This is a genomic window from Francisella salimarina (assembly GCF_007923265.1).
Classification (GTDB): Bacteria; Pseudomonadota; Gammaproteobacteria; order Francisellales; family Francisellaceae; genus Francisella; species Francisella salimarina.
Genome location: NZ_VOJA01000004.1, coordinates 389,927 through 504,593 on the forward strand (window position 1 = coordinate 389,927; position 114,667 = coordinate 504,593).

Here is a 114,667-nt window from a genome sequence, read left to right on the forward strand (position 1 = left end):
GAGCTATGCCGTAAGCATCAACTAGATCCTTGGTTACCTTATAGATGTTTTCTATACCTATGCCATAGGCATTAGCTTTGACGATAAACATTACTTTTGAGTGAGGATTTTTATTACGTAGATACTCAATATTTGACTTTACTAATTTGCTATTTATTTCTACTATAGGACTTAAATTCATAAAAGATCAATGTTGATGAAAAATAATCTATCTCTATTAATGTTAACAGGTTTGATAATTATATCAGTAGATTCTGTGAGAAATTTGCCTTCTTTAGCTGTATTTGGAGAGTATTTGCCATTATTTTTTATAATTGGTGTTGTATTTTTTCTTATACCTGTAGCATTTATTTCGGCTGAACTTAGTGCAAATTTTGTTGATCAGCATCAAAATGGAATCTTCCAATGGTGCTCTAAAGGAATTAGTGATAATGCCGGTATGTTTGCAATTTGGGCACAATGGAGTAGTAATGTAATCTGGTTTCCTGCTAGTTTGCTATTTATGTCATCAACTATATGCTCGGTGTTTGGTTTTGCCAGTCCTCTAGCTATCGCTAGTATTATGGTAACTTTGTATTTGTTAATAATGGCTATTAATCATTTTGGTGTCAAAGAATCTGCCATAGTATCGTTTATATGTATGATTCTTGGAGTAGTAATTCCTGTTTTAGTACTTTTTATATTTCTTGGTTTTTGGTTGGTAAAAGGGTATCCTCTGGAGCTTAGAGTATCACAGATATCATTTAACCTATCAGCACTGAAAGACATATCTGCATTAACGGTAGTTATTATTTCTTTTTTGGGGATAGAGTTATGTTCGGTATATGTTCCGATGCTAAAAGACCCTCAGAAGACATTTACGAGAGCAATTTTCTTAGCTGTAATATTTATTGTATTAATGATGTTTTTCGGAGCTTTGACTATAGCTTTTCTAATTCCAGCTGGTTCTATAAGTTTATATAATGGTCTTTTTGAGACTTTTAAAATTGGTTTTGAAAGGCTAGGCTTACCAGCTGCAATGCCTTTGATTAGTATTGGTTTGGTTTTAGGAGCATTTGGCTCGGCTATCAGTTGGGCTTTAAGTCCCGCTGTGAGTTTGCGCCAAGCTGCTGAAAGAGGCTACTTACCAAAGAGATTTTCTACAAATAATAATTATGGTGTTCCTAGTAATATTTTGTACATACAAGGGTTAATTGTTATTGGATTATCATTGACGATAACTATGGTGGATAATATGAACTCTTTTTATTGGGTGCTAATATCACTTAATACAGAAGTATATTTGACTATGTATATCTTGATGTTTTTAGCAGCTTTACGACTTAGAAGAACATCAAAAAAGACTATAATACACAATGAGCTAGTTTTTTATAGTTTATGTATTATGGGTATTTTAGGTATCTTAGTTGCCATGATAGCAGGATTTGTTATGCCGAAAAATTTGGTAAGTATAGATTCATTAACTTATGCAGGATTATATTTATGCGGATTTTTATTCGTTTGCTCATTATTTATGCTTTTTGTTTATTGGCGTAACAAGCATTTGAGAGATCCGTTATAGATTATTTACGAGTGTTTTTTGCAATTTCTTTGAGACTATCGTTAATCTTAAAAAGTACCATAAGTATTTCACAAAAAATTTTAGCGAAAATTGAACCAAAAATAATCTCTAGAATACCGGATAAAATATAACCCGAAAATATAGCTGCTAAACCGCTTAAACACACTCCAATAATACTAAGCCAAAAAATAAAAACGATAATCGTTGGTGTAATAAAATTCTCAAAGCTTATAAATTTTTTTAGAAAATTAGTAACAGGGTTATTATTTGACTGCGTAGATTGATTCATTTTTATCTCCTAGTTTTTTTGTTTAAAATTAAAATCTTATAATTTTTGAAATTTCCTTATTTAGCTCTGGTAGGAACATATATTTTAATAATGAGCGTAAAAAGTTTAGTTTTCTATAGTCTTTAGAATATATATTAAGATTGTCATACATCTTTGAAATACAAGCTTTTATCGAACTAGGAGTATAATTCATCAGTTTTGCTATTTGGCTATATTCTAGGTTGTGTTCAATTAGATATTTAAGAATACGGTATTCTTTAGATGTGAATTTCAATGTTTCAAAATAATATTTAAACTCAATTATTGGAGCATCATTGAGTGTGTAAATTCTACATTTGGTTAAATCATTATTTTCTAGAATCTTAATTCTGACCAAAATATAGTTTTTACCATCTTCATCATAAAATGGAATCTTCTCTGTTAGAATTGTTATTGGTTCAATACTTGTTTGATTTGCTAGAGATTCAGTCGAAAGATAATATGATTTTGAATCAATCGATATCTTCTCTCCTATAGCATAGTCATAGACATCATCTTTCCATAGGTCTATATCTTGATCTGATAGACCCTGTAGCTCTTTCAAACTAGCCACTCCTGTGCACTCTAAGAACATGCGATTACAAGTTATTACTTGTCCTTTAGCATTCTTTATAGCGTAACCAAAAGAGCTGTTTTTATTATCATTAACTACATCTATAGCTGTTTTAAGACTAATTAGCTTATCTACTAACATTTTTTAGCTATTCAAAATATTAATTTGACCTAGAGTTTAGCTAAAATGTTCGCTTATAACAAGCTAGGTAAGATGAGGATTTTAGTTAGATAATTGAGATATTTTAATCTTCAACAATATTATCTTTATTAGCTGTTTCTTTACAATATGCAACATAACGCTTATCAGTAACTATAATATAGAATATAGCCCCCACAATAGCATTAACTATATAGTTCTCAATAGGAGCTGTGGCACATATAAATATTATAAAAGGAAGTACTAGTATCATTAGAGTTTTGATACCGACACGTTTATATTCAAAAAAGCAGAATATAATAACCAGTACAGCGAGAATTACACCAAGATAAATATTTGACAGGATATCAACAGTATTTAATAGAAGAGTTAAAAGTACAAATACAACTAGGCCGAATATTCTTAGTTTAGGAGCAATAGCGCCCATACTAACAGGAGCCGCCATATAACCTATAATATTGAAACCCGTGACAAATAGCATCAAAGCAGCCCAGTTATCAGCAAACATTAAGAATACTGCACATAAAATAAAGTTAGCAATCAGTGATCTTCTCGAAATATTAACTTTTTGATTTATTTTCGCAAAAAATCTTGGCATTTGACCTTCAGCAGACATTGCATATAACATTCTAGAAGAAGCACCAAGATAACTGTAGCCAGTTGCAGAAGGACTAACAATACTATCAATGATTAGCAGTACTGCAATATATCCTAGTCCTATCATTGTCGCAACCTGTAGTAAAGGAGACTCAAAATCTAGTCCTGCCCAACCACCTCTTTCTATAAGATAGCTATGAGGTACAGCCTCCATAAAGGCATATTGTAAAGCAATATAGAGTATTAAAACTATTGTTAGTGATAATATTATTGCAATAGGAACATTTCTAGAAGGGTTTTTGATTTCACTACTGTAGGCAACAACTATTTGGAAGCCATTAAATGTATATACAAGTCCACCAGCGACAATTGCAGTAAGAGCATTGTAGGCTGTGAAATTATTATTAGGTATTTCTGGGGATAGTAAGCTATGATGTTCGCCACTATGTGTAAATGCGTAGATGATAAATATAAAAACTATAATTGCAGGTACTGTCATCTTAAATATGGTTATACCATTGTTAACACTTGATAATAGTTTTACACCGTAGAAGTTGATAATCAGATAAAGAAAAAGAATAAATAATGATAATATCATTCCATAAGTAGAGATTACTCCGCCGTCCATCAACCAGCTAAAACTTTTTAGCCCGGCCAAATATTGGGTAGTTGCTTGAGCCTCTGTAGAAATCATAACTACAACACCAAACCAGTTAGCAAATGAAAAAGGCATAGCAAAAAGGCTATTATGAGAGAGGGCGCTTGATCTTGTAGTAGCACCCCTTACTGGAAATACAGAAACAACTTTAGCTAGACATAGACCAACCATCATAATCATAATTGATGCTAGTACCCAAGCTAAGAAAGCCCAGTTTCCTGCTGCTTTTGCTGTAAGTTGAGCACTAAATAACCATCCAGAGCCAACCATTGATGTCACACCTATAAGTACCGCACTCATTAGTGACATTTTCTTCGAATTAATCGTCCCCATTATAAGTTTTCCTATTTTTAAAGAATACACAGGTAATTTAGAATATACACTTTAATGGAGCTATTTAGCAATAGAGTTATTTGGTAAACTGAAAAATTAGAAGGTAAAGTTTTTGCTAATACCAGTATAAAATCCTGCTGGACTATTTTGACCTTGAAGGTTGACTTGATAAGGAGAAGAGTTTGTTTTAATAGGTTGATATTGTTGATTATAGAGTGGACCATAGTTACTAACATAGGGGCTTAGATTTTTATCATACTTGAAGTCTGGTTGTTCTGTAGACCCTGTATAAGGGTAGGTTGATGGGATTGCAGTTGCTAGATTTATGCTAAGTAAGTATGAAAAGAGTAAGAGTAGTTTATATTTGGGTGTCATCTAGCACTATCTTTAAATTGAGTAAAATAGTAAATTTAATGGAGAAAAGTGTAATGTCTCTCTAAAGGGATTATCAACTTTCTTAATATATTTTTTTATCATTCTATAGTGAATATTATTGACTTTCTCTAATGGCTTAAGCTTTTTGCTCAAGCTTATCTTTTTGTAGTGTTGCAACCATTGATTAGCTATATTTCTAAAATCATCTTTAGTCATAGTTGGTGCAATCTTATTATCAAAAGAAATTTGATTATAAAAATGTTTAGGCATACAGAAAATATGTCTTATTATTTCATTATTAATATTAACTTGTCTAATCAAAGATTCATCAATTGCTGCAAAATCATTTAGATATGTAGCTTTCAAAGTTTCTATACCCAAAAAATTATTAGATATGTGCTGATTAAAATCTCTCTCTGTAGCGCTACTACTATCTATAGATGTACCTATATCATCTGCTAAATGTTTGTATAAAATTTTAGCATCAAAAACTTCAGCTAATCTTTTTAGTTGAGGAGACGAAATATTTTTATCATTATTTAAGTTATTTACCTCTTTTAGCCACCAATTCATTTTTTCATTGGCAATCTCTAAATTGTTATATAGCTCTGTGCATGAAATAATTTGAGACTTTATCTGATCTAGTAAATAAAGTATTTGTTGTTTATCAGTATCCAATTTACGATATGCAAAGTACATCACAGACCCATATGGAGGCAGTTTCTCATTAGGATAGTTAAAATAGTTATACTGCATATTTATACCTTTTTGAATGCGACAATATAATTAACATCAGTACCTTTACCAAGTTTAAAACTGTCAGTTATAGGATTGTAGTGTACGCCGATTATTTCCAGAGCACTAAAACCATATTTTTCAGCTGTTTTTATAAGCTCATAAGGTTTAATAAATTTAGCGTATTGGTGTGTTCCCTGAGGTACCATTTTTAAGATGTGTTCAGCAGCAACTATAGATAATAGATAAGACTTAATATTTCTATTTAGTGTTGATGCAAAAAATAGACCATCTTTTTTGATAAGCTTTGAAATAGAGGCAATAATGCTTTCAGGATCTGGGACATGTTCTAACATTTCCATACAAGTTATAACATCAAATTGAGTATCATTATTGGTAATAAAATCTTCAATAGTGGAACTTATATATTCTATTTCAAGATTATTTAGTTTTGCATGCTCTTTAGCCACATTAATAGCTTGTGAGGAAGCATCTAATCCACAAACATTATTTGTCTGATTCTTCAAAGATTCAGTTAGAATTCCTCCGCCACAACCAACATCAATTATTTTTTCATTACTCAGATTAGTAAATTTTTTTATAAACTCTAATCTTAGGGGATTCACCTGGTGTAGAGTTTTTAGTTCACCTTTTGGATTCCACCAATCACTAGCTAAACGAGAAAATTTATCAACTTCATTACTATCAATATTACTCATAGTTAATATTCTTTTATTATGTATATATTTTTTAAATAATACCAAAGATATAATATCTAAGAAAATTTTTATTAGAGTTTTTGGTGTTAATTTACTATAATAGGCTCTGTATATTTTTGCCAACCTGAAATAAGAGACTAATTTTAATGAAATTTAATGTTAAAAATATTTTAATGCTATCTGTTATTGGAGTAACTTTAGGTAGTTGTTCTAGTATGAAAGCAACTAAAGATAATAGAGATCCTTTTGAGAGCTATAACAGATCTATGTATGCTTTTAATGACAAAGCTTACGATACTTTGACTCCAGCAGCAAATGCGTATGATACTGTTGTTCCAGATTCATTCAAGAGTGGTATATTCAATATATTCCAAAACTTAGCAGAGCCAGCAAGAATCGTGAATGATTTATTCCAAGGTGAAATAGATTATGCAGGTGATGATAGTGTGAGATTTTTGACAAATACTACTTTAGGTTTAGCTGGTTATTTTGATGTTGCTGATAGCTGGTTTGATAAGCCAATGAGATATCATCAAAGCTTCGCTGTTACTTTACATAAATGGGGTGTGTATGATGATAATGAAGCATCTCCTTATGTAGTGTGGCCTCTGATTGGTCCAGGTACATTAGAGGATGTTACAACAGGTGTTGATGCACTATTTAACCCATTAACATATATATTCTTCTTTGCCCCTGTTGCACCAGCTATTTCTTGGGGTGTAAGTGTTGGTACGACTGGTACATATTATGTAAACCAAGGTGTATCATACTTACCTTCTTATTCGAATTTGAAAGAAGTATCTGTAGATCCATATATAGCAATGAGGAATGCTTATTTACAAAGTTATGACTATGGCATAGCTAAGGTTCTTAAGCAAGATTTACGTAAAGACGATGCGGCACTTCAGACTGATATGGCTGTATTAGGTGTACTAGGAATGGATAGTGAGAATGTAGAAGGTAAGATTGCTAGCACAGGTTCTGCTGCGACTAAGTCTTCAGAGCCACCAGTTATATTCAAAAGTAATATTGGTACGGTTAATAAAGCTACTCAAGTTCAAGAGGCCTTCGATCAAAGTTACTCAACTGATAGTAGTGCTCTTGATTTGGCTAATGTTGATAAAGATGACACTATCGAAACAGAGTCTGAAAAGCTTCAAACTAAAATTAATGATGCTAAGGCAGATCTGCCAGGCGATGCAGATTCACCAGCTTCGACTATACAAACTCTTGCAGAGCAAGGTTAATTCTTTACAGTCATAGAGATTTTTCTGCTAATGTCATAAGTTTATCTCTATTCTCGCCTTTTAACTGCAGAGACATACATCTAACTGATCCTCCAAGCTTAGAAATTTCAGTGCAGTTAATAGGGATTATATTTTTTGTAGTAATCTTCTCCATCTGGCTTATAGCTACCATGTCGGTGTTTATATCATACTGTGGAAGATATATGTTATTATTAGTGACTAGCATATTTACATATAGCCCAAACGCTGATCCAAAATTTTTGTCGTAAGTAGTAGATTCACAATGTGAAGTAACTATCTCTGAGATATTAACATTAGGTAAAGCATTAGATATATCAGATTTTAGTTTGGTTGTGTATCTCCTATCTTGATAAGTATTAATTATAACGTTATCTTTATTGATAAAACTTACTATTCCATCAGAATGTTGTAAGCCATATGGCTCATCAGGCTATATAAATGCGACTCTATCAAAACCAAGAGCTAAGAGTTTCTTCGTTGCTTGTAAAATATTTAATTTATTATCAACAAGAAATTTCTTACTAAGAATGGCATCACCATAATAGTTATCAACTAGATTTCCGCCATCATTTAGTAGATCGGTTTTGATAAAGGAAAGTTTAGATTTGTTTGCTAATTTAAGAAATTGATATTGAGTATTGTCAGCAAGCTTTTGTGCATTTTTCGATACTCCCTGTCCAGCAGCAGTGTATCTAAACATGATAGGTTTATGAGGGTTTGTTATCGTAAAGTCTCGCATCCATATATCATGCATTGGGAAATCTAATACTCGATTTTTACCTAATGACTCGCTATATGTAGACATATTAGACTTATTAGTAAGTATGATAACATCATCTTTACTAGCTAAAATCTTCTTGGCATATTCTATCTGAAAGCTAATTATTTATTTTTTAAATTTTTTATAATAATTTGAAATTGGTGCTGCTAAAACGATAAGTTCATTGCTCTCTTTATAATGGTCTGTCATTAATCTTTTAGTATAGTAATATTATTAGGATTTAAGTATAGAGGAATATTGGCTTTGACTTAAGTTTTTAAGAGCGGGTGTAATAAATATTACTTAGCTTCATCTGTAGCAATAGTTTTCATTGCAATGGCATGAAGCTCGCCAGAAAGAATATATTCATTTATTTTAGAATAAACTAACTGCTGTCTTTTAACTTTACTTTTCATATCGTTAAAATCATCGGCAATTATAGTCGCTGAGAAATGTACATTGTCATCGCTTTGGATGTCAGCGTTACAGTTTGTTAGTGAGTTTTCTAAAATGTCTTTAAGTTGTTCTTTTGTCATATTTTCTCCCAATATTACTAAATTAAGTACTCTTCTAGTATAGTATCTGCGCCGTGAACTTTAGCTAGAGAAAATGTTTTCTGATCAATGTTTTCTAGCTTTAGTTGTATACTATTTCTTTTGGCATATTTTATATATTCAATTATGAGTGATAAACCGGAACTATCAATTTTTGTACATGGTGAAAAATCGATAATCCATATAATGTCTAGCTTAGTTAGATCCTTTTTGTATGTCTTATAGAGTTGTGAAACTGTTTTTAGAGTCAATTCTGATTCTATAATCCATTTATTATTATTTATTGCTATCATTCTATACTTTGAAGATTATAGTTCTTGTCCAAAAGTTTTGGATATGTCTTTTCTTTAATTTTTTGAGTAACTTTTTTAGCGGCTTCTGTCATTTCTGGAACAGTTTTATAGGCTGCAAATTGTTGTTGGTATGTTCTTAGAATACTTACACCTGCAACATCAAAGTCATATATATGCCATTGATTATCTTTTTGGAACATTTTCACTGCAAAGTCAGAGCTTTGATTGTTATCAATGTTAGTAATTTTACCATTTACTACAACTATTGGTTTTTTCTCCCAACTATTGTCATCCTTGTTGAACGGGAATAGAGTTAACTTGTATTTGCCTGCGTATGCCACATTTTTGGCATACATAAATGCTAACATCTCTGTTGCTGAACGTATAAATTGTTTTTGTTCCTCTGGAGTTGCTTGTTTCCATTTTGGTGTGCCAACTACAAGCTGAGCAATTACTTTGGGTGCAACTATTGGAATAATTTCTGCATCGACAAGACGTAACAATTTATAAGGATCTTGCTTGTACTCTTCAGCATTCTTGATTAGCTTATCTTGAGTTTTTACTATAGTTCTGTTGAGCATATCAACTGGGTTCTCTATAGCCCAAGCACTTGATATAGTTAACACCATAATCATAAATAAGATTGAAATTTTACGTAGCATAGTCAGTTTTCCTAGATTTAATTTACCAGCATAGATTTTAATACAAAAATAATATATTTTAAAGTAGCAAATCTTATCACTTGCCTTTATCGTCATCCTTTCCTGCTACGAAGGTGTTTATTAATGATCCTAGATCTAAAGCAGATTGCGTGTTTTCAAGCTCTATTACACTGCCTTGATGTAAGTACTTATCTTGCTCAGAGTTACTTTCGGTATCACCAATACCTGCTATAGACATTATATCTTCACTAGGTGGAGTTAGTGCAACATAGTTATCTCCTAAAATGCCTGACATTGCTACTGCAGCAGAGTAGTTGGCAGGAATTTTCTTATCGCTATTTATTGTGATAGTGACTGCAGCCATAAAGCCGTTATAAGTTTTTTCTAATGAAATTTTTGTAACTCTACCTACTTCTACACCAGCAATTTTTACAGAGGCATTTGTGCGTAGGGATCCTACATTTTTAAAATCTGCTTCAATTGAGTATTCGTTTGATCCAAATGATTTAAAAGATGTTCCACTTACCTTAAATGTTAAAAATACAAGGCATAAAACACCTATGATAATAAAAATTCCTACAGAGGTTTCAAAATGTTTGTTCCTCATTAAATTCCTCCAAACATAATCGATGTTAAAATTAGATCTGCACCTAAGACACTCATACAGCAGTATACAACAGTTTTTGTAGTAGCTTTAGCAATACCATTTGAGTCAGCGATACAGTAGTAGCCTTGGTATAGCGCTATCCATGCAGTTATAAATGCAAAAACAAGGCTCTTGATAATACCATTTGTAATATCTGAAATTGTGACAGATGATTGGATATTGCTCCAGAATTCCCCATAACTGATTCCTAATCCAGCCTCTGCAAGTACGAACCCAGCAAGTATTGCAACAGTTGCAAAGATAAGTGCTAAGATTGGTCCGCTAATTACACATGCCCAGAATCTTGTGGATAGTATAAAGCTAATAGGATTAACATTCATAACTTTTAAGCTATTGATTTGATCTGTTGCTTTCATTAATCCAATTTCAGATGTGATCGAGCTACAAGCTCGTCCAGCAAAAAGCATAGCAGTAACTACAGGACCAAGTTCTCTTAGAACACTTAAAGCAACCATTACACCTAGTAGTGAGTGAGCTCCAAATTTTGATAGTGTATAATAGCCTTGTAGACTTAATACTAGTCCTATAAAAATTCCAGATGTAACTATAATAATAATAGAGTTTACACCAACAGCTTTTATCTGTGTTATGCAATCTCTTATGTTTAGTTTACTGAAAATTATTCTTAATATAAGATCAACAGATCTTAACAAGTTATACGATAGAGAGATTGTAAGTTTATATATATTACTAAAAGCTAACATGGTTCACCTTAAAATCTCATTGTAAAAGAAGTTTTTATCTACTGATTTTTTATCTCTATTTTCTAGAGGTCTACCAGCCAAGAAGTCTTGTATTTGCTTATCTTTACTATTTTTTATATTTTCAGGCGTATCGCTAGCTATGACTTTTTTGTTACCTACTATAATAATATGATCAGAGATACTTAATGACTCTTGTATATCATGAGAGACGATTAAAGAAGTCATTCCTAATGATTCATTTAGTGTAGAAATAAGTTCTAATAATTTGTTAAAAGAGGCTGGGTCCTGGCCTGTGAATGGCTCATCATACATCATGATGTCAGGATCCATAGCTATCGATCTTGCAAGCGCGACTCTACGAGCCATTCCTCCAGATAGTTCACTTGGCATCATATCAACTGTGTGTGCTAGCCTAACAGCTTGAAGTTTTAATAAAACGATATTATGAATTAATTCTTCACTAAGGTTTGTATTTTTTCGTAGTGGAAAAGCAATATTATCATAGACACTTAGGTGTGTAAAAAGAGCCCCTGATTGAAAGAGAAACCCCATTTTCTTGCGTAGTTTGGCTAATTGTTTCTCTCGTGTGCTTTTGCTGATAATAGAATTATCAATATAGATATTACCTGAATCAGGTTTTATTAGCCCTGCAATGAGTTGTAAGATAGTTGTTTTCCCAGCTCCGGATGGCCCTAAGATTGTAGTTATTTTGTTAGATGGTATTAAGAATGAAATATCATCATAAATACAGCGCTCATCTCTATAAAAGGAAACATTCCTAAACTCAATATTACTCATTATAAAATAATAGACTAATTAAAAGGAATATTAACTTCTATTGTTGAATTCTTGCTACTATCTTCAACTTTTATATCAATGTCACGAATATTATCTTCGGATAAAGCGACATATTTTTTAACAACTTCAATGATTTCATCTTTAAGTTCAGCGAGTAAATGACTACTGATTTTTGAAGATCTTGGATGCAACTCATTTCTTTGATGTGCAACAATGATTTGAAGTCTTTCTTTTGCTAAAGAGGCGCTCTGTTGTTTTTTGCCTAATCCAAAAAGTTTAGCTAACATAGTTACGATTTACCTATTAATTTTTTAAAGAAACCAGTTTTTTGCTCTGTGTATCTCATTGGTATATCTTTACCAAGAATTCTATCTACTGCATCAAAGAATGCTTTGGCAGCTATAGTATCGTCAAGATGAGTTACAGGATGGCCGCTATTTGAAGCTTCTAGAATATCTTTAGATTCTGGAATTATTCCTACGATAGGAGTATATAGTATCTCACTAACATCCTCAGCCCTTAGCATTGCTCCAGCTTTTGCTCTAGCTGAATCATATCTATTCAGAAGTAGATGAATTTCTTTAAACTCACCTTCTTTTTGTGCCTTTAGAGTTTTGCTAGATAGCATTCCTAATATTCTATCAGAGTCTCTTACAGATGAAACCTCAGGGTTAGTTACTATAATTGCAGCATCTGCACATCTCATAGCCATTAAAGAACCTTTTTCAATACCTGCTGGCGAGTCACAAATAATTATATCGAAAGATTGTTTTAATTCTTCGACTACTCTATCTACACCTTCTTCAGTAAGAGCATCTTTATCTCTAGTTTGTGAAGCAGGTATAAGATATAAGTTATCAATTCTCTTATCTTTGATAATAGCCTGGTTTATAGTAGCTTCTTCTCTTACAACATTTATCAAGTCATAAACAACTCTTCTTTCACAACCCATAATAAGATCGAGGTTTCTTAAACCAACATCGAAATCAATAACAACTGTTTTAAGGTTTCTTCTTGCGAAAGCGTATGCAATAGCTGCACTAGAAGTTGTTTTACCAACGCCGCCTTTACCTGAAGTAACTACGAAAACCTTACCTTGTTTTTTTTCACTCATTTTAGTTTAAGCCTCTTATTTTTAATTACTTTAAAAACCTTCTATATGGATTTTATCATCTTGTAGATATACTATATACCCATCAGTTTTGGAACTATCAACAGGTATACTTTCATTGTTGAGTGTAACATATTTTCCTGCGATAGAGACTAATTCTGCTTTTAGGTCTTTACATACTATTTTAGCATCTTTGTTTCCTGAGCTGCCAGCAATTACTCTACCACCAACCCTGCCATATACAATAATACTACCATCGGCTATAATCTCAGCACCATTATTAACATTTGCCGTGACAATCACATCTGCATCTCGGGCATTAATAGACTGACCAGTACGCACAGGAGAGGTAATTATTTTTGTTGAATAGGATTGTTTAGCCTCATCAATAGCTGCTTCTTTGGCTTTACCACTTTTAAGAATATTGTGACCAGACTTGGCTAGTTGGGTTTTTATCTCTTTGTTATCAACTACAAAGCCTATTGGAACCATACCATTGTTTTTGAATGATTCTATAACTTTCTCTAAAAAATTGAGAGAACACTTTTCACTTTTATCTATATCGCGAATATCAATCGCAAAAGGAGTATTTTGGAAAAAAGATGGTGACTGCGAGAGTTTTGAGTTGAGTAAACTCTCAATCTGTGTAATTTCAGTTACATTAATATTAATGGCACTGATAGTATAGTTACCACCTTTAAAATGAAAAGCTTGCTTCATGTGTAAGGCCTTAAAAGTTTAAGAATATATTATTTCTATTTGATCTTAGCTTCTTTATACATTACATGTTTGCGAACTACAGGATCAAACTTTTTAATTTCCATTTTGTTTGGCATTTCTCTTTTATTTTTAGTAGTAGTGTAGAAGTGTCCAGTCTTAGCAGAAGATACTAATCTAATCTTTTCTCTCATTTTTCTTATTCCTCTTTATACAAAGCTTAATTAAATTTTGTGACCTTGAGCTCTTAGGTCAGCAAGAACGGCATCAATACCTTTTTTATCAATAATTCTCATACCTTTTGAGCTAACTTTTAGCTTGATATACTTATTTTCACTTTCAACCCAAAATCTATGAGTGTGAAGATTAGGCAAAAATCTTCTTCTTGTTTTGTTTTGTGCGTGAGAAACATTATTACCAGTAGCAGGTCTTTTACCTGTAACTATACAAACTTTAGACATTTAGAAACCCTCCCTGGGCAAATTTATTTATTATTTTTATACAATATCTCGATGATTTTATTATTTTTTGTCCAAAAAGTAAACTAGTAATATAAATAAGTTTTACTGTTTTGCTTATGGCTCTAGACTTTGGTGTTTATACAAGAGGAGTTCCTCCTGCTTGAGCAGAGTCTTGAATGTTATTGTTATAGGTGAAGTTATTCTCTCCTTCATATCCCTCGGCTGGAGTTGGATTAACATGTTTTGATGGAGCGCTTGGGTCATTATCTATCTTGTCATCACTGTTGCTTGATGATGAACTTTGTTGTTTTGATTTGTTCATCATGCTAGAGCCTGAAATGGCAATTGTAGAACCTGAGCTTGCATTTTTTTCATCTGGTAAGTATAAGGCTCCAGTTTGACCACAAGCAGTTAATCCTAAAATTGATGCGATTGAAATAGTAATTAATAATTTTCTCTTCATGATGTTTATATTTTTTAGTTATAAGTTGCTTATTCAAATTTAACAATAAATGGTACTATTAGCAATTGAATTGTTAATTTAACTTTTGAGATGTTAAAATTCAGTTTAGTCGACTTTCTAGTTTAAAAGTTTATGCAATTTAATGAAGTCAAAGGTGTTGGTGAGGCAACTATTAAAGCGCTAGCTAAATATAATCTGTATAATCCGGATGACCTTTTGACAATCTTCCCTAAAGAGTACAAAGATACTCGTTTTGTCAGCACCATAAGTTCTTTGGTGGAAGATAAGAAGTATCTCATTGAGGGTAGAATAACCAATTTAACATACAAGAAGTTTGGTAAGAAATTCTTACGCTTTGTAGTAAATGATGAGACTGGAATTTGTACTATTGTAATGTTTAAATTTTACCCTAATCAAATAGTTGCACTTGAAAATGCTGAATATGTGCGTTGCTATGGTAAAGTCGATTTATCTTTGAGTCCACAAATGGTTCATCCAGAATGGGCAGTTATAAAAGATGGTGTGTGTGCTATCAAAAAAGAGTTTTCACCAGTTTATCGGTTAAAAAAGGTCTCTGATAAAGTGGTGTCTAGAATAATTTTATCTTGCCTTAAAAGTAAAAGTGTTGCAGATATTTTACCAAGACAGCTATTGCGTGGATTTGGTTTGATGAGTTTTAGTGATGCCTTGTATTATGTCCATGCTCTTACAGATTCTATAGATGACAAATTTATAAATATTGCTAGATCTTCTATAAAGTTTGAAGAAATGCTTGCCTACAAACTTGCTGAGGAGAGTATTCGTAAAAGCATAATAAATAGTAGTGCTCCAAGATTGTCTTTAGAAGAGTCTCAGCAAAATGAATTTTATAAAAAGTTACCTTATCAATTAACCCAAGCTCAGCAACGTACAATCACAGAGATTTTAGCGGATATAAGTCAATCAAGTGCAATGATAAGGCTTCTGCAAGGTGATGTTGGTGCTGGTAAAACAATTGTGGCAGCTATGGCTGTATATACTGCAGTTAAGTCAGGATATCAAGCAGTTGTGATGGCGCCTACAGAGATTTTAGCTGAGCAACATTATAGTTTTTTTGCATCATATATGGCAGATTTGGATATTGAGGTTGTACCACTATTAGGTAAGTTAACTGCAAAGCAAACTAGAGAAAGTTTAGAGATTATTAAGTCTAAAAAAGATTGTGTTATTGTCGGAACTCATGCTGTGTTTCAAGAGCGTGTTGAGTATTGTAATTTGGGTCTGGTAGTTGTTGATGAGCAACATAGGTTTGGTGTTGAGCAGCGTTTAGCTTTAATTAATAAATCATCTCTAAACGATAGGCATTTGGTGCCTCATCAGCTCATAATTTCAGCTACACCTATTCCTAGAACTCTAGCGATGACTCTGTATGGAAATTTGCAATTATCAATACTTGATGAGTTACCGCCTAATCGTAAGCCTATAGTAACAACGGTCTTAAATAGAGCTAAAAAACAAAGTTTAATAGGTAAGGTTAAAGAAGCAGTATCTCGTGGCGAACAAGTATATTGGGTTTGTCCTTTGGTTGAAGAGTCTGAAAATATGGACTTTTTACAGGATGTCAAAACTTTACATAAAGAACTAGCAGAAGCTTTAGGACAGGAAAATGTAGGTCTTGTATACGGCAGCATGAAATCAAAAGATAAAATACAAGAGATGAGTGATTTTAAAGCCAAAAAGTACAAGGTATTGGTTGCCACTACAGTGATTGAGGTTGGGGTAGATGTGCCAAATGCGAGTATTATGATTATCGATAATGCCGAAAGATTAGGTATATCTCAGCTTCATCAGCTAAGAGGAAGAGTCGGTAGAGGGGCAAAGGAGAGTTATTGTATACTGCTTTATAGTGATAGGATAAGTGAAGTTGGCAAGAAAAGACTATCGCTTGTAAGAGAGTCGCAAGATGGTTTTTATTTGGCTGAGAAAGATCTCGAGATACGCGGAGCGGGAGATATCTTAGGTAAAGAGCAGTCAGGAGTTTCAACATTTAAGACTTTTGATATAAATGAGTATTATGATAATTATGATAAAATATCTGGTGTTACAGCTATAGTAGAAAGTGAATATCCACATCTAAAAAAGAAATTGGTGGATAAGTGGTTTAAGCAAAGAGTAAATTACGTGGATGTGTGATTATTATGTTATTGGCTAGTGTGGTTGCAATTTTAATTGGTTTGATAGCTACGGTGGTAGTTGTTAGGACATTGTATAAGCATAGTGTTAGGAAAGGAACACTTAAATCTAAGAAAGATAAAGTTATTAATGGAGTTATCGTTGGTTTAGTGTTTTTTTGTGTAAGTAGTTTCTCATATGTGCTAATCATAAATATTTGAGGCTTACTTGGTTGCTTTAAGAACTATAGCAAATGGATATAATAAGATTATAAACTTAAAAAATATTCGCTAATATTGGTATAATAAAGGTGAATATTGTATTTAAAAACAAGAGGATTAGCTAATGGCTGTTATCAAGACAGAAGATCTAATAAATAGTGTTGCAGAAGCATTGCAGTATATTTCATATTATCACCCGAAAGATTTTATTGATGCAATGTATGAAGCGTACCAACGTGAGGAATCAAAGCCAGCAAAAGACGCGATGGCACAGATTCTTATCAATTCAAGAATGTCTGCTATGGGTAAGCGTCCAATCTGTCAAGATACAGGTATGGTGTGTGCGTTTGTAAAAGTTGGTATGGATGCTAAGCTTGATAAAACTGATAGAACAATTACAGAGCTTGTTAATGAGGGAGTGCGTCGTGGCTATAATGATCCACATAACCCTTTGAGAGCATCTATGGTTTTTCCACCTCATGGAGCTAGAAAAAATACAAAAGATAATACACCAGCAATTGTACATATTGATTTGGTTCATGGTGATAAGATTGAGATTGATATCGCTGCAAAAGGTGGTGGATCTGAGTTTAAGTCAAAATTTAAAGTTTTAAATCCTAGTGATAGCATTATCGACTGGGTAGAAGAGATGCTTCCACAGATGGGAGCAGGTTGGTGTCCACCAGGAATTATTGGTATTGGAATTGGTGGTACAGCTGAGAAAGCTATGCTTCTTGCAAAAGAATCTCTAGGTGAAGAGATTAATATGCAAGATATCATCAAAAATGGTCCTCAAAATGAGACTGAGCAACTAAGATTAGATATTTATAATCGTGTCAATGCTCTTGGTATAGGTGCTCAAGGTCTTGGTGGTTTGACAACCGTGCTTGATGTTAAGGTTAATGAATACCCAACTCACGCAGCATGTAAGCCTGTAGCTCTTATTCCTAACTGTGCGGCTACTCGTCATGTACATTTCACATTAGATGGTTCTGGGGCTGTTGATTTGCCAGCACCTAAGATCGAAGATTGGCCAGTAATCGAGCAAGCACAAAATTATGATGTTAAGAAAATCAATCTTGATACAGTTACTAAAGAAGAAATCGAAGCTCTTAGGTCTGGTGATAATGTTTTATTGACAGGTAAGATCTTGACTGGTCGTGATGCGGCGCATAAGCGTTTACAGGATATGTATAATGCTGGCGAAGAATTCCCTGTAGATCTTAAAGGTAGATTTATCTATTATGTAGGTCCAGTTGATCCAGTTGGTGATGAAGTTGTTGGCCCTGCTGGTCCTACTACAGCTACGCGTATGGATAAATTTACACCATTTATGTTAGAGAAAGCTGGTATTGCTGGTATGATTGGTAAATCAGAAAGAGGTCAGGCTACTATTGACTCTATTGCAAAAAATAAGGCTGTTTATTTTATGGGAGTAGGTGGTGCTGCTTACCTAATCTCTAAATCAATCAAGAAAGCGGAAGTTGTCGCTTTTGAAGACCTTGGTATGGAAGCTATTTATGAGTTTGAAGTAGAAGATATGCCAGTAACTGTTGCTGTAGACTCTCTTGGTGTTTCAGCGCATCAGCAAGGTCCTAAGCTTTGGAAAGCTAAGATTGCTGAAATCAAAAAAGGTTAATTCTATTTGTATCATTCTGTATATTGTGTAAATTTTTATTATATATTTACATATTCAGTAGTTTAGTCATTTTTTATTTTTCTAAGGTATAGTAAGTAATCGATTTATGATGTCTTAATGTTCAATGAATTAGAATTTAGTGACAAGTATTATAGTGATAATACCAGTATATGTGTGGTATATTAAATCTATAACTCTTTTCATTTTTGATAGTTTAGGGAGCAAGATATGAAAAAAATGTTATTAATGTTGCTATTGGCTTCTCCAGTACTTATTTTTGCTGCAGATAGTGCAACAGATTCGAATACAAATGTAGATAATCAACAAGCAAAGCAACAAAAATTTGAGGCTAAAAAGCAACGAATTCTTAAAATGTTGCAAGAAAAACAAGCCTGTGTAGAAAAAGCCAATTCAAAAAATGATTTAAAGAAATGTAAAGTCCATGGTGGTAAAAAACATAAAAACAAAAAAGATTAATTTATAGTAGGTTTTGATTTTTTGGTATAACGAGTTTTTGTTAAGTTGTAATTTCTATTAAATTTTGTTCTGGGTCAAGTACACAGCTTTCATAATATCCATCGCCTGTAGTTCTAGGTTCTCCGGTAATCTTAAAACCATCACTTCTTAGTTGTTCTGTTAGTTGATTTACTTTTTCTTTAGATCCTACTGATATGGCAAGATGAATTAAACCAAATCTTTCTGTATTATCGAGATTTAAATTGTTCATGTTTTTTGAGTGCATAATTTCTAATCTTGCTCCAGATTCAAAAGATAAGAAATAAGAAGAAAAGCCTTTTATGGGGTTTATATATTTATCATTTGGTTTTGCATTAAAGTATTTACAATAAAAATCTTTCATTGATTCAATATCTTTAACCCAAATTGCAATATGTTCTATTCTTATATATTGTGATTCCTTTATTGCATTGTAAATAACACTGTAGCTAAGTTTAGCCATTAATCTTAAGTTGTATATGTGATATATTTTACTTTATTTGCTTTGAAAAAATAAATTGATGCATAAAGATAAAATATTTGAGTTTATAAAGAAAGTCCAAGCAATATCACATACAGGTGTTGTTTACTCTAAATGTCCATATGCTTTGGATAATTACCATGAACTACTAGAGTTAAGTTCAAAAATGTTACATGAGTATATCAAATCTGATGTACAACCTTATGATATATACAGGGATATGTATTATCCAACACCACAGCCAGGTGTGCGAGTGGTTATTTTTCAAAATAATAAACTTCTAATGGCTGAAGATGCTGATACTCCAAGTGAATGGACTATTCCAGGTGGTTGGTGTGATATTGATCTTTCGCCAGTTGAAACATGTATCAAAGAGGTTAAAGAAGAAACGGGCTATGATATTAAAGTGACTAAATTTTTAGCGCTCATGGATAGAAATAATTATACTCAAAGTGAAATTTATAATGTTTACAGTTTGGTATTTGTAGCAGAAATTGTAGGTGGCGAGAATAGCCCAAATTTTGAGGTTAATAAGGTAGATTTTTTTGATATTAATGAGTTACCAAAATTATCGCATAAACTTACAAAAGAAGAGCTTGATATTATTCTAAAAGTATATGATGAAGACTCGGTCTATTTTGAGTAAAATTTTTGATTGTGGGTTTACATTTAGTTTCTAGGTAAATAGTATTTGTGTAACGTTTTATAAATTGAATTTTTATATTGTGATTTTAGGAGTCAAAATAGCGATTATTTTAAAGTTTATTATTAGCTTATTTGCGATAATTAATCCATTTTCATTAGCTGGAATATATCTTGATACTGTAAAACAATCAGATCAAAAAGAAAAAAGTGCAATTGTCTCTATGATGATATTAGCATTTTTGGCGATACTTAGTATGATGGTGTGGTTCGGTGATGATATATTGTCAGTTTTTGGTATTAATCAAGATGCTTTTCGTGCTGGTGGCGGAGTAATTGTCTTGTTTTTTGGCTTGAGAATTTTGGGAGTATTAACACAGTCAGGGTCAAATGCTAATGTAAAAGCTGTTTCTGCTAGAGATTTGGCAGTTGTGCCTTTGGCTATACCTTTATTGGCAGGACCTGGGACAATAGCAACGGTAATTACAGAGTCTCATAAGTACTTTATTACACTTCAAGCAAAAATTATCGGTAATATATGTTTAGTATTTGTAGCAATTATATTATGGTTGTTTTTTAGGTATCTTCCTAAGATATCTGCATTTTTAGGAGAGCATGCTATAGATGTTATTTCAAAGGTTATGGGTTTGATGCTAGTAGCTATTTCGGTAGAAATGATTTTTGATGGAATCAAAGGTTTCTTTTATTAGTTTAAGAAGGAGAATAATATGATAAAGGTATTTGGGATAAATAATTGTACAAGTGTTAGAAATGCCCTCAAGTTTTTTGAAGAAAAGGGTAAGAAAGTTGAATATATAAATCTCAGACAAAAAAAACCTACTTGGCAAGAAATGAAAGAGATAAAGCAAATTGGCAATTTTCAAGTAATAGACTTATTCAACTCTAAAGGTAAGCTTTTTACGGAAATGGGCCTTAAAGAAAAATTTGGTAGTTTGTCGGAGCAAGAAGCATTTGAGCTTTTAGTTACCGATGCCTTATTATTTAAAAGACCTCTAGTTGTAGATGGCAGCTATGCTAGAACTGGCTGGAATAAAAAAGAATACGAAGAAAAATGGGGTTAGAATAATTTAAAATTTGAGATGTTTTATTCTGTTGCGTCAGATTTTGCTTTCTCAATTTGTGCATCTAGGCTAGCTGCTTTTGAGAGATTCTGTTGAGCTTCAGCATCTAGAACATTTGCCTGATCTTTGTCATACTGAGACTTAGAAGTATCAGCCTTAGCCTCTTTATCAAGATTTCCAGCATCAGTTGTTAGTGTATTAGCTTGTAGTTGATCTTGTTTAGCCTGTTCGTTTAATTGGCTTTGTTGTTGCTCAAGATCTTCTAGCGCGCGCTCTTTTTTATTTGGACCGCATGAAGCAAGTAAACTTACGCATACAACAGAAGTAAATAATATTCCTGATAATTTTTTTATAGTCATTGGTTATATTCTCCTAACAGTTATTAAAATTAAATTGATACAAATTAATTGCTATCATTTTAATTATGCTAAATGAATAATTATTAGTAAATACTAAACAGTTAATTTTTTATTAAAAAATGGTGATGCTTTAGTTCTTTAAGTAGATGTGCATTTAGAATAAATTAACGGCATGAAGAAACATGATTGCACAGAAAATTGTAATAATCCCGGCAGTAATATTTAGCTCTTTTCTATTGCAAAAAACAGATATTAAGAACCAGACTAGAATACCCGTAGCAATACCTGTTGATATTGATGATGCAAGAGTCATCATTATTATGGTGAAAAATGCCGGTGTTGCTTGAACAAAGTCGCTCCAATTAACATTTGCTACTTGTTGCATCATCATTATACCTATTAGTATTAGTGCTGGAGAAATGACTTCTATTGGGATAGAGCTAATTAATGGTGATAAGAATAAAAATGGTAAAAACATTAAACCCGCAAATATAGCTGTAAGGCCAGAGCGAGCTCCTTGAGCAATACCTACACCAGATTCTACAACAACTGTAGATGGACTAGAGCCTAGTATGCCAGATACTGTAGCGCTTGTAGCATCAGCAAGGAAGGTTTTCTTTAGTTCTTTATCTCTATGATTGTGCTCTTTTTGCATACTTCCATATAAGCTTGATATGGTTCCAGTACCATCAAAAAGACTTAAAAAGCAGAACGTGAATATTGTTGGCAAAATAGCAAATTTTAAGCCACTTGTGAAATCTATTTGACCTATCAAAGAGAAATCAGGAGCACTTACTATAGTAGTTGGTAGAGCTATTATTTTTTCATGAGAAAAATGCTCTAAAGGTATAGAGAATATATAGCCTATTATGATTACTATGATAATTGGGGCAGGAATTTTTTTTATGAAAAGTATTACTAATAATATTAAACAGGCCATAAATAATATGGTATGTGGATTGATGCTATTTAAAGTTAATAGGCCTTCGTTAGAAGTAATAAAGCCACTATTTATAAAGCCGATATATGCAATAAAGAGTCCAATGCCAGCTCCTAGGGATTGCTTGATTGACTTAGGGAGGCTTAGCATGATTTTTGTACGAATATTTAAAATTACTAATAAGCTAAATATTATTCCTGACCAAAATGTTGCGCCTAATACGGTTTGCCATGGTAGGTGATACACTGATACAGCAGTATATGAGAAGAAAATATTCATTCCCATACCGGGAGCTACTACAAAAGGATTGCGTGTAAATAATCCCATAATTATGCTACCAAAAGCAGATACTAAGATTGTGCTTGTTACCAAAGCATTGCTAGGCATACCAGCAGCAGCTAGTATTTTTGGATTTACCACGATGATATAAGAAATCGCTAGAAAGGAAGCTAATGCTGCTAGGAATTCTTTTTTTATTGAGGTGTTATTTGCTTTTAGATCAAAGAATGATTCTATTGTTTTCAACATATTTTACAGCTAAATCACTAAAAGCTATATTGTAGTAATTAGTATGATAAAAGTCTATTTGGTTTTGATTTTTAGCAAGATTTTTTATATTCAGAATATAAGTTGTCTAATTGTTGTCTAATATTGATTCCTATATTCCTATAGTCACATTCACGTAAGTTTGCTAGAGAGACTCTAGCGGAAGGGTGTGAGTCATCAAAGCCATTACCAGGTAGAAGAACTACTCCTGTCTCAGATGCTAAAGTTTTTAGCATATTATTAACACTATGATTTTGTATTAACCATCTAGAAAAAAACTTATCATAAATTACAGTTGAGAGATGTTCTAAATCTAGAAGTGTATAATATCCAACATTATCTGAATTATAATGGTACGGTATCTTAGGTGATATGGAATTAAATAAGATATTGTAGCGCCTTCTGATAAGCTTTTTTGCTTCTTTACGATAAATATCTTGACTATCTAATAAGCTAGAAAGCGCAAAAAGGCTCATTTGTAATTGTTGAGGTAGTGAGATACCAGCGGTATGATTTAGTGCAACAGAGCGACTATCAGCTACTAATCTATCAATAAACTTTAATGTTCTTGAATTTGTTGTAAGAGAGTTGTAATGCTTATCAAGCTCACGCAGCTTTCTATCATCAAGTTCGCTAATTAGTTTATCAAAAATATTGTCTTTGTGTAGGGTAATCGTACCGATACGCCAGCCAGTTGCTCCAAAGTATTTGGAGAATGAGTAAACGCAAAGGGTGTTGTAGGCACATTTTGAGAATAATGATTCAAAGTCATCTGAAAAAGTTGCATAAACATCATCGGTAATAATCATTAAATCAGATCGGTGATTTTCGATGATATTCGCTATTTTGTCTAGAACAGAGTCGCTAATTTTGACAGATGGTGGATTACTTGGATTTACTAAGCAAAGAATCTTGATAGTAGGATCAAGTAGCTTTTCAAGTTCTTTGTCAGTAACTTGCCAATCTGCTTGCTCATCAGCATAGGTGTGAACTATAGTATTGTTATATTCTGGAAGTTCTGGAATTTCAAGATATGGTGAAAAAATAGGGCTAATCATCGCTATTTTATCATTGGCATTAAGTAGTCCATTTATTTTCGCAGATTGGAAAATATATGTCATAGCAGCAGTACCACCTTCTGTCGCAAAAATATCAAATTCTAGTGGGATATCCGTATTCTTATAGAGTTCTTCACGCAGATAGTACATTACTATTTTTTCGGTGATAGAAAGCATCCTTGGTGGCGAAGGGTAGTTGCATCCAAGATATGCATTAGTCATTTCATATAAAAAGTCTTCTTTATTGATGCCTAAATGATCATCAACGAAAGAGATTGCAGCTTTAAGAAAACTAATTCCATCTAGCTTATCATTAGCCATGCAGTAGAAATCAAATCTTTCTAATATGCCTTTTTTCTCAGGTAAGCCACCAAAAATGTTATCAAGATAGGAGTAAGATCTTTCAGATTCTTTAAGTGCAAAGTCTCCAAGGCGTAAGAAAGCATGTCTTGGAACTGTTGCCAAAAAATTAGGATTGCCACGACCAGCATTCAACATTAATCTATCGGCTTTACTTGTTGCTAATTTTATTAATTCATCTTTAAATTCAAATGGACTTAAATCTTGTTGACTCATAAAAATATCCTTTTATTTGGGTATGATTGTGACTAATGCAACTATAATAGGGCCCCATAGTGTTAGCCATATATTTGCTAAAGCATAAGATGATGTGAATGGAATTACAGGGGTAGCGTTGCCAGCTCGTTCTAATAGAGCCGCAAAACCAGGGTTTGCGCTTCTACCACCAGCAATAGTTGCTAATAATACAATAGGGTTTTTGATTTTAAGTAAATAGTACGATATGTAAAAAGAAATTACTTGAGGTATGATAGTTACACCAATACCCAAGAAAAATAGTGTAAGTCCGTGCTCCTTGATGGCGATTATGGCTTGAGGTCCAGCAGTAATTCCAACACTAGCTACAAATATTGCTAAACCGAAGTCTCTGATAAAATTAGAAGCCCCTAATGGTAGATTGCTAAATTGAGGTTTAACTGATCTGATCCAACCAAAAATCAAGCCTGATAGCAAGCAACCAACGCCAGCGCCTAAAGTTATTGAAATACCAAAGATATTGAAACTTATTAAGCCTAAAATATAGCCTAAAACCATTCCTAAACCAAAGAAGATGAAATCAGTGATCGGAGCTTCAGAAATATAAGTCCCTATCTTGTTGCTAATTTTATCAAGATCTTCTGGTTTGCCTACTAATACAATTTCATCACCTCTCCTTAGCTTTAGCTCGTCAGAAATAGGAAGCTTTTGACCAGAGCGAATAATTTTTTGTAAAAATACTCCATAGTAGTTTTTGTCTTGAATTATGGTTTTGATTTCTTGGATAGTTTTGTTGAAAAGATTCTTGTTTGTTAATATCAAAGATCTTTTTTCTTCAATGAAGTTGAATTGCTGAGGTTTGGTAACTTCATCATCATTTGAAATGATAGATTGTATGTCTAAATCTTCGTAGAATGTTATGGCTACTATATCATTAGTATCTATGGTGGTTTTAGGGGTTATGGTTAGCAGCTTATCATTGCGAATGATATTTTCTATTACTACTTTATACTCATATGCTTTATATATTTCTACAACTGATCTGTTTAGTAGTTCTGAGTTGTGACTAATTCTATATGCTCGAGTAGTGTATTCGCTAAAAGCAGAGAATTGACCAACTTCTAAATCCAAGCTACCATCTGATTGTTCAGTCGCTAGCTTGATAGCTTCTTTTCTGATATCCCATCTCATTATAAGTGGCAAGATTGTAGCTAATAGGATAATTGGCCCAAAAGATCCAAAGATATAACATACTGCATATCCAACGGCGACGTTAGCTTGCATTGTATGAATAATTGACTCTGGCAGTGAGCTTATGGCAGCTATTGCATTATTTGCTGAACCTATCATGGCTGATTGAGTTAATCCTCCAGCACCTAATCCAGCTGCAGTACCTTTATCTAATCCGAATATCCAAGCAAAAGTTAATACACATATTAACCCTAAGAGACATGTTATAGTCGAAGAAGCTAACAATAAGAGAGTACTCTTATTTAATGATCTAAAAAATTGTGCTCCTCCTTGATAGCCAACGGCATATATAAATAAAGCAAAAAACAAAGAGCCTATCTCTGGTGGAATCATAATATTAAGTTGTCCTATGATCACTCCAATTATCAGAGATCCTGAAATACCACCTAATACAAAAGTCTTATATTTTATCTTTCCGAGTAGATAACCAATACTCACTGTTAAAAATAGTGCTATGAAGGGATTTTTGAGTATGTTAAGCACTAACTGTAGAACCATCTTGAACACCAGTGTTACCACATAGATAGAGTATAGCAGACCCCTGTGGCTATAGTAATTACTGAGTTGCGATTTATTGCGTATTTATATATCCACCTGGTACTGATTCGATCAGCGATTTGAGTTCGAGTTCAAATAGGATTGGAGTTATTTCCATATAAGGAAGTTTTGATTCAGTAACTATTTTGTCAATTGTTGTGAGCCCCTGACCTATAATGTCTAGAATCACTTTTTCGGAGTTGCTTAGGTTTATATTATCGTCAGCTATTTTTGTAGAAGTTTCTTGTAAAGAGTTGTTTGGGTCAATATTTATCTCTTCTAAAATATCATTAATATCACAAACAAGTTTCGCTCCTTGTTTGATTAACTCATTGCAACCTTGACTTGATGTACTAAAAATACTTCCTGGTACTGCAAATACTTCTTTGTTTTGTTCAAGAGCATGTTGAGCAGTTATTAATGAGCCACTTTTGCTAGCTGCTTCAATTACAACTACTCCTTTAGATAGTCCACTAATTATACGATTTCTCTGAGGGAAAGTATAACGTGAAGCTGTTGTTCCTAGAGGTAGTTCAGATATTATTAATCCATTATTGGAAATAATATTGCTATATAGTTCTCTATTTGAACTTGGGTATATAATATCAACTCCTGTACCTACTACTGCAATAGTGTTTAAACTGTTTTCAAGAGCATGTTTATGAGCTAGAGTATCTATTCCATATGCTAGTCCACTCGTTATTGTGATATTTGAGTCTTTAAGTTCTTTGCAAAGTTTGTAGGTGGCGTTCTTTCCATAAGTAGAGTTTTTTCTTGCACCAACAATTGCTAATTGAGCAGTCTCTAAAAGCTTTGTATTACCAGTACAATATAATACAAAAGGAGGATTGTTAATATGTTTGAGATTTTCTGGATAAGCTTGATCTGAGTATGTTACTAATTTGTTATTGTTGTTTTTTAGCCAGCTATACAGTTTGTCTAGATAGCTTTGGTACTTTCTATTATTAAGATATTCTATACTCTCCTGACGCAAGAATAAGCTTTTGGTATATTTGCTTGGATTATCGATTATCTCACTAAAAGTAACACCAGTTTCTAACGCTTTTAGTAGGCGATTATTGCCAAAATATGGTGTGCATGAAAGAATTATTATAGATTTGGTAGTATTATTCATTACAGTCGAGTTGTTGCCATTGAGCTGCTAGTTATTTCCTGCAGTGAGTTAACTATTATTGCTATAGAATAGTTATTTGATTCCCTATATACAAAGCCATAACCTATATATTTCGGAGGAATAGGGAAGCCATCAGTCCTACTCTCAGGTTCGTATAATATTACTTCAGCTCCTAGTTTTAGTCCATCAGTAGCACCCTTGTTAAGTAGGATACTATTATAAGATGAGGAGAATGTATTCGTATTCATAACATCTTCAAGTACATTTGCAGTTACTTTGCTTTTCATTTTAAAAGTTTCACTTGGAAGCTTTTGATCTGCAATAGCATCAGGTATTACGTAATCACCAACACTAGCCTCCCTGGTTAGATTAGTGATTGTAAGAGCTGTTATACCTTTGTAAGTATGATCATATTTTGCTGTTCCTAATCTGTAGTATTTGGTATCGTCGTTAAAAGATGCTATTGGTTTAGGCTCTGATATGATTATAAAGTTTTTATTATCAACATTCTGAGGGTATTCTTTATCTGCGAATATCTTGTAGTTAGTACTTAGTACCGGTCTTTTTTCTCTAGAGTCGTATATTCTTGATACATCATCGACTTCGTTACCATTTAATAGGTAAACGTTTGAGAAGAATTTGGTGTAGTCTGCAGGTTTTACATGTTTTAGGTTTTGTTCTATGTTATCTATTTGTTCAACGAGTCTACTTTTTAGAGTAATCTCGGCTCTTTGGTTTATTGCTCTATTTGAACTTGTATCATTTGGTGCAATAGGGTCTTGGTATCCTAGGGCTTTAATTATAATTCCATTGTCCTTATCTAACCCTCTTCTAACAAGATACTCTTCAACACTTTCTGCACGATTTTTGGATAGTCTAATATTATACTCAGTCAATATGTGTTTATCGGTTAGTAGTTTTGATTCTACTTTTCCAGCATATCCCCTTATTGTGAATGTTGTAGTGTCTGTAAGCTTTAGGTAAGCATAGAGTTTGTTGAGAACTTGCTTGGCTTGGTCATTAAGATTGTAACTATCTGCATCGAACTTAATATTTGTTTGAATTAAGTCTGGACCTTTTTGTTCTTTTAAACATATAAAAGATTGGTTGGACTCTATTAATTTTTCTGTACAAGGTCCTAATGTAGGAAAAGAAAGGTTTTCATCACTAGGATTTTCACTTCCTGTAAATGTTTCACAACCTGTTATAATTAATGTTGACAGTATTATTGAAGTAATGCTTAGTAGTTTTTTCATAGGTGGTAATAAAACTTATGGACTTATTAATAGGATTCTACTATAAAGTTTTTGATGAGAATAGTATTTGTAGCTTAGGTTACTGATTTATATTGATAAATATTGATAAAATCAATTTGTTATATAAACAAAAGATGAATAAAATCTCTAAATATGGTATCTTCAAGTTCAAAAAATACAATTAGAATTTATATGAAAATAACTTCAGACAGCTTTGTGAAAATGCACTTTAAATTTAGGTTGAAAGATGGTTCTATCGCTGAAGATACAGAAAACTATAATAGACCTTTCATATTTCAAATGGGTCAAGGATGCTTTACTGATAAAGTTGAAAGTGAGCTAGAGGGAGCATCTGTTGGAGATAGTAAAAGAGTTGTTTTGATGCCAGAAGAGGCTTTTGGTGAAAAGCATCCTGCGAGCATTTATTCTGTGCCTAAATATAGGTTTCCGAAGGATATGGAGTTAGAAGAAGGTTTAATTGTATCATTTAGCCAAAAAGATGGCTCTAAGTTACCAGGATTGATTACTGAAATTAATGAAAATGATGTTACAGTCGACTTTAATCACCCTTTATCTGGTCAGATAATTGTATTCGAAGCTAAGATTTTAGATATAGCTGAAAAAGAGGAGGATTTAGGTGAAGATATTACTAGCTAATCCTAGAGGTTTCTGTGCAGGAGTCAGTAGAGCTGTGGAGACTGTAGAGAAAGTTCTAGAGGTTGAAAGGTCTCCTATTTATGTGCGCCATGAAGTTGTCCACAATAAGGTTGTTGTTGATTCTTTAAAGAAAAAGGGCGTGGTTTTTGTTAAAGAGGTCGATGAAGTTCCTAATGATGCTGTGTGTATATTTAGTGCTCATGGTGTTTCGCTTCGAGTTGAAGAAGCTGCAGCTAAAAAAAACCTTGTGTTATATGATGCAACATGTCCATTGGTTACTAAAGTCCATAGAGGTGTTCGCTTAGCAAGTAATAATGATGCTGAGTGTGTTTTGATTGGGCATAAGGGACATCCTGAGGTTCAGGGTACTATGGGTCAGTATCGCAGTGAAAAAGGAGCTATATATTTGGTCGAAAGTGAACAGGATGTTGCTAAGCTAGGTATAAAAGATCCTGATAATTTGTATTACGCGACACAAACTACTTTATCTGTGGATGAAACTCAAGGAATTATAGAGTCCTTAAAAAATAGGTTCCCAAATATCAAAGGACCAAAAAAAGAAGATATTTGTTATGCAACACAGAATCGTCAAACAGCAATAAAATCAATGCTTAAAGAAATAGATGTTTTAGTTGTTGTTGGCTCACAAAATAGCTCTAACTCTAATAGATTGAAAGAGTTAGCGACACTAGAAGGGATTGATGCTTATTTGGTAGATAATCCTGCGGATATTGAAAGTGCATGGTTTGATAATAAGAAAGTTTGTGGAGTCAGTGCTGGAGCCTCTGCGCCTGAATATCTTGTTCAACAGATAATCTCTGAAATATCTAATGTCTGTAAAGGTGGTGTTGATGTGGAGGAGTTTGATGGTATCAAAGAAGAGGTTTACTTCCCTCTTCCGAGACTTCTTAAACAAAAAATTATTGGTACTAATTGAGGAAGACCTTATGCAGAGATCAGTCAGGGGTGCAACAACAATAGATAGTGATACTAAAGAAAATGTAATAAGTATGACTAGAGAACTTTTGCAGGAGATGATAAATCATAATGATATTGAGTCTGAAGATATCGTTAACATCATATTTACAGCAACCCAGGATATTAAATCAGAGTTTCCTGCCGTTGCAGCTCGTGATATTGGCTTGGTGGATGTGCCTTTGATTGACTGCCAACAAATGACGCGTGAGGGAGCATTAGAATTTTGTATTCGGATTATGTTGACATATAATACAACTAAGTCGCAAGTTGATATAAATCATATATATCTACGTGGGGCTAAAATATTAAGACCAGATTTGTTAAGAAAGTAGTAGGGTTAAGGTTATGTGGTTATTAGAAAATATTGATATGAAGAGGTCGAAGTATATACTTCCTAGCCTATTTACGAGTGCTAGTTTATTATTTGCTTTCTTGGCTATTATTGCCGCTTTTCAAGGTAATTTTATTTCATCAGCGGTATATATGTTATTGTCAGGGTTTGCTGATGCATTTGATGGTAGAGTAGCAAGATATACTCATACTCAAACCGAGTTTGGTGCTGCTTTAGATAGTCTCGCAGATGTTGTTTCATTTGGGGCTACTCCTGCATTGGTAATGTATTTTTGGATGTTGCATCATCTTGGACCTATAGGAGCTGCTATTTCATTTTTATATTTATTAGCAGTAGCCCTAAGACTAGCGAAGTTTGATACTATGATTGAAGTTCCAGCGGACTCAGAGGAACAAAAACTTGAGAGAAGATTATATTTCTATGGTATGCCATGTCCAGCAGGTGCTGTTACAATATGTGGTTTAATCTGGTCTGGCCAGTGGCTGATTGGTAGAGCTGGAGACACAGGTCATGACTTTATTATATTTTTACTAGTGTGTGTTACTATATTTACAGCTTTATATCTTGCTTTTATGATGGTTAGTGATATTAAATTTAGAAGTTTTAAAGATAGTGATGGTAAGGGCAATATAAGTAAACTTTACATAATATGTTTTATATTGATAATTTTGATGTTATTTACTATGCCTGAGAGATTATTATATTTAATAATGATTGGATATGCATTGTCTGGTCCAATATCTCATTATATGTATAAGCAAAAAATTAAAAATAGCGATCTAAATGAAGATTCAGTTGTCGATGGTAAAAAAATAATAGACGCAGATAAGTAAAAAAATTATTCTTTAATTGTGACAAAAGCATCATGGCTTGCGTGACCTTGTTCGCCTATAATACCTGCAGAAACGCCACCCGGTTGTTGCATATATCCTGGCTCATTAGAGTCTAAGTTTTGTTCAGTTGGTGGTGGAGCTACATAGCCAAAAGAGTCTCCGGTTGAATTTGTACATGAGATTAAAGCTGTAGCAACAAAAGCTAGTATAAGTAAAGTCGTTTTTTTCATTACATATCAATCTGAAATTTTATTATTTATAAATAATAACAGATTTATATTTAATTTAGATGCATTAAATGGTTTATAATTTATATTAGTTTACGTATAATTAGCGACAACACGCGCGAAAATATATGAAAATATAAATCTGTCAGGAATATTTATGGATAATTCTATTTCTTTAGTTCAATTAATTTTACATGCTAACTTTATAGTTCAGCTTATTATGTTAGGTCTAGTTGGTATGTCTGTTTACTCATGGGCTATTATGTTTGAAGTCAACAATCGTGTCAAAAAATATCGTAATGAGCAAGTTCAATTTGATAAGTTGTTTTGGGCAGGACATCATATACAGAAATTATATGATTATTATCTCCAACATAAAGAAAACATCTTTGGTAAATCAATAATATTTTGCTCAGGTTTAAGAGAATTTAATAATCTTAAAGATACTGGGATACTAAGAGGCGATACTATTCTAGAAGGTATGGAAAGAACAGTAAGTATAGCTATAGCTCAAGAGGCGAAAGAGCTAGATAGAAAGTTGCCAGCTTTGGCTACGATAGGTGCTGTATCTCCATATATTGGACTAGTTGGTACTGTTTGGGGTATTATGTCATCATTTAATACACTTGGTGGTGTAGAACAGGCTACAATTTCTGTAGTTGCTCCTCATATCGCAGAAGCATTGATTGCTACAGCACTTGGTCTTTTTGTAGCAATTCCTGCCGTTATCGGGCATAGTAGATTGTCTAATCAGGTTGATGATGTTTTGTCAGGTTATGAATCATTCCAAGATGATCTATGTATACTACTTTTGAAAGAAGCGCATAGAGATGAAGTTCAACAGCAACATCAAGAAAGCTTTTAAATAATGGCTTTTTAATATGAAAAAGAGAAACAAAAGATTTTTTAGAAAAAAAAGACCAATGGTGCAAATCAATGTAGTACCTTACATTGATGTAATGTTGGTGCTTTTGGTTATTTTTATGATTACAACACCTATACTAACACAAGGTGTAAAGGTTGATTTACCTAAAGCTCAATCTGAGAAAATACCTTCTAACGATAGTAAGCCAATTGTTGTTACTGTCAACAGGGATGGAGAGTATTTTGTTAATCAAGGAGTTAGTGATCCAAAAGCTCCTTTAAGTGCTAGAGATCTTACAAATGCAGTTGTTAGCTTATCTCGACAATCTCCTGGTAAGCCTGTATACGTACGAGGAGATAGCAGTGCAAGTTATGGAGAGGTAGTAAAAGCTATGGCTCTGATTCAAAGAGCAGGTGTAGATAAAGTGGGGTTAGTCACTGAAGATGGCAAATCTTAATTATCAAAAAATTATTAGTTTCTGTAAAAAAACAGTGGATGAAAATCCATTCTTAGTAAAAGCGATACTTGTACATATTGGTATTGTGATATTGCTATATACTCTAGCCTTTATAAGTGATCTTAAGTTTGAAACTAGCCAGGCAGCTTTGAGTGCTGAGGTTCAGAAGGCTCCTAAGCAACTTCAAATTATCCAAGCAACATCGATAAGTAGTAGTGAATTGAATAAACAGATTTCTGCTTACGAAAATCACCAGCAAGAACTAAAACAAGCTAGAGAAGATATTAAGCAAGCAAAAAAACAGGCTCTTATAAGACATCAACAAAAATTAAAAGAACAAGCAGAAGCTGAGAAAAGGGCAAAGTTAGAAGCAGAGCGAAAGGCTATTTTAGAGGCTAAGAAAAAAGCTCAAGAAGAGCAAAAACGTCAAGCTGAGCAACAGAAAAAGGCTCAAGAGGAAGCAAAGCGTAAAAAAGAGCTAGAAGAGAAAAAGAAAGCCGAAGAAGAGGCAAAACGTAAAAAAGAACAAGAGCTAAGAGCTAAACAAGAAGCCGAAGAAAAAGCTAGAGCAGAGGCAGAAGCTTCAGCTAAACGTGAAGTATTAAAGAGCCAAGCAAATTTAGCAGTTGGTCGATATATTACCGAATATGCAAGTAGAGTCAGTGAAAATTGGGTTAAGGATGATTGTAGAGGAATTTATGATTTTCCAGAGGCTATTGCTAAAAATGGTAAATTTATAAAGCTTACGGGAACATCTGGGAATGATGCTTGTGATCAGTCATTAATTGAGGCTGTTAAAAATACAACGCCTCCAAAAGTTTCTAATATTGTTGCTATGCAAACAATACAAAATGAAAATGTTCGTTTTAAGTTTGAACAAATGTGAAGGATCAAAAGAAATTATGATTAGAAAAGTTATTGCTGTTTTTTGTATTTTTATTTTTTTATTATCGAGCTTACAGGCAGAACTAGTTGCTACTGTAACAAACGGAGTTATTCAAAAACCGTTGGTAACGGTAATTAGTAATAATGTTGTAGATCAATTTCCTCAACAAGTAAATTCTATAATAGTTTCAGATCTTAACCATAATGGTAAGCTACAGGGCGAAGATCCTATTAAGTATGAAATTAATCAAAGTCAGAATATACCTTGGAAGAGTTTGAAGTCTGATTATGTTGTTTTAACAAAATATACAAAAGATTCAAATAATAGCTATAGTGTTGAAGTACAAATATATAAGAGAAATGATACGAGTTATATCAGATCAATAACATATAAAAATATAAGTACATCTTTAGTGAGACCTCTAGCGCATAAGATCGCTAATTATGCATATCAAAAAATTACTGGAGAGCAAGGCTTCTTCTTGACAAAGTTAGCATATGTACAAGTAAGTAATCCTTATGCTAGATATGGTAGAGTTTATGAACTGATAATATCTGATTATGATGGGTATAACAAGCATACAGTTCTTAGACAAAGTGATAATCCTATAGCTACACCATCATGGTCAAATGATGGTAGGTATATAGTCTACTCAAGTTATAGTGGCGGTAGTATGGGGGTATATACTCTAGAGATAGCTACAGGTAAAGTTACAAGAATAACTAATTTTAAAGGGATTAATAGTTCTCCATCATTCTCTCCTAATGGTAAAGAAATTGCTCTAGCTTTATCTAAGGGGTATTCTGATCAAACTAATATCTACATATTAAATTTGGCTACCAAAGCATTAAAGAGAATAACTATAAATGGTATAAATACAGCTCCAAAATTCTCACCAAATGGTCAAAGCATAGTATTTACATCTGATAGAGATGGTCGTCCAAATATTTATGTTGCGCCGGTTAACTCAAGATATCCTCAATCATCTAAACTAAGTAGTAGAATATATCAAGGCTATGAGCCAAATTATACTCCAGATGGCAAAGATATAGTGTTTATGAATCAATCTAGATCAAGCGGTACTCAGATAGCTGATTTTAATTTAGCTAATGGAAGTGTGACAAATATCACAAATGGTAAATCAGACAGTTCACCTACAGTATCTCCATTTGGCAATATGATCGCATATATATCTACAAACTCTAGAGGCTATAGTTCGTTAGATATGGTATCATTAGATGGAGATAATCATTTTAATGTTGACACAGCTAATAATGGTAACATCTTAATTCAGTCACCAAGCTGGTCACCCAAAAACTTTTAAGGAGCTTGTATGAAAGTTTTGGTAAAAAGTTATATTATTTTTGCTTTAGCTTTGTTAGTTACAAGTTGCGCGTGGTATAAAGGGCCTCCTTTACAAGCTAATGCAAATGGTAGTTTAGATGGATCGTCGTTAAATGAAACAAGTGGTCCTGGTTTTATTAGTACGCTTAAAAGTGGTGAAGATTATGGTTCAAGTTATAGCGGTTATGCAGATAATGGCGGTAATTATGAAGTTTCAAGTTTTGAAAATAGCTAAAAATAGGAGTTAGATATGATGAAAAAAAGTATTATGAGTGTAGCTGTTGTAAGTTCTATACTTATGTTAGCGAGCTGTTCAAGCACTAGACCAGATAATAGTGATTTAATCAAAGATAAGTATGCTGGTGTTGATAGTTCACAGGCTTTAGAGATGTCTTCGCAAATATATGGTTCTGATAATATGAGTTCAGATCAGGTTGAGCAGATGAAAAAAGAGTTAATGGATATTAACTGTAGATCAGTATATTTTGGTTTTGATAGCTATAATATTACTGATGATGCTAAAGAATGTTTAGATAAAACAGCAGACTATCTAATAGCGCATCCAGATCAACCAATTAAGTTATCTGGTAATACTGACCCTAGAGGTAGCGAGAAATATAACTTCAACCTAGGGCAAAAGCGTGCTGAATCTGTATACAACTATTTACTAGGTAAAAATGTAAATAAAGACCAAATCTGTGTTGTAAGCTATGGTAAATTAAAACCTGCAGCAGAACCAGCACAGTTCTATGATGAGTTCTGTACAGATGGTGTTAATGATGCATGTATGTATAAAGCTTCTGAAAAGGCATTCTATTTAGATAGAAGAACTGAAATTGACTTCGGTGTGAAGTGTGATGAGAGTAATTCTTCAAATTAGTTAATGATCTTTCATTTCGATTTGTAATTTTATCTTTAACTATTTTTTTATCTCAAATTGTTCTACAATAGTCGCATAATTTTTTGTTTGAATTAAATATTATGATTAAAATTCCTAAAATTGGTTTTGTAAGTCTTGGCTGTCCAAAAAACCTAGTTGATTCTGAGCGTATAATAACTAAACTAAAGGCGGAAGGCTATGATTTGGTAGATAGCTATGATAATGCTGATATGGTTATAGTTAATACTTGTGGTTTTCTAAACTCTGCTATTGATGAGTCACTAGAGGTGATAGGAGAAGCAATTGCTGAAAATGGTAAAGTACTTGTAACAGGATGTCTGGGAAATAAGGCAGATCTTATCAAAGAAAAACATCCAGAAGTTCTAAGTATTACGGGACCTCAAGATTATGAGAATCTAATTGAAGCTGTGCATACTCATGCTCCGATATTTGCTAATGATTTTGTATCTTTAGTACCACCACAGGGTATTAAGCTTACTCCAAGACATTATTCGTACTTGAAAATATCAGAAGGTTGTAACAATACTTGTACTTTTTGTATTATTCCAGATATTCGTGGTAAGCTAAAAAGTCGCTCAATTGACAATATCATGAAAGAAGCTGAAAAACTTAAAAATGCTGGTGTTAAAGAGTTACTTGTAATATCTCAAGATACTTCAGCCTATGGTGTTGATATCAAGTATAAGTCGGGTATATGGCATGATAAAGAATATCAAAGTAATATTTTAGATCTTGCTACTGCTCTTGGAGAGTTAGATATGTGGACAAGACTGCACTATGTATATCCATATCCGCATGTTGATAAAATTGTACCACTGATGGCTCAGGGCAAAATAAATCCCTATCTTGACGTACCTCTACAGCATTCATCACCAGAAGTTCTAAAAAGGATGAAGAGACCAGCACATACGCAAAAAACTCTTGATAGAATCAACAAGTGGCGTGATATTTGTCCTGATATAGCTATTCGAAGTACTTTCATCGTAGGTTTTCCAGGCGAGACCGAAGCAGATTTTGAGCATTTACTAGAATTTATAGATAAAGCACAGCTTGATAGAGTTGGTTGTTTTAAATACTCAGAAGTAGAGGGTGCAAAGGCCAATCAACTTGATAATCTAATTTCTGAAGAAGTTAAACAACAGCGTTTAGATGAGTTTATGAGTCTGCAAGCTCAAATAAGTGCTAATAAGCTTGAAGGTTTTGTTGGTACAGAGCAAAAGATCATAATTGATTCAATAAACCCTGAAGAGAACTATGCAATTGGTCGTACTAAATATGATGCACCAGAAGTAGATGGACAAGTCATTGTTGGCGATGCAGCAGAGAGAGGCTTAAAAGTGGGTGAGTTTGCAACTGTTGAGATTACTGAATCTACTGAGTATGATCTGATTGCTGATTAATACAAGTTTATCAAAATAAGCACTTCGACTTCGCTTAGTGAAATTTCACATTTATAGCTTACTACATCTAAAAGTAGTACTTGGGCAAATATTGCCTACTACGTTTAAAAGTAGTACTTGATCAAATAGCTTAAACATAAGCTATTTGCTAGATTTCGAGGTCAAGTACATTCGACTACGCTCAGTAACCACCTGACGGAATGACGTACTACTTTTAGATTACTTTAGCTATATTTTCTTGGCTTAATAGTTTTTAGAGGTGTCTACATGTTAATTAAATCGATAGTCCTTATTTTGTTAGGTCGTGAAATGCACTTTGACTCGGCTTTGTGATCTTTTCAAGTTCATTAAACTTTCTTAATATTTATTTATCTGTATAAAAAATCCATAATCTTATTTGTATACTTGTAGTACTAGAGCATAATTTTGGGAGAGTGCTATGAGTGGTAATCTAGTTGTTATCGGAGTTTCTGGTTCTATAGGTTGTGCTGTAACCAAGAGATTGAGATATTTGTACCCAGATGCGAATATATATGTTTTTTCACGTTCTATAGTAGCTGATCGTTTAGAAGGTGTAGTTTATGGGCATATTGACTACTCGGATGAATCAACAATTGAAAAAGCCGCGAAAGATGTTTATGAAAAATCAGGAGCTATTAATCTAGTTTTTGTTGCTACTGGTATATTACATACTTCCGAGATAAAACCAGAGAAAGCTTTAAAAGAACTATCGGCAGATAAATTCATTGAGCTTTTCAAAGCAAATACAATTTTCCCAGCTCTTGTTGCAAAGCATTTCATACCCAAGTTAGCTAAAGATACTAAGTCTGTATTTGCTGCTATTTCTGCGAGAGTTGGTAGTATCTCTGATAATCAGCTTGGTGGCTGGTATGCTTATAGAGCTTCAAAGGCAGCTTTAAATATGTTTATCAAAACAGCAAGTATTGAGACTAAGCGCTTAAATCCAAATGCTGTAATAGTTGGGCTTCATCCAGGGACTGTTGATAGTCATCTTTCAGAACCTTTTCAGGCAAGAGTACCCCAAGGTAAGCTTTTTACACCGGAGTATTCAGCTAGTAAGTTAGTTGAAGTTTTAGATGATTTGAAATTAGAAGATAGTGGTAAATGTTTTGCATGGGATGGTAAAGAGATTATTCCATAGTTAAAATTTTTAGAGGTGTTTTATGGATGATAAGAATATAACGATTAGTGAAATTATAGAAATGGCATGGTGTGATAAAACATCATTTGATGCAATCAAAAATATAACAGGACTATCAGAGCCACAAGTTATAAAGATTATGCGTAATAATCTTAAGCCGAGTAGTTTTAGGCTCTGGCGAAAAAGGGTGACCGGAAGAGTTGCAAAACATCAAAAAAGGTTAAATCATACAAATGCAAGTAGTTTGGTTTAAGCGTGATTTACGTATAAATGATAACTTAGCCTTATCTTTAGCATCTGAAAAAGGAGATATTTTACCGATATACATAATTGAGCCTGAACTTTGGCAACAGCCTGATATGAGTCATAGGCAATATTTGTTTCTATTAGAATGTTTAGAAGACTTAAATACTGAGCTTACGAGATTAGGACAACCTTTAATTATAATGGTTGGTAATGCTGTCGAGGTTTTTGAGCAGCTAATACAAAAACATCCTATCAAGAGTGTTTGGTCGCATCAAGAAACTTGGAATGCCTGGACATATCAGCGTGATATTAAGCTTGAGAAGTTTTTTAAACAGAATAATATTTTATGGCATCAACCATATCAAAATGGTGTAGTTCGTTGTTTAGCTGATAGAGATAAATGGGCTTTGCTATGGCATAAACGCATGAGTGAAAATCTTGTAAAAGCACCTGCTAAGCTTAAATTTATTTGTGAAAATCAAACTAAAATACCTACGGCTGAGAGTCTTGGTCTAGAGTATGATAATTGCTATAAACGGCAAAAAGGTGGTCGAGTTCGCGCACTTAGAATCCTTGATAGTTTCTTGTATCAAAGAGGTTGTGGTTATACTAAAGAGATGTCTTCACCAGTTACTGCCTTTAAAAGTTGTTCGAGATTGTCGCCATATATAGCTTTTGGAGTTATCTCGATAAAAGAGGTATATCAGTTAGCTAATCAGCGTAAAAATGAAATCAAAGTTAGTAGTATAAAAAATAAAACAAAATGGTTAAGCGCAATGCGTTCATTTTTATCGCGCCTGCGCTGGCATTGTCATTTTATGCAGAAGTTAGAGGATCAATCAAATATTGAATATGAGAATTTGCATTCAGCCTATGATCAACTACGCAAAGAGCCGCTAAATCAGCAATATTTTGAGGCATGGAAAACTGGTAATACTGGTTTCCCGATGATAGATGCATGTATGCGAGCATTGATTGCAACAGGGTGGTTAAACTTTCGTATGCGTGCAATGCTCATGAGTTTTGCAAGCTATCATTTGTGGTTAGATTGGCGTGTTACATCGCTATATTTAGCAAGATTATTTACTGATTATGAACCAGGTATTCATTATTCACAAGTGCAAATGCAATCGGGAACTACAGGTATAAATAGTATCCGTATTTATAACCCTATTAAGCAAAGCATTGACCAAGATCCTAATGGCGAATTTATCAAAAGATGGATACCTGAGCTAGAAAATGTAAGTGATGAGAATATCCATACACCATGGCTAGAAAAGCATAATTCTGTAGATTATCCAAATCCTATTGTTGATGAAAAGCAAGCGCGGAAATTTGCCGCAGACAATATTTATAAAATTAGAAAAGACTCAAAGAGTAGTCAAGAAACTAAAAATATTATCAAAAAACATGCTAGTAGGAAAAAGCCCAGAAAAATCAAATCTAAACAACAAAAGGTAGAGAATATTCAAGGAGAGCTTTTCTAATGAGAACCTTACGATTAATTCTAGGAGATCAACTTTCGCAGAGTATTTCTAGCTTGAAAGATTGTGACAAAGCAAATGATGTTGTGATGATGTGTGAGGTAATGCAAGAGGCTAGCTATGTTAAGCATCATAAAAAGAAGCTAGTGTACATTTTCTCAGCGATGCGCCACTTTGCACTGCAGTTGCATAAACTAGGTTATAAGGTTTGCTATACAAAACTGGATGATCCAAAGAATACAGGTTCATTTTATAGTGAAGTTGAGAAGGTTGTTAAAAAGCTTGGTATACAAAAGCTAATTGTAACTGAACCAGGTGAATATCGCGTATTAAAAGATATTCAAAGTTGGCAGAAAGATTTCTCTATAGATGTTGAAATACGCACAGATGATAGATTCTTAGCTACAATTGATGAGTTTGCAAAGTGGTCAAAAAATTATAAGCAACTACGCATGGAATATTTTTATCGTTATATGCGTACCAAACATAATATTTTGCTTGATAATGATGGCAAGCCAGAAGGTGGACAGTGGAATTATGATAGTCAAAACCGTAAAACACCAACTTCTGATATGCAAATCCCAAAACCATATAAAAGTACAGCAGATGATATAACTAAGCGAGTAATTAAGTTAGTCGAGAGAACATTTGCTGATAATTTTGGAGATATTGAGCCATTTAATTATGCTGTTACTAGAGAGCAGGCGCTCGAAGCACTAGATTTATTTGTTAAAGAAAGACTTAGTGATTTTGGAGATTATCAAGATGCAATGCTTGAGAGGCAGGCATGGATGTATCATTCACATATTTCTATGTATATTAATAGTGGCCTGCTATTACCTATGGAGTGTATCAAGTCTGCTGAAAAAGCATATTATAATGACAATGCTCCTTTAAATGCTGCAGAAGGTTTTATTCGTCAGGTTCTTGGTTGGCGAGAGTTCGTACGCGGTGTTTATTGGTTAAAAATGCCAGACTATCGCGATATGAACTATCTTGAAGCTACGCGTAAATTACCAAGCTTCTATTGGGACACTGAGACTAAGATGAATTGTCTTCATCAGTGTGTCAAAGAAACTAAAGAGAATGCTTATGCGCACCATATTCAAAGACTAATGGTTTTGGGAAATTTTGCATTGTTAGCTGGAATTGATCCTAAGTATGTCAATGAATGGTATTTGTTAGTATATGCGGATGCCTATGAGTGGGTTGAGTTACCAAATGTATCAGGAATGGTACTTTTTGCAGATGGTGGGTATTTGGCAAGTAAACCCTATGCTGCTAGTGGGAGCTATATCAAAAAAATGTCAAACTATTGTGATAATTGTAGTTATAAAGTCAGTGAGAAAAATGGAGGTGGTGCTTGTCCATTTAATTACTTATATTGGGATTTCTTAGCTAGAAATAAATCAAAGCTCGCTAATAACCCACGCTTGGCAATGATTTATAAATCTTATGAAAAGATGACTAATGAGAAGAAAGAACTAATTAGACAAGATAGTAAAAATTTTCTTGAGGAATTAGGTATATGAAAAAACAGCATTTGCCTACGAAGGTTTGTGTAGTATGTGGTTTACCATTTACTTGGCGTAAGAAATGGGCAAAAGTATGGGATGAAGTAAAGTACTGCTCTGAAAGATGTCGGAGAGCAAAAAATAAAAAATAAATCTTATCTAAAAATATTCAATTAATGTTCTCCAAGCCTATTTCTTATTTTAATTGCTATAAAAGATGAAAATCTATTCTTATATTTAATTTAGTATGTAAAATAATTTTAAATAATATAGTTAATAACCATGAAAATGAATTTTATCCAGAAATATTTTGCAATTATAGTGATACTAGGAGTTCTGCTAGCTATATTAGTACCTTCCATATTTATACCATTAAAGCCATATATTACTTATTTGTTAGCTACTATTATGTTGGTAATTGGACTTCATCTACAACCAAAAGATTTTGTAAAAGTCGCTAACCTCAAGGGAAAGTTACTAGTTATATTGTTTTTGAAATTAACTGTTACATCAATAGCTGCTTTTATAATTGGTAAGCTCTTTGGGTTGAGTTTAACCGCATTGATAGGTCTAGTTATTGTTGGCGCTTGTCCAGGAGGCACGGCTTCAGGAGTTATGGCTTTATTGGCTAGAGCAAATATTTCACTTACTGTTAGTTTAACTTTCTTAACAACATTGTTAGCACCAATAGTTATGCCACTAATCATCTATTTTTTCTTTGCGAAGAGTATTGAGTTAGACTGGTTTGGTATGTTTGAAACAATGGCAATAATAGTTATCTTACCGATAGTTTTAGGAATTTTAATTAGTAAATTTACTAAACTAAATGATTCAACTTTAAAGAAAATCTCTAGTATTCCAATACTCTTGATTATGCTAATAGTAATGGTTGTAACAGCTTTAAATAAAGACGCTATTATACTTGTACCTTTAGATATTATTTTAAGCGTTATAATCCTTAGTATATTTGCTAATGTGTTTGGATATTTAATAGGTAAAGTTTTGGGCCTAGATTTTGATAGTAGATTAGCTTTGCTATTTGAGTTTAGTATATTAGATGTTGGCTTAGGGATTGTGATAGCTTTGACCTTCTTTGGTAATCAAGCAGCTATTGCTGCAACTTTTTATGCAATTTGGCAGAATATTATTGGACCTATAATTGTTAACTTTATAAATATATGTCGCAGTACTAAGTTTAAATCTTCTTAAAATATTTTGTTGACAAAAAAGTCTAAAATAGACTAATATATCTAAAAAATGGTTTTAGATATCAAAATGAATCCTGAGTTAGAAAAATTTATAAATGTCGCAGAAGCTATAAGTAGGCTTTTGCATCCTTTTGCAGAAGTTGTAATTCATGATTTATCTAAGAACAAGATAGTTGCGATTTTTAATCCTATCTCTAAAAGAGAAATTGGAGATATATCATATCTAGATCATATAGATTTAGATGCTTACGATGATTTTGTAATAGGACCGTACGATAAAATAAATTATGACGGGCGGAAAATGAAATGCATTATCACTATAATTAAAAGCTTAACAAATGATGTTATAGGGACATTATGCATAAATTTAGATATTTCTGTGTTTGATAGATATCAAAATTTAATAAACGTATTTCTAAATAATAACAATATGCAAATGTCGCAGCAGCAACAGAGCCTTTTCAGAGATACTCTTTATGAAAAAATTAACAATTTTGTGCAGAGATATTGTATAGATAATAATCTACCAATCGATAATTTAACAAGGGATCAAAAGAAAAACTTGATTTTAGAACTTAAACAACAAGGCGCACTAGATGGTAAGAATGCAAGTAAATACATTGCAAACGCACTAAATATTAGTCGAGCTACTGTCTATAACTATCTTAAATAATCATAGGAAAAAAATAATGTTAATCATATTAGGAGCAATTGTTGGTTTTGTAGCTAGTTTTATTTCTACGCTACTTGGTGGAGGAGCAGGTTTGATAGCTGTTCCAGCTTTTTATTTTATAATTGTACATACTTATGGAGCTGACTTTGCTATGCAAATAGCTATAGCAACTTGTTGTGGGATGTCTATATTTTTAAGTTCTATAGCAACATACAAACACTATCGTAAAGGTAATATACACTTGGGAGAGTTAAAGTATTATTTAGTATATTTATCTATAGGGGCGCTAGTAGGCTCAATAGTTGCAAAACATATAAATACAGATCTTTTGAAAATAGTCTTTGCAATATTGTTATTTGGAAGTGGTATCTGGATGATATTGCACAATGATAATAAGGTTGTTAAATTACCTAGAAGCGCTAGATATAGTATTTTTGGATTTTGTGGTATTTTGAGTGTTTTGGCAAGCTCAACAACATTTGCAACAATGTTTTTTATAAAGATTGGTACTGATATCAAAAAAGCTATAGCTATAACTAGTGTCTGTGTGCTTATAAACTCATCAATTGCAGCATTTGTGCTTACTTATGGAATTAGTGTTAATGTACCATCAACACTTGGTTATCTAAATATTCCATTGTTAGTATCATCGGGTATATTTGCATTGGCAGGTAGTCTTTTGGCAGTTAATTATTTAGGGATAATTTCTCCAAAGCTTCTAAAGAATTTATTCATAGTTTTGATGTTTGTTTCTGGCGGTGTAATGATTATCTAAAAGTTGAAAATATAAGCTTTTGCTGTATACTTAATATTTCTTTGGAGAGGTGTCCGAGTGGTTGAAGGAGCACGCCTGGAAAGCGTGTATAGTTTAACGACTATCGAGAGTTCGAATCTCTTCCTCTCCGCCATTTAGATAAAAGAATAATCTGTCTTTGTGTACGTTACTAAGACACTTTCTTGATGATATGCTTTCTCGTAGACATTAACTAGATTGTTTACTTTTTGCTCAAGTTGTTTTGATTTATCATCTGCAAGTATCGTGACAACTTTGGTTTTTTCACTATAAGTGGTTCCTGTTGGGCTACGCCAATAGCCTCTAGCATCATTTTCAGTATAACCATCAGGGAAAGCGGGTGTTATGTATTTGTTCTCAAAATTTTTGAACATCTTATCTGAAACGTAAGAGATATTATCTTTATCATCTTTCATAGTTCTGCCAAAGTAAAGTTTGACTATATATCCTTGATTATCTTTGGTATCTGCAAAGCCAGTATCCGATAACACAAATATACATAATGCTAGTGTAATTATATATCTCTTCATAAGTTTCTCTTTAGATCTTTCTTCAAAAAAATGGCAGCTAAAATTAGTATTAGCCAACCTATCATCAGTGTGGTGCCACCTAATGGTGCTAGCTTCAAAATAATAGGTATATTATAAACCACAGAAATATAAATACTAAAACTAAATAATATTGTGCCAACTATAAAAAATAAGTTGCTTAGTTTAAGAGCTAAACATCGTGATAAGCTCTTACTACTTAAAAGAGCTATTCCAATACCGCTAATTACTATAGCATAGATTTGATTATAACGAACTGCAGTCATTACGAAATCAAAATGTTCAGCTGAGATTTGTAATTTTAAACCATGTTCTGCGTAAGCACCAAAAGCTACTGATATAAAACCTAAGATCGCACCAATTATTAAGTTCATCTACTCTCCAGTTTAGGTTACCTTATTTTACAATGGGTTAAACGATTAAAACGCCATTTCGCAAACAGACTATATATAATTTTAGCAAAACTATATATTAGTGGTAGTTTAATAATAGTTACTAACTTTCTCCATTTGTTTAATTGGCTCCATATTATGATAAAGGCATCAACTCCAGTATGAAATCTATCTCCGTTATCTTTGACATGAAATAGCTTCAGACAAGATAGAGTATCTAAATTTTCTTTGTTAAGACTTTCTTCAGATATTTCGGTAATATCGATCCATTCAAAAATATTTTCTGGGGCTATATTTTTATAGTGATTTATCTCTTTTGAGCATAATCCGCATTTACCATCATAGAAAACTTTAATCACAAAAAAATCCTTTACTAAAGATATTGTATAACCACTATGATAAATATTATCAAGCCAATCCAATGATTATCAGAAAAAGCTTTTATACAGTTAGCTATACCTAGTTTTTTGTATAAGAAATAATTTCTGATAAATAAAAAAGCACTAATAACAACACCTATATAAAAAATAATATTAAAGCTTAGATATATACCTAGAGCTATCAGAAGTACTAATGATATGAAATTGAATAAAAAGATGTACTTAAATACTTTATCTCCAAATAAAACAGCTGATGACTTAATACCAATTTCTAAATCAAAATCTCGATCAGCTAATGCATAGATAGTATCGTAAGCTATAGTCCAACATATTGTTGATAGATAAAATATCCAAGCTTCTAGAGGTATTTTGTTTTGTGTAGCCGAGAAAGCCATAAAAATACCAAAATTAAACGCTAAGCCAAGTACCAACTGAGGAATTGCAAAGAACCTTTTACAAAATGGATATAAAACAGCTAAAAATAGAGCTATAAATGATAGTAAAATTGTGTATAAGTTTAAGAACAATACACAGATAAAAGCAACTATCGTAAGAGCTAGACACAAGTATAATGCATTCTTGACACTAAGTTTACCACTGGTTAAAGGTCGAGTATTGGTACGCTCTACATGTTTGTCGAAATCTATGTCTGCAATATCATTAACAATACAACCCACTGTACGCATTACAACCACACCAATAGTGAAGATAATCAAATATTTAATATCTGGAATACCATGACTTGCCAAAACTAGTGCGGTAAGAGTTGGCCAAAGAATTAGCAGTATTGGAATAGGGCGATGCAATCTCATTAGCATAATATATGCTTTGAATTTTGTATTACTCTGCATTACATAACTCCGGTAAAACTAGAAAATATTCTGTAATTAAAAATTTAAGCTCTTGATTATCTTTGTATGTAAATATCGAACTACGAGAAAAGATCTCTTGCTGAATATGCCTACTTGTTTCTTGATAAAAATCATCATTAGATAATTTACGGATTATAAATTCATCACGAGTAAATTTAGATTTTTCAAAAAGTAGATTATCGCCAATTGGTTTTGTACCAAGATTATCAACTTCTTGTGAAAAAAAATCATAAGTATCACAGGGAATAATTGTCCTAGCAAAAATTAATGTTTCATTGATACTTGAAAGAGTTATTTGCCGTACTAATGCAGACTTAATATCTAATAGTGATGCTTCTAACTGATTAACATTTGTAAAACACTGAGAGATCTTATCTAATATAATTTCACCATAGCCTTTTGATAGGCTTGTAACTAAGTTTTTTGCATCATTAAGCCAGTATCTTTCTACTTTTGATAAATTTTGTTTGTTAATAATATTCATATATCAGAAATACCTTAAACTTAAGGTTTCTTATTTTAATATCGATTTGTATAATTATACACTTAATACTTATGAATTTAATTAAAAGGGTTCCAAAATGCGTCCAAGTGGAAGAAATAACGATCAATTACGTAGTTTAAAAGTTACACATAATTTTACAAAACATGCTGAAGGTTCAGTTTTAATAGAATTTGGTGATACTAAAGTTTTATGCACAGCTTCTGTAGTTGCTGGCGTACCAAGATTCAAAAAAGATTCTGGTGAGGGGTGGTTAACTGCTGAATATGGTATGTTACCGCGTTCAACTCATACTCGTATGGATAGAGAAGCTGCTAGAGGTAAGCAATCTGGTAGAACACAAGAAATCCAAAGACTAATTGGTAGAGCATTACGCGCAAGTGTTGACTTAACAAAAATAGGTGAGAATACTATCAAAGTTGACTGTGATGTAATCCAAGCAGATGGCGGCACACGTACAGCATCTATTACTGGAGCATCATTAGCTATCAGGGATGCCATAGATTATATGAAGCAAAATGGTATGCTTGATGAGCAAACTAATCCATTAATGTCTCAAGTTGCTGCAATATCTGTAGGTATTTACAATAATGAGCCTGTACTTGATTTAGATTATGATGAAGACTCTAATGCTGAAACAGATATGAATGTAGTTATGAACTCAAATGGTGGTATGATTGAGATTCAAGGTACAGCAGAAGGCAAAGACTTCTCAGAAGAAGAATTTGCTAAAATGCTAGGTCTTGCTAAAAAAGGTATTAAAGAAATATTTGAAAGTATATTCTAGTTCTTAATAAGCATAATTCTTATAAAATAAAATCTTAAAGAGTATTTATATGAGAATTTATCTTTGCCAATAATGCAAAATCTTTTGTTTTCAATTCAAATAGAAATTCTTGTAATGGTTCACTTTTTGCGAAAAGAAGTCTTTGCTCAATTTGTTTAATTTGGTCTTCTAATGTCTGTCTTTGTTGATATAATTCACGAAGCTCTTTATCAGCGTTATTAAAAAAGTTTTGAATATTATCTTCTTTTTTGGCTTGTAGTCTAGTTTTGAGGTTTGTGCTTAGACTAGAAGTTCTGTTTACTGATAGCTTTTTTCTACTACCTAAAGAAAGTTTTTTACGTGGTTCTTGCTCTGACATTTATTTCTCTTAGTTATTAAATTTTAGATTTAATGTTTGAATTGTATAAGAATAACAATATAAATAGGGATTATAATATATTTGTTACTAAATTTATAGCTCCAAGCTTTAGAACTTTAGGTGATTTTGTTAGGAGTCACTCTAATTGATTCTAAATCTATTAGTGCACCGTAACTATCATCTTTCCCGGACTCTCTTAGTGTTAAGGTCTTACCTGAAGCGCTAGTATTTTGTAAATCTATGTCAATTGTCTGCCAACCTTTAGAGAAGCTGTCATGTGTATAGACAAGCTCATCACCTAAATAAACTTCAAAGTTACTTGAGTCATCACCGGTCCTAGAGTAAAAATCAAATGACATTTGCATACTATCAAAACCTTTTGATGCTAAGTCATGAGAAAAATCAACAATCTCATTCCTATCGCCGTCAAGCTCAGCAACATTTGGACGCATATCATCAATATTATCGAAATTATTCCAAATTTCTATTTGCTCATCGCCACCAGTTATATACCATTTTCCAAGGAAGTCACTGCCTGTATCAACCTTACCCCAGTCATCATCATCTACTGTTGTTTCATCGTATTGGAAGCTATCCTCACTAAAAATCATATTATTTTCTTTAAGTATCCTAAAGAAAGTAGCATCACCAAGTATACAATGTTCTGGTATGTTAGATTCATTTAGAGTATTGCCTGCAACTACACACCTCCATCTTACCATATCTGTTGGTACATTTTCTGGACGTACCATAATCTCAGCATATCCATTTACTATGCCGCTTCCCCCAGCTGTACCGATATTTTTCGTAAGAGCTGCATACTCATTAACTTCAGAGTAATCACCTTCAAGGTAAAAGTTTTTATTATCTTTTTTAAAGTCCCATATTTCTTTTGCGCGTGCTGTTAATACAGATACTTCAGTAGCTATTTTTGTCTTAATTATGTAATCAGAGTATGTTGCATAACCAAGAGTTGCTAAGATAGTAATTATTGCTATAGTTATAATTAACTCAACTATAGTAAAACCATTATGTTGAGTTTTTATATTCATATAGAGGAGTAGTTTGTTTGTATGTCTTATTATTATATCTTATTTTTAGGTGAAAATAGATTAAAAAAATATTGAAGGATAGTTTTTGTTTTACTTGGATTTGACTCCAATCGAAGCAAGTCTTTTTTCGATAGATGGATGAGTAGAGAACATATCAGACATATCTCCACTGCCTATACCTGCACTTAGTGGATCAAAGATATATGACGCACGACGGAGATTTTCATTTTTATTATGCTTATAGCTATATTGAGCTTCTGCTGTTTTACTATCGCCAGCAATCTTTAGTAGAGCATTTGCCATTGGTACATTTGTACGCATTAGCTCAACTGCTCCAGCATCTGCCATATATTCTCTTGTACGACTCAAGAATAGCATCATAAATATTGTAAAAATTTGTAACACATATCTTAAAATCATAATAATGATAAAAAATACGGCAGCATTATTGTTACGATTATTGCTGTTGCTATTATTATTGTTTCCTGAGAAAAGAGCTGAGTAAAATAAGAAATCCATAATAATAAGCATCATATTGGATAAAACCATAGTGAATAAGTTGAGCTTAATATCTTGATTTCTAATATGAGTTAACTCATGCGCCATAACAGCTTGTAGCTCATCACGGTTAAGAGCATTTGCAAGTTTTGTTGTGATAGCAACCATTGCGGATTTTTCAGAGTAACCTGATGCAAAAGCATTCATATAATTGGCGTCAATTAAAAAAACCTTTGGCATATATCGCATACCCGCAGCTACTTTCATTTCTTCAACAACATTATATACACGACGAGCTAAAGGATCTTGGTTATCTGCTGAAACCTCATGATATTCAGTGCCAGATAGCATAATTTTGTCATACATACTAAAAGTGATGAATATCCAAATTACTGCTATAGCAGATATGATCATAGTAGCGTAAGGAGGTATTTGAAATGTTGCTAATGCATAAAATACTTTTGATATAGGTAGCTCAATACCATATTTACTATAGTAAGCATTCGCAAACTCACCATATCGCCAAAAGGTATCAACAAAAATTCCTAGCAGAAAAAAAACAATTAGGAATGTTGCTATGACAAAATATGTGCGATAAGTATTTTTACGAACAACTTCACGCCAGTTAACAGATCCATATTGTAGATTATCAGTATTTGACATCTTATAGTTCCACTCTAGAGTCTTCTAGTTGTTGTTTTTTCTCTTCTGAGATATTCCAGTATACAAATTCTTCATTTAGCTTCTTGAAGATATTAACTACCATCCCAGCAAAGAAGGATTTTTTATGAGCATTGTATCTTTCTATTGAGTCATTAAGAGCTTGTTTAGCAAAAGCTAATTTATTTTCAGTAGATGTAATTTCCTCTTGTAACTGAATTACGTTTTGATTAGCTTTTAATTCTGGATAGTTCTCAAATTGAACATTTATACCTTTTGCTAGATCAGAGATCTGATTTTCAGCATTTATTCTTTCTTGAATATCGCCATTTGCTTTAGCTAAATTAGCTTGGTTTCTTAGTGCTACAACTTGCTTTAGTGTTGTTTGCTCGTAGTCCATATACTTTTTGACAACATTTACTAATGAGTCAAATACTTTGGCTCTGCGATCAAGTTGTACATCGATTTGTTTTTCAGAATTTTTGACAGTTTCGATCTCTGCTATTAGTTTGTTGTAAGTCATAACTATATATACAGCAGCTATAGCTATAATTATCAGTAGAATTATTCCTATAGACATTTTATTATCTCCGTTTATTTGAATTTGTGTTACTTATGTAAAGATGACTCCAAAGTCTAAGATTTTCAAGTTTTATCTTAGCTATTTGATATCATCTTCTACAAATTTACAAAAAGCTTGTGTTAATGCGGTGTGGTATTTTTTCTCGTGAAGTAGTTTGTAGAAGTTTCTAGATAAATCGAGCTCTTTAGTTTCAAGTATGCAATATTTAGCAGTATCTAAAGCTTGAGTTGTAATTACTTCAGATATACAAGCTAAGCAGTCGCTATATGCAATATACTGCTTTATTGCTTCTGAGCTGCGTAGAGTTATAGCTTTTTTTATGCTTGATACTTTATCTTCAAGAGCATTGAAAAATATTTCAAATGTTCCAGAGCCTTGTTCTCTCATTGCCCACTCATAATCTAAAAGATCTTTTATCTTTATATTTTTTTTCTTAGTTAATGGGTGGTCAATACGACAAATTACTTTTAGACTATCTTTTGTCCAAAGGTAAGTCTCTAATGTTTTACTATTACATTCGCCTTCGACAAAGCCTACATCACAGTTTAGTGACTCAACGCTATTTATAATTTCTTTTGTATTACCAGAAATAATTTCAAAATCTGTATCTGGATGTAACTTTCTAAACATTGCTACATATTTTGGTAATACATAGTTAGCTATTGTGGTACTGGCACCAATAATTATCTTTCCAGATAATTGAGTGCTATTTAAGCTAAATGATTCAAACTCTTCAATTTCATCTAAAATTTTGATAGCCTTTGCTAGTAGGTTTTTACCATTATCATTTAGTTTCATTCTTTTGCCAACACGATCAAATAATGTCGTATCAAGCATGTTTTCAAGTTGAGATAGTGACATACTTGCAGCAGCTTGTGAGATGAAACATTTTTCAGCACCAGCACTAATGGATTCAGATTTTGCAGTATTGACAAAAACTTGTAGTTGTTTTAATGTGATTCGCATATTTATATTTTAGTAATGCTTATATTATATGATTTTATTATAAGATTTTCTGATATTCAATATAGATAAGATTTATTAAGACAGTATATTGATGATTGAGTATAATATGTTTTAGGTAAATAAATTAGGTTAGTTATGGAAAGCTTTATAAAATATAAGTGGGCAGTGGTTGGTGCAGGTCCTGCTGGTATGGCAACTATTGGGCAGTTGTTAGATAATGGTATAAATGCAAAAAATATACTTTGGATTGATCCGAATTTCGGTGTTGGTGATTTCGGTAAAAAATGGGGAGAAGTTAGCAGTAATACAACGGTAGAGTTATTTTTGAGATTTCTTAATGATATAAAATCTTTTGAGTTTGAAAAAAAGTTACAAAAATTTGCTCTAGAAAATTACGATAAGCAAGGATTCTCACAGCTGAAAGATGTTGCGGAACCTTTGCAATATATCACAGACAATCTATTCCAAAAAGTTGATTACAGTATAGATACTATTGCAGAAATGAAAGTAGCCCAAGGTGTATGGAATCTCTATGGTGCAAGAGAAAACTATATGGCTGAGAAAGTTGTTTTAGCTACAGGCTCTATACCTAAAACTTTGAATATTCATAATCCTGAAACTACAAAAGAAATTGATCTTGCTACAGCATTATCGCCATCTAAGTTAAAAAAAGAGCTTATTGAAGGTGATAGGGTGGCTGTATTTGGATCATCTCATTCAGCAATGATAATTATTAGAAATTTAATTGAGCTCGGTGTTGAAGATGTTGCTAACTTCTATCGTCAACCGTTGAAGTATGCTATCAATATGGGAGACTGGATTCTATATGATAACTCAGGTTTAAAAGGTGAGACAGCTAAATGGGTTAAAAAAAATATCTCCCAAAATTTAGATAGTAGAGTCAAAAGATATTTATCAACTAGTGAAGAGATAAATAAACATTTACATGAATATAATAAAGTTATTTATGCAGTAGGTTTTGATCAAAGAATACCTTGTGTAGAGAGTATCGATGCTAGAGTTTATGATCCTACAACGGGAATTATAGCACCAGGGCTTTTTGGTGCGGGTATAGCATTTCCGCGTAAAGTAACAGATCCTAATGGTAATGTTGAGCTAAATGTTGGTTTATTTAAGTTTATGAATGATATTAAGCGCTTTCTACCACTGTGGATGAGATATGATATTTAGCTTATTTTAGTAATCTGAGTGAATTTATAATTACAATCAGAGTAGCTCCCATATCAGCAGCTATTGCCATCCATAAAGTAGCTAAGTCAGTTATTGCAAGAGATATGAAAATCGCTTTTATAGCAATAGCAAAAGTTATATTCTGTTTTATTATTTTTAATGTTTTCTTTGAATGCTTGATAAGCCAAGGTAGCTTTGCAATATCATCAGACATAAGCGCAATATCTGCAGTTTCTATTGCGATATCATTACCTATAGTACCCATCGCAATTCCTAAATTAGATCTTGCTAGCGCAGGAGCATCATTGATACCATCTCCAACCATAGCAATATTCTCATAGTCATTAGCTAGTTCCTCAACTTTAGCAACCTTATCTTGAGGTAGTAACTCTGCATAGAATTTATCAATTCCAGCTTGTGTAGCGATAGACTGAGCTGTTGCAGTATTATCACCTGTAAGCATGATGGTTTGATTAATCCCAAGTTTTTTTAGTTGTTTGAGAGCATTGTTAACATTATTTTTTATCATATCTTGTATAGCAATGATACCAATAATATTTTCATCACTACCAATGAAAATCAATGTTTGACCATTATTTGCAAGTTTTATCGCTTGTGCATGTAGATCTTCATTATTACATAGCCGTTTTTCATGAGCAAAAGCATGGTTTCCAAGCCAAAAGCTACTTTCATTGACTTTTCCTATTACTCCTTTACCACCTAAAACCTCAGTATTTGTCGCCTGTATAAACGTTATATTGTTATTTTTGGCATAGTCTAAAATAGCCTTAGCGATTGGGTGATCAACAGAACTCTCAAGACTTGCAGCTATGGTAATTAATTGTTGTTGTGAATAGTTTTGTGTGATGATTATTTCTGTAATAGAAGGATTGCCTTGTGTTAATGTACCAGTCTTATCAAAGGCAATAGCTTTTAACTTGGCTGGTATTTCTATGAATTCACCACCTTTGATCAAGATCCCATTTCTAGCAGCTTTTGCCAAACTTGAAACTATTGAAATTGGTGTAGATATCACTAATGCACAAGGGCAAGCGATAACTAGTATTACTAAAGCTTCATAGCCCCATTTAAGCCAAGACTCATTTAGTAAGAGTGGAGGGATAGTAGCTATTATAATGGCTAAAAATATCATTGTAGGGTTGTAAATCTTAGCAAACTTATCAACCCATTTCTCTGCTTTTGAGCGTTTTGATTGAGCATGTTCAATAGCTTGGATTATTTTTGCAATCGATGAGTTTTCAGCTGTACTTGTCGTTTTTATCTCAATCGCGGAGTTTCCATTTATACTTCCTGCAAAAACTTGATCACCAATGGTTTTTTCCACAGGAATAGATTCACCTGTTATAGGTGCTTGATTTATATAGCTATTACCTTTAAGTATAATTCCATCTAGAGCAATTCTTTGTCCTGGTTTTATTAGAAGAGTTTTGCCTGTATTTATTTCTGCTAGAGGCTTTTCTTCAAATTGTTTATCATGACAACAATAAACTAGAGCTGTATCTGGAGTTAGTTTCATAAGCTTTGTTATCGCTGATCGAGCATTTGCGACACTCCATGATTCAAGCAAAAGTGAAAAAGCAAACAAAAAGCTTACTATGGCTGCTTCAAATAATTGACCAATAATAATTGCGCCAGTTATCGCAATTAACATTAAGAGGTTCATATCAGCATCAAGCCTTTTAATAGCAGAGATTGCTTTGGGTAAAACAAACCGACTGCCTAATAAAATAGCTATTAAGTAAGAGGCTTGAGATATAAGAGGAACTGTTTGAGAGAAGCTTTCATTACCTATAAATGCATGTACAAAGCCATGATTTATACTATGATACAAGTATGCAAAAATGATGAATACTCCACTAAGTAGAGTTGTAATTAGTCGAGAGTATTTAGTTAAAAAACTGATGTTTTGACTTTCTGTAATATGCTCATCCCAAGTAATTGCTTTTAACCCTACTTTTTTTATTAGAGTTATAATTTCTTTTTCAGAAACATTTTGATTATCAATAGATAATTTACCATTGAGTAGGTCAAATTGCATACTATCTGCGGCGATTTTTTTACTTAATGTTTTTTTGATAATATTGATCTCTTCAATACAGTCTAATCCATATACTTTAAAGCTTTGATATTGTTTACTCATACAATACTCTCCTTTGCATGTATCTCTGGTAAATGCTCTAGATTTTCTTGTATTAAGTTCTTGACTAGTTTTTGATCGGCTTGAATAATTTCGTCATCATTAAGAGTGTCTAGTAGCCAGTTTAACTGCTCTTTGAATGCAGAATTAAAATAAAAGTAGTGGAATCTGCCTTGTTTACGCTTATGTATAAAACCATTACGTCTAAGTATATCTAAATGTTTAGATAGTGTTGAGTTTGCAAGTTTGAAAATATGAGCTAGATGACAAAGGCATAGTTCATGCTGATATATAACCATTAGAATTCTAATCCTAGTTTCATCACCTAATGCTTTTTGAAAATCTACAATGTTTGCTAATTTCATTTTCATAAACCTATGTTTCGCGAATTAACGAAATATTATCTATAAAGTTTATTATATTCAAGTGATCTAGCAGATTTTAATTTCTTTTTTCAAAGTTAATGCTAAAATCTCTCAAATTTCTAAATTAGTGGGTTAAATGATATGTCTAAAAGAGTAATTTTTATTTTATTAACTTTAATTTTTACTATGAGTCTAAGTTATAGTTCTGGAAAATATGCTAATAAGACTTATATAGAAAATGTTGTCAAAACATTTGATTTATCAACAGATAAGAATATAAAAATACTAGACATAAAAGATCATCAACAAACTACCGATTATACTTGCGGACCATCTGCTGTTATGAGCTTGCTTAATTATTATGGAGTTCTTAAGGATTCTCAAATGAATCATCAAATGGAGTTACAAATAGCTAAAGAGATGGGTACAAATGATGATTATGGTACTACAGCACAACAGATAGCTAACTGGTTGGAAAAGCATGGTTTTGATGTGAAATATGCTACTGATGGTGATATCAAATTGATTTATGAGAGTATAGACAAAGGTGTACCTGTACTTGTAGATTGGATTGATTGGGGAGGGCACTGGACATTGGTATCGGGATATCAGAAGTTGGGAAAAACAATTGATGATGATAAAGATACATTATTTATGATTGATCCAGCAGCACATTTTAATAATGTGAAAACAGTTTATGGATTGAGTGCTATTAATCCAGATAGATTTCAATATATGTGGCAAGATTCAAAAGGTATAAAAGGAATCTATGTTATAGCACAACCTAAATAATAGCTTTTATTCCGCCAATATTATTACAGGTGCTGGAAATGACTTAGATGAAAAACTATTTATCTGATGTAAGTTACTAGCATTAGACACCGAAATAATACTAAAAATTGATACTGCCGCAAACATAATTTTTTTCATTTTTATTACCTAAAATACTTTCTAATATTTGATGTGTGTATTATCCCAGTATATTCCTATAAAGTTAAATATATTGAATTTATGGTGCTGATAAGAAAAACTTATATAATATAGGTATTTACAGTTTAACAACTATAGAGTACAAAAGAGAAATTAGTCATAATCTATATACAAGAAAGTATTGTTTTTAATTGCTGAGCTTAATGATAATACTATTGTCATTTTTAATAATAGAGCCTTGTTGAGGGTATACTGGTAAGTTTATTGATATTTTTTTAGCTATATCAATTTGCTTCTCTGTAGGCATTTTGTAGTAGTCATTCAGCCAGTGGAGAAAGTAATAAACTCTATGGTTTAGATTACTTTCTTGCCATGAGCTATCAGGGAATATACTGCTAAATAAATCAAGATTGCTATTTAAGTAAAAGGGTTGGTTTATAGTTGTTTTTATAAAGTAACTATTGTCAATATGCTTTGAGGCGATGAAAATGATTGCCGTATTATATATTTTTGTGCCTATTTTATCATAGATGTTTTGGTATAAAGAATTTAGAGTTCTTTGGTTATATGCTTGTGCCATATTTTTACTGTAAGTCAAGAGACATATTTGCTTGAAGTTTATTAAAGCTATTATTATGGCTACTATTAATATAAGTTTTTTTCTTCTAAATATTTCAAAACAAACACTCGCTAGCATCGCTATACTAAGTGGTATAGTAAATAAAATTCTTAATGGCATTGGCGATATAAGGACTATTGGGAGTAATAGGGGTGTAATAATACCAATTAAAACTATAAAACTATCAAGTTTTTTAAGTTTGAACATCAATGCTAATAGTATGATATAGCATAAGCCGTAACTAATTGTAAGGCTTGAATCTAGTGTGTTTAGTATATATCTAAATAATAGACTTAATTGATTTGCTAAGTTAGTAGTATGCCAACCATCGTAAAAATTAGTAAGATAATTTGACTTACCAACAAAAAAGTAAGATATATGCGTTGTAATAAAATATAGCACTAAGGCAATTATAGCCACGAAAATGGAATAATAAAAAAAGCCAACTACCTCTTTAGGAGTCAGATTTTTTTTGATGGAGTTTAATATCAACACAGTTATCATACCTTCTATATAGTAAACTATAAAAGATTGATATATACCCAGAGCAAAATATATCATAAGACTACTAAGTAGTATATTAGTAAGCCAATTTTCTTTTTGGAAAAGTTGTGCTAAAAAATATACTGATAGCGAGCTTAATAAAAAACCTAGTCCTATTTCTATACTTTGGTTAACGAAATTCAGTTGAAAAATATATACCGGAGATATAAGGTAAAACAATCCGAAGATGATTGTTGATAGTTTATTGTTGCTAATGTTATTGAGTATTGCTATCCAGACTATATAAGAGCAGAAGATAAAACCTAAAGCCAATATGGAATTAAAGTAAGGAATTGGTACTGTTCCAATTATCGAAACTATTAAACTAAGTATAGGTCTTCCAAGCCTTAAAAATTGTACATCTAATGGGTATAGATACTTACTATTACCTAAACCGTATGTTGCAAGCTCGGTATCAATAGATATTGTCCAAGATGCTATAAAGTATGCGTATGCAGTAATTGAGCAAAGAAGGGTAATTTTTATTGCTAGATTATTTTGAATAATAACTTCTTTAAGATCTGCTAGTAGTCGTCTCATTAAATATTTGGCCACGAACTATACTTTTTTATTAGACGCAAATGTTACAATATATTCAGTAGAAAGTGAAATGTAATTGATAGAGGCTAAGATGAAAAAAAATATACTTGTATTAGGGGCTGGTGCTTGGGGTACTGCACTGGCATTACAGTTAGCTTATAAAGGCCACGAAGTAAGAATCAATTCTTGGAAAAAAGAGCATAATGATCAGATGCTTACAGAAGGTAATAACCAAAAATATTTACCAAGTATAGAAAAATTCCCAGATACTTTAACAGCTATACAAGACTGGAAGGCTAGTATTGATGATTTCGATGACATATTAGTCGCTACTCCAAGCTCAGGCTTTAAAAAGATTATTTTAGAGCTAAGAGACTGTATATTACCTCACCAAAATATTATTAGTGCTACGAAAGGATTTTGTCATGATACTTATGCTCTATTGAGTGAAATAGCAGAAGATATTATTCCAAATACAAAATTCGCTTTATTAACTGGTCCAAGCTTTGCCAAAGAGGTAGCTAATAAGCTTCCAACTGCTGTTGTAGTAGCATCTAAAGATATTGAATATGCTAAATATACCCAAAAGCTTTTCAGTAATGAGAATTTTAGGTGTTATACAACTACTGATATTATAGGTGCTCAAGTTGGTGGTGCTGTTAAGAATGTTTTGGCTATTGCCGCAGGTACTGCTGCTGGTATGGATTTTGGTGTTAATGCTCATGCAGCACTAATTACAAGAGGTCTGGCAGAAATTAAAAAATTAGGACTTAAACTCGGAGCTAATGTTGAAACATTTATGGGCTTGAGCTGTCTTGGTGATTTGTTGCTCACTTGTTCAGACAATCAATCGCGTAACCGTAGATTTGGATACTACCTAGGTCAAGGTATGACTATAGAGGAGTCTTTACATAAAGTAAATAACGTTGTTGAAGGATATTCTACTGCTATAGCAGTGTATAAGCTTGCTCAAAAGCATGGAGTCGATATGCCTTTGGTATTTGCTACGTATAGAGTCTTATATGAGAATGTAGATCCCAAAGATATGGTCAGACAACTTATGACTAGACAGTTGAAAAATGAAAATTAATCTCCTCCAGCTGCTTGCTTAGGTACATAGTCTTTTAGATTTGTCTGTTGCATTTTTACTTTTGTATTAAATGCATAATCTCCTACTTTGACGAATGGTTTGACAAGTATAGAGTTTTCCCATAGTGAATTATCTTTTACAGAGTCGAAAGAATTGAGTGTTGAGCAGGCAATTGCGAATATAAAGCCAAAACGCACTAAAGCTATAAAAAATGCTAAAAGTGTATTTGATAAGCTTTCCTTTTCTTTGTTATTGCGCATAAATACTTTCATTACACCAAAGATTATGAGATATGCACAGACTAGAACTAATATGAATGATACAACATAGGCTGTTGGAGGATCTTCTATTAATGAATTGATGTACGCAAGTTGTACCTTTTGAGCTAAGATACCTGACATTATTACGGCAAATACCATTAGTATTAATAGTACTATGTTTTTAAAAAGTCCTTTGACAGCTGCAAATAGGCTTAATATTAAAATTACGATTACCAACAAAATATCTAAAAAATTAATACTTGCTAAAAATTCCATTTTCTATCCTGTTATTATGTCTTTAATTTGATTCAGTTTTGTTATGCCGATGACCTCTACGCCTTCTGTTTTTAGAGATTTTGAAAAATTGGATTGAGGTATGATGATTTTTTTAAACCCATGTTTTTTTGCCTCATTTATTCGTTCTACACCATACGGAATCGGTCTAATTTCGCCTGATAAGCCAACTTCACCCATTATAAGCATATCATCAGGAATCTCAATTTCTTTGATACTGGAATATATAATCAGTATTAGCGCTAAATCAATGCTTGTTTCATTAATCTTTATACCGCCGACAACATTTAAAAATACATCCTTATCATATAAATCAATATGCATATAGCGTTGAATAACTGCTAGTATCATTGCTAGACGGTTACTATCAATACCTACACATAATCTTCGAGGAGGCTGATTGATATTTTTGTCGACAACTAATGATTGTAGCTCAACAAGTAGAGGACGTGTACCTTCCCAAACTGAAACTATAACACTACCGATTAAGTTTGAACGACCATTATTTAGAAATATTGCCGAGGGATTCTTAACTTCTTTCATTCCTTTATCAGTCATTGCAAAGACACCGATTTCATTTACGGCACCAAACCTGTTTTTTAAGGCACGCATCATTCGGTATCTGCCGTTGTCTTGGGACTCTATAAATATTACAGCATCAACTATGTGCTCTAATACCCTTGGTCCTGCAACCTCTCCAGATTTAGTGACATGTCCTACCAAAAAAACAGATATTTGATATTGTTTTGCAATTTGAGTAATATACGCTGCCGATTCTCTTACTTGTGATACACCACCAACCATAGATGATATATCAGGGTTATACATGGTTTGGATTGAGTCTACTACAACCACTTCTGGTTTATGTTCTATCATATAGCTAGCGATTTGCTCTATGTTTGTCTCACACATTACTAGTAGATTATCTTTTGGGAGATTTAACCTTTCTGCTCGTAGCGCTATCTGTTCAAGAGACTCTTCACCACTGACATATAAAACTTTCTTTTGTAAAGATAAAAAAGACATGATTTGTAGAAGTATCGAAGATTTGCCTATACCTGGCTCCCCTCCAACCAGTGTTACAGACCCCTTAACAATTCCTCCACCTAGGACTCTATCAAATTCGGATATATGCGTAGACATTCTAGAGTGCTCTTTACCTTTGATATCAGCTAGTGCTGTAGCTTTTGAAATGCTGCCAGCAAAACCAGATCTAGCTATGGGTGTTTTTTTTGAATCAGGTTTGATCTCTTCAACAAAAGTGTTCCATTGATTACAGCTATGACACTGTCCTTGCCATCTAGGAGAAGTAGCTCCACACTCTTGACAAATAAATATAGTTTTTTGCTTAGCCATAGCTTAATTTACTTTGCCTTATAACCTAATAAGTACTTAGATAGTACTCTTTCTGTTTCAGAGGCATTAGGACCAATGAATTGTACAATATAGCGATATTTTTCTGGATTCTTATCATTAACTGTAATACTTGGTGGGAATACGGAAATAACTTGAGCCTCACAACCTACTTGTTCCTTTAGTTCAGATAAGGTTACAGACACTCTTACTATATCATGTAAATATAATAGTTTAGAGCTACTAATTTCTATTCCACCATTTTTAATAAGTTTTACGAAGTGGTTATATAGCTGTTCACGTTGATCAAACATATATTCTTTTTCAAACTTAATATCATCTTCACTATAGTCAACACCTGCGTGTCCTTCTACAATTTCACTAGTTTCATCTTCATCTTTTATTTCGACTTGATCATTACCTATATTATTTTCATCTAGGACTTCGCTACTTTCATCATCTTCATCAATAAGTTCAGGATCTATGTCAAGTCCTTTATTATCTCCAAGATCAATTTCAATAATATTTACATTTTCATCATCAATATTATCATCAATATCATCATCTACTTCATATTCATCAGTAGTATTATCAGCCAAATCATTTTCAAAATCATCTTCTTGTAAAATATCATCAGATAGTTCATCTAAGCTTTGTTGAGACTTTTGTGGTTTTTGACCTAACATTCCACCACGAGGATTGCTTTTAGTATTAGCTTTTTTTTGACTACTCGAAGAGCCTTTCTTTAGAAGGTCTAATCTACTCATTTTATATGCCTCCTAGCCTTTAAGCGAATTTTTCTATAAATGAAATATGAAATGCTAGAAATAAGAATAAGGATAAGTATAGATAGAAATTTGTGTTCATATATCCAGTGTTTGATATCAGCTTTATCTACTAGCTGTAATAAAGCGTTGCCAAAAATATATCCTAAAGATATATATATAGTTGACCAAATAAAGCTACTGATAGCATCTAAAGTCATAAATTTAAATCTTTTTACTTTGCTAATACCTACAATCAAAATAGTAACTGTTCTTAAACCATATAAAAACCTTATGCTTAGAATTGCTAATGTTTCATGCTTGTCTAAGATTGCTAAAGCTTTTTGGGCTTTGTAATGCCATGAAGCTTTTTTTGTTAAGATTCTTTCGCCCATAAGCTTAGAAACTGTAAAAATAGTATTGTCATGAAGTATAGCACCAATTGTAGCAGCTAATATAACTAGGGGATAATTAAACATTGCAGCAGCTGTGGCGATGCCAACCATAATAAGAAATATCTCTCCTTCAATAAAGACTGCCAATATTACCGCCAAATATCCCCATTCCATTAGGAGATTCCAAAATTCAGCCTGTGTCATGGTTATTTCCCGTAAGAGTTAGTGATTAGTAATTCATCAACCAAAACTAGTGCAAGCATAGCTTCAGCTATAGGAACACCTCTAATACCGACACAAGGGTCATGTCTACCTTTTGTGATAACTGTAGTATCATTACCATTTACATCTATACTTTTACCAGGTTGTAAAATGCTTGATGTTGGTTTGAATGCAAGCTTAGTAATTATGTCTTGCCCTGTGGAAATTCCACCTAAGATTCCACCGGCATGGTTTGTTAAGAAACCTTGGTTTTGAGTTATTTCATCGCGATGTTCACTACCTTTTTGAGCAACACAGTCAAAGCCATCACCGATACTTACAGCTTTTACAGCATTTATACTCATCATAGCGTAAGCAATAGTAGCGTCAAGCCTATCAAAAACTGGTCTGCCAAGTCCTGCTTCTAAGCCAGTAGCGATGACTGTAACCTCTGCACCAATCGAGTCTCCTTGCTTACGAATATTGTGAATTAAGCTTTCACAATTTGTAATAGCATCTCTATTTGCTATGAAAAATGGATTTTCATTAATAAAGTTTTTTTCTATAAAGTTGATCTTAAGATCACCAATTTGGGAGCAGAAACCAAAAACCTCAATACCATTATGTTTTAGTATTTTTTTTGCTATTGCACCAGCTGCAACACGCATTGCTGTCTCTCTAGCAGAAGACCTTCCTCCACCGCGATAGTCACGAATCCCATACTTTTTGAAATATGTATAATCGGCATGGCCTGGGCGAAATTTATCTTTTATTTCACCATAATCTTTTGATTTTTGATCTTGATTCTTTATTATTAGACCTATCGGTGTTCCAGTTGTTTTGCCTTCAAAAACACCTGAGATGATTTTAACCTCATCAGGCTCTTTACGTTGAGTTGTGAATTTTGATTGACCTGGCTTACGCCTATCTAGCTCAAATTGTATATCTGCCTCACAGAGAGGGATATTACTTGGGCAACCATCGATAATTGCTGCAAGTGAATCACCATGGCTCTCGCCACATGTTGTTACTGTAAAAATTTTACCGAAAGTATTTCCTGACATACTTAATAATAATATATGATGTATTTTTTTATGATAGCATAAATGATGAGTAAATTTAGCTAATCTAATCTTGATTTTAGATAAAAACTTTTTTGGCTATTAAGATGTAGTATTAAACTTGATTGAATTATTTTTTTGTTCTGTAGTTGGTTTAAACTAGCTTCGAAGAGTTTCTGTATAGTAATTTCTGAAAAGCTAATAAAGGTATTGTTACAGCTATTGCAATTAATCCGAGTTTTATGATCAAAGGGGATGAGAGTAAGAAACTGTTTATTAAGTGACATAAAGATCCTAGCCATGCCAGCACAATAAATAACAAGCAGTACCCTGTAAAATGTTTTTGCTTGTAGTTTTTGTATGTCTGAGGTAACCAATATACAAAGCATATTGAGACAGAGATGATAGTTGTAATCATATATATAGCACTAGGCTTATATCGAATTGCTAATATTGCAATTGTAATAAGCATAACAAAAATTAAGTTAATTACTTCGGGCATTCTTTTATTGTTAAAAGATATCTGTAATTGTTGTACTGTGATTCCAATTAGATAGCCTATAGAGATAACAAGTAGCCTCCAATCGAGATTTAAGTCTACTATTTGTACAATGCAGCAAAGAGTGAATATGAGCATGCTAAACTGAGTAAGCATACTTATATTATCCAGAGATTTCTTATTTTTTGCATTGTAAATGATTTGAGGAACAAACTGTATTAAATATATTATAAGCGATATGTTTAAGATTAATTCGCTAAGCTCTTGAGTGTTGGTTGATAGTTCCATATAAAAGTAATAAATAATCAAATTCTAAAGTTAATAATATTCTATTTAATTATATGTTTGTAATTGATTAAAATCCACCTGTTTAGATAAGTACTATGTTTATTGTGAAGATAGTTTTTTATAATAGAATTTTTGTATTAAAAGAATTGTTATTGCAGGCAAAATGATTAGTGCATTTGGTGTAAATGTAGGTTCTGATAAAAGCATGAAGCTACTAGCAATATAAAGACTGGTTCCAACCAGTGCTATTAAGACAAAGCTTAAGCAAAAACCATCCGCTCTTTTTTGTTTATAATTCTTATAAATTTGCGGTAGCCAATAAAGTGTATTTATAGTAAATCCAACATATTCTATTAAATTATAGATGCTGTCATTATCCGATCCCATAGCAAGTAGTGCAATTGCAAATAGAATGATAAAGCTAAAGTTAATTATCTCTGGCAATTTTTTGCAAAAAATGGATATTTGTAATTGTTGTATAGACACTCCTATAAGGTAGATTATAGCAACACTAGCATATTGCCACTCATATCCAAAGCTAATAGTTTGGATAATATCACATAGTACAGTGATAAATATTCCAAGTTGTGTCAACATGCTAATGTTGGATAAAGAGTTTTTGTTTCTTACATTGTGAATGATTTGGGGTATGAACTGGATGCAATAAAGCAAAATGGAAATATTGAAAATAAGTTCTCCAAAAAATGGATTGTTCATTATCTCTACTCCAGTTTGAATACTACATAATTTTATAGTAGCACTTATTTATTTTTTAATAAATAACTATACTTATATTGAGATACTTTATTTAAACAGGTATAAGTATTTACCATAACCCTCACTCTTCATCTCATCTTTAGGGATAAATCTTAAGGCTGCAGAATTCATACAATATCTTTTACCAGTAGGTTGCGGACCATCATCAAAAACATGACCTAAATGAGATCCTCCATACTTAGATAGGACCTCTGTTCTATTCATAAACCAACTATTATCACTCTTCGTTTTTATGAATGAATTATTTATGGGTTTTGTGAAGCTTGGCCACCCAGTTCCAGAGTTATATTTGTCTGTTGAGCTAAATAGAGGTTCGCCAGAAACAACATCTACGTATATACCTTGTTTATGATTGTCCCAGTATTTGTTGTTAAATGCTCTTTCAGTGCCACCTTTTTGTGTCACATAGTATTGTTGCTTATTTAGATTAGCTAAGGCTTTTTGTTTATCAAAATTTTGCCAACTAGGTGTATCTGCAAAGCTAACTAATGGAATAATCATGAAAATGATTGATAGTATTCTGTTCATAAAAGTTCTCCTCTTAGCTATATACTTTAGATTATATATATTTTTATAGTTGATAACATTAATTGCAATTTAAACTCTAGATTAAAAAAATAAATATTTGTATGATTATTTGTGTATGAACTACAATTTTTAGAGGTATATAAAATGTATAATTTTTATAAATTATTAGGTGTCAGTGTGTTTACGTTTTTGTTAGCGGATTGTTCACTTCTGCCTGGGAAGAAGCCTTATGATCGTGGCCATGATTTTGAGTTGATTGTGCATATGAAAGATGTTAAAACTCAAAAAGAAGTGGGCACGGTTACAATATCTCCTTACATTCATGATGGTAAGCAAGAGGGTATGCTGATTACCCCTTATTTATATAATCTGCCAGCATCAAGTGTACACGGGATGCATATCCATATTAATCCTAGTTGTGATAATGGTGGTATGGCTGCAGGAGGGCATTGGGATCCTGATAATACTGGTAAACATCTTGGTCCTTATAATGACAATGGACATAAAGGGGATTTACCAGAATTGGTTGTAAATGCAGATGGTACAGCGACTGAGCCTGTGGTAGCGCCAAGACTAGATTCTTTAGAAGAACTAGAGGGTCATAGTTTGATGATTCATGAAGGTGGAGATAATTATTCAGATACTCCAAAACCTCTAGGTGGCGGAGGTGCTAGGATGTGGTGCGGAGTTATTACGGATTAGGCTATGAGTTATGAGGTTATAGCTAGATTAAGCTTTTTTCTGTTGATTCTTTTTGGGATTTCTATTTGGGAGATTGTCGCTCCCATGCGCAAGCTAAAGATTTCTAAAGCCTCTCGTTGGTATAATAATCTACTGCTAGTATTTTTGGATACTTTAATATTAAGAATCTTATTTCCTACAGCTGCTGTTGGAGTAGCGATATTTTGTCAGCAATATAAATTAGGGTTATTGAATCTTTTTGATATGCCTGTTTGGTTTAAGATTGTAATAGCTTTTTTAGCTCTAGATTTTACGATATATCTTCAACATGTACTATTTCACTATTTACCATTGTTGTGGAGATTTCATAAAGTTCATCATATTGATTTAGATTATGATGTCACTACAGGGCTACGTTTTCATCCTGTTGAGATAGTTTTGTCAATGTTAATAAAATTTATGGCGATACTTCTTATAGGAGCACCTGTGTTAGCAGTTATCATTTTTGAAATTGTTCTAAATGGTACTTCGTTGTTTAATCATGGCAATATTCGCTTACCAAAATCGTTTGATAAATTGTTGAGATTGTTTATGGTAACACCAGACACCCATAGGGTACATCACTCTACAATACCATCTGAAACAAACTCTAACTTCGGATTTAATCTAATTTGGTGGGATAAGATTATGGGAACTTATATCGCTCAACCTAAGAAAGGGCATATTCAAATGGATATAGGGTTAAGTAATTATAGAGATTCTAAAGTTACTCAACCTCTTTTAAGTATGCTTAAAATACCTTTTTCAAAAAAATAGGTTCTTTAATTATCTTTGTACTCTTTCTTTTCGAGATAAAAAAGTACACACAACAAGGGATAAACATCGCTGGAGCACCAAAGTAGAAAGCTCCTCTTATATCTTCGTTAAATAATGTTAGTGCTAAGCATAATACTTGTATCCAAATTCCAAAAAGAGGTATATAGGGGAATAAAGGTGTTTTGAATATCATTTTTTCAACTGCATTTTTTTGCATGATTTGTTTTCTAAAGTTATATTGCGACCAACATATACAAATCCAGCAAATAGTAGCTGTGAAGCCTGACATAGCAAGTAAGTTTGTAAATGCAGCAGAGGCAGATAGTTTGAATGAGAGTATCAAAAATATCCATATCCCAGCTATACTGACATACACAGCATAATGTGGTATTGAAGAGCTATTTAAGCTTCTAAAAATACTAGGAGCCATTCTCATTCTAGATAGCCCATATAGAGAGCGGACAGCTGCATAGAAGCCACTATTTGCACATGAAAATGCAGCTACAAGTACTACAAACGCAAATGCTCCAGCAAACTTGTCAAGATGATAGTATTGTAGTGCTGTAGCAAATACAGAGTCGCTTAAATTCATTTGTTGCCAAGGAAAAATTGTTGCTAATAAGAATACTGGTATTACATATAATCCTACAATTCTTATTGCTACATGTTTAGCAATTTTAGGCATTTGCTTTCCTGCATCACTAGATTCACTTGCAGCTAATCCAATGATTTCAGAGCCTTGGAAATTTACAAGTAATATGAGCATTGTTGTGATTAGGATTAATTTTCCTTTAGGAAAAAAACCCTCTTCACCAATGATATAAGTGCTACCTAGTACACCACCAGTATTATTATTGATAATATTAAAAAATATAAGTATAGCCACTACACTAAACAAACCAAGAGCGATGATTTTTATAAGAGCTAACCAGAACTCAATCTCACCAAAAAGCTTAACTTTTGTAAGGTTTATGATTGTTATAAATAGCCCAAACAGAGTTGCCCACAGATAAGTTGGTACAGAAGGCAAAAATGTATGCATGATTATTCCACCAGCTATACATTCCGAAGGAATATAAATTATCCAATTAAGCCAGTATGACCAGCCCATACCACACGCTATCGAAGGAGAGATATATTTTGCTGTATAGTGGATAAACGATCCAGAATTTGGTGAGTTTGCCGTTAACTCAGCTAAGCATAGGGTAACACAGTACACTATGATACCTGCTAATATATAAGCAATGATAGCTGCTGGACCAACTTCTGATAGGACATATCCTGTACCTAAAAAGAAACACGAACCTATGATGCCGCCAAGAGCTATTAGCTCAATGTGGCGAGGTTTTAGAGTTTTAGCTAATGCCATAACACCACCTCCAAAAAAGTTACACAAAGTACCTGAAAATACAGATTTTTATTTTTTTAGTTTATTGGTTTTTTAGTGCTTTGAATTTTGGTGGATAGTTAGTTGCTATCGTAAATCAAAGCAATAAGCTCATACAAAAATACTTAGATATGGTTTCTGTATTCTCACGTACTTCATGTATGAGGTGAGCGAATTATAGACCTGTTTTTTGTTTTGTCAATTAAAATTTACACCATGTGAGAGCTTGAATTAATACTACTTTTATTTGATAATGTTAGTTAGCTAATGAATACCATAAATATAGGGGTTGAAATGTCTAATATAAATGAAGTTGGTAAGATTTATGAGCGTCCTTGGGGCACTTATCAAACAATAAATTTTACAGATAAAAGTCAAACTAAAATAATCACTGTAAAGCCTAAAGGACAGCTTTCACTACAAAAGCACTTTAAAAGAGCGGAGCATTGGGTCGTTGTAACAGGTACGCCTACTATAACAGTCGATAAAAGCGTAAGAGAGTATGGTGTTGGAGAACATGTTTTTATTCCTAAAGAAGCAGTTCATAGGTTAGAAAATTTCACAGATAGTGATATTCAAATAATCGAGGTACAAGTGGGTGACTACCTTGGTGAAGATGATATTGTTCGTTTAGAAGATATCTATAAACGTGATTAATTCTTAAAAATTGTTCTAAAAAGTTTACCTATCATCTCCCTATCATCTAAAATACTCTTATAAAGATTTTTGAATAGTTGGAGAAATAATGTCTATAAAATCGAAAGCAGCCGTTGCATATAAAGCTGGAGAACCTCTCTCAGTTGAAATAGTAAATGTTGCGTTACCAAAAGATGATGAAGTTTTAGTAGAAATAAAAGCTACTGGAATTTGCCATACTGATGCTTTTACATTATCTGGAGCAGATCCAGAAGGGCTTTTTCCTGCTATATTAGGACATGAAGGTGCTGGTGAGGTTGTAGCAGTTGGTAAAAATGTAACCTCTGTTAAACCCGGCGACCATGTCATTGCACTTTATACGCCAGAGTGCAGGGAATGTAATTTTTGTCTAAATCCAAAAACTAACTTGTGTCAATCAATAAGAGAAACTCAAGGTAAGGGTCTAATGCCCGACGGTAGCTCTCGATTTACAACACAAGACGGTAGAGAGATTTTCCATTATATGGGTTGCTCAACTTTTTCAAACTATACTGTCTTACCTGAGATAGCGGTTGCTAAAATTCGTAAGGATGCACCATTGGATAAGGTTTGTTATATTGGCTGTGGTGTGACAACTGGAGTCGGTGCAGTTGTTAAGACGGCTAATGTTGAAGCTGGTGCAAGCGTTGTTGTATTTGGTCTGGGCGGGATTGGATTGAATGTGATTCAGGGAGCTAAACTGGTTGGAGCAGGGCAAATTGTTGGTGTGGATATTAATAGTGATAAAAAAGAATTGGCTGAAAAATATGGTATGACAGACTTTGTTAATCCAAATGAGATTGATGAAGATTTGGTGCAACACCTTATTAGATTGACTGGTGGTGGTGCTGATTATAGTTTTGAGTGTATTGGTAACACTGAAGTAATGCGCCAAGCTCTTGAATGTGCTCACAAAGGCTGGGGTGAAAGTATAATTATAGGTGTTGCTGGATCTGGACAAGAGATTTCTACTCGACCATTCCAGCTTGTGACAGGCCGTACTTGGAAAGGCTCAGCTTTTGGTGGTATGCGTGGTAGAACAGATGTACCAATGATTGTTGACTGGTATATGGATGGTCGTATTGATATTGATAACCTTATTACTTCAAATATTAAAATAGAAGATATTAATAAAGGTTTTGAAGAAATGCATAATAATATAAGAACAGTAGTTACTTTTTAGATTATTTATATATTTAGTTGCTTTGGTCAACCTCGCAAATGCTAGAATTTCTTGGCTTATCAGTAAGTTAATTGCTCAGGTACTACTTTAGGTATAGTAGGCTATATTTGTAAGTTAGAGAAATATTTAGGTTAATTCATTATCAATATTGATAATGAATTTATTAAGTAAGGAATTATAGGATAAGAAGAATTTAGAGAATAAATTATTTATTGTTATAAACTTTAATAGCTTTGTCTAGAAGTTCTAGAGCTCTTTTAAGAGCCTTTTCTTCTAAGATGTATGCAATTCTTATTTCGTCTTTACCAAGACCTTTAGTCGCATAGAAATCTGCAGCAGGAGAGACCATAACAGTCTCTTTATTATCATCAAAGTCTGTTAATAACCATAATGCAAACTTCTCAGCGTCATCAATAGGTAGTTTTGCAATTACATAAAAAGCACCTGTAGGCTTTTCACAAACTACATTATCCATTTTTGAAAGAGCTTCAAAAGTGATGTCTCTTCTTTTTTGGTATTCTGTGTTTACTTCTTTTAAGTAATCTTCTGATACTTCATAAAGAGCAGCTGAACCTATTTGTTCAAGAGTTGGTACACATAGTCTAGTTTGGCATAGTTTTGTAACTTCTTTGATGAAGTCTTTGTTTTTTGTACAAAGAGAGCCGATTCTAGCACCACAGGCGCTATATCTCTTAGATACAGAGTCAACGATGATTACGCGATCTTCAACACCTTTGATATTGCCAAAAGATGTACAAGTAAGACCATCATAAGTGAACTCTCTATAAACTTCGTCACTTATTATAAATAAGTCTTTTTCTTTAGCTACTTCTGCTAGTGTTTCTAACTCTTCTTTGGAGTATACAACACCAGTAGGGTTGCCAGGGTTAGAGATCATAATAGCACGAGTTTTGTCAGTTACACATGCAAGTATTTCTTCTTTTGAAGGTAAATGAAAGCCTTCCTCAGCTTTTGTTGTGATTGGCTTAATTGCCACGTCAACAGCAGTTGTAAAACCGTTATAGTTTGTATAAAAAGGTTCTGGTACAAGTATTTCATCACCAGCGTTACAAATTGCAATAGCAGCAAATATCAGAGCCTCTGAACCACCGTTTGTGATAAGGATTTCATCTTCAGTGAAGTCCATGTCAAATCTTTTGTAGTATTTTGATATAGCCTTGATTAAGCTAGGCTCGCCATTAGCTACTGAGTATGCGATAGTCTCTTCATCAAAAGCTCTGATAGCATCCATAAACTCACTAGGAGTTTTGATATCAGGTTGGCCTATATTTAGGTGATAAACCTTTTTGCCTTGTTTTTGAGCGGCTATGGAATATGGCACTAACTTACGTACAGGAGAGGCTTGCATAGCCTTAACTCTTCTTGATAATTGCATTTAGTAAATCCTTTTTGTTTGATATTGGTTTAAGATATACAAGTTGATTATAATATATTTTCAAAGCTTAAAAAATTATAAATTAGTAAAAATAAGCTAATTATTCAACCTTTTCACTTATTGTTGATTTTACATCAAGTTTAACTTGTTTATCGGAACTATTTGTTGCTTTGATTTCATAAGCGCCGTTATCATACTCTATTTTTGATATTCCACGATATCCTTCACTTTTTAATCTTTTGAGTATACTTATCAATGTATTAATACTATTTCGATATTAAATGTTTAAATACAGTCTTGCAAGTGGTTTGATATTAATCAATTTAGAATTCTTACAAAAGCATATATAATAATTAAGTTACAATATTTCGAGTGATATTAGTATGCTACAACATCTGGCTATTAAAAATTTTGCGATCATAAAATCTACAGAAATTGACTTTAGAGAAGGTATGACTGTCCTGACTGGAGAAACAGGGGCTGGTAAGTCGATCTTGCTTGATGCTTTGAGCTTTGTGCTTGGTGCAAGGTTAGAAAAAACTTTTTTACAAGATGGTAATGTAACCGAAGTTTCGGCAACATTCTGTATCAAAGATAATAAAAAGGCAAAAAAACTCTTAGATGAGCTTTTTATTGATTATGAAAATGATGAGTGTACATTTCGGCGAGTAGTTAATAAATCTAAACAAAGTCGCTTATTTATAAATGGTAGTGTTGCCAAATCTACTGATGTCAAAAAAATCTCAGATAAGCTTATAAACATTTATAGTCAAAACTCTCATCAGGATTTGCTTGATCCCAAGTCACAACTAAGTTTGCTGGATAGTTTCGCAAATAATGATGATATATTGAGAAAAGTTTCAACGGTGTTTTATCAACTGCAAAAAGTAAATTCTGAGATATCAGAACTTCAGGAGTATGTTGATGGGCAAAATAGCCAAAGAGAGTTATTGGAGTATAAGCTTGATGAGCTTGTAGCTCTAGAGCTTGAAGAAAATGAGTTCGAAGAGTTATCTAAGCATCAAAAGAATCTCTCGAGTGTTGATGATATTGGCTATAGTCTTAATCATATCTCTAATTTGATGTATGATTCAGATACTAATATTATATCAATGCTAACAGAACTTGAAAAAGAAGTGTTAAAGTTAGATGAAACATCTTTCAAAAGTCTTCAGGAGCTGATTTCTCAAACTAAGGTGTATGCTCAAGAAAGTTATGATGAAGCACAAAATAGACTAGAATCCTTGGAGCAAGATCCAGAAGCACTATCAAGAGTCGAGCAGAGAATGGGTGAGATATATGATTTTGCACGTAAACATAAAGTTGAGCCAAACTATATGTATCAGTATATCCAAGAGCTTCATGGTGAGCTAGAGAGTTTTAGTCAAGACGGTGAAAGGTTGGCTCAACTAAATGAACAAAAGCAAAAACTTGAGCAAGAATATGATAGCTATGCACAAGAGCTAAGCCAAGCACGCCAAGCCACAGCAAAAGAATTTTCTAAACAAGTTGAGAAAAATATTCGCTCCCTAAATATACCGAAAGGTAGCTTTGTTGCGCAGATTTTATCATCTCAGAATAAGACATCTAAAGGTATAGATGAGTGTCAATTTATGATTAACTTTAATCTAGGTGAACAGCTTGCACCAGTTAGAAAGGTTGCTTCGGGTGGAGAGCTAAGTAGAATAGGGTTATCAATACAAGCAGTATCGGCTGCTAAGAGATCTTATCCAACTTTAGTATTTGATGAGGTTGATGTCGGTATATCTGGTGCCACTGCAGAGATTGTTGGTAAGTTACTCAAGAAGCTCTCAGAGAGACTGCAGGTGTTGTGTATAACACATCAGCCACAGGTGGCAGCTCAAGGTCATACACATTTGCATGTTACTAAGAAATATCTCAAAGATACTACAGAATCAAAAATTATCGAGTTAAATCAGCAACAACGTATTGAAGAAATAGCTAAGATAGTAGGGGGAGTAGATATTTCAGAAAATACTCTATCACATGCTAGAGAGCTTTTGGGTTTATGATTGCCACCGGTCTTATTTTGATCTTTTGGATTATCTTTACAAAAAAAAGCAGACATTCCCACTCAGGTCGGAATCTTTAGACGATTAGTAATATATGTAGTTACAGATTATTGATCTGTCAGTTGCTATATATGGTTATGTAAGACAGCACATTGTGCTGTCACTACAAAACAGAAACCTGTCATTCTATGGCTTGACCATAGAATCCATAGAAAAATAATGATTATGGTTAAAAAATGGATACTACGGTCGGAGCCGTAGTATGACAATATAAAAAAACAAGCAGACATTCCCAATTAGGTGTGAATCTTTTGGTTTTATTTACCCCATTTTTTATTGATGTTTGCAACACACCACCTTTTTTAGATTTATATAAACAGGTATATATATGATTTGTAGCAATGTTATATTTGAGTTATTAGAACATAGATACAAAGTGCAGTATAATTAGGGTTAGTAGTATTAAAATTTTAACTTCTAATCTGATTATACTGCCAAGAGCTATATTTATCAGAAGTTTGAGTAAAAGCACTTGGAGATATGTTTTCAGCTTGGTTAGTATCTAGTCTTTCAACATTTACTGAATTATTGACACTAGATTGCAATGAATCCATGGCAGTATTATATTGCTCATAAGAGCCATTATAGTCACTATCGAACCCTTGACTTTCAATGCCATTAATTGAACTAGATACGTTTCTTTGTTCATTTTGAAGTTCTAAAGATCTTGCATTTGCATCTTGCCTATTTGTGTCATATATGTCTATTTGTTGGTTGAAGTATTCAGCAGCTTCTGTAGCATTGTTATAGTTGCTACCTGCTTGGTTAGACATAGTCGCTTGTGTACTATCAATTCTACCTTGGTAGTAGTCGACACTATTTTGCCAAGATGTTGTATCAACACCATCTGCTGCATTATCAATTAGTCCTTGATAGTAGTCTAAATTAGACTGATTACTTTGTATGTTTTGATATTTTTGGTAATCACTGAAAGCAGTATCTGCATTGCTTTCAGCTGAGCTCATAGCACTTATAAGGTCATTGTATTGACTATCTTGTACTAAGGCTTCTGTTGTTCTATTTTGCCATGCTGTGACAGCGTTGCTATGAGCATTCATTAAGGCACTATCAAAATTTGCTCTTTGCGATTTATATGCTTCATAATCACTATCTTGATTTTCACTAGATGCATTGCAACCGCTTGGTAAGATACTACTGCTAGGAGCCACATAGGAACCACTATTATTATAAAATTCAAAATTAAGCCCAAAATAGCCATCATTAATACTAGACTCTTCTTCAACTATAGATACTGAACAAGTCCATTTAAAAGTATTGTTTTCAATACTCGGTGAAAGAGCTATCTGATAGGTTTTTCCATTGATATTGCTTACACCTACGATTCTACCATTATGTCCAACTATATCACTCATGACATTGGCATTTTCATTGCCAATGTCAGTATAATCTGTGACATCAAAACTTTGTAACTGCTGTTCAGTTGATACGCCATGGCTGATAAAAAAATCTTGAACATCTTTTTTATAATTATCTAAATTAGCAAGAGCTTCTGTAAGCTTAGCTCTAATTGTATAATTTGAATATGCTGGTATTGCTACAGCTGCTAAGATTGTGATAATTGCGATTACAACCATCAACTCAACCAATGAGAATCCTTTTTTAAGATTATGGTTTATCACGGTGATTAGATTAATAAAAAATTAATTTAATTATATATTATAAAAGTATAAATTCAATTGCATAATTTATATCAATATGCCAAATTTGAAATTATGAGATCGTTTGGTATCAATTTGTACCTGAGAGATATTTTGAAATAATACAGAATCAAAAATTATCGAACTAAATCAGCAATAGCGTATTGAAGAAATAGCTAAAATAGTAGGGGGAGTAGATATTTCAGAAAATACTCTATCACATGCTAGAGAGCTTTTGGGGCTTATTTAATTTTAAAATAAATTAAAAAACACCATCTATTTTATTGTGGGCATAATGGTGTTGGTAGCTGGTTAGCTTGGAAGCCTAAGCTAGTACATTCCCAAGTCATAGACTGGGCAGCAGTGTTGTAATATGGTGTAAGGGTAATGCTACCGCTGACAGGGGCTGTGAAGTCAATGATTATAGAGCTACTTGAAACAGAGGTCGTGTAGCTTAGAGAAGATGTCGATTCTGATGGAAGTCTTTTGCTATTAAAACTAGCATTAGCACCGCTACCGGTAGAGTTGATGTTAGTCATATCTCCAGAATGCATTACTATTTCAGCTATATCCATTTTGGTTGAGCCTATGGCTGTTACAGCAGATCCAACTTTTGAACGAATTACATAGTTTGAATATATTGGAAAAGCTACTGCAGCCAATATTGCAATAATTGCAATCACAACCATCAGCTCAACCAAAGAAAATCCTTTTTGAAATTTAAGCATATTGTACAAAAAAAGTTAGTCATTACATCAAGTATAAACTAAATATTTTTCTTTGTAGAGATAAACCAAATAAATTAATTGGATAAAGTAAAAGAATAAAGAAGAATATAAGAGAAAAATTATGCACCAGTACAAGGACTTGGTAGTAAAGCCTGCGCAATCTCAGCTTGTGTAGCTGTACCACCTAGAGCAGGAGAACTCGCATTAACCGCAGAACCACTAGAAGATATTGCAGAACTCGTTGAGATACAGTTCCAAGTTACAGAACCACCGTTATTGTTTGGAGAAAGTATAACACTACCAGATACTGGACTTGTGAATGTAAGCGTAATATCACCTGCAGTGTTAACGCCAGTACCATAAGCCATACCAGTCTTCTGTTCTCCAACATAAGTAACGTTTGAGTCCCCATTAACACTGTTTGCTAAGTTCTCAGCTACTTGAGCTTTAAGACCACCAACCGAAGCTAATGCAGTACCAATCTTAGCACGAGTAGTGTAGTTAGAGTACATAGGGATAGCAACTGCTGCTAAAATCGCGATAATTGCGATCACAACCATTAACTCAACAAGTGAGAAACCTTTTTGGATTTTCTTTTTCATAATTTGTTTTCCTTTTAGTTTTTGTTTAAATTTTAACAATCCAGCAAATTAAATCTAATTAACTGTAAGCTACATTATATTCTCTAGATTACATTATGCAAGTATTTTCATTATTATTGCATTAATTTAATATTCCAAAATTTAATTTTAACTAAACTAATGATTTTCATTATCACTTAACAGCAATTGTCGTAATATTTAACTTGATAGTCTAGGTTTTATACAGCAATATACGATTTATTTATAACCTAACAAAATATGTTAGCGATATGATATTCTGCTATAATTAGAAGTTCTGATGAATATTGATTATTGAGCGCTTATGCTTAAAGATGTACTAAAAACTAATTTCCAAAGTTTAAAAGAAACTTTCAAAAGACCTAAGCAACATAACTATCATCTACCCAAGTATTTACAGCTCAGATACTTGTTTGTACCTATATTAATCTTAGTGGTCTTTGCATTCTACAACTTGGATACCCCTGTTGAAAATTATATTAAGCATTCTATGCCAAAGGCTATTGACACCGCTTTTAGGCATATTACTGATGTAGGTAAGGCTGAATATATCTTGATAATATGTGGTCTGGTAGTTTTAGTAAGACTATTTACCAATATTGATAAGCTTTCTAAGAGTACTGAAATTGCTTTTAATAAGATTTGTATATATTCAGGGTTTATTTTAGCAACTGTAGCGATTAGCGGTATTGTGGGGCAAGTGCTTAAAGTTATAATTGGTAGAGCTAGACCAAAATTTTTCTTGGAGTACGGATCACACTATTTCCAGCACTTTCATGCACCAGGTTATGATTTTGCGAGTATGCCTTCGGGGCATTCAATCACTGTTGGAGCTATGTTTATAGCGTTTTTTTATATTTTTCCAAAATTTAGATATTTATGGTACGTGCTTATAATTGTGTTTGCAGGTAGTAGAATTATAGTTGGCTCTCATTACCCAAGTGATGTGATTTTTGGAGTGGCTTTAGGCTGTTACTGTACTGCATATATATACTACTGGATGTTAAATAGAGATCTATTTCCCAATAAATTGTGATAGTTGATTTAGGTTAACTATATGTTAATTTAAGTTTATAAAAAGATTTCTAAAAAAGCTCCAAAGATTCTGATAAATTTGGTATCATATTGCATATCATTTTTATTCATTAAGCTAAGTAATCAAAAAATGACTTTAATCGATGGCAAAAAGCTTTCTATAGATCTAAAAGAGAGATTAGCAGAGCAACTTCAAGAGTATAAAGATCAAACAGGTATAGTTCCCAAATTAGTCGCAATAATAGTAGGTGATGATCCTGCAAGTAAGACTTATGTGGGCTCAAAAGAAAAGGCTTGTAAAAAAGTTGGAATAAATTCAGAAGTTATAACACTTCCTGATGCGACAACTGAGCAAGAGTTGCTTGAGCTTATAGACAAGCTCAACAATGACTCTAGCGTGCATGCAATTTTGGTACAGCTTCCGCTACCAACCCACATTAATAAGCAAAAAGTTATTTATGCAATCAAACCAGAAAAAGATGTTGATGGTTTTCATCCGACAAATGTTGGTAGGTTGCAACTTAGAGATAAGAAATGCCTAGAATCTTGTACACCCAAGGGAATCTTAACTATGCTCAAAGAATATGGCATACAGACAGAGGGAGCTCATGCTGTTGTTGTAGGAGCTAGTAATATTGTTGGTAAACCTGTTTCTCAATTATTATTAAATGCTAAGGCAACAGTTACAACATGTCATAGATTTACTCAAGATCTTAAATCTCATACTACTAAAGCTGATATACTAGTAGTAGCTGTAGGTAAACCAAACTTTATCACAGCAGATATGGTCAAAGATGGTGCTGTGGTCATAGATGTTGGTATTAACCACGTTGATGGTAAAATAGTTGGTGATGTTGATTTTAAAGCAGTGAAAGATAAAGTTGCGGCAATCACTCCAGTACCGGGTGGTGTTGGTCCTATGACTATTACAGAACTTCTTTATAACACTTTTCAATGTGCTCAGGAATTAAACAGGTAGTATCTAGCAAAGATTTGGAGTTGTTAAGAGATTTTTATAGTAAAACTTAGTATAACCAGTTCATTAAAAAAGGAAGAAAAATGGCAGGCTTAAAATATGAAGATGCTGGTGTAAATATCGAAGCTGGGAATCAGGCTGTAGATAGAATGAAAAATCATGTGAAAAAAACATTCACAAAAGATGTCTTAACTGGTTTAGGAAGTTTTGGATCACTTTACTCACTAAAGAGTGTCATAAATAACTATGATGATCCAGTGCTAGTCCAATCAATTGATGGGGTTGGTACAAAAACAAAAGTTGCTGTTATGTGTGGCAAGTTTGAGAATCTTGGTTATGATCTTTTCTCAGCAGCGACAAATGATATTGTTGTAATGGGCGCTAAACCAATCACTTTTTTAGATTATGTTGCTCACGATAAGCTTGATCCTGTTATTATGGAAGAGCTCGTCAAAGGTATGTCAAAAGCATGTGCTGAATGTAGAGTATCTCTGGTAGGTGGTGAAACTGCTGAGATGCCAGGGGTGTATCAATCGGGTGAGATTGACATGGTAGGTGTCGTCACAGGTATCGTTGATAAGAATAAAGTCATCAATGGCGAGAATATCAAAGAAGGCGATGTGGTATTTGGTCTTAGTTCATCAGGTCTGCATACGAACGGATATTCATTCGCGCGTAAATTATTCTTTGATGTCGCTGGTAACAAACATACTGATACATACCCAGAGCTAGATGGCAAAACTATTGGTGATGTATTGCTAGAGCCACATATTAACTATACTAATATTATCCATGACTTCTTAGATAATGGTGTTGATATCAAAGGTATGGCACATATTACAGGTGGTGGTTTTATAGAGAATATTCCAAGAGTGCTACCACAAGGATTAGGTGCTGAGATTGTTAAAGATAGCTTTGAAACTCCTGCTATCTTTAGAGTTATGCAAAGAATTGGCGATATTAGTGAGTTTGAGATGTATCGCTCATTTAATATGGGTATAGGTATGACTATAATAGCTAGCCAAGATCAATTTGATAAGATGAAAGAGTTAGCTAAAAAGCATACAAATACCAAACTATATCAAATAGGTAAGATTACAAATACAGGCAAGGTGGAAATTATCTAATGATTGATAAGCAAATCATCATCAATAATATACAAAATGTTTTAAAATCAACGGATCTTAATATCAAAGATAAATACACAGGTAAAGTTAGAGATATGTACTTTACTGATGATAAAAGTATTTTGATATCAACTGATAGACAGTCAGCTTTTGATAGGTCGTTAGGGTTTATTCCATTTAAGGGTCAGATTCTTGCTCAATCATCAGTTTGGTGGTTCAAAGAAACTGCTCATATTGTCAAAAATCATTTTATAGCTTCTCCAGATGCAAATGTCGTAATAGCAAGAAAGGCAAAGGTGTTGCCAATTGAGTTCGTAGTTAGAGGCTATATAACTGGCTCAACTTCGACATCATTGTGGACTCATTACAAAAATGGTAGTCGTGACTATTGTGGTAATATTCTCCCAGAGGGTTTGAAAAAGAATCAAAAGCTACCACAAAACATTTTAACACCTACAACAAAAGAGCAAGACCATGATAGACCAATTTCTGCTGAAGATATCGTCAAAGAAGGTTGGTTAACTCAAGAGCAATGGGATTTTTCTTCACAAAAAGCCTTAGAGTTATTTGAATTTGGTCAGCAGAAAGCCTTAGAACATGGCTTGATATTAGCCGATACAAAGTATGAGTTTGGAGTTGATGAAAAGACTGGTGAAATTATTCTGATAGATGAGATTCATACTCCTGATAGCTCAAGATTTTGGCTAAAAGATAGCTATGCTGAGAGATTTAAAAATGGTGAAGAGCCAGAAAATATTGATAAAGAATTTTTTAGATTATGGTTTGCAAAAAACTGCGATCCATACAATGATGATGTCTTACCTCAAGCGCCGCAAGAGTTGGTTGTAGAGCTATCACAAAAATACATAACACTTTTTGAGATGATAACTGGTCAAAAGTTTGAAGTACCTGTGGATATCAGAAATATTAGTCAAAGAATTGCAAAAAATGTTGCAAATTATTTAAATACGGAGAGTCAAGTGAATATTCTTTTGGTAGGTTCAGGAAGTAGGGAACATGCAATAGCTGAAGCGGTTAAAAGAAGTGCTATTAAGAATAACCTTTTTTGCATAAGCACAGCGGTAAATCCCGGTATTGATAGAATAGCTCAGGGATATAAGGTTGGTGATATTTGTAGCTGTGAAGAGGTTCTTGAGTATGCAAAAGCAGAGAGTATTGATATAGCTATTATTGGTCCAGAGGCGCCGCTTGAGGTTGGTCTTGCTGATACTCTTAAAGTAAATGGTATAGGTGTGGTTGGTCCAACTAAGAAGCTTGCTCAACTTGAAACATCAAAAGGTTTCACAAGAGATCTAATCCGTGACTATGATATAGGAGCAAATCCTTTCTTTAGGAAGTTCTCAACTATGGATGGTGTAGAAGAAACCCTCAAGGAGTATAGAAATCAGTTTGTCATAAAAGCAGATGGTCTAATGGGTGGTAAAGGAGTTCTTGTCTGGGGAGATCACTTACATACGATGAGCGATGCACTTAAGCATTGTCAGTCATTGATAGACGCAGGTAAGGAATTTGTGATTGAAGAGAAGCTCGTTGGTCAAGAATTCTCTTTGATATCTTTCACTGATGGAGAGCATTTTATTCATATGCCAGCTGTACAAGATCACAAGCGTGCACATGAAGACGATAAAGGCCCAAATACTGGTGGTATGGGTACTTATTCAGATGCTAATCATAGCTTACCATTTTTATCAGACTCTGATATAGCTAGAGCAAAAGAGATAAATGAGAAAGTTGCAAAAGCCTTGAGTGACAAGTTCGGCGAACCTTATCAGGGTATTCTGTATGGTGGTTTTATGGCTACCAAAGATGACACAAAAGTTATTGAGTATAATGCTAGATTTGGCGATCCAGAGGCTATGAATTTGCTAACTTTACTTGAAACAGATTTTGTTGAGATAGTGCAAGCAATAACTAACGGTACTCTTGATAAGGTAAGAGCTGAATTTAAAAATCAAGCTAGTGTATGTAAATATCTAGTACCATTAGGATATCCAAATCAGTCAGTCAAGAATTTTGAAATAGATATTTCAAAATGTCCTGATGATGTCGAAATATTCTTAGGAGCTGTAGATTTTAGAGATGGCAAGTTAATTGGTACAGGTTCTAGAGCAATTGCAGTATTAGGTCTAGGTGATACAATAGCTGAAGCTGAGCAAAAAGCTGAAAACGCAGTCAAAAACATTTATGGTAAGCTATTTCACCGTCCTGATATAGGTACCAAAGAGCTTATTAATAAGCGTATTAAGCATATGAATTTATTGCGTGGTAATAAGTATCAGGAGCTATAGAAGTGTCTAGGCTAAAACTTGTTGTATTGGGTTCTACGCGTGGGACTAATATGCAGGCTATAATAGATGCTATAGCTGATAGGCAAATAGATGCTGATATAAATTTGGTCATTTCTAATAAGCAAGACTCTTATATTTTACAAAGAGCAAAAGATCGAAATATAGCTAATAAATTCATAGCTTCAAAAGGTCTATCAAGAGAGGCTTATGATAAGCTTCTTGTCGAAGAAATCCAGAAATATAATCCAGATTTGATTTTACTAATTGGTTTTATGCGTATTTTAAGTCCAGTCTTTATAAAGGCTTTTGAGGGTAAAATTCTAAATATTCATCCATCACTATTACCAAAGCATGCAGGATTAATGGATTTGGCAGTGCATCAGTCAGTTATTGACGCTGGAGATAGTGTATCTGGATGTACTATCCATCAAGTAAGTGAAGAGGTTGATGGTGGTGATATAGTTTTGCAGTTGAAATGTGATGTAAGAAAAGATGATATTGCTGAAAGCTTAAAAGAAAAAGTACAAGCTCTCGAGAGTAAAGCTTGGATAGAAGTTATTAAAAATTGGAAGCAAATAATTCAGTAGTGTCATTCTACGACTTGATCGTAGAATCTAAGTAAGGTGTTGAGCATCATTATAAATGGATCCTATGGTCAAGCCATAAGATGACATATAAGGGAGAAAAAGAGATGAGTATAGATGTTGGTGTAATCATGGGCTCTAAATCTGATTGGAGCACAATGAAAGAGTGTTGTGATATTTTAGAGAATCTAGGCATTAGCTATGAATGTGAGGTTGTTTCAGCTCATAGAACTCCTGACAAAATGTTTGATTATGCTGAGACAGCCAAGTCTAGAGGTCTAAAAGTCATAATTGCAGGTGCTGGCGGTGCAGCCCATCTACCTGGTATGGTTGCTGCAAAAACAGACCTGCCAGTCTTAGGTGTACCTGTGAAGTCTAGCACATTAAGTGGCAAAGATAGTTTATTATCTATTGTACAAATGCCAGCGGGTATTCCGGTTGCTACTTTTGCAATTGGTGTGGCAGGGGCTAAAAATGCCGCTCTTTTTGCTGCAAGTATTTTGCAGCTTGTAGACTCTAAAGTAGGTCAAGCTCTTGCTAAGTTTAGAGCAGATCAAACTCAATCAGTACTAGATAATCCTAATCCGAGGGAACAGTAATATGAAAATAGGTATTATTGGAGCAGGTCAACTTGCAAGGATGCTAAGTATAGCTGGTACGCCTTTAGGTCTAGAGTTTCACTGTCTTGGTAAAACAGATGATTGCGCCGAAGAGGTTGTAAAAAGTGTAACAGATATTGATTTAGAACAAGTTAATGATGTTGTTGTATGGGCAAAACAGTTTGATGTGATAACTTTTGAGAATGAAAATATATCTCACGAGCTTATTAAAGCAATTAACCATGAGGTGAATGTATATCCATCTGCGAAAGCCATTGCTATCTCTCAAGATAGATTATTTGAGAAATCTTTTATGCAAGATCATGGTATAGCTACTGCTAAATTTGTAAATATTGATAGTCTAGATAAGCTTGAAAAAGCTGTACTAGATTATGGGCTACCGGCTATAGTCAAAACACGTAGATTTGGCTATGATGGTAAAGGTCAATTTATGCTAAAATCTCAAGAAGATGTATCAAAAGCTTGGGATGCTCTTAAAGATGCTCCAGATGGTCTTATTTATGAGGCTTTTGTTGATTTTGATTATGAAGTCTCACAAATTTGTACCGCTGATATTAAAGGCAATATAGCTTTTTATCCATTGGCTAAAAATACTCATAGACAAGGTATTATAGTTGAGTCAGAAGCGCCTTTTGAAAATCAAGTTTTAGCTGAAAAAGCACAACAGATAGCTAAAACCTTAGTCAAAGAGTTTGCCTATGTTGGTACTTTAGCTATAGAATTCTTTGTCAAAGGTGATGAGTTAATAGTCAATGAGATAGCTCCTAGAGTGCATAATAGTGGACACTGGAGTATTGATGGCTCAATTACTTCACAGTTTGAAAATCATGTTAGAGCTATCGCAGGTTTGATCTTGGGAGATACAACAAGTCATAAAACTGTGATGTTGAACTGTATTGGTGGTATGCCAGCTACAAAAGATTTAGCAGCACTTGATAGAGTTAAAATTCATAGCTATAACAAGGAGCCGCGTAAGGGCAGAAAAGTAGGGCATCTAAATCTTAATTTAAATGATGAAACCGATGCTTATCAGCTATTACAAGCTAAAAAGCTTATAGAACTTTCTCAAGAGCTTTAATTTAAGATAAAAGCATTTTTTATCCAGTTAATATTTTCTTTGTTAATTGCTATTAAATCAAATCTACATTCGTAGTTTTCAAGCTTAGGATTCTTTTGTAAGAAAATATTTGCTGAATTAATAATTTTTTGCTGTTTACTGTAAGTTAGCATTTCTTCTGCTTTAGCAAATTTTGTTTTGCTACGATATTTTACTTCGATAAATACAAGAGTGTTTTGGTCTAAAGCAATAATATCAATTTCACCATAAGGTAAGGCTTTAAAATTTTGAGCTAGAATTTCTAGATTTTTAGCTTGCAAGAATTTAGAGGCTTGTTCTTCAGCTTTATTACCTATTTCAATTGCTTTCATATTTTATAACTGTGGTATATATTAGGAATAAATGTTGCTGGTAGATTAAAGATCTATAGCCACATTTAGCTTTGTTACTTTAATTAATTCCACTATGTCGAAGCAAGGCTTCTTCATTTGGTTTACGCCCCATAAATGCTACAAAGTTATCCATAGCATCACGTGAAGAGCCCTTTGAAATTATGTTTTCTAACAAGTCATTACCAACTTCATTACTAAGGATTCCTTCATTTTCAAAACGTGAAAACACATCTGAAGAAAGTATTTCAGCCCATTTGTAGCTATAGTATCCAGCAGCATAGCCTCCAGCAAAAATATGCGAAAATCCATTTTGGAATCTATTGTAGCTAGGAGTTTTAAGTAAGCTGACTTTTTCTCTAATGCTATCTAATTCATCTTGAACTTTAGCTACCGTAATTAATTTTTTGTAGTGGATATTCATATCAAATATAGCAAACTCAAGCTGTCTAACCATCATTAATGCAGACTGAAAATGTCTCGTGCCTACAAGTTTATCAATTTGTTTGTCACTGAGAGCTTTATCATCGCGTGATCCAGATATAAGTGCTAGCCCTTCTTCGCACCAGCAGAAATTCTCCATGAATTGGCTAGGTAATTCCACAGCGTCCCATTCAACTCCATTGGTTCCAGAAATTGAAGCAACAGTTACACGTGATAAGATATGATGAAGAGCATGACCAAACTCGTGAAATAATGTTACAACATCATTATGCGTTAGGTTTGCACCATCTTTTGATGGTGGTAAGAAGTTGCAGTTAACATAAGCTACAGGTTTTTGAGCTAAGCCATTCGGCTGGATAAACGCTGTGCGTGAGCCATCCATCCATGCGCCACCACGTTTATTATCACGAGCAAAAAAATCACAAATTATACTGCCAATATATTCTCCATCCTTGAAAAAATCAAAAGTCTGTTGTTCATCTATATATTTTGTATAGCTTGAATTTTCTTTTATTTCTAAGTTATAGATTTTATTAAGTATCTTGAATAGTCCTTCTAAAACTCTCTCTAATGGGAAATATTCTCTAAGTTCTTCTTCTGTAAAGTCAAATTTAGCTTTTTTGAGTTTTTCAGAATAATATGCTGTATCCCATGGTTGAAGGCCATCTACAAGCCCAGCATCTTCAGCAAATCTGCGCAATTCATTAATTTCTTTTTTTGCTTGAGGCAATGATTTTTCAAGAAGACTATTAAGTAGTTCAAGTACTTGGGTTGGTGTTTCTGCCATTTTGGTAAATAGAGAATTCTCTGCATAATTATCAAAACCCAATATTTGCGATTTTTCAGCACGTAGTTTTAGGATTTTTTCAATATTGTCATCATTATCGAAGTTTTTGTTATCTGCCTCTTTTGATGCCCTAGTACAGTATGCTTTATAGAGTTTCTCACGTAATTTGCGATTGTTAGCTTGTTGCAATACTGCTAGGTATGTCGGAATATCTATTCCTAATGCATATTTTTCAGAAATATTTTTTTGTTTTGCTTTATTTATTGCTGATTCAATAGTATTTTGGGATAGCCCTTTTAGCTCTTTCTCATCATTTGTGGTGTAGAGCCAGTCCATAGTAGCATCTAAGACATTATTCTCAAATTTTGTAGTTAGTTGAGCTAACTCTTGCGAGATCTCTTGCAATCTTTTTCTTTTTGATTCGTCAAGATTTACGCCTGATTGCTCAAATCCGACAATAGCTTTTTTTATAGCTTGTGTTTGTTCAGCATTAAGCTCGTGATTTTGAATTTGTTTATATAAATTGTATAAATCTTTATTTTGTCCAAGCTTGGTATAGTAATCTGTAAGTTTTGTTACAGCGTATTCGTAGCTCTCGCGTAACTCTTTAGAATTACAAACAGCATTCATGTGAGCAATTGTAGAAAATGCTTGGCTTATTTTCTCATCATCTACTTCTAGTTGTAGGAGAGTTTGCCAGCTAGGATTTTGTTCTTGCAGTGCCTTTTGTAGATTGGTTTCAGCATGTTCAAAAAGATAGTCTATTGCTGGCTTGACTTCATCAGTTTTAAATTCAGCAAGTTTCGGTAAATTAGATTCTTCTAGTATTGAATTCATGGTAGCCTCAAAATAATGTTTAGATATAATATTGATAAGTTATAATTTATATATGTTAGCTATATTATTATAATCAAGGTTTTTTTGCTATGATGACTTTACAAGAAGAAAAAATTCAAGCTCCAGTTTTTTTTAAAGAATATATAAATGGGCGAACTATTCTTAATATTGGTGAATATGATCAGCCCTTAATTTTATCTTCTACTGAAGTGCTAGAATACCAAGACAAAATTATTGATATAAACAGTATTAATAAGAGTCATCTTGATCTTGTGCTATCAACTAGTCCAGAAATTATCATTATTGGAACAGGCAAAAAACAGTTATTACCTCCAATAGAAATAATTAATGAGTTAGCAAAAGCGGGTAGAAGTGTTGATTTTATGGCGAGTGATACTGCTTGTAAAACATACAATTTGCTTGTTAATGAGAATCGTAGTGTTAGCTGTATAATCATTTGATAAACAGCTGTTTATTTGGTGCAAATTAATGTTATAATCGATTTCGAGTGTATAACTTGTAAAAGGAGTAATTTGTATGAAAAAAATAATTAAACTTAGTCTATTGTCTTTATCAATCGCCGGTCTTGCTAGTTGTTCGACTGTTGCAGGTGAAAATTCTGCTGCTCAGGATCAAGCACTACAAGCTTCAGATGCTACAGCTGTTCAAGATTCTGCTACTAGTACAGCGCCTACAGCTAAGATAAAGTTAAAGAAAACTAACCAAGATGATATCAAAGCTACTATCTACACTACTTACAATAACAATCCTCAAGGAAGTGTAAGATTGCAATGGCAAGCTCCTGAGGGATCTAAGTGTTATGATACTAGTTTCCCTATCACTAAGTATGCTGAGAAAAATGATAAAACATGGGCAACTGTAGAAATTAAACAGGGTAATAAATATTGTAGCGGTAAATGGACAGCAAATGTTCTGTTTGATAAGCAAGTAATTGCTACTGATTCAATCACTGTATAGTCATTGTAAAAAAACACACTATACTCTTTTCTAGAAAGCCTATTCTTTAAATTATAAAATCAGATTATTATTAAATAGCAGTTTTTGCTATACTAATTATTTATAAATAATTAAGGTAGTAGTTTTATGAAAAAGATTTTAATAGTATCAGTAGCTCTGTCGGCTATATTAAGTCTTAGTTCTTGTGGATCTAGTACTGCAGAGCAAATTCAGCAGCTTCAGCAAACTCAAAAACAATTAAGTGAACAAGCATCTCAGAATCTTGCTAATATTGATAGTCTACAGACTAAAATAGCTAAATATAGATTGCAAGCTAATGATCTGCAAAAAAAATCAGATAAGTTAGGTAGTGATATTGATGATCTGAAGAAAGCGTATAGTAACTTTAGTGATCCAAATAATGATAGTGCAATAGCAGTTAACAAAGAGCTGGTTCAAAAGACTCTTCAAAAAGCTAAAATTGATGAAAAAATAAATGAGTATCGAACTCTTGCAAATGGGTATCAATCTCAGATAAATAATCTAAAAGCTACTTCACAAACTCAGGCTAATCAAGCATCTAAAATATCTCAACAAATAGCGGAACTTAAATCTCATTCAAAATAATGAAGTATTTTATTATCTTGAGTTGTTAATCTTCTTTACTTAAAGCTTCTAGCTGATAAAATATATGCTTATGATACTGTAGAGATAGATTTAACTTATGAAGAAAATTATGTCTGTTCTGCTGATATGTGTGATTTCTGTATCAGCTTTAATGTTAACAAGTTGTGCTGCTGATAGTGAAAAGATGGCAAGTTTGCAAGATAATCAGCAACAGCTAGAGCAACAAACGCAAGTGCTTCAAAAAGAAGCTCAGGAAGCTGAGCAAAGAGCTGAAAAATATGAAAAATTATCACAAAAATATAAAGGTTTATTAGACCAAAAGGTACAGGAGCTTGATCAGCTTCAAACTGAATACTCTAAACTTAGTGAAGAACACAACGAACAAGTAGCAGCTAAAAAACAAGAGATAAAAGACAAGCTCTTAAAATCTGCACAAGATTCGACGGTTCTTAAGAAGAGATTTAAACGATATACTAAAAAAGCGAGTGTATATAAAGAAAAGTCTTTGAAGCTTGAAGAGCAAGCAAAGCAGACGCAAGATAATCTTGAGAAAACAACTCAAGAGATAGAGCAACTTAAAGGTCAATCAGTGGTTGAGAATAAAGTAAACTAAAAGTGATAGGTAACAATATAATGAAAAAATTTTTACTATTAATATTAATAGCTACAGGATTAGCAAGTTGTAGTACATATAATAACTTTATTGATAAGCTATATAGCTCAGATGATTCAATACAAGTTAATCCAGATGATAATCTTGATAATCCTGATCAAGAAGATCGTCAAGATAGCTCTGAAGATAAACCAACAGCTTCTCTAAATATGAGTTATAAGCCTGAATCTCATGAAATAGAAGCTAAGATTATAACTAATTGGAATGGTGCTCCTCAGGGTACCATCTACTTGACATGGAGAGCTCCTAAAGATACAAACTGTTATAGCACTTCTTTCCCTATTACTAAATTTAAAGATGCTCAAGACTATACTGTTGATAATCAGAGTGTTCTTAGTGATGATAAAGTTTGTGATGGAGTTTGGACTGCAACTATTGTCAATAAATCAGATAACTCAGAATTAGCTAAGTCTTCACTTGAAATTAAGTAATATTTCTAAAAAAATCTAAATTATTATATTTTAATTAACTCAAATTTCTAACTCGAGAAGTAACTGTGAAAAACTTTATAAGAAAAATAAACTTTGATGATTGTATATTTTATTTTCTTACTATTTCAATATTTTGTGTGTTTTTAATGCCATTTATGAAATATATACCTTTGAATTTAGTGCCCGTATCATCTGGAGGTAAGATTACCGGCTATTTTAATGATACTTTTACAGCTAACCTTCATTTGTTTTTTTATAGATACTATATTTTTTTCTATACACTTTGTACAGCTAGTGCAGCTATTTTGCTAAATAAGCAGACCTTCTATAAGCTTATACAAACATTTATGAGCTTTAGTAGTATAGTAAGATATGCGATTTGTATGTTTTTTATACTCGGCGTTATATCCTCAGCTTTTGCAATTTCTCCATCGATTGCATTCAAAGGTGTTAGCGTAACATTTCTGCAATTTATTTGTATATTGTTTATAGCTAGTTACATCAAAGATAACTTAAAGAGTGTACAGTATTTTTATGTAATTATTTTACTTTCATTGATATTTTTTGGAGGGGCGTTATTTCTACAGTTATCGTTAGCTAATTATTCAATATATGGATCAGTAGCTGCTGGTAATATACAAAAAGTTTTATTATTTATATATAACTGTCTAAATCCAAGGTTCTTAGATAATTACTTTAGCTGGTTTATTCCTTTATTGCTTTTACCATGGTTTATTAACCTAAGACCTATTTATAAAGTAGGATCGTTTATAGCTTTAACAATTGCATGGTTTGTACTGATTAACCATGCATTTAGGACTATATTTGCAGAGTACTTGGTTATAATGCCTTTGCTTTTTGTCTTTGCTCGTAAATATTTTAAAATCACAGTTATAGTATTCTGTTTAACTTTATTTTGTAGTGGATTGCTAGAGTTATTTTATACTCATTTTATATCAGCTGTTGATAACACTAATATTAAATCTTCTGCTGATCTTATTCGAGGTGGGTTTAGTGGTAGGATCCCTCTTTGGAATGAAGCTTTTTGGGTTGGGGTTGAGCATCCTTTTACTGGAGTTGGGCAATGGAATTATTTAGCAATTACAAAAAGACCTGATGGATATCCGCATAATTTACTATTAGAAATATGGTCACAGTGGGGGATCCCAGCCTTTATTGCTGCGATTATAGTTATTATTACAGCAGTTAAGAATTTACTTAAAAAACGTATAGATATTTGTATCAATCCTTATCACTGTATGTTTGTGATGATGTTAACAGCTGGAATGATAGATGGTATGTTGAATGCTATGTTTAAGACATCATTGGGGCTCTTTGGTTGTGTGTTTGTATTTGGCTTTTGCTTATCAATATTTAGTAAGCAGGTTCAAAAAATAGATGGTATGCTTTCATATAGGCATTATTTGTTGGTTGGTTTACCTGTTGTTGCTAGTATATTTTGTATAACAGTATTACCTCTTATTTTCCCTCCTATGTGGATATGAGCTAGTCATTCTAAAATTGCAGATGCAAATTTTAACTTTTAGCTTATAAACTTTAAAGATACTAGAGAAGCTTAGTATGTAGGATGTGTTGGTTACTAATATCTAAATAGAAATTTTTTAGATAGCAAAATGTTATTATTTGTTTTCTTCCCACGGTACAGCATAATCACATTCTGGATTAGGACATGCTTTTTGTTCACCGTCTTTTTTAGTTGTTTTATGTAGAAGTATTGGTGATTTACATTTTGGACATTCTTCTTTTATTGGAGGATACCAGTAAGCATTTTTACATTTAGGGAAACCAGAACAAGCATAAAAGACTTTGCCTTTACGAGATTTTTTCTCAACAATATTATTTTTATTGCATTTTGGACACACTACGCCTGTATCTTTTGGCTTCTCAAGTGGCTCCATGTGCTTACAAGTTGGATAGTTTGAGCAACCAATAAATTTACCATAACGTCCTTGCTTGATATGTAAATCTGATCCGCACTCTGGGCACTTTCTATCTTCGACAACAGTAGGTTCTTCTTTTTCTATTTCTTTGCCGTCACTGTCGACACGACGAGTATATTTACAGGTTGGGTAGTTAGTACAGCCTATAAATCTACCATTTTTGCCTAAGCGAGATGATAGTTTGCTGCCACATTCAGGACAGTCTTCATCAAGCTCTTCTTGGACTACATCTTTACGAGATACATCTTCAGCAATTTTATTGATTCTCTCAATGAAAGGCTTCCAGAAGCTGTTTAATACGGTAAGGTAATCATTTTTATGATGCGCAATTTCATCTAATTCTTTTTCTAAGCCAGCGGTATAAGAGTATTCAACATATTTTTTGAAATATTCTGTCAAAAATTTATTTACGACACGACCTTTATCGGTAGGTATGAAGCGACGTTTTTCAACTTCAACATAGTCTCTTTGTTGGAGTGTTGAGATTATAGTCGCATAAGTCGAAGGTCTACCAATGCCATACTTCTCTAGGGCTTTGACTAGAGATGCTTCAGTGTATCGAGGTGGAGGTTCAGTTGAATGAGCTTTGGTTATAATATCTTTAAGAGGAACTTTTTCACCTTTTTCAAATTTTGGTAAAGTTTGTTCATCATTAGACTCTTTTTCATCTTCATCTTTTTCGACATTGTAGATTTTTAAGAATCCTGCATCGACAATTACGGTACCAGTTACTCTAAACTTGTGTTTTTCATTTTCTGTGATTAAATCAACAGATGTGCTATTCAATGTTGCGTGCTTCATCTGACAAGCAATTGTTCTGTTATATATTAGGCTATATAACTTAAATTCATCAGTAGTTAAATAAGGTTTCATAGACTCAGGAGTTCTACTAGCAGAAGTTACACGAATTGCTTCGTGAGCCTCTTGAGCGTTTTGTGATTTTTTACCAAATACTCTTGGTTTAGATGGCAACATATCCTTATCAAACTTAGATTCAATGAAACTTCTGATATCATTAAGAGCGTCATTAGATAAGTTGGTTGAGTCTGTTCTCATGTATGAGATAAGACCAACAGATTCGCCATTGCCTAAGTCCATACCTTCATAAAGCTTTTGAGCCGTAGACATTGTTCTCTTGGCAGTAAAGCCTAGCTTTTTTGAAGCTTCCTGTTGCAATGTTGATGTTATAAATGGAGGATATGGGTTTCTTCTAGTTTTTTTCTCAGTAATACCTTCTACAATTAAAAATCCACTTGCATCTTTAACAATTGTAGCCTTAGCTTTTTCAGCATCTTTTTCTGCTGTGAAAGTGAACTGTTCAACTTTAGTGCAGTCAAACTCAGTCAGATTTGCAAAAATTTGTTTTTGCTTGAATATATCAGCAGTCAAGCTCCAGTAATCTTTTTTAACGAAATTCTCACGCTCAATTTCACGTTCAACTATCATTCTAAGAGCAGGGCTTTGAACTCTTCCAGCAGATAAACCACTAGTTATTTTACGCCATAGTAGAGGTGAAAGGTTAAATCCTACAAGAAAGTCTAATGCCTGACGAGCTTTTTGAGCATTAACTAAGTCCATAGATAGTTCTTTTGGATTTTCTATAGCATTCGTTACAGCTGATTTTGTGATCTCATTAAATGTAACACGATAAACATTTTTATCCTTCAGTAAACGTGCATTTTTAAGTACTTCTTGTACGTGCCAGGATATGGCTTCTCCTTCTCTATCTGGATCGGTAGCAAGATATATATTTTCTGCATTTTTTGCAGATTTTTTTATTGCATCTAAATGTTTCTTGCTCTTTTCACTTGTTGTAAATTTGATTTTAAAATTATCGTTTACATCAATTGATGTATCTTTAGAGGGTATTTCTCGAACATGACCAAATGAAGCCAAGATATCAAAATCGTTGCCAAGATATTTTTTTATAGTCTTCGTTTTGGCAGGAGACTCAACAATTACTAAATTTTTTGCCATTTTAAACCTTTGAAATAATTTTGTATAAAAAGAGTATTTTTGCGAATACTCGTGAATGAATTAATAAAATATAAGAAAACACTCAGCTTATCAATAGCTAATGTATAAAAGTTGGTTTTATAGCAGGCAAATATAGACTATAATTTCCTAAGTACTCTATATAATAAGTTAATTTATATATTTTAAGGTTTTTTTAAAATGAATCAAAAATGTGCAAAAGTTGTGTCTTTGTTGCAACAAAAAGGTGGCTCGGGAAAAACAACAACGGCAATTAATATTGCGTGTGGCCTAAAAGAGCAAGGCTATAAAGTTGCTATAGTTGATATGGATAAAGATAAACCTGATGCATACATGTGGATGACAAAAAACAATGATGCTGGTGATTTTGTTTATAACCTTGACGAGAAGAATGTAAGAGAAAAGGTTATAGAATTAAAACAAAACTTAGACTTTGTTGTTATTGATACTCCACCTAATTTCCAAACTGCAGCCCTAAAGTCAGCTTTGCTCTCTGACTTGGTGGTTATACCATGTTCTCCAAGTGGAATGGACTTATCAGGTCTGATAGAGGCTAAGGATTTGGCTTTAACAGCTGAAAAGCCATATAAGTTTTTTGCAAATAGAGTGCAGATGCAATCGAATATGGCAAAGAGTTTACTAGAGTTTTTTGAAGAAGATGGAAATTATTTTGAAGCTTATGTATCTCAAAGTGTTAAGTTTATAGAAGCTGAAGCTGAGGGTGTATATGTGGGTGAGTATGCAAAGCAAAGTAAAGTACATATTCAAGTTAAAAAATTAGCTAGAGAAATAGTTGAGTTTTTTGGGGAAGAAAAATAATGGCCAAGAAAGTTTCTTTAATGAATCGTAAAACTAATTCTAAAGTTCATGATGCAGTAGCTCAAGAAAAAAAAGATATTCTCAGAGCTATGCAACTACAAGAGCTTAGTGATCAAGCAAGTAAAGTGGGCCAGCTTTTTGAATTACCTTTGAATCTTGTTAAACCTGATGCTAATCAGCCAAGAAAGACATTTAAAAACATTGATTCTCTTGCGGAAAGTATCCGAGAAAATGGTGTTATTCAGCCAATTATTGTTACTGCTAAAAAAAATGATGGAGCACATCATATCATTGCTGGAGAGAGAAGATATTTAGCAAGTCAAAAAGCGGGATTGACAACTATACCGTGTATTGTAAGGCAAGAAGAGTCTGATGCAAGTATTATTTTATTACAGCTTTTAGAAAATGATCAAAGAGAGAATGTATCACCATTTGAAGAAGCAGATGCATTAAGAGATCTGATCGAAAATAAGAATGTCAAAAAATCTGATATAGCTAAGGTTTTAGGTCGAGATAATAGTTGGATATCGATGCGTCTAAAAATAGCTGATGCAGAAGATAATATCCGTGAATTATCAAATAAAGGTATTATTGAGGATGTAAGGACTCTATATGAGCTTAAAAAGTTCGCAGAAGAAATACCTCAAGGGGCTGAAGAATTTGTAAAGAAAGCTTTAGAAAATAAAATATCAGGCTCGTATCGTAGTGCTATTACTAGATATAGAGATAACTGGAAGCGTAAAGCTGAGGTCCTAGATAGTGAAAGAATTGATGTGATAAATATCAAAAACATTTCTAAGGATGGTAATCTTTTAACTATAAAAGGTGCTCGTGGTGGTTCTAAGAATCATAGCTATACTTTTGAAATGACAGAAGAGTTTAAAAAAATACTATTTGATGCACTAATAAACTAATGTAAATATAAGATGAAAATAGCAATATTACAAACAGATCACATTCCAGAGCATCGACGTGGAGTTGCAGGTGGTAATTATCCTGATATGTTTGCCAATCTTTTTTTTAAGTTATCAGTGGTTGTTGATTTTGATATTTATGATGTGACTATCCAAGAATATCCCGATAATTATGATGAATATGATGGCTTTATTATTACAGGCAGTAAAGCTACAGCTTTTGATAATCTTTCATGGATAGTTAAGCTAAAAACAGAGATAAAGAATCTCTATCAGCAAAACAAAAAAATTATAGGTATCTGTTTTGGACATCAAATTTTGGCTCAAGCCTTAGGTGGTAGAGTCGAGAGAGGGCCTATGGGGTTTGCTGTAGGGGTACGTAATGTTGAAGTTCTTACAAAAAAACCGTGGATGAGTCCATTTCATAATTATTTGAGTCTATTGTTTTATCATCAGGATATGATAGTCGAGTTGCCTGAGGATGCAGAGCTAATAAGCACAAGTGACTACTGCAAGGTACAGATGTTTTGTATTAATAATCATGTTTTGGGGATACAAGCACATCCTGAGATGCTAAAAGTGCATAATCATGCTCTTATAAAAGAATATCAAGATGATATAAAAAATGAGTTTCATCATGCTTTAGAAAGTTTGAGGATTAGGGATAATAGTTTGATAATAGCCCATTGGATGGCTAATTTTTTTGAGTATAAGGATTAGATATGCAACAAATAGGTAGAATTGTAGTCTTCGGGGACAGCCTTTTAGATAATGGTAATATTATGAAGACATTAGATATACCGGGTAAACCATATCATAATGGAAGATTTTCAAATGGTCTTGTTTCGACTGAGGTACTGGCCGAAATATTGGCTAAAGACCAAAAAACGCAGGAAATTAAGCATAAAAATTATGCTATTGGAGGTGCTTTAACTCATGGAGCCAATCCTTCTTCGCTACTAAAATTTCATTCTTTTTCAGTATCTGATCAGGTTGCTAGATTTGAGAATGAAGAAGGTCGTTTTGCTAATGATGACTTGGTTATTGTGAATGGTGGAGCAAATAACTTCATGTTTATGGTATACAATGAAATACCATATATAAATTTGATGCCGAAGTTCAGAGTGGCAAGAGATTTGAGTAAAATCGTCCGTAAAGTTATAAAAATGGGAGCTAAAAATATAATCTTGTGGAATATTCCTGATGTGACTAGAGCTCCGGGGTACAAAGAGTATCTTTCTAACTGGGTTGGTAAGTTCTTTAAATCATATTTGAAGACTAATGTGAATTTGCAAAATGGACTATTAAGAAATCGTGTTGCAGAGTTGCAGATGCTTTTTCCCAATGTTAATCTTAAGCTTTTTGATTTCTTTACCTTATTAAACGATTGTATTGATTCTCCAAGAAAATATGGGTTTGAGAATGTTACTGATGCATGTATTGATAGCTATGGCGGTGCAGATTCTTTAGGTAATATCCAGTATGATATAGATATACTTGGTGATCCTGAAAAATACTTGTGTTGGGATTATTGTCATCCAACAGCAAAAGCTAATAAGGTTGTTGCTAATAGGATGCTAGAGTTATGGAAGCATGATATTTAGATTTAATAATAGAATCTCTTAAACCCTTTTGTGAATTCAGTTAAATGCTTATGCAAGATACTTTAACTACTGATTTTGATCCGGAAAACTATTCAAATGCTTTAATTGTAGGAAAATCTCAAGTTAAAGACTGTGATGAGGAGTCTGAATATCATAGTCATTCTAAAGCTCAATTAATATTGCCAACTAAGGGGCTTATTCAGTCAAATGTCGAGGCTAATATTTGGGCAGTACCTTTAGGCAGTGCATTATGGATTCCTAGTTATGTTTATCATAGTAATTTAATCACAAAAGGTGGTGAAGTGTGTATGGCTTTCGTAGATAAGTCAATGCTTGCTAATATGCCGAAGAAGGCTTGTGTGCTATACATATCTCCTCTGATAAAAGAGTTGATTCTATACTTATCACAACAAAGAGTTTTAGACCAATTGAATTATGAAAATCAAAAAATAGCTAGTGTTTTAGTTGACCAATTATCAAAAATGTTACCAACATTTTATAATTTTTCTTTACCTTCAGAAAAGATTTTACAAGAAGTAGCTCTTCAATGGCTCAGTAAACCAACAAAATATAAATATATATCTGATATGGCTTATGAATGTTCTGTTAGTAGTAAGACTTTGGCAAGGAAAATCAAAAAAAATATAGGGATGAATTTTAGTGATTGGAAAAAACAATTGCATATTGTTGTAGCGCTACAAAAATTATATGAAGGTTATTCAGTAAATTGGGTTTCTGAGTACTTAGGGTATGAATCGACGAGTACTTTTGTTACTTTCTTTAAGAGGATTTTTAAATGTTCTCCTAAAAAGTATGTTAAAGACTATTGTCAGAGTAATTTTTAAATATCATCAACGCTTATTTTTTCAGGATTTGCAACAAAAAGTGAAAAAATAACCATAATAACCGTTACACAAAGACAAATAATAAGAGGTAACTTCCAGCTAGAAGTTATTTGATGGAATGTCCCAGTTATAATAGGACCTAAAGCGGCTAATATATAGGCTATTGATTGAGATTTACCAGAAAGGACAGCAGCTAGTTGTGTATTACTAGTTCTGATGCCTATCAATATTAAGCTGACCATAAATGCACCACCAATTCCTACTCCTAGCATTATAATTGCAATAAAAGTAAATACATTAAGTAAAAGCAATAAAGTTCCTAAAAAATTACATAATGCAAATACTAATGTAAGAATATTTTTGTTTTTTAATATTCTCATAAGAGGAGTTATCATCAATACAGGAAGGCTTGATGATATTTGAAATAACCCTGCTAAATAACCAGCATTCTGAATAGAGTATCCTTTGCTTTCTAGAATGGAAGGAATCCATGTGGAAAGAGTGTACATAAGTATACCGCTACATGATAAGAATATACTTATTTGCCATGCGATCTTAGATTTCCAGATGTGGCTATGGAGATTTGTGGAGTTATTATTTTTTGGTAATAGGGTTTTATTCTTAAGCTGAGGTAGCCATATAATTAAAGTTATTATACCAAGTATAGCAACACTTGATAATGCTAGTGTTAAGCCAGAATTGTCTGAGTAAGAGAGTCTTTGTGCTAGATGCATAATTGGTATCATTAAACTAATGGTTAGCCAAGATCCTAGCCCCATCATTAATCCATACACGGATATCATAATGGGTATATTGTTTGGAAATTTTTTCTTTATAAAAACTGGGATAAGAACATTAGATATGGTGATACCAATACCGATAATGATGGTACCTAAAAATATTGAATATATATTAATATGAGAGCGTATTAATATACCAAGAGTTATCAATATTATAGATACTATTAAGCTTGTTTCCAACGAGAGTTTTTTTGTAAAAGAAAAAATAAATACAGATAATGTTGCAAAAATTAGTAATGGTAGGCTAACTAATAGTCCGGCGGTTACTGGAGAAATATTAATTGTATTTACAATATTTGTAAGTAGTGGTGATACTGATGTAATAGGGGCTCTTAAAATAGAGGCTATTAGAACAATTCCAATAAAGCAAATAAATAACTGTTTAGTATTTTTCATTTAATTATATTGATATGTTTTGGTACTTATATCTTATGATATTTATTTTTTTAGGAGGGACTATTTATTTGGTTTAGAGGACATTTCAGCTGTGAAGAACCATCTTAATAAAATATCTACCCTTTAAATCCGTCAGCCACTATATAGAATTCTCTAGATTTGGGTCTTGATGATTTAGGTTTGAACTGTACAACTTTGTTAAAAGATTCTCTCACTAGTTTAATATACTCATCACTACCTTGACCTTGAAATACTTTTGCAACAAATGAGCCGTTTTTGTTGAGATTAGTATTGGCAAAGTCTAAGGCCAGCTCAAGGAGGTGGATAGATCTAGCTTGATCAGAAGTTTTGTTACCACTAAGATTAGGAGACATATCAGATATTACACAGTCAATTTTTCTATTATTGATGAGTTGAATTAGTTTATCGTAAGTTTCATCACTTGAAAAATCACCTTGAATAAATTCTACTCCAGCAATTGGAGTCATATCAAGCAAATCTAAAGCAATAAGTTTACCTTTATTCCCTATGAATTTTATTACTTGCTCTGACCAGCCTCCTGGAGCAGCTCCAAGATCAACTATAAACATATTCTGTTTAAATAAATTGTATTTATCTTGTATTTCAAGGATTTTAAAACTTGCTCGACTACGATAGCCAAGTTTATTAGCTTGAGCTACATAGTAATCAGAAGTATGCTCTTGAATCCATTTTTTAGTAGTAGAACCTTTAGACATGGTTATCTTAGAATTTTTTCTTTATATTGTATGGATATTTTGTACATAAATAAAGCATGCTGATGATATTGTTTTTGTGTATATCAAAAGCTTATAAAATAGGTGTTTTAGAGTTATAATTAATCTATTGGGATTCTCGTGTTTTGAGTTTGAAATGTATAAAAGAATATTTGTGCTGAGTTTAGTGGGTATGTCTATGGCTTCTTGTACTATAAAAGAAGATATTCAGGACAATATCGATCACTATGATAAGTTAACAAGGTATAGTAAAGCTAGAGAAGTTAGTTATAGTAAGCATACAAATGATATCGATGGAGCTAGATTTTTAGTGGCGAACTATCCAGATCAAGTTATTCGTTTGGATGGAAAGGATTTTAATGATAGGTATAAGAAGTTGATTGAGTATCTTAAAGATAACGGTTATACAATCATGATTAATGAGAAGTTACCTCAAACGGCTACTATTATCGCGGAACTTAATAAGCCTCTTCCTGATATGAAGTATATGGGAGTTATTATGGAACAGGATTCAAAAATGGGCCAAACTGTATATAGTATTTCTTACGGAGGTAATGAGTTTAAAGCTAGGCAGTTCTATACTGACTATAAGAAAACACTATGATTTTTTGGTAAATAACGAAGCAAGTATCAGAAGTATTACGCCACAGGTTATTGCTGAATCAGCTATATTAAAAGATGGCCAGTGATAATTACCAATATGAAAATCTAAGAAGTCGATGACATAACCTTGAAAAGCCCTATCATAGAAGTTACCTAGAGCTCCTCCTAATATAAGTGAGAATGAGATTAGGTTAAGTCTTGCACTAGTTGGCTGTTTGATTATCAAATATACAAGCACAATTGCAGCGATTAATGAAATAGTGGCGAACATAATCATTTGCCATGATGTTTGATCATTGCTTAGTAAACTGAATGCAGCTCCATGGTTGTATAATAAAGTAAAATTAAAGAAGCTAGTCACTTTTACAGGTTGTGCAAATTCTAATTGTGTATTAGCCAAATATTTTGTGTATAAATCAGCAATTATAATAGCAATTGCTAAAATAAAATATTTAAGCTTATATTTAAGCGAACTCACGTGATTCTCCGTTTTCGGTAGTAATATTTTCAACGCAACGACTGCAGATATCTTGATATTCTTCATTTTGACCCACAGTAGCGCTACGATGCCAACATCTTTCACATTTTGGTTCTTCAATCTTATTAACTTCAACATTTAGGCCTGTGATATTTGATTCAATAGAGTTATTTGTTCTTTCCTCAATAGCTCTCAGACTCGCTTTTGATGATATCAGTAAAAATCTAAGCTCATTACCAAGTTTCTCTAAAAGTTTATAATTATCATTATCTGCATAGATGATAATTTCTGCTTCTAATGATGCTTTAATCACATCTTCATTTCTTTTAATCTCAAGTATTCTATTAACTTCTGAGCGTATTTCTTGAATTTTTGCCCAGAATTCTAGATTTAACTCATCTTGGTTATTAAATGATTTTAGATCAGTATACCACTCACAAAGTTGAATAGGTAGGTCAGTAGTCTTTGGTGTAGCCTCCCAAATTTCATCAGCTGTATATGAAAGTATAGGAGACATCCATCTTACTAGAGCATGTACTATATGATATATGGCAGTTTGAGCTGATTTACGTGGATGGCCATCTGCTTTTGCAGTGTATTGCCTATCTTTGATAATATCTAGATAGAAGCTGCCCATTTCAATAGAACAAAAATGGTGGATTAATTGAGCTACAGTATGAGTTTGATATTTATCGTAAGCTTCAATTATTTTGTCTTGGAATTCTTTTGTTTTAGCTATTGCCCATTGATCTAACTTGACTAGTTTGTCAAACTCAATAATATCTGTTTCTGGATTAAAGCCTTCTAGGTTTGATAATAAGAATCTAGCAGTATTGCGTAATCTACGATAAGTGTCAGCAGTTCTTTTTAGAATTTGATCAGAAACAGCCATTTCACTCTTGTAATCAGTAGATGCTGTCCATAGACGAAGTATATCTGCACCTAAAGTATTATAAATATCTTGAGGTGAGGTTACATTGCCTAGAGATTTGGACATTTTGCGTCCATGTTCATCAACTACAAAACCATGGGTGAAGACTTCTTTATACGGTTGGCTACCTTTAGCAGACATAGCGACTAATAGAGATGTTTGGAACCAGCCTCGATGTTGATCAGACCCTTCTAAATACAAATCAGCTGGGTAGCTTAAACTTTTGTCTATATCTAAAATACACATACTTGATGAACCAGAGTCAAACCATACATCCAATGTATCTTTCACACGTTTATATGTATCTGTCTCAGCTATGAACTCATTATCATCTGCATTAAACCATGCCTCAATACCACCTTTTTCTATCTTTTGAGCTACTTTGTGAAGTATCTCAATAGTATTAGGATGTAGTTCTTCAGTTTCTTTATGAATGAATAATGGTAATGGTACGCCCCATGTTCTTTGACGAGATATACACCAATCTGGTCTATCTTTAATCATACCCTCTATACGGGCTTGTCCCCAGCTAGGAGCCCAACTAGTTTCTTTGATTGCCTCAATAGCCTTTTCACGCAAACCTTCTTTTTCCATACTAACGAACCATTGAGGTGTGGCTCTAAATATCAAAGGAGTCTTATGACGCCAGCAATGAGGATAGCTATGTTTAATTTTGTCAAAATTCATTAAGCGCTTCTTTTCACCTAAGAGTTCAATGATTCTGTCGTTGGCCTTAAAGACAAATTCTCCGGCAAAGAGCTTGGTATTCTCACTATAACAACCGTTGCCTTTTACAAAAATTTCCATAGATAAACCATGTTGTACGCCTAATGCAAAATCCTCGACACCGTGAGTTGGAGCTGTGTGAACCATACCTGTACCAGAATCATCTGTTACATGGTCTCCGTGTAAAATTGGTACATGACGACTATAGAAGGGATGTTCTGCTATGATTCCCGTTAGCTTGTTGCCGCTTGTATTAGCTATAACCTGAGCATTTTCGATTGCATATCTCTTGATAGTCTGCTCAACAAGGTTCTCAGCTAGTATGATGTATGAGTCTTCAACTTTGATTAGACTATAGTTAAGTTCGTTGTGAACAGCTATGGCTTGGTTCGCTGGTAACGTCCATGGAGTAGTTGTCCAAATAACTGCAAAAGCATCATGATTCAGTGACTCAAGACCAAAGGCTTTAGCAAGCTTCGCTTTGTCTTTAATTTTGAACTTTACATCAATGGCTGGAGAAACTTTGTCCATGTATTCTACTTCGGCTTCTGCAAGTGCTGATCCACAGTCAGTACACCAATGTACAGGCTTAAAACCTTTACTTAAATGACCATTTTCAATAATCTTTGCCAATGTTCTAATCATGTTAGCTTCATAATTAAAGTCCATAGTCAGGTAGGGGTTATCCCACTCACCTAATACACCTAATCTCTTGAAATCTTTCTTTTGTATTTCTACTTGTTTTTTTGCATATTTACGACATTCTTTTCTAAATGCATTTTCAGATATTTTTTGTCCAGCTTTACCGTGCTTTTTCTCTACTTGTAGTTCTATAGGCAGGCCGTGACAATCCCATGTTGGGATATAAGGGGCATCATACCCACTTAGTGTTTTTGATTTGACAATTATATCTTTCAGAATCTTATTAACAGCATGTCCAACGTGTATACTTCCATTAGCGTATGGAGGACCATCATGTAATACAAACTTATCTCGACCAGCAAAATGTTCTCTGATTTTTCTGTAAATACCTTGTTTTTCCCACTTGTTAAGAATCATAGGTTCTTTATTTGCCAGGTTGCCTTTCATTGAGAAAGAGGTTTTTGGAAGGTTTAAGGTGTCTTTGTAGTCACTCATGAGGGTTCCTTAGATATTTATAAATAGTTTATATTCTGAAATTAAAATTACTTAAGCTGAGATTATAAAGTACAAAGGTTATTATGTTAATACTCTTTATAATGTAGTTATTAATTTTTTTGCAGTTTCTGTATCTTTAGAAATCTGAGCTTTAAGTTCATCAAACGAGTTAAATTTTTTTTCTGGTCTAATAAAGTCAATAATTTCAGTTGTTATGTGTTTGCCGTAAATATATTCATTAAAGTTGAATATGTGTGTTTCTAGAAGGTTGTTTTTACCATCAATAGTAGGTCGAGTGCCAGCATTTGTAACTCCATAGAATATTTCGTTACCAATATGAACCTTTGATAAATATACTCCTTTTAAGGCTGAATTCTTGAGTAGCTTCTGATTTACAGTGTGAAACCCGATTTTTCTACCGTTTTTTTGTCCATGTAAAACTCTCGAATTAATCTTTAGTGAGTTTCCAAGTAGTTTGTTTGCTTGTTTGATATTGTGCTCGGCAATAGACTGTCGAATTTGGCTACTGCTTATACGGTGATTATCAAGATTAAGTGTAGAAATTCTATCAACTGTAAATTTGTGAGTCAGGGAGTATTGTTTTAATAGTTCATAGTTGCCAGTTCGGTTTTTGCCAAATTTGAAATCATCGCCAACTATTATATGTTTTGTATTTAGCTTTTTAACAAGAAATTCCTCAATAAATTCTCTTGCTTCTATATTTGCAAATTTTTCATTGAATTTTTGACAGATTATATATTCAACTCCTAACTTACTGAGATTGATAATCTTATTTCTAAAGTCATATATTCTCGAAGGCGCAATTTCTTTGAGAAAGAACTCTTTAGGTAAAGGTTCAAAAAACATAATACAAGGTACTAGATTGTTCTCCTTAGCTATATTGATAAGCTTTTTTATGATTGCTTGGTGTCCTAGATGAACACCGTCAAATGAGCCTATAGCTACAGCTTTGGCTGAAGAATTATTAGTTTTGGTTAAGTTTGTAATAATTTTCATTATAAAAAAGAAGGTTTAAAGCTATTTTATTTAGGAGTATAATAGCCTATAGTATTCATTTTTTGTTGAAAAAAAGCAACTACTGATAGATACTTATCTGTTAGATGTTTAGGTTATCGTATAACACAAATTATTATTGAGTGGTTTAAATCATGGCACGTGAGAAAAGAATTAGAAAATTAAGGAATAAGATTGGTAAGGTTTTTGCGATTGAGACAAATCTTACTGGTAGGCAATTATTAAATAATCGTGTTTTAAATAAAGATGTTGCTTTTAGCCAAGAGGAAAGAATTGCATTTGATTTAATCGGTTATCTTCCTGAGAAAGTTGAAAGTTTGGACGAGCAAGCTGCTAGAGTTAAAAGGCAGCTTGATCAAAAGCCAAATGCTCTTGAGAAATATGTATTTTTGAATAGGTTGCATGATTTAAATACAACTCTTTTTTATCATTTTGTCCGCGAAAATATTGAAGATATAATGCCAGTTATATATACACCTACAGTTGGTGAAGCAGTACAAAAGTATAGTAGCTCATTTAGAAAACAGAGCGGACTTTTCTTATCTATAAGCCACAAAAAACATATTGCTAAGATCTTAGAAAGATACGAGTATAACAGTATTGACTTAGTTCTTGTAACAGATGGTGAAGCTGTTCTTGGTATTGGCGATCAAGGTATTGGTGGTATGAATATTAGTATCGGTAAGATCATGGTTTATGTTGCCGCTAGCGGTATAGATCCAGCGAGAGTTTTACCAGTTCAGTTGGATATGGGTACTAATAACGATCAGTTGCTAAGTGCACCTGGCTATCTTGGTATACGCCTGCCAAGGGTTTCAGGTGAGACTTATGATGAATTTATTGAAGAATTTGTGAGTCAGGTTAAGACAAGGTTTCCTAATGTGTTTTTGCACTGGGAAGATCTGGGTCGTGATAATGCTACACGTATCCTTGAGAAATATAAGGATAAGCTATGTACATTTAATGATGACATAGAAGGTACCGGTATTGTGGCAGCAGCTAACTGTATAGCCGCTGTCAAGACTGCTAGTGCAAAAAGGATAGAGGTGGGAGAGTTGACTCCCGAAGAAGCTATAAGTGGTATATGTGATATTAGAATAGTTATCTATGGTGCTGGAAGCGCAGGATGTGGTATTGCAAGACAGCTTGCAGATGTAATATCAGATAGAGCGGGTGTATCTATCGAAGAAGCTATGAAGAGTATCTATTTAGTTGATAGGTATGGTTTGGTATGCGATAAGTTAAGAGCGAAAAGAATTACACCTGAACAGAAGCCTTTTGTTAAATTTAGTGATGAGATTGATACCTGGAAAGTCGAAGATCCAAGTTATATAACATTAGAAGAAGCTGTCAAAAATACAAAATGTGATATTTTAATTGGAACCTCAGGTCAGCCAGGATCATTTAATGAGGAAATCATTAAAACAATGGCTAAAAATAATAATTATCCTATCATTATGCCTTTATCTAATCCAACTTCGCTATGTGAAGCATTACCTGAAGATATTATTAAGTGGACAGAAGGTAGGGCACTGATAGCCGCAGGTAGTCCATTCCCAGATGTAACATATAATGGGTGTAAATATAGAATTTCTCAAGGTAATAATGCCTTTATATTTCCTGGTTTGGGCCTCGGTTCAGTTGCAGTGCATGCAAAAATTCTTACAAAAGGTATGATTCGAGCTGCTTGTTACAGGTTGAGTGAATTATCTCCAATGGTAATCAATGAAGATATAACACAACCATTGCTTGCTAAAATATCTGACTTAGTTGAAGTAACGAAAGAGATAACTAAAGCAGTAGCTAAGCAAGCTATTTTGGAAAATGTTCATGGTGTAGACGTTGATTTGGAAGATCTTACAGAGGAAGAGTTTGATAGTGAGGTAGAAAGATTAATTAATTTATCGTCTTGGACACCAACTTACGCCCCTTATATGCCTATCTAAAATTAATAAATCTTATCTTATATTGATGCATAAAATTTGTTGAAACCAACCATAAAATTATGCTAGACTCAAAAAGATTTTTCTATGTCACTAGTTAAATATTTTTTGAGGAAGAGTTGTGGTAGGTAGATTGAAAAGAACTTGTATGTTGGTTGGCAGCTTACTAGCTTGCTATGGTTATGCTTATTCAGAAGACTCCCCACAAGTGGTTTCTCAGGGAGGGCCTCTGGGAGCTACAAGTATTGGAGATCAGAGTCTTGGTCAATCATCACAAAATAGTACAAGCTCAGCTTCGACTTCAGCAAATGCTTCTCAGCAGTCAAGTGGTAGCGTGAATGAGAGAGAGTTATTGCTTAGTTTACAGAAGCAGGTTCAGCAGCTTCAAGGTCAGTTACAGCAGTTAAAATCACAAAATGGTAATGGTGGTTTAAAAAATACATCTAATGGTAGCTCATCGTTTACTACATATAGTTCAAAAGTAGATGGCAATAAAAACCCTGGATCTCTTGGTGGTAATGGTGAAGGTAGAGATTTAAGTCGAGCTCTAGTGTCAGATAGTGATCCTTCTGATATTATGCAAAATGTTAGTGCTAGCGACTCAATTGTAAGTTTAGGAGATCAGCCAGCTGGAGGTATTTTCAGCTCAAATGGTGGTATTGACGTAGGTGGGGCTCCAGCAATTACTACACAAGGTCAGGTAACTTACTTAGGTTCATACTCTGGTAACAACAGTATTCCTATTGGACAGATTTCTTCAAACCTTTTTGCATCTACACTATTAGGTCAAAGAGAGAAATTTGATGATTATTCGGTATTCTTTGGTGGCTTTATCGAGGCTGATGCACAAGCATGGTGGGGTAGTGGAATTACTAAGAATAATCCTAACAATCAAAGATTATCTGCTAATGGACAAAACATATATCTAACGAATGCAAAACTGTATTTCCTATCAAATCTAGGGCATTATGTAACAGCGCAGTTTGACTTTGATACAGATGAGTCAGGAAGCTTTGGTTTAGGTAACGCTTTTGTTATATTTGGTAACCTTGATACATCGCCATTCTTTGTAACAGCAGGTAGAAACAAACCAACTGTTGGATCTTATGGTGGTGGTGGTTCATGGACAGGTGGTATTACCGGTTTCTTAGCTCCTGATAATGTCACTAACGTTTCATTAAACTATAAAGACGCGGTATGGAACGCATCTGTGGCTGTATTTGGTTCAGATGACAAGCATGCAAACTTCTCTACAGGTCTATTCTATGCAGATAGTTGGACTCCTAATCTAGGTGCAGGTTTTAACGTTGGTTATGTATATAATATTGCAGGTGCTGGAAATAGCTCTATTCCATTAGCTCTGGATAATTTGAATAGAAAAGGAGATACAGTTGGTGCTATTAACGTTGATGGAAACTTGGCTTATAGTATGTGGGGAGGAATATTCCAGATAGGTGCCGGATGGGCAAGTACCACAAATGCCGAAGAGTTTAACGGTGTTGGTAATGGTAATGTGTTAGCAGGTGCATGGTACGGAGCACTCAACTACGCAGCTATGCTAGGAGGTAGAAATACTAACTTTAACGTTACTTATGGTCAATCATACAATTCTCAAGCAATACCAATGGGTACAGCAAATGCATCACCAAACTTTGGTAATACTGCAACAGGTATTAAAGAGCAGCTTATTTTCTCTGCTCAGAGAGCGTACTTTGATGATAACGTTCTATTCGGTCCAGAGTATGCATATCAAAGACTATATAGTGGTGAACATATGAATACAATTACTCTCGATATGTCAGTATACGTATAGAAATATATTATGAATGCTTAAAAAAAAGATATATGCTTCAGCATTAATTTTTTCAATTTTTGACATCTCTTATGCAGATGATCAGCAACAGTTGAGTCAACAGGAAGTTGCTCAATTAGCAAGTCAAATTAAATTGCTACAAGCAGAGATTAATAATTTAGATCAGCAAGAAAATACAGAAGTCAAGGTTGGCTTAGGCTCGCAACAAAAAGCTAATATTGAATTTAGTGATTTTGATAAAAATGTAAGAGTTAGAGAGCAGTATTTGCAAGAGCAAATGGTTATAGGCGCCCCTGCTAATAGCGATAGCGACCAGGTCGATGTTGGTGATCAAGTTAAGATTACTACGCAGGGTGAAGTTACTTATGTGGGCTCATTCTCAAGTAATAACACCGTACCGATTGGTCAGTTACCAAGTAACCTTTTTGCATCAAGTATTCTTAGACAGAGAGCATTCTTTGATGATTATGCAATCTTTTTTGGTGGATTTATTCAGGCAGATGCTCAGACATGGAATGGTAGCAATATTACAACAAGGTCAGGTGGAACCTTTGACGGTAATGGCGAAAACATATACCTAACAAGTGCAACACTATATTTTTTGGCAAATCTTGGGCATTATGTAACCGCTAATATGGATTTTGTCGCTGATCAAAATAATAACTATGATCTTCAGGATGGTTTTGTTATTTTTGGTAATCTTGACACAACACCAGTATTTGTATCTGTTGGTAAATATAGACCTTCTGTTGGATCTTATGGTGGTGGTGGTCCATGGACAAATAGTATTACTGCGAACATGTTTAGACCAAATAGAATTACCAATGCAGCTATAAACTATAGAGGTGACACCTCAAATGCCAACTTTACGCTTTTTGATGCGGAGAATCATGCAACTTTTTCATTAGCATACTTCGATGCTGTAAAAATTGATAATCTAGGACAAATTGGTTTTAACCTAGGGTATATGCATGATATTAGAGGAGCTAATAGTAGATTTAGTTTTATAAATAATCGTGTTGGTGAGTTTAATGTCGATACAGCAATTAGTATCCAGAGTATACCTTTTTTACCTGGTAATCTAAATCTTGGGGCAGGTTGGGCAACGACTACTACGCAAAGTACACAGTTTAACGGTTATGGTAATGCTTATGCAGGAGCTTTTACAGTACAGGCTGCGTATACATTAACATTGTTTGGTAAGGGGCAAAATATTAACGCCAGTTATGGACACTCTTATAATGCTGATAATATTCCTATGCCACTATCTGCAGGGGTTGGGACTTTCAAAACAGCTTCAGGGATTAAAGATCAGATTTTGATATCTACCCAAAGGTCTTTATTTGATGATAATGTACTGGTTGGCCCAGAGTACTCTTGGCAAAGCTTGTATAATGGTCAGAAAATGAATACGTTCACTATAGATTTATCTGTGTATGTTTAATATGAGCTTTAGCTTTATAAAAATCGATAAATAGAGTAAGATTAGTAATTAGTATATATAATAAATTTATAGGACATATATGTCTTTCTTGGTTGCAATAGTTGGTAGAGCCAATGTTGGTAAATCTACTCTTTTTAATGTTTTAACAAACTCTCGTGATGCATTGGTTTTTGATTTTGAGGGAGTAACTCGTGATCGTCAATATGGTCAGGCTAAATACGATGGCTTAGATTATCTTGTTGTCGATACTGGTGGTATATCAGATCAAGATGCAGGTTTTGATGAGTTTATGGCAAAACAGTCTCAGATGGCAATAGATGAAGCGAATTTAGTTTTCTTTGTGGTTGATGGTAGATCAGGTTTAACAGCTGGAGATGAGTATGTTGCCGATCTTTTGCGTCAGAAAGATAAGAAAGTAGTAGTTGTCGTGAATAAAGTAGATGGTGTTGAAGAAGAGTCTGCAATGGCAGATTTTTATAAATTTGGCTTTGAAAAAGTATTTTCAGTATCAGCAGCACATCGTAGAAACACCCAAAAGCTTATTGATAAATTTCTTAAAAAACCTCTGAATGAATACTATCAGGACTACACTCAGACACAAGAGCATAAGGAGCAACTGCGCCATGGTATACACTTCTCGCTTATTGGGCGCCCTAATGTAGGCAAATCAACACTTACAAATAGAATGCTTGGAGAAGACAGAGTAGTGGTTTTTGATATGCCTGGCACTACTATCGATAGTGTTAGTATTCCGTTTGAGCGCCATGGGCATAAATACACTATTGTTGATACAGCAGGTGTGCGTAAAAGGGGTAAGGTAAAACAGACATTAGAAAAGTTTTCTGTTATTAAGACTCTACAAGCAATACAAGATTCAAATGTTGTGGTTGCTGTGGTTGATGCAAGACAAGGAATTTCAGATCAAGATTTAAGTTTGATACATTTTGCTATCAAGAATGGTAGAGCACTTGTGTTGGCTATAAATAAGTGGGATGGTATGACTGAAGAAGATCGCAATCAAGTTAAACAAGATTTGAAGCGAAAATTATTCTTCTTAGAAGATTATGTCGATATGCACTTTATTTCGGCATTGCATGGTACAAATGTAGGGCATGTGTTTGAGTCTATAGATACTGCATATAATTGTGCGAATAAAAAAATAACTACAGCAGATGCAACTCGTCTGATGCAACTTGCTGTTGAGGCTCATTCACCCCCGATGGTTGGTAAATTTAGAATTAAGCTTAAGTATGCTCATGTTGGTGGGCATAATCCTCCTGTCATCGTTATACATGGTAACCAAGTTAATAGATTACCTAATTCATATAAAAGATATTTAGAAAATTTCTTTAGAGAAGCTTTAGATTTTCGTGGTACTCCTATAGTATTTGAATTTAAACAGTCAGACAATCCTTTTGCAGATAGAAAAAATAAGAGAACAAAAGATGAAGGCAGTAAGAGTAAAAAAGCTAAATAAAATTGCTGAAGAAGTAACGATTAGTATTAGTGGTGCAAAAAATGCTCTGCTACATTTAATTTTTGCAGGATTGATTCCAGATACTAAGACCAAGTTTTGTAATGTACCTACAACTCTTTTAGACTATAAAGGAGCTAAGGAAATTTTAAAAAATGTTGGTGCCAGAGTTGTAGAGAAAGGAGAGTGTGTAACTATTGATACTAGTTCTATTTCGAATGAACCTCTTGAGTTATGCGGTGAGATGACATCTAAAACTAGATGCTCACTGATGCTACTAGGCTCTATGTTGAAGAAGAAGGGTCGTGTAAGAATTGGCTTTCCTGGAGGTTGTAGCTTTAGTGAGAAAAGACCTTTTGATATTCATCTTAATGGGTTGGAAGCTCTTGGTGCAGAAGTGAAGTTGGCGGATGATTATATAGATGTTATCTATAAGGAAGAAAAAGACGCTGAGTTTAAAATGCTTTTTCCTTCTGTTGGTGCTACTATGAATTTGGTCATGTATGCTGTCATAGGTAGTTCTGAGGTAGTTCTTGAAAATGTTGCCTTAGAGCCGGAGGTCGTTACTTTAATTGACTATCTAAATCAATGTGGTGCAAATATTTATTTTGATACTGATAGTAGGAAGATCAGGGTAATTGGTGTTTCTAGGTTGTCAGGATGTGAGTTTGAGATAATTTTTGATCGGATTCAAGCTATGACCTATGCTGCTATGGCTTATTTATATAAAACAAATGTTACAATTACGAATATTAATACTAATGATACTTATAACATTGAAAAGCCTCTTGAGAAGCTTACAAATATAGGTGCTAGATGGGAGTATGATCAAGCTGGTAATAGTATTAAATTCTTCGGTAAAGATAGCATTATAAAAGGTGATGACATAATAGCAGCACCTTTTCCACATTTTCCTACAGATTTGCAGCCTATATTTGCAGTTATGTTATTTATGGCAAATAGTTCAAGTACTATTCAAGATACCGTATATCCTGAACGCATCAATTATGTGTACCAGATCCGTAAGATGGGTTTCAATATTTCAATAGATAATAATTTAATAAAAATAAGCCCTGTTAGAGATTTGAAAAATATACGTCCTGCTGTAATGAGTGTAAAAGATTTGCGAGCAGGCATGGCATGTTTAATGGCTGGATCATTGTTGGATGAGTTTTCGACTATTAATAATGCTCATCAAATTTTTAGAGGGTATAATAATCTTATAGAAAATATGTCTCATTTTATGCAGATTGAGATTTTAGATGGTAATGTTTAGGTAGCAGATGTCAAAATATATATCTTTAGAACAGTATAATACATATCGCATAAAATCTTATGCTAAGCATGTTTATTTTCCAAATAATGAAAAAGAGTTATTAGAAATTGTGAATAGGCATAATCAGGTATTTTTTCTTGGTAACGGTAGTAATGTTATTTTTTCAAAAGAATATTATGATGATGTTGCGTTTGTGGTATTTTGTGAAAATTTTAATTCTTTTAATATTGATGATAAATGTGTAAAAGTTCAAGCAGGAGTCTTATTACAAGATCTTGCACTTGCGACCTATGAGGCTGGTTTAAGTGGCATAGAGACTTTTTATGATGTTCCAGCTAGTGTAGGTGGTGCATTGATTATGAATGCCGGTGCTTATGGAGATGAAATATATACATATGTGAAAAGTGTTACGATTCTGGATCTCAAAACAAAAAAAATAAAGAAATATCTCAAAGATGAAATTGAGTATGGTTATAGATACTCTATGTTTAAATATCTTAATGATATTTGTATATTATCAGCGGAGTTTGAGTTTGAGTCAAAATCTAAGCAAGAGATTAAAATGAAACTTGATGATATCTATTCGAGAAGATTATTGAATTTGCCTCAAAAACCTACAGCGGGAAGTGTTTTTAAGAGACCTCAAGCAAATATGCCTGTAGGAGTTATGGTTGAAGAGCTGGGACTTAAAGGTAAGCAAGTTGGAGGTGCTCAGATATCCCCTAAACATGGAGGTATTATAGTTAATAATGGTCATGCTACGGGTGAGGATATACTGCGACTTATAGAGCTCATAAAACGAGAGGTTTTAGAACACTATAGTATTGAACTACATGAAGAACAGATTGTTATTTAATATCTTTAGTTAAAAGCTCTTTTTTATATGTTTAATATCGAATATACTTTGTTTAGGAAAAATATTTTTAATAAATTATGAAAATAAAGATTTTATCTTCTTTCATTATGGTATCTTTATTTTTTAGCAGTTCTTTTGCTGATACTATTACAGCTAAAGCTAATCAAGCAGTTAATGTAGACACGAGTGATAATCCGTTACGAGATTATGCTCAAAAAACATCTATAAATACAGATTCAGCAATTAATACGGGGCCCACATCATCTAATAACACTCAGATTCTCGATACAAATCAGATTGATGATAATGTTCCTAAGGCAAATGATTATGGAGATGCATTGAGTAGTTTGGTTGATACAAGTGATGATGATTATGATAAGCTGATTGCAGAAGCAAATGCTATTTTAGCAGATAGCACACCATCTGAAACCAAAAAAAAGATTGATGCTTTCAATAAAGAATTAGAAGAAAGGTCTAAAAAAGAAAAAGACAATTTTATTAAGAGTACAGCAGG

Annotated in this window: 126 protein-coding genes, 1 tRNA gene and 1 pseudogene (2 of these 128 cut by a window edge); 64 read left to right on the plus strand and 64 right to left on the minus strand. The window is 33.3% G+C overall.

What is annotated here, in order from left to right; translation table 11 throughout:
* Positions 1-181, minus strand: the start of a protein-coding gene (alr, locus tag FQ699_RS07420; protein ID WP_146421776.1) for an alanine racemase. It extends 875 nt beyond the left edge of the window; only the first 181 of its 1,056 coding nucleotides appear in the window; the start codon lies at positions 179-181; the stop codon falls past the left edge of the window.
* Positions 182-196: 15 nt separating this feature from the next.
* Here alr and FQ699_RS07425 point away from each other — a divergent pair, with 15 nt between their 5' ends.
* A complete protein-coding gene (locus FQ699_RS07425) occupies positions 197-1,561 on the plus strand; it encodes an APC family permease (protein ID WP_146421777.1) in 1,365 nt (454 codons plus the stop codon).
* Between the two features lies 1 nt (position 1,562).
* Here FQ699_RS07425 and FQ699_RS07430 read toward each other — a convergent pair whose 3' ends face one another.
* The 6 genes from FQ699_RS07430 to ubiG all read right to left on the minus strand — a co-directional run bounded on the left by FQ699_RS07430 (position 1,563) and on the right by ubiG (position 6,018).
* Complete coding sequence (locus FQ699_RS07430) at positions 1,563-1,850, minus strand: DUF4282 domain-containing protein (RefSeq protein ID WP_013922120.1); 288 nt, start codon at positions 1,848-1,850, stop codon at positions 1,563-1,565.
* A 28-nt stretch (positions 1,851-1,878) separates the two neighbouring features.
* The gene (locus FQ699_RS07435) at positions 1,879-2,583 is read right to left on the minus strand and encodes a hypothetical protein (RefSeq protein WP_146421778.1); all 705 of its coding nucleotides are present in this window, start codon (positions 2,581-2,583) and stop codon (positions 1,879-1,881) included.
* Positions 2,584-2,686: 103 nt separating this feature from the next.
* Complete coding sequence (locus FQ699_RS07440) at positions 2,687-4,189, minus strand: APC family permease (RefSeq protein WP_146421779.1); 1,503 nt, start codon at positions 4,187-4,189, stop codon at positions 2,687-2,689.
* Between the two features lie 96 nt (positions 4,190-4,285).
* Positions 4,286-4,564 carry a hypothetical protein gene (locus FQ699_RS07445; RefSeq protein ID WP_146421780.1) on the minus strand — a complete coding sequence of 93 codons (279 nt, stop codon included), beginning with the start codon at positions 4,562-4,564 and terminating at the stop codon, positions 4,286-4,288.
* A 12-nt stretch (positions 4,565-4,576) separates the two neighbouring features.
* A complete protein-coding gene (locus FQ699_RS07450) occupies positions 4,577-5,320 on the minus strand; it encodes a hypothetical protein (RefSeq protein ID WP_146421781.1) in 744 nt (247 codons plus the stop codon).
* Positions 5,321-5,322: 2 nt separating this feature from the next.
* The gene (ubiG, locus tag FQ699_RS07455) at positions 5,323-6,018 is read right to left on the minus strand and encodes a bifunctional 2-polyprenyl-6-hydroxyphenol methylase/3-demethylubiquinol 3-O-methyltransferase UbiG (protein WP_146421782.1); all 696 of its coding nucleotides are present in this window, start codon (positions 6,016-6,018) and stop codon (positions 5,323-5,325) included.
* A 146-nt stretch (positions 6,019-6,164) separates the two neighbouring features.
* Between ubiG and FQ699_RS07460 the strand changes: the two genes are divergently transcribed.
* Positions 6,165-7,265: an MlaA family lipoprotein gene (locus tag FQ699_RS07460; protein WP_013922125.1), complete on the plus strand. Its 1,101-nt coding sequence runs from the start codon at positions 6,165-6,167 to the stop codon at positions 7,263-7,265.
* A gap of 10 nt (positions 7,266-7,275) precedes the next feature.
* Here the strand turns inward: FQ699_RS07460 and FQ699_RS09810 are convergent.
* From FQ699_RS09810 to lptM, 13 genes and pseudogenes are all read right to left on the minus strand, one after another.
* A pseudogene (locus FQ699_RS09810) lies at positions 7,276-8,172 on the minus strand (agmatine deiminase family protein).
* Between the two features lie 173 nt (positions 8,173-8,345).
* Positions 8,346-8,582 (minus strand): BolA/IbaG family iron-sulfur metabolism protein, encoded by a 237-nt coding sequence (locus tag FQ699_RS07475; RefSeq protein WP_013922127.1) that lies wholly within the window; start codon positions 8,580-8,582, stop codon positions 8,346-8,348.
* A 17-nt stretch (positions 8,583-8,599) separates the two neighbouring features.
* Positions 8,600-8,893, minus strand: coding sequence for an STAS domain-containing protein (locus FQ699_RS07480; RefSeq protein ID WP_146421785.1), 294 nt, complete (start codon positions 8,891-8,893; stop codon positions 8,600-8,602).
* Positions 8,890-9,555 (minus strand): MlaC/ttg2D family ABC transporter substrate-binding protein, encoded by a 666-nt coding sequence (locus tag FQ699_RS07485; protein WP_013922129.1) that lies wholly within the window; start codon positions 9,553-9,555, stop codon positions 8,890-8,892. Before FQ699_RS07485 ends, FQ699_RS07480 begins: the two co-directional genes overlap by 4 nt.
* A 76-nt stretch (positions 9,556-9,631) precedes the next feature.
* Complete coding sequence (gene mlaD, locus FQ699_RS07490) at positions 9,632-10,162, minus strand: outer membrane lipid asymmetry maintenance protein MlaD (RefSeq protein ID WP_146421786.1); 531 nt, start codon at positions 10,160-10,162, stop codon at positions 9,632-9,634.
* Positions 10,162-10,926: an MlaE family lipid ABC transporter permease subunit gene (locus FQ699_RS07495; protein ID WP_013922131.1), complete on the minus strand. Its 765-nt coding sequence runs from the start codon at positions 10,924-10,926 to the stop codon at positions 10,162-10,164. The genes mlaD and FQ699_RS07495 overlap by 1 nt, the downstream gene beginning before the upstream one ends.
* 3 nt (positions 10,927-10,929) lie before the next feature.
* Entirely contained in the window at positions 10,930-11,724 is a 795-nt protein-coding gene (locus FQ699_RS07500; RefSeq protein ID WP_146421787.1) for an ABC transporter ATP-binding protein, read from the minus strand.
* A gap of 14 nt (positions 11,725-11,738) precedes the next feature.
* Positions 11,739-12,011 carry a cell division topological specificity factor MinE gene (gene minE, locus FQ699_RS07505; protein WP_012279974.1) on the minus strand — a complete coding sequence of 91 codons (273 nt, stop codon included), beginning with the start codon at positions 12,009-12,011 and terminating at the stop codon, positions 11,739-11,741.
* A 2-nt stretch (positions 12,012-12,013) separates the two neighbouring features.
* Complete coding sequence (gene minD, locus FQ699_RS07510) at positions 12,014-12,838, minus strand: septum site-determining protein MinD (protein ID WP_013922133.1); 825 nt, start codon at positions 12,836-12,838, stop codon at positions 12,014-12,016.
* A 30-nt stretch (positions 12,839-12,868) separates the two neighbouring features.
* Entirely contained in the window at positions 12,869-13,555 is a 687-nt protein-coding gene (gene minC, locus FQ699_RS07515; protein ID WP_013922134.1) for a septum site-determining protein MinC, read from the minus strand.
* A gap of 35 nt (positions 13,556-13,590) precedes the next feature.
* Positions 13,591-13,746 carry a 50S ribosomal protein L33 gene (rpmG, locus tag FQ699_RS07520; protein ID WP_004286519.1) on the minus strand — a complete coding sequence of 52 codons (156 nt, stop codon included), beginning with the start codon at positions 13,744-13,746 and terminating at the stop codon, positions 13,591-13,593.
* Between the two features lie 30 nt (positions 13,747-13,776).
* Positions 13,777-14,013: a 50S ribosomal protein L28 gene (gene rpmB / locus FQ699_RS07525; RefSeq protein ID WP_013922135.1), complete on the minus strand. Its 237-nt coding sequence runs from the start codon at positions 14,011-14,013 to the stop codon at positions 13,777-13,779.
* A 136-nt stretch (positions 14,014-14,149) separates the two neighbouring features.
* A complete protein-coding gene (lptM, locus tag FQ699_RS07530) occupies positions 14,150-14,476 on the minus strand; it encodes an LPS translocon maturation chaperone LptM (protein ID WP_146421788.1) in 327 nt (108 codons plus the stop codon).
* A 132-nt stretch (positions 14,477-14,608) separates the two neighbouring features.
* On the opposite strand from lptM, the gene FQ699_RS07535 reads away from it, so the two are divergent.
* The 4 genes from FQ699_RS07535 to FQ699_RS07550 all read left to right on the plus strand — a co-directional run bounded on the left by FQ699_RS07535 (position 14,609) and on the right by FQ699_RS07550 (position 18,964).
* A complete protein-coding gene (locus FQ699_RS07535; RefSeq protein WP_146421789.1) occupies positions 14,609-16,648 on the plus strand; it encodes an ATP-dependent DNA helicase RecG in 2,040 nt (679 codons plus the stop codon).
* A gap of 5 nt (positions 16,649-16,653) precedes the next feature.
* Positions 16,654-16,848: a hypothetical protein gene (locus FQ699_RS07540; RefSeq protein WP_044525612.1), complete on the plus strand. Its 195-nt coding sequence runs from the start codon at positions 16,654-16,656 to the stop codon at positions 16,846-16,848.
* Positions 16,849-16,972: 124 nt separating this feature from the next.
* On the plus strand, positions 16,973-18,487 hold the full coding sequence (locus tag FQ699_RS07545) for a fumarate hydratase (RefSeq protein WP_146421790.1): 1,515 nt from the start codon (positions 16,973-16,975) through the stop codon (positions 18,485-18,487).
* 228 nt (positions 18,488-18,715) lie between these two features.
* Positions 18,716-18,964 carry a hypothetical protein gene (locus tag FQ699_RS07550; protein ID WP_146421791.1) on the plus strand — a complete coding sequence of 83 codons (249 nt, stop codon included), beginning with the start codon at positions 18,716-18,718 and terminating at the stop codon, positions 18,962-18,964.
* A gap of 40 nt (positions 18,965-19,004) precedes the next feature.
* Here the strand turns inward: FQ699_RS07550 and FQ699_RS07555 are convergent, their stop codons facing one another.
* The gene (locus tag FQ699_RS07555; RefSeq protein ID WP_224728120.1) at positions 19,005-19,445 is read right to left on the minus strand and encodes a VOC family protein; all 441 of its coding nucleotides are present in this window, start codon (positions 19,443-19,445) and stop codon (positions 19,005-19,007) included.
* Between the two features lie 58 nt (positions 19,446-19,503).
* Between FQ699_RS07555 and FQ699_RS07560 the strand changes: the two genes are divergently transcribed.
* From FQ699_RS07560 to FQ699_RS07570, 3 genes are all read left to right on the plus strand, one after another.
* The gene (locus FQ699_RS07560; RefSeq protein ID WP_146421792.1) at positions 19,504-20,109 is read left to right on the plus strand and encodes an NUDIX hydrolase N-terminal domain-containing protein; all 606 of its coding nucleotides are present in this window, start codon (positions 19,504-19,506) and stop codon (positions 20,107-20,109) included.
* 64 nt (positions 20,110-20,173) lie between these two features.
* Positions 20,174-20,815: a MarC family protein gene (locus FQ699_RS07565; RefSeq protein WP_257217893.1), complete on the plus strand. Its 642-nt coding sequence runs from the start codon at positions 20,174-20,176 to the stop codon at positions 20,813-20,815.
* A gap of 18 nt (positions 20,816-20,833) precedes the next feature.
* On the plus strand, positions 20,834-21,187 hold the full coding sequence (locus FQ699_RS07570; protein ID WP_013922145.1) for an arsenate reductase family protein: 354 nt from the start codon (positions 20,834-20,836) through the stop codon (positions 21,185-21,187).
* 23 nt (positions 21,188-21,210) lie between these two features.
* Here the strand turns inward: FQ699_RS07570 and FQ699_RS07575 are convergent, their stop codons facing one another.
* From FQ699_RS07575 to FQ699_RS07600, 6 genes are all read right to left on the minus strand, one after another.
* On the minus strand, positions 21,211-21,546 hold the full coding sequence (locus FQ699_RS07575; protein WP_013922146.1) for a hypothetical protein: 336 nt from the start codon (positions 21,544-21,546) through the stop codon (positions 21,211-21,213).
* Between the two features lie 154 nt (positions 21,547-21,700).
* Complete coding sequence (locus FQ699_RS07580) at positions 21,701-23,014, minus strand: NCS2 family permease (RefSeq protein WP_146421793.1); 1,314 nt, start codon at positions 23,012-23,014, stop codon at positions 21,701-21,703.
* 71 nt (positions 23,015-23,085) lie between these two features.
* On the minus strand, positions 23,086-24,666 hold the full coding sequence (locus tag FQ699_RS07585; protein WP_146421794.1) for a bifunctional aspartate transaminase/aspartate 4-decarboxylase: 1,581 nt from the start codon (positions 24,664-24,666) through the stop codon (positions 23,086-23,088).
* A 12-nt stretch (positions 24,667-24,678) separates the two neighbouring features.
* A complete protein-coding gene (gene aspT / locus FQ699_RS07590) occupies positions 24,679-26,394 on the minus strand; it encodes an aspartate-alanine antiporter (protein WP_146421795.1) in 1,716 nt (571 codons plus the stop codon).
* 73 nt (positions 26,395-26,467) lie between these two features.
* Positions 26,468-27,568 carry a DNA-processing protein DprA gene (dprA, locus tag FQ699_RS07595; RefSeq protein WP_146421796.1) on the minus strand — a complete coding sequence of 367 codons (1,101 nt, stop codon included), beginning with the start codon at positions 27,566-27,568 and terminating at the stop codon, positions 26,468-26,470.
* Positions 27,568-28,824 (minus strand): OmpA family protein, encoded by a 1,257-nt coding sequence (locus tag FQ699_RS07600; protein WP_146421797.1) that lies wholly within the window; start codon positions 28,822-28,824, stop codon positions 27,568-27,570. Before FQ699_RS07600 ends, dprA begins: the two co-directional genes overlap by 1 nt.
* 192 nt (positions 28,825-29,016) lie before the next feature.
* On the opposite strand from FQ699_RS07600, the gene fkpB reads away from it, so the two are divergent.
* From fkpB to FQ699_RS07620, 4 genes are read left to right on the plus strand one after another with little or no spacing between them, the layout of a single operon-like run.
* Positions 29,017-29,481 (plus strand): FKBP-type peptidyl-prolyl cis-trans isomerase, encoded by a 465-nt coding sequence (gene fkpB / locus FQ699_RS07605; protein WP_013922152.1) that lies wholly within the window; start codon positions 29,017-29,019, stop codon positions 29,479-29,481.
* Positions 29,462-30,418: a 4-hydroxy-3-methylbut-2-enyl diphosphate reductase gene (gene ispH / locus FQ699_RS07610; RefSeq protein WP_146421798.1), complete on the plus strand. Its 957-nt coding sequence runs from the start codon at positions 29,462-29,464 to the stop codon at positions 30,416-30,418. The genes fkpB and ispH overlap by 20 nt, the downstream gene beginning before the upstream one ends.
* A 10-nt stretch (positions 30,419-30,428) precedes the next feature.
* Entirely contained in the window at positions 30,429-30,791 is a 363-nt protein-coding gene (gene aroH / locus FQ699_RS07615) for a chorismate mutase (RefSeq protein WP_146421799.1), read from the plus strand.
* A 13-nt stretch (positions 30,792-30,804) separates the two neighbouring features.
* Positions 30,805-31,644, plus strand: coding sequence for a CDP-alcohol phosphatidyltransferase family protein (locus tag FQ699_RS07620; protein ID WP_146421800.1), 840 nt, complete (start codon positions 30,805-30,807; stop codon positions 31,642-31,644).
* 5 nt (positions 31,645-31,649) lie between these two features.
* On the opposite strand, the gene FQ699_RS07625 is transcribed toward FQ699_RS07620, so the two are convergent.
* Complete coding sequence (locus FQ699_RS07625; protein ID WP_146421801.1) at positions 31,650-31,874, minus strand: hypothetical protein; 225 nt, start codon at positions 31,872-31,874, stop codon at positions 31,650-31,652.
* A 154-nt stretch (positions 31,875-32,028) separates the two neighbouring features.
* Between FQ699_RS07625 and tolQ the strand changes: the two genes are divergently transcribed.
* From tolQ to FQ699_RS07705, 16 genes are all read left to right on the plus strand, one after another.
* Positions 32,029-32,736, plus strand: a complete 708-nt coding sequence (tolQ, locus tag FQ699_RS07630) for a protein TolQ (protein ID WP_146421802.1) — start codon at positions 32,029-32,031, stop codon at positions 32,734-32,736.
* Positions 32,737-32,752: 16 nt separating this feature from the next.
* On the plus strand, positions 32,753-33,193 hold the full coding sequence (gene tolR / locus FQ699_RS07635) for a protein TolR (RefSeq protein WP_146421803.1): 441 nt from the start codon (positions 32,753-32,755) through the stop codon (positions 33,191-33,193).
* Entirely contained in the window at positions 33,180-34,079 is a 900-nt protein-coding gene (locus FQ699_RS07640) for a cell envelope integrity TolA family protein (RefSeq protein ID WP_146421804.1), read from the plus strand. The genes tolR and FQ699_RS07640 overlap by 14 nt, the downstream gene beginning before the upstream one ends.
* A 19-nt stretch (positions 34,080-34,098) precedes the next feature.
* Entirely contained in the window at positions 34,099-35,403 is a 1,305-nt protein-coding gene (locus FQ699_RS07645; RefSeq protein ID WP_179951692.1) for a beta-propeller domain-containing protein, read from the plus strand.
* Positions 35,404-35,412: 9 nt separating this feature from the next.
* A complete protein-coding gene (locus FQ699_RS07650) occupies positions 35,413-35,658 on the plus strand; it encodes a hypothetical protein (RefSeq protein ID WP_146421806.1) in 246 nt (81 codons plus the stop codon).
* 15 nt (positions 35,659-35,673) lie between these two features.
* On the plus strand, positions 35,674-36,303 hold the full coding sequence (locus FQ699_RS07655; RefSeq protein ID WP_146421807.1) for an OmpA family protein: 630 nt from the start codon (positions 35,674-35,676) through the stop codon (positions 36,301-36,303).
* A gap of 101 nt (positions 36,304-36,404) precedes the next feature.
* Complete coding sequence (gene rimO / locus FQ699_RS07660; protein ID WP_146421808.1) at positions 36,405-37,724, plus strand: 30S ribosomal protein S12 methylthiotransferase RimO; 1,320 nt, start codon at positions 36,405-36,407, stop codon at positions 37,722-37,724.
* 439 nt (positions 37,725-38,163) lie between these two features.
* Positions 38,164-38,886, plus strand: a complete 723-nt coding sequence (locus tag FQ699_RS07665; protein WP_146421809.1) for an SDR family NAD(P)-dependent oxidoreductase — start codon at positions 38,164-38,166, stop codon at positions 38,884-38,886.
* A gap of 22 nt (positions 38,887-38,908) precedes the next feature.
* Positions 38,909-39,139, plus strand: coding sequence for a TIGR03643 family protein (locus FQ699_RS07670; RefSeq protein WP_146421810.1), 231 nt, complete (start codon positions 38,909-38,911; stop codon positions 39,137-39,139).
* Positions 39,120-40,619: an FAD-binding domain-containing protein gene (locus FQ699_RS07675; RefSeq protein ID WP_146421811.1), complete on the plus strand. Its 1,500-nt coding sequence runs from the start codon at positions 39,120-39,122 to the stop codon at positions 40,617-40,619. Before FQ699_RS07670 ends, FQ699_RS07675 begins: the two co-directional genes overlap by 20 nt.
* Positions 40,619-42,148: a cryptochrome/photolyase family protein gene (locus FQ699_RS07680; RefSeq protein ID WP_146421812.1), complete on the plus strand. Its 1,530-nt coding sequence runs from the start codon at positions 40,619-40,621 to the stop codon at positions 42,146-42,148. The genes FQ699_RS07675 and FQ699_RS07680 overlap by 1 nt, the downstream gene beginning before the upstream one ends.
* Positions 42,145-42,282 (plus strand): DUF2256 domain-containing protein, encoded by a 138-nt coding sequence (locus FQ699_RS07685; RefSeq protein ID WP_004286486.1) that lies wholly within the window; start codon positions 42,145-42,147, stop codon positions 42,280-42,282. Before FQ699_RS07680 ends, FQ699_RS07685 begins: the two co-directional genes overlap by 4 nt.
* Before the next feature lie 136 nt (positions 42,283-42,418).
* Complete coding sequence (locus tag FQ699_RS07690; protein WP_146421902.1) at positions 42,419-43,339, plus strand: bile acid:sodium symporter family protein; 921 nt, start codon at positions 42,419-42,421, stop codon at positions 43,337-43,339.
* Between the two features lie 48 nt (positions 43,340-43,387).
* The gene (locus tag FQ699_RS07695) at positions 43,388-44,011 is read left to right on the plus strand and encodes a helix-turn-helix transcriptional regulator (protein WP_146421813.1); all 624 of its coding nucleotides are present in this window, start codon (positions 43,388-43,390) and stop codon (positions 44,009-44,011) included.
* Positions 44,012-44,027: 16 nt separating this feature from the next.
* The gene (locus FQ699_RS07700; protein WP_146421814.1) at positions 44,028-44,786 is read left to right on the plus strand and encodes a sulfite exporter TauE/SafE family protein; all 759 of its coding nucleotides are present in this window, start codon (positions 44,028-44,030) and stop codon (positions 44,784-44,786) included.
* Between the two features lie 43 nt (positions 44,787-44,829).
* Positions 44,830-44,919, plus strand: a tRNA-Ser gene (locus FQ699_RS07705).
* Position 44,920: 1 nt separating this feature from the next.
* Here the strand turns inward: FQ699_RS07705 and FQ699_RS07710 are convergent.
* From FQ699_RS07710 to FQ699_RS07730, 5 genes are read right to left on the minus strand one after another with little or no spacing between them, the layout of a single operon-like run.
* Complete coding sequence (locus tag FQ699_RS07710) at positions 44,921-45,334, minus strand: DUF3574 domain-containing protein (RefSeq protein WP_146421815.1); 414 nt, start codon at positions 45,332-45,334, stop codon at positions 44,921-44,923.
* Positions 45,331-45,726 (minus strand): DUF423 domain-containing protein, encoded by a 396-nt coding sequence (locus FQ699_RS07715; RefSeq protein ID WP_146421816.1) that lies wholly within the window; start codon positions 45,724-45,726, stop codon positions 45,331-45,333. The genes FQ699_RS07710 and FQ699_RS07715 overlap by 4 nt, the downstream gene beginning before the upstream one ends.
* A 17-nt stretch (positions 45,727-45,743) precedes the next feature.
* Complete coding sequence (locus FQ699_RS07720) at positions 45,744-46,103, minus strand: thiol-disulfide oxidoreductase DCC family protein (protein WP_146421817.1); 360 nt, start codon at positions 46,101-46,103, stop codon at positions 45,744-45,746.
* A 14-nt stretch (positions 46,104-46,117) separates the two neighbouring features.
* The gene (ubiA, locus tag FQ699_RS07725) at positions 46,118-46,975 is read right to left on the minus strand and encodes a 4-hydroxybenzoate octaprenyltransferase (protein ID WP_146421818.1); all 858 of its coding nucleotides are present in this window, start codon (positions 46,973-46,975) and stop codon (positions 46,118-46,120) included.
* Entirely contained in the window at positions 46,965-47,480 is a 516-nt protein-coding gene (locus FQ699_RS07730; protein WP_146421819.1) for a chorismate--pyruvate lyase family protein, read from the minus strand. Before FQ699_RS07730 ends, ubiA begins: the two co-directional genes overlap by 11 nt.
* 97 nt (positions 47,481-47,577) lie before the next feature.
* Here FQ699_RS07730 and rph point away from each other — a divergent pair, with 97 nt between their 5' ends.
* Positions 47,578-48,285: a ribonuclease PH gene (rph, locus tag FQ699_RS07735; RefSeq protein ID WP_146421820.1), complete on the plus strand. Its 708-nt coding sequence runs from the start codon at positions 47,578-47,580 to the stop codon at positions 48,283-48,285.
* A 34-nt stretch (positions 48,286-48,319) separates the two neighbouring features.
* Here rph and FQ699_RS07740 read toward each other — a convergent pair whose 3' ends face one another.
* From FQ699_RS07740 to FQ699_RS07760, 5 genes are all read right to left on the minus strand, one after another.
* Positions 48,320-48,643, minus strand: coding sequence for a hypothetical protein (locus FQ699_RS07740; RefSeq protein WP_013922178.1), 324 nt, complete (start codon positions 48,641-48,643; stop codon positions 48,320-48,322).
* 116 nt (positions 48,644-48,759) lie between these two features.
* On the minus strand, positions 48,760-49,695 hold the full coding sequence (locus FQ699_RS07745; protein WP_146421821.1) for a prepilin-type N-terminal cleavage/methylation domain-containing protein: 936 nt from the start codon (positions 49,693-49,695) through the stop codon (positions 48,760-48,762).
* Positions 49,696-49,785: 90 nt separating this feature from the next.
* The gene (gene htpX / locus FQ699_RS07750; RefSeq protein WP_146421822.1) at positions 49,786-50,856 is read right to left on the minus strand and encodes a zinc metalloprotease HtpX; all 1,071 of its coding nucleotides are present in this window, start codon (positions 50,854-50,856) and stop codon (positions 49,786-49,788) included.
* Between the two features lies 1 nt (position 50,857).
* On the minus strand, positions 50,858-51,433 hold the full coding sequence (locus FQ699_RS07755) for a LemA family protein (protein ID WP_012279935.1): 576 nt from the start codon (positions 51,431-51,433) through the stop codon (positions 50,858-50,860).
* An 81-nt stretch (positions 51,434-51,514) separates the two neighbouring features.
* A complete protein-coding gene (locus tag FQ699_RS07760; protein WP_146421823.1) occupies positions 51,515-52,402 on the minus strand; it encodes a LysR substrate-binding domain-containing protein in 888 nt (295 codons plus the stop codon).
* 135 nt (positions 52,403-52,537) lie between these two features.
* Here FQ699_RS07760 and FQ699_RS07765 point away from each other — a divergent pair, with 135 nt between their 5' ends.
* The gene (locus FQ699_RS07765) at positions 52,538-53,593 is read left to right on the plus strand and encodes an FAD-dependent oxidoreductase (RefSeq protein WP_146421824.1); all 1,056 of its coding nucleotides are present in this window, start codon (positions 52,538-52,540) and stop codon (positions 53,591-53,593) included.
* A 1-nt stretch (position 53,594) separates the two neighbouring features.
* Here the strand turns inward: FQ699_RS07765 and FQ699_RS07770 are convergent, their stop codons facing one another.
* Together FQ699_RS07770 and FQ699_RS07775 are read right to left on the minus strand one after the other, a co-directional pair.
* Complete coding sequence (locus FQ699_RS07770) at positions 53,595-55,754, minus strand: heavy metal translocating P-type ATPase (protein WP_146421825.1); 2,160 nt, start codon at positions 55,752-55,754, stop codon at positions 53,595-53,597.
* Positions 55,751-56,116, minus strand: coding sequence for an ArsR/SmtB family transcription factor (locus FQ699_RS07775; RefSeq protein ID WP_035735070.1), 366 nt, complete (start codon positions 56,114-56,116; stop codon positions 55,751-55,753). Before FQ699_RS07775 ends, FQ699_RS07770 begins: the two co-directional genes overlap by 4 nt.
* A gap of 141 nt (positions 56,117-56,257) precedes the next feature.
* Between FQ699_RS07775 and FQ699_RS07780 the strand changes: the two genes are divergently transcribed.
* Positions 56,258-56,908 (plus strand): C39 family peptidase, encoded by a 651-nt coding sequence (locus FQ699_RS07780; RefSeq protein WP_146421826.1) that lies wholly within the window; start codon positions 56,258-56,260, stop codon positions 56,906-56,908.
* A gap of 6 nt (positions 56,909-56,914) precedes the next feature.
* On the opposite strand, the gene FQ699_RS09815 is transcribed toward FQ699_RS07780, so the two are convergent.
* Both FQ699_RS09815 and FQ699_RS07785 read right to left on the minus strand, forming a co-directional pair.
* Positions 56,915-57,046, minus strand: coding sequence for a hypothetical protein (locus FQ699_RS09815; RefSeq protein ID WP_257217894.1), 132 nt, complete (start codon positions 57,044-57,046; stop codon positions 56,915-56,917).
* Between the two features lie 187 nt (positions 57,047-57,233).
* Complete coding sequence (locus FQ699_RS07785) at positions 57,234-58,748, minus strand: glucosyltransferase domain-containing protein (RefSeq protein ID WP_146421827.1); 1,515 nt, start codon at positions 58,746-58,748, stop codon at positions 57,234-57,236.
* A 91-nt stretch (positions 58,749-58,839) separates the two neighbouring features.
* Here FQ699_RS07785 and FQ699_RS07790 point away from each other — a divergent pair, with 91 nt between their 5' ends.
* Positions 58,840-59,838, plus strand: coding sequence for an NAD(P)H-dependent glycerol-3-phosphate dehydrogenase (locus tag FQ699_RS07790; protein WP_146421828.1), 999 nt, complete (start codon positions 58,840-58,842; stop codon positions 59,836-59,838).
* Here FQ699_RS07790 and FQ699_RS07795 read toward each other — a convergent pair.
* The 8 genes from FQ699_RS07795 to msrB all read right to left on the minus strand — a co-directional run bounded on the left by FQ699_RS07795 (position 59,835) and on the right by msrB (position 66,258).
* A complete protein-coding gene (locus FQ699_RS07795) occupies positions 59,835-60,374 on the minus strand; it encodes a CvpA family protein (protein WP_044525650.1) in 540 nt (179 codons plus the stop codon). The two genes, FQ699_RS07790 and FQ699_RS07795, sit on opposite strands and share 4 nt — an antisense overlap.
* Positions 60,375-60,377: 3 nt before the next feature.
* Entirely contained in the window at positions 60,378-61,748 is a 1,371-nt protein-coding gene (gene radA / locus FQ699_RS07800; RefSeq protein ID WP_146421829.1) for a DNA repair protein RadA, read from the minus strand.
* An 8-nt stretch (positions 61,749-61,756) separates the two neighbouring features.
* Positions 61,757-62,512 (minus strand): PilZ domain-containing protein, encoded by a 756-nt coding sequence (locus tag FQ699_RS07805; protein WP_146421830.1) that lies wholly within the window; start codon positions 62,510-62,512, stop codon positions 61,757-61,759.
* Positions 62,509-63,108 (minus strand): DedA family protein, encoded by a 600-nt coding sequence (locus tag FQ699_RS07810; protein WP_146421831.1) that lies wholly within the window; start codon positions 63,106-63,108, stop codon positions 62,509-62,511. The genes FQ699_RS07805 and FQ699_RS07810 overlap by 4 nt, the downstream gene beginning before the upstream one ends.
* Before the next feature lie 2 nt (positions 63,109-63,110).
* Positions 63,111-64,169: a chorismate synthase gene (aroC, locus tag FQ699_RS07815; protein WP_146421832.1), complete on the minus strand. Its 1,059-nt coding sequence runs from the start codon at positions 64,167-64,169 to the stop codon at positions 63,111-63,113.
* 151 nt (positions 64,170-64,320) lie between these two features.
* Complete coding sequence (locus FQ699_RS07820; protein ID WP_146421833.1) at positions 64,321-64,953, minus strand: PQ-loop domain-containing transporter; 633 nt, start codon at positions 64,951-64,953, stop codon at positions 64,321-64,323.
* Positions 64,954-65,052: 99 nt separating this feature from the next.
* Entirely contained in the window at positions 65,053-65,670 is a 618-nt protein-coding gene (locus FQ699_RS07825; RefSeq protein ID WP_013922195.1) for a PQ-loop repeat-containing protein, read from the minus strand.
* A gap of 87 nt (positions 65,671-65,757) precedes the next feature.
* Positions 65,758-66,258 carry a peptide-methionine (R)-S-oxide reductase MsrB gene (msrB, locus tag FQ699_RS07830; RefSeq protein ID WP_146421834.1) on the minus strand — a complete coding sequence of 167 codons (501 nt, stop codon included), beginning with the start codon at positions 66,256-66,258 and terminating at the stop codon, positions 65,758-65,760.
* A 144-nt stretch (positions 66,259-66,402) separates the two neighbouring features.
* On the opposite strand from msrB, the gene FQ699_RS07835 reads away from it, so the two are divergent.
* Both FQ699_RS07835 and FQ699_RS07840 read left to right on the plus strand, forming a co-directional pair.
* Entirely contained in the window at positions 66,403-66,960 is a 558-nt protein-coding gene (locus tag FQ699_RS07835; RefSeq protein ID WP_146421835.1) for a superoxide dismutase family protein, read from the plus strand.
* Positions 66,961-66,963: 3 nt separating this feature from the next.
* A complete protein-coding gene (locus tag FQ699_RS07840; RefSeq protein WP_146421836.1) occupies positions 66,964-67,755 on the plus strand; it encodes a sterol desaturase family protein in 792 nt (263 codons plus the stop codon).
* Here FQ699_RS07840 and FQ699_RS07845 read toward each other — a convergent pair.
* Complete coding sequence (locus FQ699_RS07845) at positions 67,730-69,124, minus strand: amino acid permease (protein WP_146421837.1); 1,395 nt, start codon at positions 69,122-69,124, stop codon at positions 67,730-67,732. The genes FQ699_RS07840 and FQ699_RS07845 overlap by 26 nt on opposite strands.
* Before the next feature lie 312 nt (positions 69,125-69,436).
* On the opposite strand from FQ699_RS07845, the gene FQ699_RS07850 reads away from it, so the two are divergent.
* Both FQ699_RS07850 and FQ699_RS07855 read left to right on the plus strand, forming a co-directional pair.
* Entirely contained in the window at positions 69,437-69,799 is a 363-nt protein-coding gene (locus FQ699_RS07850; RefSeq protein ID WP_146421838.1) for a phosphomannose isomerase type II C-terminal cupin domain, read from the plus strand.
* Positions 69,800-69,887: 88 nt separating this feature from the next.
* On the plus strand, positions 69,888-71,000 hold the full coding sequence (locus FQ699_RS07855) for an S-(hydroxymethyl)glutathione dehydrogenase/class III alcohol dehydrogenase (RefSeq protein ID WP_146421839.1): 1,113 nt from the start codon (positions 69,888-69,890) through the stop codon (positions 70,998-71,000).
* 205 nt (positions 71,001-71,205) lie between these two features.
* Here the strand turns inward: FQ699_RS07855 and FQ699_RS07860 are convergent, their stop codons facing one another.
* Both FQ699_RS07860 and FQ699_RS07865 read right to left on the minus strand, forming a co-directional pair.
* The gene (locus FQ699_RS07860; protein ID WP_146421840.1) at positions 71,206-72,396 is read right to left on the minus strand and encodes a pyridoxal phosphate-dependent aminotransferase; all 1,191 of its coding nucleotides are present in this window, start codon (positions 72,394-72,396) and stop codon (positions 71,206-71,208) included.
* A gap of 100 nt (positions 72,397-72,496) precedes the next feature.
* Positions 72,497-72,652 carry a PepSY domain-containing protein gene (locus FQ699_RS07865; protein WP_179951684.1) on the minus strand — a complete coding sequence of 52 codons (156 nt, stop codon included), beginning with the start codon at positions 72,650-72,652 and terminating at the stop codon, positions 72,497-72,499.
* Between the two features lie 127 nt (positions 72,653-72,779).
* Here FQ699_RS07865 and recN point away from each other — a divergent pair, with 127 nt between their 5' ends.
* Positions 72,780-74,429 carry a DNA repair protein RecN gene (recN, locus tag FQ699_RS07870; RefSeq protein WP_146421842.1) on the plus strand — a complete coding sequence of 550 codons (1,650 nt, stop codon included), beginning with the start codon at positions 72,780-72,782 and terminating at the stop codon, positions 74,427-74,429.
* Positions 74,430-74,899: 470 nt separating this feature from the next.
* Here the strand turns inward: recN and FQ699_RS07875 are convergent, their stop codons facing one another.
* From FQ699_RS07875 to FQ699_RS07885, 3 genes are all read right to left on the minus strand, one after another.
* Positions 74,900-76,129, minus strand: a complete 1,230-nt coding sequence (locus FQ699_RS07875) for a pilin (RefSeq protein WP_146421843.1) — start codon at positions 76,127-76,129, stop codon at positions 74,900-74,902.
* 299 nt (positions 76,130-76,428) lie between these two features.
* Positions 76,429-76,875: a pilin gene (locus FQ699_RS07880; protein ID WP_146421844.1), complete on the minus strand. Its 447-nt coding sequence runs from the start codon at positions 76,873-76,875 to the stop codon at positions 76,429-76,431.
* A gap of 119 nt (positions 76,876-76,994) precedes the next feature.
* Entirely contained in the window at positions 76,995-77,477 is a 483-nt protein-coding gene (locus tag FQ699_RS07885; protein WP_146421845.1) for a pilin, read from the minus strand.
* Between the two features lie 322 nt (positions 77,478-77,799).
* Here FQ699_RS07885 and lpxE point away from each other — a divergent pair, with 322 nt between their 5' ends.
* The 7 genes from lpxE to FQ699_RS07920 all read left to right on the plus strand — a co-directional run bounded on the left by lpxE (position 77,800) and on the right by FQ699_RS07920 (position 85,224).
* A complete protein-coding gene (gene lpxE, locus FQ699_RS07890) occupies positions 77,800-78,531 on the plus strand; it encodes a lipid A 1-phosphatase LpxE (RefSeq protein ID WP_146421846.1) in 732 nt (243 codons plus the stop codon).
* Positions 78,532-78,660: 129 nt separating this feature from the next.
* Complete coding sequence (folD, locus tag FQ699_RS07895) at positions 78,661-79,509, plus strand: bifunctional methylenetetrahydrofolate dehydrogenase/methenyltetrahydrofolate cyclohydrolase FolD (RefSeq protein ID WP_013922208.1); 849 nt, start codon at positions 78,661-78,663, stop codon at positions 79,507-79,509.
* 80 nt (positions 79,510-79,589) lie between these two features.
* On the plus strand, positions 79,590-80,633 hold the full coding sequence (gene purM, locus FQ699_RS07900) for a phosphoribosylformylglycinamidine cyclo-ligase (RefSeq protein WP_146421847.1): 1,044 nt from the start codon (positions 79,590-79,592) through the stop codon (positions 80,631-80,633).
* Positions 80,633-82,942, plus strand: coding sequence for a phosphoribosylaminoimidazolesuccinocarboxamide synthase (locus FQ699_RS07905; RefSeq protein ID WP_146421848.1), 2,310 nt, complete (start codon positions 80,633-80,635; stop codon positions 82,940-82,942). Before purM ends, FQ699_RS07905 begins: the two co-directional genes overlap by 1 nt.
* Positions 82,943-82,944: 2 nt before the next feature.
* Positions 82,945-83,529: a phosphoribosylglycinamide formyltransferase gene (gene purN / locus FQ699_RS07910; protein WP_146421849.1), complete on the plus strand. Its 585-nt coding sequence runs from the start codon at positions 82,945-82,947 to the stop codon at positions 83,527-83,529.
* Between the two features lie 104 nt (positions 83,530-83,633).
* Entirely contained in the window at positions 83,634-84,125 is a 492-nt protein-coding gene (gene purE / locus FQ699_RS07915; RefSeq protein WP_013922212.1) for a 5-(carboxyamino)imidazole ribonucleotide mutase, read from the plus strand.
* Position 84,126: 1 nt separating this feature from the next.
* Positions 84,127-85,224 (plus strand): 5-(carboxyamino)imidazole ribonucleotide synthase, encoded by a 1,098-nt coding sequence (locus FQ699_RS07920; protein WP_146421850.1) that lies wholly within the window; start codon positions 84,127-84,129, stop codon positions 85,222-85,224.
* Here FQ699_RS07920 and FQ699_RS07925 read toward each other — a convergent pair.
* Complete coding sequence (locus FQ699_RS07925) at positions 85,221-85,574, minus strand: YraN family protein (RefSeq protein ID WP_013922214.1); 354 nt, start codon at positions 85,572-85,574, stop codon at positions 85,221-85,223. The genes FQ699_RS07920 and FQ699_RS07925 overlap by 4 nt on opposite strands.
* A 79-nt stretch (positions 85,575-85,653) precedes the next feature.
* The gene (locus FQ699_RS07930; protein WP_146421851.1) at positions 85,654-87,660 is read right to left on the minus strand and encodes a M3 family metallopeptidase; all 2,007 of its coding nucleotides are present in this window, start codon (positions 87,658-87,660) and stop codon (positions 85,654-85,656) included.
* 89 nt (positions 87,661-87,749) lie between these two features.
* Between FQ699_RS07930 and FQ699_RS07935 the strand changes: the two genes are divergently transcribed.
* From FQ699_RS07935 to FQ699_RS07960, 6 genes are all read left to right on the plus strand, one after another.
* On the plus strand, positions 87,750-88,121 hold the full coding sequence (locus FQ699_RS07935; protein WP_146421852.1) for an Mth938-like domain-containing protein: 372 nt from the start codon (positions 87,750-87,752) through the stop codon (positions 88,119-88,121).
* 76 nt (positions 88,122-88,197) lie between these two features.
* On the plus strand, positions 88,198-88,638 hold the full coding sequence (gene lpnA / locus FQ699_RS07940) for an outer member lipoprotein TUL4/LpnA (protein WP_146421853.1): 441 nt from the start codon (positions 88,198-88,200) through the stop codon (positions 88,636-88,638).
* 126 nt (positions 88,639-88,764) lie between these two features.
* Positions 88,765-89,244 carry a hypothetical protein gene (locus FQ699_RS07945; RefSeq protein ID WP_146421854.1) on the plus strand — a complete coding sequence of 160 codons (480 nt, stop codon included), beginning with the start codon at positions 88,765-88,767 and terminating at the stop codon, positions 89,242-89,244.
* 97 nt (positions 89,245-89,341) lie between these two features.
* Positions 89,342-89,857 carry a hypothetical protein gene (locus FQ699_RS07950; protein ID WP_146421855.1) on the plus strand — a complete coding sequence of 172 codons (516 nt, stop codon included), beginning with the start codon at positions 89,342-89,344 and terminating at the stop codon, positions 89,855-89,857.
* Between the two features lie 20 nt (positions 89,858-89,877).
* Positions 89,878-90,348: a TUL4 family outer member lipoprotein LpnB gene (gene lpnB, locus FQ699_RS07955; protein ID WP_146421856.1), complete on the plus strand. Its 471-nt coding sequence runs from the start codon at positions 89,878-89,880 to the stop codon at positions 90,346-90,348.
* A 146-nt stretch (positions 90,349-90,494) separates the two neighbouring features.
* Complete coding sequence (locus FQ699_RS07960; RefSeq protein WP_146421857.1) at positions 90,495-91,853, plus strand: O-antigen ligase family protein; 1,359 nt, start codon at positions 90,495-90,497, stop codon at positions 91,851-91,853.
* Between the two features lie 135 nt (positions 91,854-91,988).
* Here FQ699_RS07960 and topA read toward each other — a convergent pair whose 3' ends face one another.
* Entirely contained in the window at positions 91,989-94,286 is a 2,298-nt protein-coding gene (topA, locus tag FQ699_RS07965; protein WP_146421858.1) for a type I DNA topoisomerase, read from the minus strand.
* A gap of 198 nt (positions 94,287-94,484) precedes the next feature.
* On the opposite strand from topA, the gene FQ699_RS07970 reads away from it, so the two are divergent.
* Genes FQ699_RS07970 through FQ699_RS07990 form a run of 5 tightly spaced genes read left to right on the plus strand, consistent with a single transcriptional unit; the run spans position 94,485 to position 98,486 of the window.
* A complete protein-coding gene (locus FQ699_RS07970) occupies positions 94,485-95,123 on the plus strand; it encodes an AAA family ATPase (protein WP_146421859.1) in 639 nt (212 codons plus the stop codon).
* Positions 95,123-96,037 carry a ParB/RepB/Spo0J family partition protein gene (locus tag FQ699_RS07975; protein ID WP_146421860.1) on the plus strand — a complete coding sequence of 305 codons (915 nt, stop codon included), beginning with the start codon at positions 95,123-95,125 and terminating at the stop codon, positions 96,035-96,037. The genes FQ699_RS07970 and FQ699_RS07975 overlap by 1 nt, the downstream gene beginning before the upstream one ends.
* 12 nt (positions 96,038-96,049) lie before the next feature.
* A complete protein-coding gene (locus FQ699_RS07980; protein WP_146421861.1) occupies positions 96,050-96,757 on the plus strand; it encodes a glutamine amidotransferase-related protein in 708 nt (235 codons plus the stop codon).
* Between the two features lie 2 nt (positions 96,758-96,759).
* On the plus strand, positions 96,760-97,641 hold the full coding sequence (locus tag FQ699_RS07985; protein ID WP_013922226.1) for an SGNH/GDSL hydrolase family protein: 882 nt from the start codon (positions 96,760-96,762) through the stop codon (positions 97,639-97,641).
* Between the two features lie 50 nt (positions 97,642-97,691).
* Entirely contained in the window at positions 97,692-98,486 is a 795-nt protein-coding gene (locus FQ699_RS07990) for an AraC family transcriptional regulator (RefSeq protein WP_146421862.1), read from the plus strand.
* Here the strand turns inward: FQ699_RS07990 and FQ699_RS07995 are convergent.
* Positions 98,483-99,682: an MFS transporter gene (locus FQ699_RS07995; protein ID WP_146421863.1), complete on the minus strand. Its 1,200-nt coding sequence runs from the start codon at positions 99,680-99,682 to the stop codon at positions 98,483-98,485. The two genes, FQ699_RS07990 and FQ699_RS07995, sit on opposite strands and share 4 nt — an antisense overlap.
* Before the next feature lie 116 nt (positions 99,683-99,798).
* The gene (locus FQ699_RS08000; protein ID WP_146421864.1) at positions 99,799-100,419 is read right to left on the minus strand and encodes an RlmE family RNA methyltransferase; all 621 of its coding nucleotides are present in this window, start codon (positions 100,417-100,419) and stop codon (positions 99,799-99,801) included.
* 154 nt (positions 100,420-100,573) lie between these two features.
* Between FQ699_RS08000 and FQ699_RS08005 the strand changes: the two genes are divergently transcribed.
* On the plus strand, positions 100,574-101,041 hold the full coding sequence (locus FQ699_RS08005) for a hypothetical protein (RefSeq protein WP_146421865.1): 468 nt from the start codon (positions 100,574-100,576) through the stop codon (positions 101,039-101,041).
* On the opposite strand, the gene lspA is transcribed toward FQ699_RS08005, so the two are convergent.
* From lspA to ribF, 3 genes are all read right to left on the minus strand, one after another.
* A complete protein-coding gene (lspA, locus tag FQ699_RS08010; RefSeq protein WP_146421866.1) occupies positions 101,036-101,518 on the minus strand; it encodes a signal peptidase II in 483 nt (160 codons plus the stop codon). The genes FQ699_RS08005 and lspA overlap by 6 nt on opposite strands.
* A complete protein-coding gene (ileS, locus tag FQ699_RS08015) occupies positions 101,505-104,312 on the minus strand; it encodes an isoleucine--tRNA ligase (RefSeq protein ID WP_146421867.1) in 2,808 nt (935 codons plus the stop codon). The genes lspA and ileS overlap by 14 nt, the downstream gene beginning before the upstream one ends.
* Positions 104,313-104,408: 96 nt before the next feature.
* Positions 104,409-105,329 carry a bifunctional riboflavin kinase/FAD synthetase gene (gene ribF, locus FQ699_RS08020; RefSeq protein WP_146421868.1) on the minus strand — a complete coding sequence of 307 codons (921 nt, stop codon included), beginning with the start codon at positions 105,327-105,329 and terminating at the stop codon, positions 104,409-104,411.
* Positions 105,330-105,478: 149 nt separating this feature from the next.
* On the opposite strand from ribF, the gene FQ699_RS08025 reads away from it, so the two are divergent.
* The 7 genes from FQ699_RS08025 to FQ699_RS08055 form a co-directional block, all read left to right on the plus strand.
* Positions 105,479-107,293, plus strand: a complete 1,815-nt coding sequence (locus FQ699_RS08025) for an NAD-dependent malic enzyme (RefSeq protein WP_146421869.1) — start codon at positions 105,479-105,481, stop codon at positions 107,291-107,293.
* 118 nt (positions 107,294-107,411) lie between these two features.
* Positions 107,412-109,103 carry a DUF3573 domain-containing protein gene (locus FQ699_RS08030; RefSeq protein WP_146421870.1) on the plus strand — a complete coding sequence of 564 codons (1,692 nt, stop codon included), beginning with the start codon at positions 107,412-107,414 and terminating at the stop codon, positions 109,101-109,103.
* A gap of 13 nt (positions 109,104-109,116) precedes the next feature.
* Positions 109,117-110,547: a DUF3573 domain-containing protein gene (locus tag FQ699_RS08035; RefSeq protein WP_013922237.1), complete on the plus strand. Its 1,431-nt coding sequence runs from the start codon at positions 109,117-109,119 to the stop codon at positions 110,545-110,547.
* A gap of 79 nt (positions 110,548-110,626) precedes the next feature.
* Entirely contained in the window at positions 110,627-112,024 is a 1,398-nt protein-coding gene (gene der / locus FQ699_RS08040) for a ribosome biogenesis GTPase Der (protein WP_146421871.1), read from the plus strand.
* Complete coding sequence (locus tag FQ699_RS08045; protein ID WP_179951686.1) at positions 111,993-113,297, plus strand: UDP-N-acetylglucosamine 1-carboxyvinyltransferase; 1,305 nt, start codon at positions 111,993-111,995, stop codon at positions 113,295-113,297. Before der ends, FQ699_RS08045 begins: the two co-directional genes overlap by 32 nt.
* A 7-nt stretch (positions 113,298-113,304) precedes the next feature.
* A complete protein-coding gene (murB, locus tag FQ699_RS08050) occupies positions 113,305-114,153 on the plus strand; it encodes a UDP-N-acetylmuramate dehydrogenase (RefSeq protein WP_146421873.1) in 849 nt (282 codons plus the stop codon).
* 77 nt (positions 114,154-114,230) lie between these two features.
* Positions 114,231-114,667: the beginning of a hypothetical protein gene (locus tag FQ699_RS08055; protein ID WP_146421874.1), read on the plus strand. Its footprint extends 457 nt past the window's final position; the window shows 437 of its 894 coding nt (coding positions 1-437); its start codon is at positions 114,231-114,233; the stop codon falls past the right edge of the window.

Bases quoted from the DNA above. Each gene is read 5' to 3' on its own strand.
- FQ699_RS07425 (WP_146421777.1), top strand. From the start codon at position 197: ATGAAAAATAATCTATCTCTATTAATGTTAACAGGTTTGATAATTATA.
- FQ699_RS07430 (WP_013922120.1), bottom strand. From the start codon at position 1,850: ATGAATCAATCTACGCAGTCAAATAATAACCCTGTTACTAATTTTCTA.
- FQ699_RS07435 (WP_146421778.1), bottom strand. From the start codon at position 2,583: ATGTTAGTAGATAAGCTAATTAGTCTTAAAACAGCTATAGATGTAGTT.
- FQ699_RS07440 (WP_146421779.1), bottom strand. From the start codon at position 4,189: ATGGGGACGATTAATTCGAAGAAAATGTCACTAATGAGTGCGGTACTT.
- FQ699_RS07445 (WP_146421780.1), bottom strand. From the start codon at position 4,564: ATGACACCCAAATATAAACTACTCTTACTCTTTTCATACTTACTTAGC.
- FQ699_RS07450 (WP_146421781.1), bottom strand. From the start codon at position 5,320: ATGCAGTATAACTATTTTAACTATCCTAATGAGAAACTGCCTCCATAT.
- ubiG (WP_146421782.1), bottom strand. From the start codon at position 6,018: ATGAGTAATATTGATAGTAATGAAGTTGATAAATTTTCTCGTTTAGCT.
- FQ699_RS07460 (WP_013922125.1), top strand. From the start codon at position 6,165: ATGAAATTTAATGTTAAAAATATTTTAATGCTATCTGTTATTGGAGTA.
- FQ699_RS07475 (WP_013922127.1), bottom strand. From the start codon at position 8,582: ATGACAAAAGAACAACTTAAAGACATTTTAGAAAACTCACTAACAAAC.
- FQ699_RS07480 (WP_146421785.1), bottom strand. From the start codon at position 8,893: ATGATAGCAATAAATAATAATAAATGGATTATAGAATCAGAATTGACT.
- FQ699_RS07485 (WP_013922129.1), bottom strand. From the start codon at position 9,555: ATGCTACGTAAAATTTCAATCTTATTTATGATTATGGTGTTAACTATA.
- mlaD (WP_146421786.1), bottom strand. From the start codon at position 10,162: ATGAGGAACAAACATTTTGAAACCTCTGTAGGAATTTTTATTATCATA.
- FQ699_RS07495 (WP_013922131.1), bottom strand. From the start codon at position 10,926: ATGTTAGCTTTTAGTAATATATATAAACTTACAATCTCTCTATCGTAT.
- FQ699_RS07500 (WP_146421787.1), bottom strand. From the start codon at position 11,724: ATGAGTAATATTGAGTTTAGGAATGTTTCCTTTTATAGAGATGAGCGC.
- minE (WP_012279974.1), bottom strand. From the start codon at position 12,011: ATGTTAGCTAAACTTTTTGGATTAGGCAAAAAACAACAGAGCGCCTCT.
- minD (WP_013922133.1), bottom strand. From the start codon at position 12,838: ATGAGTGAAAAAAAACAAGGTAAGGTTTTCGTAGTTACTTCAGGTAAA.
- minC (WP_013922134.1), bottom strand. From the start codon at position 13,555: ATGAAGCAAGCTTTTCATTTTAAAGGTGGTAACTATACTATCAGTGCC.
- rpmG (WP_004286519.1), bottom strand. From the start codon at position 13,746: ATGAGAGAAAAGATTAGATTAGTATCTTCTGCTAAGACTGGACACTTC.
- rpmB (WP_013922135.1), bottom strand. From the start codon at position 14,013: ATGTCTAAAGTTTGTATAGTTACAGGTAAAAGACCTGCTACTGGTAAT.
- lptM (WP_146421788.1), bottom strand. From the start codon at position 14,476: ATGAAGAGAAAATTATTAATTACTATTTCAATCGCATCAATTTTAGGA.
- FQ699_RS07535 (WP_146421789.1), top strand. From the start codon at position 14,609: ATGCAATTTAATGAAGTCAAAGGTGTTGGTGAGGCAACTATTAAAGCG.
- FQ699_RS07540 (WP_044525612.1), top strand. From the start codon at position 16,654: ATGTTATTGGCTAGTGTGGTTGCAATTTTAATTGGTTTGATAGCTACG.
- FQ699_RS07545 (WP_146421790.1), top strand. From the start codon at position 16,973: ATGGCTGTTATCAAGACAGAAGATCTAATAAATAGTGTTGCAGAAGCA.
- FQ699_RS07550 (WP_146421791.1), top strand. From the start codon at position 18,716: ATGAAAAAAATGTTATTAATGTTGCTATTGGCTTCTCCAGTACTTATT.
- FQ699_RS07555 (WP_224728120.1), bottom strand. From the start codon at position 19,445: ATGGCTAAACTTAGCTACAGTGTTATTTACAATGCAATAAAGGAATCA.
- FQ699_RS07560 (WP_146421792.1), top strand. From the start codon at position 19,504: ATGCATAAAGATAAAATATTTGAGTTTATAAAGAAAGTCCAAGCAATA.
- FQ699_RS07570 (WP_013922145.1), top strand. From the start codon at position 20,834: ATGATAAAGGTATTTGGGATAAATAATTGTACAAGTGTTAGAAATGCC.
- FQ699_RS07575 (WP_013922146.1), bottom strand. From the start codon at position 21,546: ATGACTATAAAAAAATTATCAGGAATATTATTTACTTCTGTTGTATGC.
- FQ699_RS07580 (WP_146421793.1), bottom strand. From the start codon at position 23,014: ATGTTGAAAACAATAGAATCATTCTTTGATCTAAAAGCAAATAACACC.
- FQ699_RS07585 (WP_146421794.1), bottom strand. From the start codon at position 24,666: ATGAGTCAACAAGATTTAAGTCCATTTGAATTTAAAGATGAATTAATA.
- aspT (WP_146421795.1), bottom strand. From the start codon at position 26,394: ATGGTTCTACAGTTAGTGCTTAACATACTCAAAAATCCCTTCATAGCA.
- dprA (WP_146421796.1), bottom strand. From the start codon at position 27,568: ATGAATAATACTACCAAATCTATAATAATTCTTTCATGCACACCATAT.
- FQ699_RS07600 (WP_146421797.1), bottom strand. From the start codon at position 28,824: ATGAAAAAACTACTAAGCATTACTTCAATAATACTGTCAACATTAATT.
- fkpB (WP_013922152.1), top strand. From the start codon at position 29,017: ATGAAAATAACTTCAGACAGCTTTGTGAAAATGCACTTTAAATTTAGG.
- aroH (WP_146421799.1), top strand. From the start codon at position 30,429: ATGCAGAGATCAGTCAGGGGTGCAACAACAATAGATAGTGATACTAAA.
- FQ699_RS07620 (WP_146421800.1), top strand. From the start codon at position 30,805: ATGTGGTTATTAGAAAATATTGATATGAAGAGGTCGAAGTATATACTT.
- FQ699_RS07625 (WP_146421801.1), bottom strand. From the start codon at position 31,874: ATGAAAAAAACGACTTTACTTATACTAGCTTTTGTTGCTACAGCTTTA.
- tolQ (WP_146421802.1), top strand. From the start codon at position 32,029: ATGGATAATTCTATTTCTTTAGTTCAATTAATTTTACATGCTAACTTT.
- tolR (WP_146421803.1), top strand. From the start codon at position 32,753: ATGAAAAAGAGAAACAAAAGATTTTTTAGAAAAAAAAGACCAATGGTG.
- FQ699_RS07640 (WP_146421804.1), top strand. From the start codon at position 33,180: ATGGCAAATCTTAATTATCAAAAAATTATTAGTTTCTGTAAAAAAACA.
- FQ699_RS07650 (WP_146421806.1), top strand. From the start codon at position 35,413: ATGAAAGTTTTGGTAAAAAGTTATATTATTTTTGCTTTAGCTTTGTTA.
- FQ699_RS07655 (WP_146421807.1), top strand. From the start codon at position 35,674: ATGATGAAAAAAAGTATTATGAGTGTAGCTGTTGTAAGTTCTATACTT.
- rimO (WP_146421808.1), top strand. From the start codon at position 36,405: ATGATTAAAATTCCTAAAATTGGTTTTGTAAGTCTTGGCTGTCCAAAA.
- FQ699_RS07665 (WP_146421809.1), top strand. From the start codon at position 38,164: ATGAGTGGTAATCTAGTTGTTATCGGAGTTTCTGGTTCTATAGGTTGT.
- FQ699_RS07670 (WP_146421810.1), top strand. From the start codon at position 38,909: ATGGATGATAAGAATATAACGATTAGTGAAATTATAGAAATGGCATGG.
- FQ699_RS07675 (WP_146421811.1), top strand. From the start codon at position 39,120: ATGCAAGTAGTTTGGTTTAAGCGTGATTTACGTATAAATGATAACTTA.
- FQ699_RS07680 (WP_146421812.1), top strand. From the start codon at position 40,619: ATGAGAACCTTACGATTAATTCTAGGAGATCAACTTTCGCAGAGTATT.
- FQ699_RS07685 (WP_004286486.1), top strand. From the start codon at position 42,145: ATGAAAAAACAGCATTTGCCTACGAAGGTTTGTGTAGTATGTGGTTTA.
- FQ699_RS07690 (WP_146421902.1), top strand. From the start codon at position 42,419: ATGAATTTTATCCAGAAATATTTTGCAATTATAGTGATACTAGGAGTT.
- FQ699_RS07695 (WP_146421813.1), top strand. From the start codon at position 43,388: ATGGTTTTAGATATCAAAATGAATCCTGAGTTAGAAAAATTTATAAAT.
- FQ699_RS07700 (WP_146421814.1), top strand. From the start codon at position 44,028: ATGTTAATCATATTAGGAGCAATTGTTGGTTTTGTAGCTAGTTTTATT.
- FQ699_RS07710 (WP_146421815.1), bottom strand. From the start codon at position 45,334: ATGAAGAGATATATAATTACACTAGCATTATGTATATTTGTGTTATCG.
- FQ699_RS07715 (WP_146421816.1), bottom strand. From the start codon at position 45,726: ATGAACTTAATAATTGGTGCGATCTTAGGTTTTATATCAGTAGCTTTT.
- ubiA (WP_146421818.1), bottom strand. From the start codon at position 46,975: ATGCAGAGTAATACAAAATTCAAAGCATATATTATGCTAATGAGATTG.
- FQ699_RS07730 (WP_146421819.1), bottom strand. From the start codon at position 47,480: ATGAATATTATTAACAAACAAAATTTATCAAAAGTAGAAAGATACTGG.
- rph (WP_146421820.1), top strand. From the start codon at position 47,578: ATGCGTCCAAGTGGAAGAAATAACGATCAATTACGTAGTTTAAAAGTT.
- FQ699_RS07740 (WP_013922178.1), bottom strand. From the start codon at position 48,643: ATGTCAGAGCAAGAACCACGTAAAAAACTTTCTTTAGGTAGTAGAAAA.
- FQ699_RS07745 (WP_146421821.1), bottom strand. From the start codon at position 49,695: ATGAATATAAAAACTCAACATAATGGTTTTACTATAGTTGAGTTAATT.
- htpX (WP_146421822.1), bottom strand. From the start codon at position 50,856: ATGTCAAATACTGATAATCTACAATATGGATCTGTTAACTGGCGTGAA.
- FQ699_RS07755 (WP_012279935.1), bottom strand. From the start codon at position 51,433: ATGTCTATAGGAATAATTCTACTGATAATTATAGCTATAGCTGCTGTA.
- FQ699_RS07760 (WP_146421823.1), bottom strand. From the start codon at position 52,402: ATGCGAATCACATTAAAACAACTACAAGTTTTTGTCAATACTGCAAAA.
- FQ699_RS07765 (WP_146421824.1), top strand. From the start codon at position 52,538: ATGGAAAGCTTTATAAAATATAAGTGGGCAGTGGTTGGTGCAGGTCCT.
- FQ699_RS07770 (WP_146421825.1), bottom strand. From the start codon at position 55,754: ATGAGTAAACAATATCAAAGCTTTAAAGTATATGGATTAGACTGTATT.
- FQ699_RS07775 (WP_035735070.1), bottom strand. From the start codon at position 56,116: ATGAAATTAGCAAACATTGTAGATTTTCAAAAAGCATTAGGTGATGAA.
- FQ699_RS07780 (WP_146421826.1), top strand. From the start codon at position 56,258: ATGTCTAAAAGAGTAATTTTTATTTTATTAACTTTAATTTTTACTATG.
- FQ699_RS09815 (WP_257217894.1), bottom strand. From the start codon at position 57,046: ATGAAAAAAATTATGTTTGCGGCAGTATCAATTTTTAGTATTATTTCG.
- FQ699_RS07785 (WP_146421827.1), bottom strand. From the start codon at position 58,748: ATGAGACGACTACTAGCAGATCTTAAAGAAGTTATTATTCAAAATAAT.
- FQ699_RS07790 (WP_146421828.1), top strand. From the start codon at position 58,840: ATGAAAAAAAATATACTTGTATTAGGGGCTGGTGCTTGGGGTACTGCA.
- FQ699_RS07795 (WP_044525650.1), bottom strand. From the start codon at position 60,374: ATGGAATTTTTAGCAAGTATTAATTTTTTAGATATTTTGTTGGTAATC.
- radA (WP_146421829.1), bottom strand. From the start codon at position 61,748: ATGGCTAAGCAAAAAACTATATTTATTTGTCAAGAGTGTGGAGCTACT.
- FQ699_RS07805 (WP_146421830.1), bottom strand. From the start codon at position 62,512: ATGAGTAGATTAGACCTTCTAAAGAAAGGCTCTTCGAGTAGTCAAAAA.
- FQ699_RS07810 (WP_146421831.1), bottom strand. From the start codon at position 63,108: ATGACACAGGCTGAATTTTGGAATCTCCTAATGGAATGGGGATATTTG.
- aroC (WP_146421832.1), bottom strand. From the start codon at position 64,169: ATGTCAGGAAATACTTTCGGTAAAATTTTTACAGTAACAACATGTGGC.
- FQ699_RS07820 (WP_146421833.1), bottom strand. From the start codon at position 64,953: ATGGAACTATCAACCAACACTCAAGAGCTTAGCGAATTAATCTTAAAC.
- FQ699_RS07825 (WP_013922195.1), bottom strand. From the start codon at position 65,670: ATGAACAATCCATTTTTTGGAGAACTTATTTTCAATATTTCCATTTTG.
- msrB (WP_146421834.1), bottom strand. From the start codon at position 66,258: ATGAACAGAATACTATCAATCATTTTCATGATTATTCCATTAGTTAGC.
- FQ699_RS07835 (WP_146421835.1), top strand. From the start codon at position 66,403: ATGTATAATTTTTATAAATTATTAGGTGTCAGTGTGTTTACGTTTTTG.
- FQ699_RS07840 (WP_146421836.1), top strand. From the start codon at position 66,964: ATGAGTTATGAGGTTATAGCTAGATTAAGCTTTTTTCTGTTGATTCTT.
- FQ699_RS07845 (WP_146421837.1), bottom strand. From the start codon at position 69,124: ATGGCATTAGCTAAAACTCTAAAACCTCGCCACATTGAGCTAATAGCT.
- FQ699_RS07850 (WP_146421838.1), top strand. From the start codon at position 69,437: ATGTCTAATATAAATGAAGTTGGTAAGATTTATGAGCGTCCTTGGGGC.
- FQ699_RS07855 (WP_146421839.1), top strand. From the start codon at position 69,888: ATGTCTATAAAATCGAAAGCAGCCGTTGCATATAAAGCTGGAGAACCT.
- FQ699_RS07860 (WP_146421840.1), bottom strand. From the start codon at position 72,396: ATGCAATTATCAAGAAGAGTTAAGGCTATGCAAGCCTCTCCTGTACGT.
- recN (WP_146421842.1), top strand. From the start codon at position 72,780: ATGCTACAACATCTGGCTATTAAAAATTTTGCGATCATAAAATCTACA.
- FQ699_RS07880 (WP_146421844.1), bottom strand. From the start codon at position 76,875: ATGCTTAAATTTCAAAAAGGATTTTCTTTGGTTGAGCTGATGGTTGTG.
- FQ699_RS07885 (WP_146421845.1), bottom strand. From the start codon at position 77,477: ATGAAAAAGAAAATCCAAAAAGGTTTCTCACTTGTTGAGTTAATGGTT.
- lpxE (WP_146421846.1), top strand. From the start codon at position 77,800: ATGCTTAAAGATGTACTAAAAACTAATTTCCAAAGTTTAAAAGAAACT.
- folD (WP_013922208.1), top strand. From the start codon at position 78,661: ATGACTTTAATCGATGGCAAAAAGCTTTCTATAGATCTAAAAGAGAGA.
- purM (WP_146421847.1), top strand. From the start codon at position 79,590: ATGGCAGGCTTAAAATATGAAGATGCTGGTGTAAATATCGAAGCTGGG.
- FQ699_RS07905 (WP_146421848.1), top strand. From the start codon at position 80,633: ATGATTGATAAGCAAATCATCATCAATAATATACAAAATGTTTTAAAA.
- purE (WP_013922212.1), top strand. From the start codon at position 83,634: ATGAGTATAGATGTTGGTGTAATCATGGGCTCTAAATCTGATTGGAGC.
- FQ699_RS07920 (WP_146421850.1), top strand. From the start codon at position 84,127: ATGAAAATAGGTATTATTGGAGCAGGTCAACTTGCAAGGATGCTAAGT.
- FQ699_RS07925 (WP_013922214.1), bottom strand. From the start codon at position 85,574: ATGAAAGCAATTGAAATAGGTAATAAAGCTGAAGAACAAGCCTCTAAA.
- FQ699_RS07930 (WP_146421851.1), bottom strand. From the start codon at position 87,660: ATGAATTCAATACTAGAAGAATCTAATTTACCGAAACTTGCTGAATTT.
- FQ699_RS07935 (WP_146421852.1), top strand. From the start codon at position 87,750: ATGATGACTTTACAAGAAGAAAAAATTCAAGCTCCAGTTTTTTTTAAA.
- lpnA (WP_146421853.1), top strand. From the start codon at position 88,198: ATGAAAAAAATAATTAAACTTAGTCTATTGTCTTTATCAATCGCCGGT.
- FQ699_RS07945 (WP_146421854.1), top strand. From the start codon at position 88,765: ATGAAAAAGATTTTAATAGTATCAGTAGCTCTGTCGGCTATATTAAGT.
- FQ699_RS07950 (WP_146421855.1), top strand. From the start codon at position 89,342: ATGAAGAAAATTATGTCTGTTCTGCTGATATGTGTGATTTCTGTATCA.
- lpnB (WP_146421856.1), top strand. From the start codon at position 89,878: ATGAAAAAATTTTTACTATTAATATTAATAGCTACAGGATTAGCAAGT.
- FQ699_RS07960 (WP_146421857.1), top strand. From the start codon at position 90,495: ATGCCATTTATGAAATATATACCTTTGAATTTAGTGCCCGTATCATCT.
- topA (WP_146421858.1), bottom strand. From the start codon at position 94,286: ATGGCAAAAAATTTAGTAATTGTTGAGTCTCCTGCCAAAACGAAGACT.
- FQ699_RS07970 (WP_146421859.1), top strand. From the start codon at position 94,485: ATGAATCAAAAATGTGCAAAAGTTGTGTCTTTGTTGCAACAAAAAGGT.
- FQ699_RS07975 (WP_146421860.1), top strand. From the start codon at position 95,123: ATGGCCAAGAAAGTTTCTTTAATGAATCGTAAAACTAATTCTAAAGTT.
- FQ699_RS07980 (WP_146421861.1), top strand. From the start codon at position 96,050: ATGAAAATAGCAATATTACAAACAGATCACATTCCAGAGCATCGACGT.
- FQ699_RS07985 (WP_013922226.1), top strand. From the start codon at position 96,760: ATGCAACAAATAGGTAGAATTGTAGTCTTCGGGGACAGCCTTTTAGAT.
- FQ699_RS07990 (WP_146421862.1), top strand. From the start codon at position 97,692: ATGCAAGATACTTTAACTACTGATTTTGATCCGGAAAACTATTCAAAT.
- FQ699_RS07995 (WP_146421863.1), bottom strand. From the start codon at position 99,682: ATGAAAAATACTAAACAGTTATTTATTTGCTTTATTGGAATTGTTCTA.
- FQ699_RS08000 (WP_146421864.1), bottom strand. From the start codon at position 100,419: ATGTCTAAAGGTTCTACTACTAAAAAATGGATTCAAGAGCATACTTCT.
- FQ699_RS08005 (WP_146421865.1), top strand. From the start codon at position 100,574: ATGTATAAAAGAATATTTGTGCTGAGTTTAGTGGGTATGTCTATGGCT.
- ileS (WP_146421867.1), bottom strand. From the start codon at position 104,312: ATGAGTGACTACAAAGACACCTTAAACCTTCCAAAAACCTCTTTCTCA.
- ribF (WP_146421868.1), bottom strand. From the start codon at position 105,329: ATGAAAATTATTACAAACTTAACCAAAACTAATAATTCTTCAGCCAAA.
- FQ699_RS08035 (WP_013922237.1), top strand. From the start codon at position 109,117: ATGCTTAAAAAAAAGATATATGCTTCAGCATTAATTTTTTCAATTTTT.
- der (WP_146421871.1), top strand. From the start codon at position 110,627: ATGTCTTTCTTGGTTGCAATAGTTGGTAGAGCCAATGTTGGTAAATCT.
- FQ699_RS08045 (WP_179951686.1), top strand. From the start codon at position 111,993: ATGAAGGCAGTAAGAGTAAAAAAGCTAAATAAAATTGCTGAAGAAGTA.
- murB (WP_146421873.1), top strand. From the start codon at position 113,305: ATGTCAAAATATATATCTTTAGAACAGTATAATACATATCGCATAAAA.